This is a genomic window from Bosea sp. NBC_00550 (assembly GCF_026020075.1).
GTDB lineage: Bacteria > Pseudomonadota > Alphaproteobacteria > Rhizobiales > Beijerinckiaceae > Allobosea.
On the sequence record NZ_CP102772.1, the window covers coordinates 955,359 to 1,068,925 of the forward strand.

Genomic DNA, 113,567 nt, shown 5'->3' on the forward strand with positions numbered 1-113,567 from the left:
GCGCACGAAGTTTCTCGGGCTCTTCCAGAAGGGCTATATCGATGGCTCAAAGGTCTTCAACATCAACCGGGAATGGGCGCGGCTGCTCGGTGAGCGCGGGGAGATCGAGGCGACGCTCGCGCGTGCCAAGCTTCGCATCAGCGAAACCCGGCTGCAGATCATCTCCATCAACGACACCGCGCGGACGGAGGCGCAGCGCGAACTGCGTCTGGTCGAAGCCAAGCTGTCGGAGCTGCAGGACCGCCGCGTCGCCGGTGAAGACCGGCTGTCACGCACCGAGATCCGCTCCCCAATCGCCGGGACGATCAACGAGATGACGATCTTCACCATCGGCGGCGTCATCACGCCGGCTGCGCGGCTCGCCACCATCGTTCCCATCGGGGCAAAACTGACGATCGAGGTGCGTATCGCACCGGCTGATATCGACCAGGTCAAACCCGGTCAGGCCGCGCGTCTGCGCTTCTCAGCCTTTAATCGCAACATGACGCCCGAAATTCCCGGCAGGGTCAGCCATGTCTCGCCGGCCACGACGAAAGATCCCGCGACCGGCCAAAACTACTATACATGCGAGGTCCAGATCGAAGGGGATATCGCGGTGCTCGGCGACCGCAAGCTCCTCCCGGGAATGCCGGTCGAGGTGATGATCACCACCGAAGAGCGCAAGGCGCTCTCGTTCCTGACCAAGCCTTTCACCGACCATGCGAGCCGGATGTTCCTGGAGCGCTGAGTTCTATTCACTTGCGAGTGAACCGAAGCAGCGTAACTGGATCTAACAGCGTGGAAAATTGTCGAGGCGCTGGCGCTGCCCGCGCCAAACTGGGACCATCCGGAAGCAGACATACCGAACGTCCGCAATGGGGGGCGGGCTCAACTGATCGCCGCAACACACTCGGCGAACCTCTCGGCTGGGGTTTGATAGAGCAAGGTCTTTCTGGGCCGTTCGTTGAGCTGACGGGCGATGGCGCTGAGCTGGGCCTGGCTTTGCAGGGACAGGTCGGTTCCGTGGGGAAGATACTGGCGCAGGAGCCGGTTGGTGTTCTCGTTCGAGCCACGTTGCCAGGGTGACCTGGGATCGCAGAAGTAGACCTCGACGTTCGAAGCGAGGGCCAGCCGCTTGTGGTCGGCCAACTCCTTGCCTCGGTCCCAGGTCAGGGACTGATAGAGTTCGCCTTGATCAGGGCGGTGATGACGCTCCCGGTGTCTTTGTTGGCGACCTTGACCAGCATCACGTAGCGCGAATGCCGCTCGACCAGCGTGGCGACGTAGCTGTTCCGGGAGCCGCCGATCAGGTCGCCTTCCCAGTGACCAGGGACCGCACGATCCTCGACGGAGGCCGGCCTTTCGCTGATGGAGACGGCGTCCCTGATCTGGCCCAGGCCGTTCCGCTTCAGGCTGGCGTGCCGGGAGCGGCGGATCGTTCGCCGGGCCCTCAGGTGGTCCAGCAGTTCCTTCTTCAGCACCCCACGGGTCTGGATGAACAGGCTGCGGTAGATCGTCTCGTGCGACACTTGATTGTGTGGCTCCCGGGGGCAGGTGCGCTTGAGCCAGCCGGCGATCTGCTCGGGCGACCAGTTCCGCTGCAGCTTGCCGGATACTGTCCGGGCCAGACCGGGTCGGCAAGCCAGCTTGCACGGCTTGGGACGCAAGGCCCGGTCCCAGGCCGCCTGATCGGAGCGCGCCGCGCGGTAGCGATCCGGCCCGCCGTTGCGCTGAACCTCGCGACTGACCGTGGACGGTGATCGGCCCAATTGCCGAGCGATCACGCGCAGCGACCGGCGGGTGCTGAGCCCTCGGGAGATTTCCTCCCGCTCGCTGAGAGTGAGCGCCCGCGGCGCCCGCCGCCGGTCTGGAGGCCGAATGCCGCCCGTCGGCGAAAGCACCGAGAACACCGAAGAGGACTCCCGATCGAACCGCCGCCCAATCGAACTCATCGACTCGCCGGCCTTCCAGCGATCCCAGATCTCAGCCCGCTGGGCCGCCGAATAGTAGATCCGCCGCCGCTGCATCATCACCCACGCTCCATCTCCAAAGGAAAAGTAGCGTGTTGCGATTACCGATTGAGACCACCGCCAACTCCGGAAGCTCCGCGTTTGGGAATTCGCGCGCCCATCGCCTCGTCCGCCCGCGAAGTCCGATGGACGGCCTGCGGGGAGGGGGGAGCCGCTGTGCTAAGTTAGCCGACCGGCACAGAGCCACTCGTTTTCCGGCAGGTTCTTAGCTGAACTGGCGCGCTTGCACACGTCGAGCTGAATGCTCTGGTCGACAGAACCCTGCTGCGGGAAACTGAGCGACGCCGGCAAAGCCGGCGTCGCATGTCAGATTGCGGAACTCGACCGACAATCGCGGCAACACTATGCCTCTCTCTTCACACCGGGCACCCCGGAATAATCAACTACAGCCTGTCGTGGATCCGCAGGTGTTGCATTTCAGGCAGGTGCCGTTGCGGACCAGGGTGAAGTTGCCGCATTCGCCGCAGCTGTCGCCGACATAGCCCTTCATGATCGCCTCGGCCCGGCGCTCGGACTGCGACGGCTGGGCGGCCGGGGCCGCGAAGCCGAGCTTGGCGATCTCCGCCTCGCCATAGGCTTCCGGTTCTTCCTTCAGCGCGGTGGCGCCGGCGGTGGCGAGCGCCGTCACCGATGAAACCGACCGGGCGACCGCATCGTTGGCCGCGCCGCCGCCCTGGATGGCGAGCAGGTTGATCGGCTTGCCGCGGCGGAACCCGGTGGAGGCCAGCGGGGTCGAGGTGATCGGAGCCGTCGCGTCCGGCGCCTTGTCCTGGCCGACGCCGCCGCCGATCACGTCATGGCCGATCTCGGAGGGATCGACATGGGCGAGGTCGTTGCGGCCGAGATAGGAGATCGCGAGCTCGCGGAAGACGTAGTCGAGGATCGAGGTCGCGTTCTTGATCGACTGGTTGCCGGTGACGAAGCCCGAGGGCTCGAAGCGGGTGAAGGTGAAGGCCTCGACATACTCTTCCAGGGGCACGCCGTATTGCAGGCCGAGCGAGACCGCGATGGCGAAGTTGTTCATCATCGCCCGGAAGGCAGCGCCCTCCTTGTGCATGTCGATGAAGATCTCGCCGAGGCGCCCGTCCGAATATTCGCCGGTATGGACATAGACCTTGTGGCCGCCGACCACCGCCTTCTGGATGTAGCCGGTGCGGCGGTCGGGCAGCTTTTCGCGCTCGCGCTTGCGCTCGATACGCTCGACGATGCGCTCGACGATCTTCTCCGAGATCTGGGTGGCGCGCGCCGCCATCGGCGCTGCGACCAGTGCCTCGATGGCGTCGTCGGCATCCTCGTCCTCATCCGAGATCAGCGCCGAGTTCAGCGGCTGCGAGAGCTTGGAACCATCGCGATAGAGGGCGTTGGCCTTCAGCGCCAGCTTCCACGAGAGCATATAGGCGCTCTTGCAGTCCTCGACCGTGGCCTCGTTCGGCATATTGATGGTCTTGGAGATCGCGCCCGAGATGAAGGGCTGCGCCGCCGCCATCATGCGGATATGGCTCTCGACCGAGAGATAGCGCTTGCCGATGCGGCCGCAGGGATTGGCGCAGTCGAAGACGTTGTAATGCTCGGTCTTGAGGTGCGGGGCGCCTTCCAGCGTCATCGCGCCGCAGACATGGACGTTCGCCGCTTCGATCTCGGCCTTGGTGAAGCCGAGGAAGGGCAGGAGCTCGAACGACATGTCGTTGAGCTTCTCGGCCGGGACCTTGAGCGTGCCGGTGAGGAAATCCTCGCCCAGCGTCCACTTGTTGAAGACGAACTTGATGTCGAAGGCGCTCTTCAGCCCCTTCTCGATTGCCTCGATCTTCTCGTCGGTGAAGCCCTTGGAGCGCAGCGTCGAGGGATTGACGCCCGGCGCCTGCTTCATCGAGCCGTGGCCGACGGCATAGGCCTCGATCTCGGCGATATCCGCCTCGCGGTAGCCCAGCGCCCTGAGCGCGTCCGGCACGGCGCGGTTGATGATCTTGAAGTAGCCGCCGCCGGCGAGCTTCTTGAACTTCACCAGGGCGAAGTCGGGCTCGATGCCGGTGGTGTCGCAATCCATGACGAGGCCGATCGTGCCGGTCGGCGCGATCACGGTCGACTGGGCGTTGCGGTAGCCGTAGCGCTTGCCCTGCTCGAGCGCCTGGTCCCAGACGGCGCGCGAGCGCTCCGCCATGGTGACAGCCGAGCCGCCGAGGCGGGCGAGGGTCGCATGGTCGAGCGGAACCGGGGTGACGCTCAGGCCCTCATAGCCATCGGCAAGGCCATGGGCCGCGGTGCGATGGTTGCGGATGACGCGCAGCATGTGGCTGGCGTTCTTCTTGTAACCGGGGAAGGGGCCGAGTTCGCCTGCCATCTCGGCCGAGGTCGCATAGGCGACGCCGGTCATGATCGCGGTGAGGGCGCCGGCGAGCGCACGGCCTTCGTCGGAGTCGTAGCCGAGACCCATGGTCATCAGCAGGCCGCCGATATTGGCGTAGCCGAGGCCGAGCGTGCGGTACTCGTAGGAGAGCTCGGCGATCTCGCGGGACGGGAACTGCGCCATCGTCACCGAGATCTCGAGCACGACCGTCCAGAGCCGGCAGAGATGCTCATAGGCCGCGACGTCGAAGCTCTTGGTCTCGTTGTCGTAGAACTGCAGCAGGTTGGCCGAGGCCAGGTTGCAGGCCGTGTCGTCGAGGAACATGTACTCGGAGCACGGGTTGGACGCCCGGATCCGGCCCGAGGCCGGGCAGGTGTGCCAGTCGTTCATCGTCGAGTTGAAGTGCAGGCCCGGATCGGCCGAGGCCCAGGCGGCGTAGCCGATCTTCTCCCAGAGGTCGCGCGCCTTCAGCGTCTTTCCGACCTTGCCGTCGGTGCGGCGGATCAGGTTCCAATCCGCATCCGTCTCGACGGCACGCAGGAAATCGTCGGTCAGCGAGACCGAGTTGTTCGAGTTCTGGCCGGAGACGGTGAGATAGGCGTCGGAATCCCAGTCGGTGTCGTAGGTATCGAAGGAGATGTCCTTGTAGCCCTGCTTGGCAAACTGGATGACGCGCTTGATGTAGTTGTCCGGTACCAGCGCCTTGCGGGCGAGCTTCACCTCGCGCTTGAGGGCCGGGTTCTTCTCGGGGTCGAAACAGGAATCGCCTTCGCCCTCGCAGTTGATGCAGGCCTTGAGCACGGCCTTCATGTGCTTCTTGACGGTCTTGGAGCCGGTGACGAGGGCGGCGACCTTCTGCTCCTCCTTCACCTTCCAGTCGATATATGCCTCGATGTCCGGGTGGTCGGCGTCGACCACGACCATCTTGGCGGCGCGGCGCGTCGTGCCGCCCGACTTGATGGCGCCGGCCGCGCGATCGCCGATCTTGAGGAAGGACATCAGGCCCGAGGACTTGCCGCCGCCGGCGAGCTTCTCGCCTTCGCCGCGCAGCATCGAGAAGTTGGAGCCGGTGCCGGAGCCGTATTTGAACAGGCGGGCCTCACGAACCCACAGGTCCATGATGCCGCCCTCGTTGACGAGGTCGTCCTGCACGCCCTGGATGAAGCAGGCATGCGGCTGCGGATGCTCGTAGCTCGACTTAGACTTCACCAGTTTCCCGGTCTTGAAATCGACGTAGAAATGGCCCTGGCTGGGGCCGTCGATGCCATAGGCCCAGTGCAGGCCGGTGTTGAACCATTGCGGCGAATTCGGCGCGACGCGCTGGGTGGCGAGCATGAAGCGCAGCTCGTCATGGAAGGCCTGGGCATCCTCTTCGGAAGAGAAATAACCGCCCTTCCAGCCCCAATAGGTCCAGCAACCCGCAAGGCGATCGAAGACCTGCTTCGACGAGATCTCGGAGCCGTAATGCTCGCCCTCCGGCAGCTCGGCGAGAGCGGCCTCGTCGGCGACGGAGCGCCAGAGGAAGGAGGGAACGTCGTTCTCCTCGAACTTCTTCAGGCGGGCGGGGACGCCGGCCTTGCGGAAATATTTCTGCGCGAGCACGTCGCTCGCGACCTGGGACCAGGCCTCGGGAACCTCGATGCCCTCCAGCCGGAAGACGACGGAGCCGTCCGGGTTCTTGATCTCGCTGACGGCCGATCGGAACGGGATCGCGGCGTAGGGCGACTGTCCGGCGGTGGTGTAGCGGCGCTCGATGCGCATGATCTTCGTCCCTTGATCTGCCGCGGGCTTGCCTTGAAGCCTCGCGCGGCCGGTTGATCACCGGCTCCTGATGTCAGCCCAAACTCGGTTCGACGCCCTGTGGGTCCTCGGCGGTGTCGCCCCGCTTGCAGGCCCGGTCACGCCCAAAATGCCCGCGCAATCCCGTTCGCTTCCACGTTAGGCGCGGATGCGGCGGCAGGCCCGGAACACTCTGGAAAACTAGGGTTCCGCAGTCATCCAGAGGGGTTGCCACCGGCTGTCATGCGATGGTCAAAATCTAGCGCCGATCGCTACCGTTCGTCAAGGAATAGTGCTCTGCCATCCCTGTGGACACGACATCTGGTAGGTATGTGTGAGTTATGGGGATAAGTTTCAAGGCGCCGGCTAAGCCTTGGAAATAGCGACGAGAATCGCCGGCCCGCGGCAAGATTGCCACAGAGCCGAGCGAAGCGCAGTCCGTAAAATCCCCACTATTCATGGTTGACGAAGCCTGAATCCTGGCGTGTCGCAAGCGCGCCACATATGGCAGTTTCGGGGAGCGGGCCAAGTGCTTGAAGTCGGTGCGCTTCGGCCCGCGCATCATGGCGGCGGGCAGGCCGAATCACGGCGAAAATCCGGCAAAGCGCTCCTGACAGAATCAGGCATTGGCGCGACGAGATTGGATGGAGATCGCTCTTCCTTATATGGGCCGCCATGATTCAAGTCGCATCGAAGGCGAGTTCGCTTGCCGCCGCGGATACCGTTTTCGAACTCAGGCGCTACCTGCTGAAACGAGGACAGCGTGAGACGCTGATCGCCCTGTTCGATGCGGAATTCGTCGAGACGCAGGAAGATGTCGGCATGAGCGTCGTCGGACAGTTCCGCGATTCCGGCCAGCCCGATCATTTTGTCTGGTTCCGCGGTTTTGCCGATCAGGCGGTGCGCAGTGCTTCGCTGCCGCGATTCTATGGCGGGCCGGTCTGGGCCAAGCATGGCCCTGCCGCCAACAAGACCATGATCGATTCCGACGATGTGCTGATGCTGAAGCCGGCGGGGAGCGAGTCGGCTTTCGCCGGTCTGCCGGAGCGGCCGACCGGCATCTTCCCGGATGCAGGGAGGCTGATCCTCGTTTCGACCCATCACGTCCCCGCGATCTCAGCCGAAGACGAGCTGCGGCAGGAGGCGGCTCGGATCGCGGATACGGCTCTCGCCGCGGGCGCGACCGTTCTGGCAAGCCTGATCAGCGATCACAGCCCGAACGGCTTCCCCCGATTGCCGGTGCGGGCGGAAGCGAATGTCGTGGTGACGGTCGTTCGGCCGCCAGAGGGCGGGAGCCCTGCCGTCGCCGCGGCGCTGGGCACGATTGGCGCTGGAGCGGCCGCGACCTCAGTCGAGGTGGCGGAGCTGATACCGACGGGGCGCTCGCGCCTGCGTTAGCGCGGCGTGACGCTAGGCCGCCTTGCTCCGGGCTGGACAGGGCAGGGCGCTGCCGCCATAAGTCAGGCCGAGACGCGCCCGCATATCTGCGCGGCGCCGCAACTGCACGGACTGACGACGATGAAGGACTGGCTGCTGCAGATCTTCACCTGGTGGAACGGCCAGACCATCGGCACGCGCTTCCACACCTGGCGCTTCGGCGAAAAGGTGGGCGAGGACGAGTTCGGCAATGTCTATTACCGCACCGCAGGCGGGGTGAAGGACAAGGCGCTCGGCTTCCAGCGCCGCTGGGTGATCTACAAGGGCGAGGCCGAGGCTTCCAAGGTCCCGCCCGGCTGGAACGGCTGGCTGCACCACACCGTCGACGTCGCGCCGTCCGAGGAAAGCTATCAGCCGCGCGAATGGCAGGAGCCGCACCAGCAGAACTGGACCGGCACGGCCCTGGCCTATCGCCCGCAGGGTTCGACCCTGGCCGAAGGCGAGCGCCCGGCCGCGACCGGCGACTACCAGGCCTGGACGCCCGGCCGCTGAGGCGAAGGCTCCGAGACACAGGGCCGCTCGATTCGGGGCGGCCTTTTTCATGGTCGGTGGGGCAAGATACCCGGCGGACCGGTTTCTTCAGGCGGGCGGGAAACAGAACCGGCTCGGCTGTTATTCGGCGTGCTCAGCGTTCCATGTCGCCGCATATTCGGCGCACATGCGGTAGACCGCATCGCGATCCGTACAGCCCGCTGGTTTCAAGCGCGTTGGCAGAGCGGTCTGAAACGGCACGTAACCCTGATGGGCAAGCCGCCAGAGGCGACGAAGCTCTTTCAGCGGCTCGGGATGGTCATCGACCCGCAGATCGAAGCTTGGAAACGGAGCCTCGGTCCATATGCGGATGGCGCAGGACTGGCGGCCCCTCTTGTCGCCTCCTGCGCGTTCGCCGGCTTCCATTGCGACGATGAGGCGCTCGTCAAAACTCAAGGCGGAGGCCGAGACATAGGCATTCAGGCTTTCATCGACGACCTGCTGCCCCGTCAGCATATTTCCCGCGACGGAGACTTGTGGGCCTTCGACGCTCCCGCTCCAGCCGATACACGCCGAACCCGTATAGGCGGACACCCCGCCTTCGCGGTCGACCAGATGGATTTGTCGGTGGTCGCGACCTTCGTCCAAGGCTGACAGTGCAGCCACGACGTCACGCGCGGAGCAGCCTTCCTGCAGCAGCCTCACCCCGTCGACGCCGAAAAACGGGTTGGCGAGGGCTTGGGTCGCTATCGCACCGGTGCGGCCGGCTCCATACGGAACCACAGCTCCGACAGCCAGCGCCTTCGATGCGCACAAGATGCCAAACGCGCCGGTTTGCGCATCTCTTGCGACAATCGACCAGGTCATGGAGCGTTCCTCGTCTCGGCAGTGAGGGGCAATAGGCGCCCATTCGACTTTTTGCAAAGCGCGCTCTATCGCGAGACGTGAACCGGTGGTCCTGCCAGACCGCACCGGCCATCGATGTCTGTGCAGCTTAGGTTGCTGGCGGCATTTCAGGCGCGATGCCCTTTTTCCGCTGCGTTTGCCGTGTTACTGCGCCTCGTCGCGGTCCTTCCGCGCTGTCGAAGAGATTCGCGCCAGCATGCCGTCGTTGTTCCGTTTTCCGATCCTGGCAGGCCTCGCCACGAGCGCCGTCGCGATGCTGGCCGCGATGGGGCCGGCACAGGCCGACCGCATCCGCAACCCGACCGCCGTCTTCGCCGGGCTCGACAAGATCACCGGCCGCATCATCTCCTTCGAGGTCGCGGTCGACGAGACCGTGCAGTTCGGCGCCCTCCAGCTGACGCCGCGCGTCTGCTGGACCCGGCCGCCGACCGAGGCACCGCAGACCGACTCCTTCGTCGAGGTCGACGAGGTCACCTTCAAGAACGAATACCGGCGCATCTTCACCGGCTGGATGTACGCGGCGAGCCCCGGCCTGCATGGCGTCGAGCACGCGATCTATGACGTGTGGCTGACCGACTGCAAGGGCGGCACCGAGCTCGTCGTCGATCCGAAGGAAGCCGAGCCTCCACCAGCGCCGGAAGACCCGCGCCGGCCGCGCACACCGCCGCGCGATCCCAACCAGCCGCCATCGCTGCAGCAGCCGGCGCCGCTGCCCGGCGGGCGCATCGATGTCGAACCGCCGCGCGGCGTGCCGGTGCAGCCGCAGCGCCCGAGCCAGCGCTTCTTCCCGACCAACCCCGGGCAGGGTCGCGACCCGACCGGCGGCGGCTGATCCGTGTCGCCCGACGGCGCCGATAAAGGGGCCGGGCGCGAGACGACGCGCATCAGGCGCCTGCGCCGCCGCCTCTCCGAGCTGCGCAAGCGGCTCTCGGCCGGGCAGCGCTTTCGGGACGGGCTCGAACACGCATTGATGTCCAGCGCAGCGGCACTCGCTGCCTATCTCCCGACGCAGGCGCTGGGGCTGCGCGAGGGCTTCTGGGCGGCGATCACGGCCATCGCGGTGGTGCAGACCGAATTCGGGGCGACACGGACGACGGCGCGCGACCAGTTCGTCGGCGCGGCCATCGGCGGCGGGATCGGCGTCGCGGTCGTGCTGGTCACCGGGCAGAACATCCTTAGCTACCTGCTCGCGGCGGCACTTTCGGTGCTGGCCGCCTGGATGCTGAACGTCGCCAGCGCCGCGCGGCTGGCCGGCATCACCGCCACCATCATCCTGCTCGTTCCCCATCCCGGCACGAGCGCCCAGCAGATGATGCTCTCGCGCGTCGTCGAGGTGGGCTGGGGCGTCAGCGTCGCGATCGCCGTGGTCTGGCTGGCCGAGCGCCTCGATCCGCGCCGGCCGGCCTGATAGGGACTGCTCAGAGTTCGGCGAGCGCCTGGCTGCCGCTCAAGATCGCCCGCGCCGGCCAGGCATGCCAGTTGCCCCGGTGGCGCAGCGCATCGTCGAGCCTGGGCCTGTAGGCGTCGCGCGGAATCTCGATCGTGCCGAACTGTGCGAGGTGTCCGGTCTGGAACTGGGTGTCGAGCAGCCGATAGCCGCCGCGCCTGAGCCGCGCGACGAGATGGACGAGTGCGACCTTGGAGGCGTCGGTCTCGCGGTGGAACATGCTCTCGCCGAAGAAGGCGCCGCCGAGCGACAACCCGTAGAGACCGCCGACGAGGCGCCCTTCGCGCCAGCATTCCACCGTATGGACATGGCCGAGCGCGAAAAGCTCGCTGAAGATCGCGCGGATGCGGCCATTGATCCAGGTCTCCGGGCGGTCCGGGCGGGCTTCGCCGCAGGCGGCGATCACCGCGTCGAAATCGCTGTCGATCCTGATGTCGAAACGGTCCGAGCGGACGGTGCGCGCCAGCCGGCTGGACAGATGGAACCCGTCGAGCGGGATGATGCCGCGCAGTTCCGGCTCCACCCAGAACAGGCTCGGATCGTCGGCGCTCTCCGCCATCGGAAAAATGCCGGCGGCATAGGCGCGCAGCATGATCTCCGGCGTGATCGCGGGCGAGCGGACGGGCACGGAACGGGCCTTCATGCGTGGATGGGAGCGCGGCGTGGGCGGGGAGTCAAACAGAAGCTGCGTGCTCGCAAAGGAGCTGATCGTCTCGTCAGGCGGTCGCCGGTCTCCGCATCGGAGTAGCGGAATGGCAAGCGTCATTCTCGGGCGAAGCGAAGCGCAGACCCGAGAATCTCAGGACCAGAGGGAACTGGTTTCCGAGATGCTCGGGGCAAGCCCGAGCATGACGAGGCTGATCATGCATGGCAGCCGCAGGCAAGTTGGGCGGTGGCCTCAGAAACGACCTGAAAACACCGCCGCAACACGCTGAAAGATCAGCTTTCCGCAGCTTCCTCGCCGGGTGCGCTGTCCTCGACTTCGGCATCGCCCTCGCCATCGTCGTTGATGCACTCCACCGAGACGACCTTCTCGTCCTTGGCGGTGTTGAACACCGTCACGCCCTGTGTCGAGCGGCCCGCGATGCGGATACGGTTGTCCGGACCGGCATCGACCGGCACGCGGATGACCTGGCCGCCATCGGTGACGAGCATCAGCTGGTCGCTGTCCACCGCCGGGAAGGAGGCGACGAGCTTGCCGTTGCGCTCGTTGACGACCATGGCGACGATGCCCTTGCCGCCGCGTCCGGTCACCCGGTACTCGAAGGACGAGGTGCGCTTGCCGTAGCCCCGCTCCGAGATGGTCAGGATGAACTGCTCGGCAGCCCCCATCGCCGTGTACTTCTCGAGCCCGAGCTCGATATCCCCGGCGCTCTCCTCGGCATCGGCCTCGACGGCGGGTGCTGCGTCCGCTCCCTCGTCGGCCTCGCCATTGAGGGCGCGGCGGTTCGCGGCGGCGCGCTTGAGATAGGCGGCGCGCTCGTCCGGCGTGGCATCGAGATGGCGCAGGATCGCGAGCGAGATCACCTCGTCGCCCTTGGCTAGGTTGATGCCGCGCACGCCGGTCGAATCGCGACCCTTGAAGACGCGCACCTCCGGCACCGCGAAGCGGATGCACTGGCCGTCCGCCGTGGTCAGCAGCACGTCGTCGTTCTCGGTGCAGATCTGCACGTCGACGATGTGGTCGCCCTCGTCGAGCTTCATCGCGATCTTGCCGGCGCGATTGACGTTGACGAAGTCGGAGAGCTTGTTGCGGCGCACCCCGCCCGAGGCGGTGGCGAACATCACGTCGAGCGTTTCCCAGCTCGCCTCGTCCTCGGGCAGCGGCATGATCGTGGTGATGCGCTCGCCGGTTTCGAGCGGCAGCATGTTGACCAGCGCCTTGCCGCGCGCGTTCGGCGCCGCCAGCGGCAGCCGCCAGACCTTCTCCTTGTAGACCTGGCCTTCCGAGGAGAAGAACAGCACGGGCGTGTGCGTGTTGGCCACGAACAGCCGCGCGACGAAATCCTCGTCCTTGGTCGCCATGCCGGAGCGGCCTTTGCCGCCGCGCCGCTGCGCCCGATAGGTCGAGAGCGGCACGCGCTTGATGTAGCCGCCATGGCTGACGGTGACGACCATGTCCTCGCGGGCGATCAGGTCCTCGTCGTCGAGATCGGAGCCCCAGTCCTGGATGACCGTGCGGCGCGGCGTCGCGAAGGCGTTCTTGACCTCGGCGAGCTCGCTCTTGACGATCTCCTGGATGCGGGCACGCGAGCGCAGGATGTCGAGATAATCCGCGATCTCCTTGGCGAGCTTCTCCAGCTCGTCGCCGATCTCGTCGCGGCCCAGAGCCGTGAGGCGGGCGAGGCGCAGCTCGAGGATCGCCTTGGCCTGCGCGTCCGACAGGCGATAGGTGCCGTCGGGATTGATCGGGTGGCGCGGATCGTCGACCAGCGCGATCAGCGGCGCGATGTCTTCGGCCGGCCAGTCGCGCGCCATCAGCGATTCATGCGCCGCCGCCGGGGTTGGCGCGGTGCGGATCAGGCGGATGACCTCGTCGATATTGGCGACTGCTGTAGCGAGACCGCAGAGCACATGGGCGCGCTCGCGGGCCTTGTTGAGCAGGTAGCGCGTGCGACGCGAGACCACTTCCTCGCGGAACTCGACGAAGGCCGAGATGAAGTCCTTGAGGTTCAGCACCTCCGGCCGCCCGCCGGTCAACGCGACCATGTTGGCGCCGAAGGAGGTCTGCAGCTGGGTGAAGCGGTAGAGCTGGTTCAGCACGACATCGGCCAGCGCGTCGCGCTTGATCTCGATGACGACGCGGACGCCCTCGCGGCTGGATTCGTCGCGCAGGTCGGAGATGCCCTCGATACGCTTCTCGCGTACCATCTCGGCGATCTTCTCGACCATCGACGCCTTGTTCACCTGGTAGGGAACCTCGGTGACGATGATCGCCTCGCGCTCCTTACGCAGTTCCTCGATATGCGTCTTCGAGCGCATCACGATCGAGCCGCGGCCGGTGTGATAGGCCGAATGGATGCCGCTGCGGCCCATGATCGAGGCGCCGGTCGGGAAATCCGGGCCGGGCACGATCTCGATCAGCTCGTCGATCGAGATCTCGGGGTTGTCGATGAAGGCGACGCAGGCATCGATGACCTCGCCTAGATTATGCGGCGGGATGTTGGTCGCCATGCCCACGGCGATGCCGCCGGCGCCGTTGACCAGCAGATTCGGATAGCGCGCCGGCAGGACGGTCGGCTCGTGCTCCTTGCCGTCGTAGTTCGGCTGGAAATCGACCGTATCGAGATCGAGGTCTTCCAGCAGCGGCATCGCCGCCTTGTCGAGGCGCGCTTCGGTGTAACGGTCGGCGGCGGGGCTGTCGCCGTCCATCGAGCCGAAATTGCCCTGGCCGTCGATCAGCGGCAGGCGCAGCGAGAAGTCCTGCGCCATGCGCACCAAGGCGTCGTAGACCGCGAGATTGCCGTGCGGATGGTACTTACCCATCGTGTCGCCGACGATGCGGGCGCATTTGGTGTAGGGCCGCTCGGGCAGGTTCTTGTTCTCGTGCATGGAGAACAGGATGCGGCGGTGGACCGGCTTCAGGCCGTCGCGGACATCGGGCAGAGCGCGGCTCACGATCACGCTCATGGCGTAATCGAGATAGCTCTTCTTCATCTCGTCGGTGATCGCGATCGGCTTGATGTCGCCGCCGAATTCCGGGGCGCCGTCGCGCTTGTCGTCGGTGTCGTCGCTCAAAGGGAAATGTCCCGATTCCTGCTAGTTTTTCAGGCTTCTGGCTACCCGATTCCGGCCTTTGGCGCCAGCAAAAGCGGGCTCTGTCCCGGCAAAAATAAAGCCTGCGATATCAATCGCTTGCAGGGGGTTTTCTGAGCCGTCCACAAGCGCTGCCACAATCCCGCCTTTCTTGACGGGTGACGACGGGCAAAAGCCGTGGTCAAGTCGGCGCCGCATGTTCATCGAATTCGCCACTTCCGCGCTCGTCACCATGCTGGTGACGCTCGATCCGCCCGGCCTTGCGCCGATCTTCCTGTCGCTGACCCGTGGCATGTCGTCGGGCGAACGTCGGCAGGTCGCCGTGCGCGCCTGCATCATCGCCTTCGGCATCATGGCCTTCTTCGGCGTGGCGGGAGACGTCGTGCTGAAGGCGCTCGGCGTCTCGCTTCCGGCCTTCCGCATCGCCGGCGGGCTGCTGCTGTTCTGGATCGCCTTCGAGATGGTGTTCGAGCGCCGCAACGAGCGCAAGCAGCAGACGGCCGAGACGGCGATCACGCAGGACCATATCCGCAACGTCGCGGCCTTCCCGCTGGCGATCCCGCTGATGGCCGGGCCTGGCGCGCTGACGGCGATGATCCTGCTCGCCGGCCGCGCCGGCGGCGACCCGCTCCTGCTGGTGACGCTGGCGCTGATCTGCGGGCTGGTGATCCTGTCCTGCCTCGCCGTGTTCCTGACCGCGACGCCGATCGCGAAGCTGCTCGGCGTCACCGGCAATGTCGTGTTGACGCGCCTGCTCGGCGTGATCCTGGCGGCGCTCGCCGTTCAGTTCGTCATCGACGGGATAAGAGCGGCGATGCTGGCGGGATAGAGGCGAGGCGGAGCGTTCCGCTTCCGACCCTTTCCGGACTCACGCGCCTAAACTGCGAGGGCAGGGATTTGCTCCGGCTTGCAAGCGGCTCTAACACTTGCGGCCCTAACACTCGGGCGCAGTCGACAATGCAGCTGCGCGACGAGCACAGGAGCAGGATTTGACGGGAGTCGCGAGGGCCGTACAGGTGTCGATCGTCTGCACCGTCCTGCTGTCTGGCACGCCCGTGGCCGCTCGGAGCCTTCTGGGTTGCTTCGCTCGGACTTATGATGCCGCCCATCTTCACCTGCATCTTGACCAGCAGGTTCAGCGCCTCTGGCTTCGCGTCGAAAAGTCCCGCTACGATTCGGGCAAGATCGATTTCGGCATGAATCTCTGGATCAGAGGACGGCAACAGATCTGGCGCGCAGGCGGCCGCTGCGAACAGAGCGCCGAAGGATTGAGCTGCCAGCCCGACACGGACGGCGCCTCCGGACTTCTACTATCGCTGGAGGGTCGCAACCTCAGACTCACGAACCTCGGCAAGCTGAAGATCTTCGACGATGAGACCGGGCCCGATTTGAACGAAAAGCTCATCGACGGTCCCGGCGATGCGACTTTCTTGCTCAGGCCGGCGAGGGGCGCTGTCTGCAACACCTCCCGCTGACGAGCGCTCCGTTGCAGGTCGCCTGACCTCGACGGCGCGATGCCGGGACGCAGGCTTTGCATCCCGGTATCGCGACGGCGTTCATGCTTTACGGCACGGCAGTGCTCAGAACTCCGACCAGCCGCTCTCGTTGACCGCGCGGCCGCGCGCCGGGGCGGACGGTGCCATGGCACGGCCGATCTTGCGCAGGTCGCGGGCCTGTTGCGCCGCGGCGTCGTGCACGATCACGGGCTTGGCCGCAAAGCCAGAGTCGCCTCCGCCGGTGCGGAAGGTCGAGACCAGCCCGTTGAGCTGGGCGATCTTGTCGGAGAGCGAGGCGGCGGAGGCCGCGCTCTCTTCCGCAAGGGCTGCGTTCTGCTGGGTCATCTCATCGAGATGCGCCACTGCCTGACTCATCTCGTCGATGCCGTTGGCCTGCTCGCTGGCGGCTGACGAGATGTCCGAGATCGTCGAGGACACCCGCTGCGACGCCTCCAGGATACGCTGCAGGGCGTCGCCGGCCTGGCGCACCAGCTTGACGCCTTCGCCGACCTCGATGTTCGAGGACGAGATCAGCCCGGAGATGTCTTTGGCCGCCTCGCCGGAGCGTTGTGCCAAAGTGCGCACCTCGGAAGCGACGACCGCAAAGCCCTTGCCGGCATCGCCGGCGCGGGCCGCCTCGACCGCCGCGTTCAGCGCCAGCAGATTGGTCTGGAAGGCGATATCGTCGATCACGCGGATGATGTCGGAGATCTTCTGCGAGGCGGTCTCGATGCGAGCCATGGCATCGACCGCCTGGCCAGCGATTGTGCCGCCGCTTTGCGCCGCCGACATCGCCTCCTCGGCGATCTGGGTCGCCTGGCGCGACGCCTGGGCCGACGCCTTGACCGAGGCCGCGAGCTGCTCGGTGGTGGCGGCAGTCTCCTCGAGCGAGGAGGCCTGCTCCTCCGTGCGCTTCGAGAGGTCGTTGGCGCCCATGTTGATCTCGCGGGCGGCCAGGCCGACATCCGACGAGGTCACCTGGATCGTGCGCACCGTCGCCGAGAGGCGCTCGACAGTGTCGTTGATCGCGCCCTTCAGGTCGGCGAAGCGGCCGCGATAGGCCGTCGCGATCGTCTGGGTCAGGTCGCCGGCCGCGACGGCCGACAGCGTGCCGGCGAATTCGGTCGTCGCCGAATCGACCACGGCATTGATCTCGTTGATGCCGGCGACGAGCTGCTGCATCTGCTCGTCGGCCTGCTCGATCTCGAGCCTGGCCGAGAAGTCACCGGCGGCGGCGGAGGCGACGACCTCGCCGATGTCGCTGACGATGCGGGCCATCGAGTCGGCGCGTTCGAGCCTGGCCTTGGCCTCGGTGCGCTCCTGCTCCTCGAGAGCGCGGATCTTCTGCAGGTTGCCCTGGAAGATCTGCAGCGCCGCCGCCATCGCGCCGACCTCGTCCTTGCGGTCGGCATGCGGCACGGCGGGCTGAAGATCGCCCTCGGCGAAGCGCGTCATGATGCCGGTCAGTTCGCGCAGCGGGCTGATCGCCTTGAGCGACCACCAGGCGATCGTACCGCCGACCAGCAGGCCGACACCGCACAGGATCATCGTGAGCAGCGTGAAGCTCTGTGCCACGCCGCGCACGTCGTGTCCGAGCGCCTGATTCTTCGCCTCTTCCAGGTCGATGAACTGGTTGATCCGGCCGAGCCATTCGGTGAAGAGCGGCTTCGCCTGCGTCATCAGCACGGACTTGGCCTGCTCGCCATCGCCGGCGCGCTGCAGATCGATCACCTTGGCGATCAGCGGCATCGTCTTGGCCTCGGTCTCCTTGATGCTGGCCAGGATGCGCTGCTCGTCGGCATTGCCCGCCGCGCTGCCGGCATAGAGCGCATCGAGCGCAACTGCCGACTTGCGATAGTTCTCGGCCAGCCTGGCGATGTCGTCGACATTAGCCTGAAGATCGCGCGCACCGCCGAGGCTGACGTCGCGCAGGCTGATCGCACGGTCGTGCACGCTGCCGCGGAAGTTGATCGCGAAGCGCTGCTTCACGGAATTGACGTCGTTGATGGTCGTCAGGCCGTCATTGATGACACCGACACGGTCGACGCTGACGACCGCGAGCGCGATCAGCATGACGAGAATGATGCCGAAGCCGACGACGAGGCGTTGGCCGATCTTGAGCTTCTTGATCATATCCGTCTTGCTCTTCTGCGTGGGGCTTAGGCCGGGGAGGGCTTGGCAGGGATAGTCGGCTCGACATCGCGGGGAGCGACGCCGACCACGCCGGGTTCGGGGGAGAACGAACGACCCTGGGCCGCCGCCAGCTGCGCACGCGGGTAACCCCTGCCTGCAACCGGGCCCATATCATTCCCCCTCCGCTCGGATCGCGATACGGCGCCTGCCGACCTCCGATCCGCTTCTTGCGCGGTCGGGTTCACGATGGTCATTTGTGGTAAATATTCGGTGAAACGCTGGGGCATGCGGCCGATGATGGCGCGTTGCCAAAGAAGCATCCGGCAGCTTCTGTTACGTTTTACAATTAATCTAAGACAACGACTCGGTCGAAATTAAGTATTATCGAAGATATAACTCTGGGGCACCACGATCTGCCCAGATCAAGCAGCGGTTGCCGCGGCGCAGGGTGCCGGCGCGTTCACATGGTCACGCGCGGCGGGCGGCTCTCGGCCCGCCGGGGAATCAGGCTGGCCTGTGAGGCGAATGCCGCGAATCGATGCGGCGTTCGCCTCGTCGCGCCAGCGTCCGCGGGTCACTTCGCCAGAAACGCCCGGATCGCGCCTTCGGCCTGCTTCATCGACATCACGCCGTCGAGATGGCCACGCGAGCCGTCGATGGTGACATGGGTGATGTCGCGGCCGGCATCCTTGGCCGCCTTCACCGTGCGCTCGACCGCGTCCGGCGTGAAGACGAGGTCCTTCGGCTGGGTGATGTAGAGCATCGGCGCCCTGATCTTCGCCATGCCATCCGCGAGCGAGGTGCCGCCGGCAGTGAAGAGCTGGTTCGCCTTGATCAGGTAGAGGAAGTGATTGGCGTCCGAGACCTTGGCGCGAGCGGCGCCGGCATTGTCGAGCACGCTCTGGAACTGGAACCTGTTGAGCAGCGCCTTGGCCGGATCGTCGCCCTCCTTGGCCGGCCTGCGGCCGAAGGTGGCGTTGGCCCAGTCCTGATGGTTGGCCTGTAGCGTCACGGCCGCCAGCGCCTTGGCGAGCCCGGCGAGCGGCGGCGCCTTGCCGTAGTAGTTCCCGCCGTTCCAGTTGGAATCGACCAGGACCGGGGCGGCCCAGACATCGAGCCAGCCGATCAGCATGGCGTCGGCCTCGGCCGCGCCGATCACCGGCATCGCCTTGGCGACCATCTCGGGATGGCTCGCTGCCCATTCGAAGGTCTGGAGCGAGCCCATCGAGGGGCCGGCGACCAGAGCAAGCTTCTTGATTCCGAGGCTTTCGACCAGAGCCTTCTGAACCTCGACGAAGTCACGGATGCCGACGATCGGGAAATCCAGCGCATAGGGCTTGCCGGTATCGGGATCGATCGAGGCCGGGCCGGTGGTCGTCGTCTTCGGGTCGCCGGTGTTGAGGTTCACCAGCGTGTCGGAGGCGATGACGAAATATTTGTCGGTGTCGATCGCCTTGCCGGGGCCGATGATGGCATCCCAGTATCCAGGCGCAGCGTCCGAGGCCGCGTATTTGCCGGCAGCATGCGAATTGCCCGAGAAGAAATGGCAGATCAGCACGGCATTGGATTTGTCGGCGTTGAGGGTGCCGTAGCTCTCCCAGCCGACGCGGACCTGCTTCAGCGTGCGGCCCGACTGGGTCGTGAAGCTCGGCAGCTCGAAGACCTTCTTCTCGACCATCAGATCCTGTGCGCCGGCCATTCCCGCTGCAACCCATCCCGCAAGGGCGAGAACGCCCGTGATCCAAATCCGCATCGCCGCTTCCTCCCTCGGCCGTCATGCGGCCGTTGCCGCATCAGAGCGGATTTCCGCGCCCTGTGGAAGCGGCTTCGCTCAGCGGGTGAGGAGGGCCGGAAAGGCCGTGCCGCTGGCAGGGCTTACGAAGGCCTCGGTCTCCAGCTCGAAGAGCGGGGAAGCCACCGGCCCCTTGAGACTGAAGGGCAGCTTCAGCGCGCTGCTGGTCGAGGCGAGCGAAGCGACCATGTCGAGAGTGCGGCTGCGCAGCGAGGCATTGCCGCTCAGGTTGAAGCGATAGGTTTGGCCGTTCATCTGGGCTTCGGTCAGAACCAGCAGCCCGCCGGCGATGCCTGCATTGGCGGTCAGGCTCTCAAAGGGCGTCTTGCCCTGGCGCCAGTCGCGCAGGGCCTGTGCGGGGTTGCGCTCGGCGCGGCGCAGCAGATCGGAGAAAGCGGCTCCGGCGAGCTCGCCCTGCTTCACGGAGAGGTTGGCACGCCCGGTCAGCGACCCCAGCATCTCGTCGAAGGTGCGGCCGGCACCGTCGAGCGCCAGCTGGAACGTGCCGTTGCCGCTCAGGCGCCCAAGCTGCGGAATATCGCTGCTGGCCTGCCCGATATTCACCTTCTCGAGCCCGGCCTGGAGCTTGATGTCGACGCCGGCAGGGGCGCTGACCGCCAGCAACCGCGTCTTGACGCTGCCGCCATAGGCGCCGGCGCGCAGCAGGCCGGTTTCGAAACGCCCCTTCTTGATCAGGAGGTAGGTCGCGACGTCGTTGAGGCGGGCGCCATTCAGCCTGGCGGCATCGACGGAGATCCTGAGATCGATCTCGCGCGCCGTCCAGGCGTCGAGATCGAGCGGGCCGGTGTCGGCGGCATCGATGGCCGGGATCGGCAGGCGGTTGACGAGACGGCCGATGTCGAGGGTCGCGCCTGCGAGAGTTCCGGAGAGCGCGGCGCGCCCGCCCGCGCCCTCAGACAGCTTGATGACGCCGTCGAGGCGTTCGCCGTCGAGGCTGGCGATGGCGTTGTTGAACGAGGCTTCGTGCGGCTTGAGCTGCAGATCGGCCGAAAGCGTGAGCGCGCCGAGGGCCGAGGCCAGTCGCGAATCCTCGCCGAACCAGCGCAGCAGCTCGGGAACCGACGGCGAGGAGAGGGCGAGAAGACCGTTGACGACAGGCTCCTCCGGCCCCGAGCGCGTGCCGTCGAACCGCAGCTTCAGCAGCGGCGAGGTGACCGAAAGCGCCGCCTTGGCGCTCCCGCCGACCATCGGCCAGCGCAGGTTCACTTCGGTCGGGACGCCGCGCCAGGTGAGGGAGCCGGCCAGGTCGAGCGGCTCGTTCAGGCTGCGCTCGTCGATGACGAGGCTGAGATCGCGCACCACGCTCTGGATGACGCCATTGGCACGCAGGAAGATCGAGCCACCCTGGACGACGATCTTGCTCTGGCTGCGCAGCCTTTCGAGCTCGGCCAGCGGCGCCGCGAGCCATTCGGTCACACCGTCGCTGCCGGGTGCGACCGAGACGTCGATCTGCGGCGCGACGAGGTCGATCCTGTCGAAGCTCAATCGGCCGGTCAGCAGGGGCAGGAGACGCAGATGGGCGCGCACACGGACAGCCTCGCCCGAGAGCGCGCTATCCCGCTGGCTGAAGCCGACGCGGGACAGGCTGATGCGCGGGAACGGCAGGAGCGCGATCTCGGCGCGCTCGATACCTTTGACGACGAAGCCCGTCTTCTCCTCGACCGCGGCGATGGCGCTACGCTCCACCCGGCCGAGCGCGAGATCCCAGGACTGCAATCCGAGCAGCAGGCCGATGACGACGGCAAGGCTGAAGGCGAGGATCGCTGTGCGTCTGGTCATGGACTTCCGAATCGGACGGGCCGAAAGTCAGCCAGCCCCCTGGCGGCGCTTGGTTTAGGCCGATGCGGGCGGGTTGTCGAGGCCGGGAAACCAGCTATCCCAAACGATTTGCACCGGTTTTGGCCAGAACGATGGCCGGATAGAGGCCAGCGAGGATGATCAGCAGGGCAGCGAGCGCGCCATCCTCGAAGACCCCGCGCGAGGCGTGGCCGTAGACCACCGTCGCCAGCGTATCGAGGTTGAGGGGGCGCAGCAGCAGCGTCGCCGGCAATTCCTTCAGGCAATCGACGAAGACGAGCAGCGCCGCGCCGGCGATGGCCGGGCGCATCAATGGCCAATGGATGCGGCGCAGAATCTCGGGCTGGCCGGCGCCGAGCGCACGGGCTGCGTCGTCGATCCGCGGCGAGACGCGGCTGAGGCCGCTCTCCACGCCGGAAACGCCGATGGCGAGGAAGCGCACGACATAGGCGATCACCAGCGCCGCGCCGGAGCCGATCAGCAGCAGGCCCGCCTTGATGCCGAACAGGGCCGTGACGGCATTCGCCAGCACATTGTCGAAGGCGGCGATCGGGATCAGGAGGCCGAGCGCGAGCACGGTGCCCGGCACGGCATAGCCGAGCGAGGCAAGGCGGGCGAGGGGCCTCAGCCAGGATTCGCGGCCGGCGCGGCTGGCGGTGGCGATACCGAGCCCGAGCAGCAGCACGATGGCGGATGCAATGCCCGCGAGCAGCACGGCATTGCCGAGGAGCCGCAGCAGCGCGATGTCGAATTGCGCGAGCAATCCGCGCTGCAGGATCTCGCTGGCGAGGTAGCCGATCGGCAGGATGGCGCCGAACAGGACGGGCAGGGCACAGGCGCCGGTCGCAATGACGGCGGCGCGGCCGCGCAGCGGCTTGCGGCCGGCGGGGCGCGGCTGGCGCACCGGCAGAGCGAAGCGGCGCTGGCCGCGCAGGCGGGCCTCCGTCAGGATCAGCAGGAAGACGACGAGCAGCATCACGCAGGCGATCTGGGCCGCGCCCGGCAGCGAGCCGCGATTGACCCAGGTGGTGTAGATCGAGAGCGTTAGCGAGCGGACGCCGAGATATTCGGTCGCGCCGATATCGTTGAGCGTCTCGAGCAGGACGAGCGTCAGCCCGGCGGCGAGCGCCGGCCGCGCGAGCGGCAGCCCGATGCGCCAGAACAGCCGGCTCGGCGTCGCGCCGAGGCTGCGCGCCGCCTCGACGATCGTCGCACCCTGAATGCTGAAGAGCGCGCGGGTGGTGAGATAGACATAGGGGTAGAGGACGATCGCCATGATCGCGATGGCGCCGGGCAGGTTGCGCGGATCGGGGAACCAGTAGTCGCGCAGCGTGCGCCAGCCGGTGACGGCTCTCAGCCCGCTCTGCAGCGGCCCCTGAAAGCCGAGGAACTCCACATAGATGTAGGCCGTCAGATAGGTCGGCAGGGCCAGCGGCAGCACGAGCAGCCATTCGAAATGGCGCCGGCCGGCGAACTCATACTGTGTCACCAGCCAGGCGGTCCCGATGCCCAGAACGGCGCTGACGACGCCGACGCCGCCGAGCAGCAGCGCGGTCTGGACAAGCGCCGTCGGCAGCACGTTGGCCGCGAGGTGCGGCCAGATTTCCACCGCCTGCGACGATGACAGGGCCGTCGCGACGAGGGCCAGCAGGGGCGTCAGGACAAGGGCGGCGCCCAGCAGCGAGGCCAGGGCAAAACGCGTCGACGGCCGCCACGCGAATGGCGACCGTCCGGAGATTGCGAGCGACGTGCTCGGGCTCAACTGTCGAAGCCGACCTTGTCGACGAGATTGGCGGCGGGCTTGCGCTGCTTGGCGACCTCGGAGAGCGGCAGCTTGTCGGGCGTGATCGTGCCGAGCAGCTTCACCGCGTCGGATTCGGTGACGGCGGGGTTGACCGGAAACTCGAAGTTGCCGTTGGCATAGAGGGCCTGCGCCTTCTCGCCGAGCATATACTCGACCAGCTTGACGGCGTTGTCCTTGTTCGGAGCGTTCTTGGCCAGCGCCGCGGCCGAGACGTTCACATGGGTGCCGCCATTGGCGAAGGTCGTCTTGAGCGGCTTGATCGCGTCGAACCAGCCCTTCTGCTCGTTCTTCGCCTGGCTCATCAGCCCGATATAGTAGGTGTTGATCACGGCGACGTCGCAGAGGCCGGACTGGATGTCGCGGGCCACGTCGCGGTCGCCGCCGCCGGGCTTGCGGGCGGCGTTGGCGCGCAGAGCCTTGAGATAGGTTTCCGCCTTCTCCGGGCCGTTATGCGCGATGAAGGCCGCGAAGAACGCATTGTTGTAGGGGTGCTGGCCGGCGCGGATGCAGAACTTGCCCTTCCACTTGGGATCGGCGAGCTCCTCATAGGTGATGGCATCCTGGGCGACGCGGTCCTTCGAGGCGACGACGATGCGGGCGCGCTTGGTCAGCGTGACCCAGTTGTTGTCCGGGCGAAGCTGCGCCGGGACGATCTTGTCGACCGTCGCCGATTGGATCGGCTGGGTGATGCCGGCCTCGACCGCGGCGTTGATCTCGCCGACATCGACCACCAGCATGACATCGGCGGGGCTGTTGGCGCCCTCGGCGCGGATGCGCTCCTGCAGGCCGTCCTTCAGGAAGACGGCATTGACCTTGATCCCGGTATCCTTGGTGAAGGCTTCGAGCGCGGGGTTGAGCAGGGCCGGCTCGCGGGTGGTGTAGAGATTGACCTCCTGGGCGAGGGCCGGCGCGGCCAGCAGGCAGGACGACAGCGCCAGGGCGTGGAGATGGGCTTTTCTGATCATTTTTACGCTCCGTCGGTGAAGGCGCCAAACGCGCGACGACCGAGCGTTAATGCGCCCCCGGCGAGGCTGTCAACGAAATCGTCCTTTTAAATCAGCGTGTTATACGAATGTGAGCATAGTCTTTATTTGGACTAATTATAATAACACGGCCATGACCTTGGAAAGGCGAGAAGATTTCTCGATGAACCAGGTCGTACGCCTTTAGTCCAAGTCTTCTCTCAGCGTCAGCGTGACGCAGTCGTGATGGGGATCAGGCGCACCGACCCATGCGAAGTCGGATCGAGAGACCCACGCAGCACGGCATCGCTGACAACGTCGTCATCCTGGAGCCTGGCCTCGCGAACCCGCATCTGCCGACGAAGGCTGCTGGCATCGGCCTCCATGCGCGAAATGCCGACCCGTTCGTCGATCTGCTGGCGCTGGCCCTTGGTCAGCTCGGAGGCCGTGCGGAAGTCGCGGAAGTCGCGCCGGCTATAGGGCCAGCTCGATCCGCCTGCGAAGGTCGACACCTTGCCGTCGAGGACGACGCTGTCGCCCGGGCGCAAGGTGATGTCCCGCAGCAGCGAGATGCGGCGCTCCCCGGCCTGCACGATGGCGGGGCGGCAGGCGCGATCGGCCGCCTTCTCATGGCTGTAGGCCATGGGCAGCGCCGCATAGCGCTGCCCATCCGCGGCGACCGCATTGTCGATGCTGGTCGAGCCGGCGGCGGCCCGAAACACCTTGACCGGAATGCCGGGGTTCATCGCCTTGCACAGGGCGTCGTGGGCGCCGATGTCGCTCGCCGAACGCAGAAGGCCGAGCGGGGCATGGAAGCCGTCGCAGAGCCGCACGCAGAAGGTCTGCGCATTGTTGGTGGAAACCAGGGCGGCCCCGGCATCGGCGGGCTTGTGCTGCCGGTTCGCGACTTTCTTCGGAGCCTGCCGGAACGGGTTGATTCCGATCGGCGGGTGAGCGATGCGTCCGTTCGGCTGCATCTGCAGCAGGGGCAGGCGCCAGCCATTGCCGGCGGGGGCATAGGCAGTCGGGCGGACCGATGCGTAGGAAGCGCTCTGCGCCGGGGCGCGTGCCGCCTTGCGCGCGGCTTCTTCCAGAAAGAAGGAGCGGATGCCGGCGTCGTCGTCGGCCTGGACCAGCGAGGCCGTCAACACCATGCCGCCGGAGCCGATCGCGATGCCGAGCACGGTTGCGGCGGCCCAGCGGCCGGCTCGCGACCGAGCGGACCTTGTCTTCTTGGCCGAGCCAACGGGAACGGCCTCGCCGTCACGGGGCAATGCCCGCACGGGGACCTCACGGACTCGCAACATCGCGTCACTCCAACCTACGCTTGTTCCACCGTCCGCCGCCTTTTGGGTGTAGTTTACTTTTCGTTAAGCTTCAACGCTTCCGCCCCGCCGGCGGGGGGAAACCCGCAGGATGCTTAACGCCGGGCAGAGGGCTGCTGGTGGTCGCGCTGGCGATCAGAGTATGGCGAGCAGGACGCCGATCCACATCCCGAACAGGGCGATGACGCCGACGCCGTAGATCGCTCCGCGCAGCGGAAGCTTGTTGGGGCCGAGATGGATGAGCGTGTGGACGACGCGGGTCGCGACGAAGAGCCAGGCCAGCGCGGCCATGACATAGCTCGTCGCATTGACCTCCATCGCCAGCATGATCAGCGCGAAGAAGACGATGGGCGTCTCGAACTGGTTCGAGAAATTCGCGGAGGCGAGCCGGGCGGGGACGGGATAGCGCTCGGTCGAAACGTCGACGTCACCCGGGCGCACCGCGCCCGAGGTGAAGGCGTCCTTCCGGCGCATGGCGAGAATGAGGCCGACCACGAAGATCCAGAGGATCATGGCCAGCGCCGGATAGACCAGCTTCAGTGTCATGTGTCGTGCTCCGCCCCGGCCGTCCGGCCCGCTTGTCGGGGCCAGACTGCACAAAGGCGCGAAAGGCTCAAGACCGGGTCGGGTAGTTCGGGCTCTCGCGCACGATCGTCACGTCATGGACATGGCTCTCGCGCAGGCCGGCGCTGGTGATGCGGATGAAACGGGCCTTGTTGCGATAGTCCTCCAGGGTGCCGCCGCCGACATAGCCCATGGCGGCGCGCAGGCCGCCGGCGAGCTGGTGCAGCACGCTGGAGACGGGCCCCTTATAGGCGACCTGGCCCTCGATACCCTCCGGCACGAGCTTCAGCGCGTCCTTGATGTCCTGCTGGAAGTAGCGATCGGCCGAGCCGCGCGCCATCGCGCCGACCGAGCCCATGCCGCGATAGGCCTTGTAGGAGCGGCCCTGGTACAGGAAGGTTTCGCCCGGGGTCTCGTCCGTGCCCGCCAGCAGCGAGCCGACCATGGCGCAGGAGGCGCCCGCGGCGAGCGCCTTGGCGAGGTCGCCCGAATACTTGATGCCGCCATCGGCGATGACCGGGACGCCCGCCTTGCTGGCGGCCGAGGCGGCATCCATGATCGCTGTCAGCTGCGGCACGCCGACGCCCGCGACGATGCGGGTAGTGCAGATCGAACCCGGGCCGATGCCGACCTTGACCGCATCCGCGCCGGCATCGATCAGGGCCTGTGCCCCGCCGGCGGTGGCGACGTTGCCTGCGATGACCTGCACCGAATTCGAGAGCTTCTTCACCCGGCTGACCGCGTCGAGAACCTTCGACGAATGGCCATGCGCAGTGTCGACGACGATGAGATCGACGCCGGCATCGATCAGCATCTCCGAGCGCTCGAAGCCGAGGTCGCCGGTCGTGGTCGCGGCGGCGACGAGAAGGCGCCCCTGCGAGTCCTTGGCCGCGTTCGGATGGGCGACCTGCTTCTCCATGTCCTTGACGGTGATCAGGCCGATGCAGCGATAGTGATCGTCGACGACGAGCAGCTTCTCGATGCGGAACTGGTGGAGCAGGCGGCGGGCCTCTTCGGGATTCACGCCCTCGCGCACCGTGATCAGCCGCTCCTTGGTCATCAGCTCGGAGACGGGCTGGGCCGGGTTGGCGGCGAAGCGCACATCGCGGTTGGTGACGATGCCGACGAGCTTGCCCTTATGGCCCTGCGGGCCGCGCTCCACCACCGGAATGCCGGAGATGCCGTTGTTCTTCATCAGCGCCAGCGCGTCGGCCAGCGTCTCGTCCGGGTGGATGGTGATCGGGTTGGCGATCATGCCCGACTCGAACTTCTTGACGAGGCGCACCTGCGCCGCCTGCTGATCGGCTTCGAGATTGCGATGGATCACGCCGAGGCCGCCGGCCTGCGCCATGGCGATCGCCATGCGGGCTTCCGTCACCGTATCCATCGCCGAGGCGATGATCGGCAGGTTGAGCGAGATCGACTTGGTGAGCTTGGTGCGGATGTCGACATCGGCCGGCATGACCTCGGACGGGCCGGGCTCAAGCAGCACGTCGTCGAAGGTGAAACCGTCGCGAATCAGACCGTCGAGGGAAAGCGTCATCGTCAACTCCGACGCCGGGCGAAACCGGCTTTTCAAAGGGGCAGGGCGAAAGGCCCAATGCCGAGTTGACGAGGCCCGTTAGCATGCGCGCGTTGCCTCGGCTAGTGCGCGGGGCGGGATTCTTTTGCAGTGCAGAAACGACGCCGGCTCATGGCGGCGCCGTTTCGGTGCTGTTACCCCGGCTCAGCGGGAAGGGCGCTGCGTGATCGGTGCAGCCGGCGCGTCCGGGGCAACGCCGAAGCAACCCGCCGAGTACATCGTGGTGCCCGCGGCATTCGCCATGCGCTGGCAGTCGGACTGATGCATGCAGTTGTTGTAGCGGATGCTGTCGCCATAGCCCTGGGGGGCCGCCTTGTAGTCGCAGCCGGCGCGCCAGTCGTTCGAGGCTGCGGCTGCCGGACCCGTCATGGCTGCGCCGTAGGCAAGGCCGGCGAGCAGGGCGAGAGCTGCCATCCGGACGCTCACGGGCACCCGGCGCGAAAGGGTGGAAACACTTGAAACAGGGGTCATGTCAGCTTCTCCGGAAAGTTACGCCGCGCGCCCCTCGCGACGATCCGGACCAAGCCGGATGTCCGGAAAATGGGGCTTCCCGAGCGCATCTAGGAGTGAGGCAAACGCATGGCAGATTTGTGCCATCCGACGGGGCATAAGCTCAGCGCATGACGGAAGCGCGTGACGAGCCGGCGAAACCGCCGGAAAATGCGACTCCGCCTCTCGTCAGACCGTAACCATCGCATTAATAGCCGAGCTTATGATTTCCACGCGCGCTCGCTTCACTGCGAGGGCGAAAGGTCACAGCCTTGCAACGCGCCAAACTGCTCCCTCTTATCGTCGCCTGCGCGCTGTTCATGGAGAACACGGACTCCACCGTGATCGCGACCTCGCTGCCGGTGATCGCGAAGTCGCTGGGCGAAGACCCGATCGCGCTCAAGCTCGCGCTGACCTCCTATCTCGTCAGCCTCGCCGTCTTCATCCCGATCTCCGGCTGGATGGCCGACCGTTTCGGCGCGCGCACGATCTTCCGCTCGGCGCTCTGCGTCTTCATGTTCGGCTCGATCCTCTGCGCGATGTCGAATTCGCTCGGCGCCTTCGTCGGCGCGCGCTTCGTCCAGGGCATGGGCGGCGCGATGATGGTCCCGGTCGGGCGCCTTGTGATCCTGCGCAGCGTCAGCAAATCCGAGATCGTCGGCGCGCTCGCCTATCTGACGGTTCCCGCGCTCGTCGGCCCGGTGGTCGGGCCGCCGCTCGGCGGCTTCATCACCACCTATTTCGACTGGCGCTGGATCTTCTTCATCAACATCCCGATCGGCCTTATCGGCATCGTGCTGTCTACCCTGTTCTTCGAGGATATCCGCGAGGAGGATGTCGCGCCGCTCGACGTCAAGGGCTTCATCCTGTCCTCCTTCGGCTTCGCCAGCCTGATGCTCGGCCTCGCCACGGGCGGGCGGCATCTGGTGCCGCAATTCGTGTCCTATGGCTGCGCATTGGCCGGGGCGGCGGCGCTGCTGGCCTACTGGTTCCATGCCCGGCGCGTGCCTTACCCGGTGCTCAACCTGTCTCTGTTCCGGATTCCCACCTTCCGCATCGGCGTGATCGGCGGCTCGATCTTCCGCACCGGCATCGGCGCGATTCCCTTCCTGCTGCCGCTGATGCTGCAGCTCGGATTCGGGCTCGATGCGCTGCAATCGGGCCTGATCACCTTCGTCTCGGCGGCCGGCGCGCTGATCATGAAGACGTTGGCGAAGACGATCCTGGCGCGCTACGGCTTCCGCCGCGTGCTGACGTTCAATGCGGTGATCGGCGCGGCCTTCCTCGCGGCATCCGGCCTGTTCACGCCGACGACGCCGCACGCGATCATGCTGTCCGTGCTGCTGATCGGCGGCTGCTTCCGCTCGCTGCAGTTCACCGGCATCAACGCGCTGAGCTATGCCGACGTCTCCAACCGGGACATGTCGAGCGCGACCAGCCTGTCGAGCGTGGCCCAGCAGCTCTCGCTCAGCATGGGTGTGACGATCGGCGCCTTCGCGCTGGAGAGCGTCAACGCCTTCCACGGCGGCCAGGCCCTGGGTGCCGGGGATTTCTGGCCGGCCTTTGCGCTGGTGGGGCTCGTCTCGGCCTCTTCGGTGCTGTGGATGGTGCAACTCGCGCCAGATGCCGGCGCCGAGGTCTCGGGCCATGTCCCGGTCAGCGCCCGCAAGGTCACCGCCGAGGCGATCGCCGATCAGAAGCCGCTCGAATAGCACTTGGATCAAGTCCGTTGCTGGCTTCGATTGTCGGCAAGCCTTTGATCATGAACTTTCTAACGACGCGCGGCAGTCAGGTGTGTTCCACGGGCGCCTTGCTTTGGCGGCCGAATACAATCAGCCAGAACACAGCGCCGCCTAGCGCGCCTGCCGAAAATTTTTCCACGTAGGATCTGATTTTGTAGATTCGGCCGGCGGCAGTCAGAACCCCGTCTTTCACCAGCCAGACATTGTCGAACTTGGCACTGAAGCCGTCTGACGATGACAAAAGCTCTAGGAGCAGCCAAGGTAAGATTGCGACGAGGCCAGCCGTCGTGCAGACGAAAGCAAGGCTGAGACGCCCGCAATCTCTTACGACCAAGTAGATAGGCAGCGCCAAGAACAGCGTCGCCGGGTAGGCGCCCACCGTCAACACAACCATAAATCTTCGGAAAAAACGGTCGTCGAGGCCGAACGCGTAAACGGCATACAGCGCACTTGCCGCAAGTGTCCCAGCGCCATCGCGAACAAAACGCGCTTTAGTGAGGGCAAGTCCACCCCTTTCAAGCCCCGGTCTCAGCGCCAAGACCGGGCTCATCCGCCTTGCGCCTATACCCCGTGGCCAACACGTAGAGCTCCGACGAGTCGGAGCGGCTCGCGGCCGGCTTGACGTTGCGCACCGTGGTGAAGTCGCGCTTGAGCTGGGCCAGCAGCTCGGCGCTCTCGCCACCCTGGAAGAGCTTGGCGAGGAAGAAGCCGCCGGGCGCCAGCACGCTGTGCGCGAATTCGACTGCCGCCTCGGCCAGCGCAATGATCTTGAGATGGTCGGTCTTCTTGTGGCCGGTGGTGTTGGCGGCCATGTCGGACATCACGCCATCGGCCGGTCCGCCGAGGCGCTCGGTCAGCAGGGCCAGGGCCTCCTCGGCCATGAAGTCCATCTCGATCAGGTCGACGCCGGGGATCGGGTCGACCGGCAGCAGGTCGATGCCGACGATGCGCCCCTTGCCGTTCTCCAGCCCAATGCGCTTGGCCGCGATCTGGCACCAGCCGCCCGGCGCGCAGCCGAGATCGAGCAGGCGCTGCCCGGGCTTCAGGAACTTGTAGCGGTCGTCCATCTCCTCGAGCTTGAACGCGGCGCGGGAGCGATAGCCCATTTCCCTGGCGCGCTTCACATAGGGGTCGTTGAGCTGGCGCTCGAGCCAGAGCTGCGAGGAATGCTTGAGCTTGCCGGCCTTCTTCACCTTGACGCGCATGTCGCGCGCGCCGGCGGATTTTCCGCCGCCGGTCTTGCCGCCCGATTTTCCGGTACTCATGGTCTCAACCTATTTCCGCCGCCACCAGGCGCGGTCCTCGTGCATCATGCGCAGCAGCATGCCTTCGCGCAGCCCGCGATCGGCGATGCGCACGCGCTCGCTCGGAAAGGCACGGCGGATCGCCTCGAAGATCGCGCAGCCGGCCAGCACCAGATCCGCGCGCTCGCGGCCGATGCAGGCATTGGCCGCCCGGGCGGCATAGTCCATCTCGATCAACCGGTCGATGACGGCGAGGATGTCGCGCTGCTGCATCCACAGCCCGTCCACCTCGCGGCGGTCGTAGCGCGGCAGGTCGAGATGGATGCCGGCGACGGTCGTCACGGTCCCTGAGGTGCCGAGCAGATGGAAGCCCTTGGCGCTGCGCGCCGCTGCGGCCTTTTTCGCAAAGGGCTCAAGCGCCTGCGCGCTATCCTGCACCATTCGCTCGAAGAGTTCGCGGCTCACCTGGATGCCGCCATAGCGTTCCGCGACGGTGACCACGCCGATCGGCAGCGAGGCCCATTCGCGGATGCGAGCGGCCGGGTCGCGCGCCTCGCTGCGCCCGCCGAGCCAGACGATCTCGGTCGAGCCGCCGCCGATGTCGAAGACGATGACGCTTTCCGCCGCAGGGTCCGTCAATGCCGCGCAGCCGGAGACGGCGAGAGAGGCCTCGGTCCGCTGGTCGATGATCTCGAGCGAGAGCTCGGCCTCCGCCGCGACGCGGCGGATGAAGTCGAGCCCGTTTGTCGCGGCGCGGCACGCTTCGGTGGTGACGAGCCGGGCGCGGGTGACCCCGCGATTCGCCATCTTGCCGCGGCAGATCTTCAGCGCCTCGACCGCGCGGTCCATGGCGGCATCCGCCAGCTTGCTGCTGGCGGCCAGGCCTTCGCCGAGGCGAACGATGCGGGAGAAGGCATCGACGACGCGGAAGCCGTGCTGCGCCGGGCGCGCGATCAGAAGCCGGCAGTTGTTCGTGCCGAGATCGAGCGCCGCATAGGTCGCGATGGTCCGCGGATCGATCGAAGCCGGATCATAGGTCTTGAAGGCCGCGCTAACCGAAGCGGCGCCGGCCCGTTGCGGATCGGCGTTAGGTCTACGCGGCGGCGTCACATGCGTGACGTCCCGTTGCTGCCGGTCCTCGACCGCCACCTTTTCAATCCCTTGACCTGCCGGGCGCATCGGTCCGGCAGGGGCCGCGACGCAGCGCAGCCCGTTGCTTCGATGTTGAGCTAACTACAGCCCAAGCCCCATGCCAAGCGGAACCTTGCCGCGGCGCCCCGCCGGCCTTGCGCGAGCGGGGGCTGATCGGCAGTGTCCGCTGGCTGGCATGCCGGCAAATGCAGATGAGGGCAGGGAATCGCCATGGCCGCCAGACACATCCTCGCCATCGATCAGGGCACGACTTCGTCGCGCGCGATCCTGTTCAACGCGTCCCTTTCGGTCGGCGCCACCGCCCAGCAGGAGTTTCCGCAACATTTCCCCGCTTCGGGCTGGGTCGAGCACGAGCCGGAGGATATCTGGGACAGCGTGCTGGCGACGGCCCGCGAAGCGATGTCCAAAGGCGGGTTGGGCGCGAGCGACGTCGCCGCCATCGGAATCACCAACCAGCGCGAGACGACGCTGATCTGGGACCGCAGGACGGGCCGGGCGATCCACCGCGCCATCGTCTGGCAGGACCGGCGCACGGCGCAGACCTGCGCGAATCTCGTCGCCGCCGGCCATGAGGAGTTGGTAGCTGCGCGCACCGGCTTGCGCATCGACCCCTATTTCTCCGCCACCAAGATCGCCTGGCTGCTCGACAATGTTCCCGGAGCCAGACGCCGTGCGGAGGCCGGCGAGCTCGCTTTCGGCACGGTCGACGCCTTCCTGCTCTGGCGTTTGACCGGCGGTGCCGTCCACGCCACGGACGCGACCAACGCCGCGCGCACCATGCTGTTCGACATCGGCCGCGGCGTCTGGGATGCCGAACTCCTCGCTCTCTTCGGAATCCCCGCCGCTATCCTGCCGGAGGTGCGCGATTGCGCCGCCCATTTCGGCGACACGGTGCCGGAGCTCTTCGGTTCGCCGATCCCGGTGCGCGGCATTGCGGGGGACCAGCAGGCGGCGACGATCGGGCAGGCCTGCTTCACGCCGGGAATGGTGAAATCGACCTACGGCACCGGCTGCTTCGCGCTGCTCAACACCGGCGACAAGCCGGTTCGCTCGAAACACCGCCTGCTCAGCACCGTGGCCTATCAGCTCGGCGGCAAGCGCACCTATGCGCTCGAAGGCTCGATCTTCATCGCCGGCGCGGCCGTGCAGTGGCTGCGCGACGGGCTCGGCATCATCGAGAAGGCGAGCGAGACCGGCCCGCTCGCCGAGGCGGCCGATCCCGAGCAGGACGTCTATCTCGTGCCGGCCTTCGTCGGCTTGGGCGCACCGCATTGGGATGCGCATGCCCGCGGCGCGATGTTCGGCCTGACCCGCAATTCCGGGCCGCGCGAGTTCGCCCGCGCGACGCTGGAAAGCGTCTGCTACCAGACGCTCGACCTGATCGAGGCGATGCACGCCGATTGGCCGGAGGCCGGGCAGGGCGGGCGCTCGGTGCTCAGGGTCGATGGCGGCATGGTCGCCTCCGACTGGACGATGCAGCGCCTCGCCGACATCCTCGACCTGCCGGTCGACCGGCCGACGGTGCTCGAGACGACGGCGCTCGGCGCGGCCTATCTCGCCGGTCTCGATGCGGGGTTGCTGCCGGAGCCGGAGCGCTTCGCCGATCAGTGGCGGCTGGAACGGCGCTTCTCGCCGGCCATGGCTGCGAGCCAGCGCGAGCACAAGGTCCGCGGCTGGCACGACAGCGTAAGGCGGACGCTGAGCGCAAGGTGACCGAAACGCCAGCGCAGATCATCAAGGCTCGGGAGACCATCGCCGACACTGTGGGCCGGGGCGAACTGCTCCAGCACGGAACCACGCCGTCATCCCGGGCCTGACCCGGGATCCATGCCGGAGCGTTTACGAGGGATGGTCCGGCAGCCATATCCGTCGTCTTCTCGCCGGCGTTTGCCTCTCCGAAACGACTATCGGCGCATGTTCCGGAAGACTGTCGGCGAGGTGCGATGTGGAAACGTCTCTTTATGGACCCGTCAAGCGCTTCCTCGAAGGCTTGGGTTATACCGTCAAGGGAGAAATAGGGCCCTGCGATCTCGTCGGGCTTCGGGACGATGACCCCTCCGTGGTGGTGATCGGCGAGCTGAAGCTGACGTTCAATCTCGAACTCGTTCTGCAGGGCGTCGACCGACTGAGTCTCGGCGACGAGATCTGGCTGGCCGCCGAACTGTCCGCCAAGGGCAGGGGCCGCGAAAGCGATCCGCGATATCGCAATCTCTGCCGGCGGCTCGGCTTTGGAATGCTGGGCGTTTCCAAATCCGGCCGCGTCGACATCCTCGTGTCTCCGACCGCGCCGATACCGCGAAAGGATTCCCGCCGGCGTTCGAGATTGGTGGATGAGCACAAGCGGCGTCAGGGCGACCCCGTCGCTGGCGGAGGCACGCGCAAGCCGATCATGACGGCCTATCGCCAGCAGGCGCTCGCATGCGCAGCGGCGATGTCATCGGGGCCGCAGCGGCCGCGCGACCTCAAGCCATCCTTTCCCGATGCCCAGAAAATCCTGCGCCGCAATGTCTATGGCTGGTTCGAACGCTCTGGGCGCGGCGTCTACGCGTTGACCGAGACGGGCCGCAGCGCATTGGCAACGTGGCTGCCCCAGCCTTCGCTGAGGCAGGAGGAAAGCGTGGTATCCGCTTAGGTACTGACCATCGGCGCGCGAAAGGCGTCGGCGGGCACAATTGTCAGTGTCAGAGATCTCTTGTGCGATCGGTCAGCGAGTCGATCGCCTCGTCCGCACCCTGATCCGTTTTCAGCACGCCCTCGCGAAGCACCTTCGTCGCCGCGTCGGCCTTCTTCGCCGGGTCGTCCGGTAGCGGCTTCGTTTCCGCGGTTGCTTCCAGCCCGATATCCTCGGGCTTCTTGCCGTCCTTGCGCGCCGCTGCCGCGAAGGTTGCGAGAGCTTCCGGTTGCTTGGCCATATCAGCCTCCTGACTGCATTGGGAGCAACTCAGGCGCCGGATACGAAGTTCCGGAAACATTTAGGCTTCGTGCAGGAACGGATCGGCAAATGAGGGGTTGGGCTTCCACGAACCCCTCATTCCGGAGATGCGCCATGGCTATGACACCGAAGCCGCTGGACGAGATGTTTCTCGACATGCTCAAGGACGTCTACTACGCCGAAAAACAGATCCTGAAGGCGCTGCCCAAGATGGCCAAGGCCGCGACGGCACCCGAACTGAAGAAGGCCTTCGAGACCCACCGCGAGGAAACGGAAGGGCAGGTCGAGCGGCTCGGCCAGGTCTTCGAGATCATTGGCAAGGCGCCCCGTGCCAAGACCTGCGACGCCATTCTCGGGATTCTCGAGGAAGGCAAGGCGGTCATGGAGGATTACGCCGACAGCCCGGCTCTCGACGCCGGCCTAGTCGCCTCCGCCCAGGCGGTGGAGCATTACGAGATGGCGCGATACGGCACATTGAAAGCCTGGGCCAAGCAGCTCGGCCACAACGACGCCGTCACGCTCCTCGACGCCACGCTTTCCGAGGAAACCAAGACCGACAAGGCCCTGACGCAACTCGGCATGCCTGCAAATACCGCCGCCGTCGCCAAGGCCGCCTGAGGAATCGATCGCTCCGGCAACGGAGCCGGGGCGATCGCCATCTCCGCGATCCCAGGACCCTGCGCCGTGTTGGCGCTTATCTCATAGCGGGCATCTAGCGGGCATCCGGATCAGATAGCGCGGCACGCGGCGCTCGCCACTCCGCCTCGAAGCAAGCCGTAGGCTCCCTTCCGAAATTTACAGAGTGGTGGCCGCAAGCCGGCCTTAACGCGGCGCGTGCGAATTTGCCCGCACAATCGCGGCCCGCGTCGCCACAGCAGAAGCTCACAGTGTAAGTATCAAGATTTATCGGGCTGTGCGTCGCCACTGGATGAGTGGCTGGGGGACTAGGATTCGAACCTAGACAACCAGAGTCAGAGTCTGGGGTCCTACCGTTAGACGATCCCCCAACGACGAGGGCGCTGCAGTGGTGCGCCGCGTTGGTGAGCCGGGGTCTAATCAATGCGATCCGGCTTGGCAAGAGGCGAATTCACGACAAGTGTGAAACACGTCGCGGCATGATGACGATCACTTCGCGCGTCGGGACTGAGCAGGGCTCGGCAGGAGTGACGCCGCGCTGTTCTCGACCACTACGGCAACGGAAGTGGCTCCGCAGGCCCCGTGTCGGGCCAGGCACCCGGCCGCACGCTCTGCCGGCCTGTGCCCAGCGCATGGAAACCGCCTTGCGCGGCGAGGGCCTCTTCGGAGAACATCGCGCCCATGAATCAGAACGATGCCGCCGCCGCGCTCTCCGTCTGGGTTGCGCTTGAAAGCCCCACCAGCCATGCCGCCGGGCTGAACGGCATGATGGACCTCGTGCAGAAGGAGGTCGACGGGCTTCCGATATCGGTCGAGCGCATTCCGGGACGTGACGGCCTCGGCGACATGGTCGTGCTGCGCGCCGGGCTCGACAACGGCCAGCCGACCGTCGCGCTGATGTCGCATCTCGATACGGTCCATCCGGTCGGCACCAGCGCCAAGGACCTGCCGGTGCGGATCGAGGGCGACAGGCTCTATGGCCCTGGCGTCTACGACATGAAGGGCGGCGCCTGGCTGGCGCTGCAGGCCTTCAAGCAGGTCGCCGTTGCCGGCAGCGCCAGGCGGCCGATGGTCTTCCTGTTCACGCCGGACGAGGAGATCGGCTCGCCGACCAGCCGCGGCCTGATCGAGGAGCTCGGCCGCGGATCGGCGGCGGTCCTCGTCACCGAGCCGGCGCGGCAGGGCGGCAGGATCGTCACCGCCCGCAAGGGCGTCGGCCGCTTCGATGTCAGGCTCGAAGGGCGCCCCGCCCATGCCGGCTCGCGCCATGCCGACGGCCGCAGCGCGATCCGCGAGGCAGCGCACCAGATCCTCGCGGTCGAGGCCATGACCGACTATGGCCGCGGCATCACCACCAGCGTCGCGCTCGTCGGCGGCGGGACGGCGGCGAACGTAATCCCGCAGCACGCTTGGTTCAGCGTCGATTGCCGCGTCACCACGCTGGCCGATGGCGTGACGATGGAGAACCGCATCCTCAGCCTGAAGCCGCATGATCCCGACGTTCAGCTCAAGATCACCGGCGGCATGAATCGCCCGCCCTATGAGAAGTCGGCGCCGGTGGCGGAGCTGTTCGAGACGGCGCGCCAGGTCGCGGCCAGGGTCGGATTCGATTTGCAGGACTGCCCGATGACGGGCGGCGGCTCGGACGGCAACTTCACGGCCGCGCTCGGCGTGCCGACCCTCGATGGGCTCGGCATCGACGGCGACGGCGCGCATACGCTGCAGGAATACGCGCTGATCTCCTCGATCGCGCCGCGTCAAGCGCTGATCAAAGGTTTGCTGGAGACGGTCTGAGACGCCGGGAATTGCAAGTACGGGTCATCCCGGGCGACCGCAGCGAGACCCGGGATCCATGCCCGAACCTCGATCGGAAGCGCTCTGGTGTGGATCCCGGGTTTGCGCTTCGCCTCGCCCGGGACGACCGGCGCATTTCATTTCGAAGGTGCAGAACAAAAAAGCCCCTCGCGATGCGGGGGGCTTTGTCGTTTCCGACCTGGACCGACGCTCAGGCTTCCGGTTCAGCCATGCCGCCGGCTGCGAGGAATTTCTCGAGCCAGTGGATGTTGTAGTCGCCGTTCAGGATGTCCGGGTTGCGGACGAGCGTGCGGAACAGCGGCAGCGTCGTGTCGACGCCGTCGACGACGAACTCGTCGAGCGAACGGCGCAGGCGCATCAGGCATTCGTCGCGGTTGCGGCCATGGACGATCAGCTTGCCGACGAGCGAATCGTAATGCGGCGGGATCGTGTAGCCCTGATAGGCCGCGGAATCGACGCGCACGCCGAGGCCGCCCGGCGTATGGAACGAGGCGATCTTGCCGGGCGAGGGGCGGAAGGTCGCGGGGTGCTCGGCATTGACCCGGCACTCGATGGCATGGCCCTCGATGACGATGTCGGACTGCTTCAGCGAGAGCGGCGCGCCGGCCGCGATCCGGATCTGCTCGTTGACGAGGTCGATCCCGGTGATCATCTCGGTGACCGGATGCTCGACCTGGATGCGGGTGTTCATCTCGATGAAGTAGAACTCGCCGTCCTCGTAGAGGAACTCGATCGTGCCGGCGCCGAGATAGCCGAGCTTGGCCATCGCCTGGGCGCAGACCTCGCCGATCCGGTCGCGCTCGCCGGCGTTGAGGGCGGGTGAGGGGCCTTCTTCCCAGACCTTCTGGTGGCGGCGCTGCAGAGAGCAGTCGCGCTCGCCGAGGTGGATGGCATGGCCGCGGCCATCGCCGAGAACCTGGATCTCGATATGGCGGGGCTTCTCGAGATATTTCTCGATATAGACGGCGTCGTCGCCGAAATTGGCCGTGGCCTCGGTGCGCGCCGTCGAGAGCGCGACCGACATCTCCTCGACGCTGCGCACGACCTTCATGCCCTTGCCGCCGCCGCCCGATGCCGCCTTGATGATCACGGGGAAGCCGATCTCGGCGGCGATGCGCAGCGCTTCGTCGTCGTCGCTGACGCCGCCCTCGGAACCGGGCACGCAGGGGATGCCGAGGCGCTTGGCGGTGCGTTTGGCCTCGATCTTGTCGCCCATGCTGCGGATATGCTCGGCCTTGGGGCCGATGAAGGTGATGTTATGCCGCTCCAGGATCTCGGCGAAGCGAGCGTTCTCGGAGAGGAAGCCGTAGCCGGGATGGACCGCATCGGCGCCGGTGATCTCGCAGGCGGCGATCAGGGCGGGGATGTTGAGATAGCTCTCGCGGGCCGGCGGCGGGCCGATGCAGACGCTCTCGTCGGCGAGGCGCACATGCATGGCGTTGGCGTCGGCCGTGGAATGGACCGCAACGGTGGCGATGCCGAGCTCCTTGGCGGCGCGCAGCACGCGCAGCGCGATCTCTCCACGGTTGGCGATCAGGATCTTGTCGAACATCTTGAAACCCAGCCCGGCCCCAGCAGCGCCTTGCGCCCCGCTCACTCGATCACCAGCAGCGGCTCGCCGTATTCGACGGGCTGGCCGTCTTCGACGAAGATCGCGGTCACCTTGCCGGCGCGCGGGGCGACGATGTCGTTGAAGGTCTTCATCGCCTCGACCAGCAGGATGCGCTCGCCCTGCTTCACGACGCTGCCGATCTCGACGAAGGGCTTGGCCTCGGGCGAGGGGCGGCGATAGGCGGTGCCGACCATCGGCGAGGTGACGGCGCCGGGATGGGCGGCGGCCGGCGTCGGAGCTGCCGCTGCGATGGCCGGGGCGATGGCGGCCACCGGCAGCGGCGCTGCGGTCGGGACCTGCATGGTCGCGGTGATGCTGCGGGCGACGCGTACGCGCAGATCGCCCTTCTCGACCTCGATCTCGGTGAGATCGGTCTGGTTCAGGAGCTCGGCCAGCTCGCGGACAAGTTCGGGATCGATCGGGCTCTTGGTCGCCATGGCGGATATCACCGTCTTCTTCGGATTCTCGGATGGGCCGGCCGCAGCGCCGCCGCCCCGTTCATTCGGTCTCAGGCGGCCTTCGCCGCCCGCTTTTCCAGCAGCGGCACGATGGCGTCGAAGGCCAGTTCGTAGCTCGCGACGCCAAAGCCGCAGATCACGCCGACGCAGACCGGCGCCATGTAGGAATGGTGCCGGAATTCCTCGCGCGCATGCACATTCGAGATATGGACCTCGATCGTCAGCGCATCGACGCCCTTGATCGCATCGCGCAGCGCCACGGACGTATGGGTATACGCCCCGGCATTGATGACGACGCCGGCGCCGGCCTGCCCGGCCTCCTGGATGAAGGTGACGAGCTCGCCCTCGAAATTGGTCTGGCGGAAGGTGAGGTCGACGCCCGCGGCCTCGGCGCGGCGCCGCAGCCTTTCCTCGACGCCGGCCAGCGTGACCGCGCCATAGGTTCCCGGTTCGCGGGTTCCGAGAAGGTTGAGGTTGGGTCCGTTCAGGACGTGGACGGCGACCATGGAAGGCGTTGATTCCGGCGCCGCGCGCGGGCGGCAGGTGCCGCCCTCATAAACGTTGCGGGGCGGCAGGGGAAGCCTGAACGGCGCCTGCCGGCCCGGCGTGTCTCGTCTCGCGGCAGCCTGGGGCGATCAGCCGGCGCAGTCGGTCTTGCCGCAGCGGCGCACGGAGTCGATCTTCTGCTTCAGAGCGGCCTGGCCGACGGCGCCGAACACGATCTCCTCGCCGACGATGAAGGCGGGCGTGCCCGTCAGGCCGAGACGGTCGCCGAGCGCGACGGTGTCCTCGATCGCGGCCTTGGTCGCAGGCGCTTCCATGTCCTTCTTCAGCAAGGCGACATCGGCACCGGCTTCCTTGGCGATCTCGAGCGCCTTGGCCGCGTTGACCTTGCCCTTCACGGCCATCAGCTTGTTGTGGAAATCGAAGTACTTCTGGCCCTGGAGCTGGTTCTTCGCGGCGACGGCGACGCGGCTGGCCTCGACCGAATCGGGTCCGAGGATCGGGAAGTCCTTCAGGACGACGCGCAGCTTCGGATCGGCCTTGGTGAGCGCGGTCACGTCCTCCATCGCCCTTTTGCAGAAGCCGCAATTGTAATCCATGAACTCCACGAGGGTGATGTCGCCCTCGGGGTTGCCGATGATCACGGAGGTCGCCGGATCGGTGATCCGGGCCTTCTCGGCGGCGACGGCCCCGCGCTGCGCCTCGGCCTGGGCCACCGTGTTGCGGCGCTCCAGCTCGACCAGCGCGTCCTGGATGATCTCGGGATTCTTCAGGATCGTCTCGCGGATCAGATCGGTGACCGCCTTGCGCTGCTCGGGCGAGAGAGGCTGGCCCTGCGCCATGGCCGGCGCGGCGGAGGCCGCGAGCCACAGGCCGAGCACGAGGCCGGCTGGCCGCAGGCAGGCACGCGCCAGGCTGGTGAGGGTGCGGAAAGCCATCTCATCTTCCTTTCAAGGCCGCCGGGTCGGGAGACCGGCGGCGGAACAAAGCATTTCTGAGCGCGAGCTTGTGTGCCTTCGCCCCTTCAAGGTCAAATCACAGCTCTGACAGCAGCTTGCGGCAGCCATGTGGCTTTTGGACGCGCTGGTCGCGTTCTTGCTGCGGTCTAACGGGCCGGTGTGGCACTCCGTGATGCGATCGGGCTTGAAAGCCGCGCGTTTCGCGGCCAAACACGCCGCCGACCCCGCCGCTCTTCAGCGAAAGCCTGCCATGATCGACCTCAAGACTCCGATCATTCCCGCGCTGGCGGCGCGGGCCGAACGTGTCGCGCCCTTCATCGTCATGGATGTGATGAACCAGGCGGCCGCGATCGAGCGGCGCGGCGGCTCGGTGGTGCATATGGAAGTGGGCCAGCCCTCGGCGCCGACGCCGGCCTCCATCCGTGCCGCGACGGCCCGCGCCCTGGAGCATGGCCGCATCGGCTATACGCAGGCGCTCGGGACGGATTCGCTGCGGGCCCGGATCGCACGTCATTATCGCGAGGCTTATGGCGTCGAAGTACCGGCCGAGCGCGTCGTGGTCACGACCGGCTCGTCGGGCGGCTTCATCCTGGCCTTCCTCGCCTGCTTCCAGCCCGGCGCGCGGGTCGCGATCACGGCGCCGGGCTATCCGGCCTATCGCAACATCCTGATCGCGCTCGGCCTCGAGCCGGTCGCGATCGAAGTCGGCCCGGAGACGCGCTTCGCTTTGACGCCGGAGCTGATCGAGCGCGCTCATCGCGAGAAGCCGCTCGCCGGCGTGCTGACGATGAGCCCGGCCAACCCGACCGGGGTCGTGATGGCGCCCGAGGCGATCGCCGACGTCGCCGCCTGCTGCCGCAAGCTCGGGCTCTGGTACATCTCCGACGAGATCTACCACGGCCTGACCTATGAGACGCCCGCGACGACCGCGCTCGCGGCCGATCCCGATGCGATCATCGTCAACTCCTTCTCCAAATACTACTGCATGACCGGCTGGCGCGTTGGTTGGCTGGTGGTGCCGGAGCGGCTGGTGCGCACCATCGAGCGCCTTCAGCAGAATTTCTCGATCTCGGTGCCCTATCTCAGCCAGGTGGCGGGCGAGGCGGCCTTCGACGCGACGCAGGAATGCGAGGCGATCAAGGCCGGCTACGCCGAGAATCGCGCCTTCCTGCTGAAGGCCTTGCCGGAGATCGGGCTGGGGGACTTCCTGCCGGTCGACGGTGCCTTCTATATCTATCTCGACATCGGGCGATATTCGAACGATTCCATGAGCTTCTGCCGAAGCGTTCTGGAGGAGGCCGGGGTCGCGATCACGCCGGGGCTCGACTTCGACGAGGCGCGGGGTGCGCGCACGGTGCGTCTCTCCTTCGCGGGGTCGCTCGCCGAATGCGAGGATGCCGTCTCCCGCATCGGCGGCTGGCTCAAGAAGCGCTGAGGCTACAGCCCGGCACGCCACTTGCCAGAATCCGCGGAAGCTCCGCATTCTGCATCGTCGAGGACGAGCCGGAGGTAGGCCATGGACGTCGCAGCAGCTGGAGGGGCTTCTCCGAAGCGGGCTTCAGCCCGTCTCATCGGCGCTGTCGTCTTCGCCACGACCCTTCTGGCCAGTGCTTTTCTCGGCATCTCCAGCACGGCGCGGGCCGAGACGCAGGCGCCCGTCGTGCTCAACCTGCGCGGCGACGAGACTCCCGAGACGATCCGCAAGATGGTCGATGCGCTGTCGGCTCCGGGCCGGCAGGTCGAAATCCGAGTTGGCGGGGTAGCCTCCACGGTCGAGCCCGCTGCCGCTCCGCAGGAGCCCGCCGCAAAGGCGAAGGCAAAGCCAAAGGCCGCCGCGCCCGCGCCCTCGATGGCGGACGAAGAGGAGAGCTTCCAGGCCGAGGTCAACGTGCTGGTCGACCGTTTCGTCGACGGCGTCGAATACAGCGCGACCTCGATCCCGACCGTCACCCAGCTGCCGGGGGATTGGGGCCAGGCCTGGCAACGCAACCTGAACGGCCGCAGTGGCCCGACGCCCGGATGGCGGGTTTTCGGGATCATCTGTCTTGCGCTCGCCATCGCCCTCGCGTTCAGGATGGCGACCGCCGGATGGTTCGCCCGCAAGCTGCGGCCGGCGGGGCCGGAGTTTACGCCGCGCCTGATCGCCTCGGCCTGGGGGTTGCTCCAGGATGTCGCGACGATCCTGCTGGCGCTGGCCGTGGCGCGGATCGCCCGCAATGCCTGGCTGCCGGAAAGCGATCTTGCGAATATCGCCCTCTCGACCGGCGCCAACGGCGCGGCGATCGGCGCGCTCTATATCGCCGTCGGTCGGTTCCTGGGTTCGCCGGGCGTGCCGGAGCGGCGCATCATGCCGTTGCCGCGTGCCGAGCGGCATTTCCGGCGGCTGGTCGTCTACGCGACCCTGACGCCGATGATCGTGACTGGAATCCTGCTTGCACACCATGTCAGCTCTGGTCCCCGGCCGGTGACGGGGCTGATCGCGCTGACCGGGCTTGCCATCACGCTGTTCAAGATCTGGTGGTTCTACGACGGGCGGCACGATCTCGCGGTGCTGGTCCTGTCCGGATCGTCCGAACCCGGCCCGATCCGGCGCTTCATCGCGGCCGGAACGGCCTGGTTCTATATCGCCACGACGGCTGTGCTGTGGATGGTCAGCAGTGCCGCCGCGATGATGTCGAATGGCGGGCGCTGGGCCGAGGCTTCGGCCCTGACGCAGGTGGCCATTGTCATCATTCCGATCCTCGCCGTGGGAATTGCCAGCCTGCTTCGCTGCCATGCGATGCGGCAGGAGGCGGAACATGGCGCCAGCCCGATGAGGCGCGCCGGCGGCGCGGCGCTGCGGGCCGCAGCGGTCGGATTGTTGTGGGCCGTCGGTTTCTTCATTCTGGCGCGGCTCTGGGCCGGGCTCCTCCTCGGCGTGAGCTCGGGACAGTTCGCCGCCGTTATGCGGCAGATCGCCGGTGTCGCCGTGTTCGCCTTCGTCGGCTGGGTCGCTCTGGTTTTCCTGCATGCCTTCTTCGACGCCTACAAGCCGCAGCACCGGGTGGTCGGCCCTGGCGACGAGGATGTGGCGCATGAGGAGGGCGTGCCGAGCCGGCTGGCGACGGTGCTGCCGGTGCTGCGCGGCGTCGTGCTCGGCGCCGTGCTGGGCCTGACGATTCTCGTGGTGCTGTCGCGGCTCGGCGTCGATATCGGCCCGCTGCTCGCCGGTTTCGGCATTCTCGGCCTCGCGATCTCGTTCGGTTCGCAAGCCCTGGTGCGCGACATCGTTTCGGGCGTGTTCTTCATGCTCGAGGACGCTTTCCGCGTCGGCGAATATGTCGATACCGGCCGGCTCAAGGGCACGGTCGAGAAAATCTCGCTGCGCTCCATGCAGCTGCGTCACCAGAGCGGCCAGATCCACACCGTGCCCTTCGGCCAGGTCCAGTCGCTGACCAACGCCAGCCGCGACTGGGCGACGGTGAAGTTCAATGTCCGCCTCGACCATTCGGCCGATATCGAGCAGGCGCGCAAGGCCATCAAGAAGGTCGGGCTCGCCTTGCTGGAGGATGCGGAGTACGGGCCGCATTTCATCGCCCCCCTCAAGATGCAGGGCGTCGCGGATATCACCGACCAGGCGATCGTGATCCGGCTCAAGTTCACCGGAAAGCCCAACCAGGCCTCGATGCTGCAGCGCGAGGCGCTGAAACGCGTCTATCGCGCGCTGAACGAGGCCCACATCCCCTTCGCGTCCAACGCCGTCACGGTGCGCGGCGGCGAGGGCGGGTCGCAGAGCGGCGCGGCAGCAGCGATCGCGGCGGTGCCGCCACCGACCCCTCTCGCGCCGGCCGCGAGCTGAGCGACTACAGCAGGAAGAACAGGCCGAAACCGGCGACCGCCAGCCCGCCGCCGAACAGGCTGGCAAGGCGGGCGGCGCTGGCGATGCCGCCGCGCTCGGCCGTGCGGCCCGCACGTTCGGCATGGCCATGGGCCGCCTCGCTGCGGTACTGGCTCGCATGGAGATCGGCCGTCATCGGCGGGCCGATCGGCCGATTGCCTTCGAGATCGATCCGGACCGCGATGAACAGGACCAGCAATCCGAGAAGCCCGACGCCGAACCAGCCGACAGCGCGCCAGGCGAGATAGGCCGAAACGAGCAGCGCAACGGCGCACACGGCAATCAGAACGTCGCGCTCCCTGTTGCGAGGCGGCGGCATGGCTTCCTTTCCCGAGAGGCGACGAAGGCGGAGGTCATCATGGCCCGCCTTCCAAAAACTGCCAATGGGGCCGCCAGCCGATAGCGCGAATGAAAAAGCCCGCTGCGGATCGCAGCGGGCTTCGTTTCTATGGGCCTGGCGCCTGGCGCTCAGGAGCGGCCGGCAAGCTTGTTCCACCAGCCGCCGCGCTTGGGCCGGCTCGGATCGGCCGGGGTCAGCACGACCGCGACGGGCTCCTCGACCGGCGCCGGGGCAGGTGCGGGTTCCGGCGCAGCGGCAGGCTCGGCCGGTGCCGCCGGTTCCTCGGCAGGCTGAGCCGCCGCAGCGGGCTTTGCCTCGGCGGGAGCGGCCTCGGCAGCAGCTTCCCCGCCTTCGGTGATCGGCACCACCTTCTTGCGCGAACGGCTGCGCTTGGGCTTCTCGCCCTCCGCCGGGGCGGCTTCGGCGACGACCGCCTCGGCCTTCACCTCGGCTTCCTTGGCCTCGGTTTCCTTGGCGGCTTCCGCCTTCGGCTTGCGGGCGCGGCTGCGCTTCGGCTTGGCGGTCTCGACGGGGGCGGCCTCTTCCGCGGCCGGCTCCGTCGCGTCGATGGCAACGGCCTCGATCACGGTCTCGGCGACCACCTGATTGTCGTTGGACTCGGCAGCGTCCTCGCCGTCCTCGCCCTCGTCACCTTCGGCATCGTCGTCCGACTGGCTTCCGTCGAGCTGCTGGCCCTGGCCGTCACGCTCGCCGCCGCGCCGCCGACGACGCCGGCGCCGGCGCCGCCGGTTGCCGTCACGATCGCTTTCGCCGCGCTCGCCTTCACTGCGCTCGCCTTCGCCGCGTTCTTCCTGGGCTTCGGCGGCCGTCGTCTCGTTGCCGCCGGTCTCGGCGTCGAGCGCGGCTGCCTCGGCCGCCGCATCGAGCGCCTCGTCATCGACGTCGGAGGCGATTGCCTCGGCCTTGAAGCTCGTCGGAACGACGCGGGCTTCATTGCCGACGAACTCGCCGCGCTCGACCTCGAAGTAGCGCGTGCCGATCAGGTTGCCGTCGGTCGCGATCGTGATCGCGATGGCGAAGCGTGCCTCGAGATCGGCGAGATGGGCGCGCTTCTGGTTGAGGACATAGAGCGCGACTTCCGGCCGGGTGCGGACGGTCAGGTTGTGCGAGGCGCTCTTGATCAGCGTCTCCTCCAGCGCGCGCAGGATCTGCAGCGCGACGGACGGCGTCGAGCGGATCATGCCGGCGCCGGCGCAGTGCGGGCAGGGGACCGAGGAGCTCTCCAGCACGCCGGTGCGGATGCGCTGGCGCGACATCTCGAGCAGGCCGAAGGCGGAGATGCGGCCGACCTGGATGCGGGCGCGATCGTCCTTGAGGCACTCCTTCAGCTTCTTCTCGACCGCGCGGTTGTTCCGGTTCTCCTCCATGTCGATGAAATCGATCACGATCAGGCCGGCAAGGTCGCGCAGGCGGAGCTGACGGGAGATTTCCTCGGCAGCTTCGAGATTGGTCTTGAGGGCGGTGTCCTCGATATTGTGCTCGCGGGTCGAGCGCCCGGAGTTGATGTCGATCGCGACCAGGGCTTCCGTCTGATTGATGACGATGTAGCCGCCGGACTTCAGCGTCACCGTGTTGGAGAACATCGCGTCGAGCTGGCTCTCGACGCCGAAGGCGGCGAAGAGCGGGGTCTGGTCGCGATAGGGCTTCACGCTCTTGGCATGGCTCGGCATGAGCATGCGCATGAAGTCCTTGGCCTCGCGATAGGCCTCGTCGCCGGCGACGTGAACCTCGTCGATGTCCTTGTTGTAGAGATCGCGGATCGAGCGCTTGACGAGGTTGCCCTCCTCATAGACCAGCGCCGGAGCGACGGAGGCCAGCGTCAACTCGCGCACGCTCTCCCACATCCGCATCAGGTATTCGTAATCGCGCCGGATTTCGACCTTGGTACGCGAGGCACCGGCCGTGCGCAGGATCAGGCCCATCCCATCCGGAACCTCGAGCTCCTGGGCGATCTCCTTGAGGCGCTTGCGGTCCTCGGCATTGGTGATCTTGCGCGAGATGCCGCCGCCCTTGCCGGTGTTCGGCATCAGCACCGAATAGCGGCCGGCGAGCGAGAGATAGGTGGTCAGCGCCGCGCCCTTGTTGCCGCGCTCTTCCTTGACGACCTGGACCAGGATGATCTGGCGGCGCTTGATCACCTCCTGGATCTTGTACTGGCGGCGCGACTGGCGGTGCGGACGCTCCGGCATGTCGTCGAGGGCGTCGCCGCCGCCGAGCTGCTCGGGCTGCTCCTCGGCATCCTCGCCATGATCTTCGTCGTCGCCATCCTCGGATGGCTTGCGGGCCTGTGTCTCGGTCTGCTCCTCGGAGACGGCCTCCGTCGACGACTCGTCCGGCGTGCCGGCTTCCGTGGTCTCAAAGGTCAGCGGGGCCGCGTTCTCGGCGACGTCCTCGCTCGTCGATTCGGCGACATCCGGAGCGAAGAACTCACCGAAGGCGGGCGCGCCCTCGTTGACCATGGCGGCTTCCTTGCCGTCGGTCTCGACGCGCTCCCCGGCATCCTCGCCATTGGTCTCGACCTCGGCCGAGACGGTCTCGTCGGCCACGGCCTTCTTGGCGCGGTTGTCGCGGTCGCCACGGCGGCCGCGGTCGCGGCGGCCGCGCTTCTCGCGGCGCTCCTCGTCGCGTTCCTCGTCACGCTCGGCGCGCGCCTCGTCGTCGATGAGCGCCTGCCGGTCGGCGACCGGAATCTGGTAATAGTCGGGATGGATCTCGGAGAAGGCGAGGAACCCGTGGCGGTTGCCGCCATACTCGACGAAGGCCGCCTGGAGCGAGGGCTCCACGCGCGTCACCTTGGCGAGATAGATATTGCCCCGGAGTGGCTTTCGGCTGGCGGATTCGAAATCAAATTCCTCGACGCGCGATCCGCGGACCACCACGACCCGGGTCTCTTCCGGGTGGGTGGCATCGATAAGCATCTTGTTGGCCATATGAAACTTCCATTGGCGCGGCTGCCGGAAGCCTCGCGGCTACGGATGGGAGTCCGCTGCCGCGGGCAGGGGCGCCGCGTTGAGGCCGGCACGTGCCGGCATGTTGCAGGAGGAGGAAAGCGGTCTGGACAGAAATGCGGCTCGGGACGGCCACTCGGGCTGAAAGCCCGGCGCGGTCCCGCAGGTTCGGACGGTTCACCGTTGGTGCTAGCGGCGTCGTAAGCCCCGTCATCTGTCCTGACCTGCAATGCACCCGCCTCACGGCCGGGCCCATCGCGTTTGCACGCTCGCGAGACAGGGCGGGGCGCAGAAAACTCGCAATCCCCATACCAACCGTCTGCGGACGATCCGTTGCGGCCGTCCCGCCGCTGCCGCTCCCGGAGGAGAAGGCAGCACGACCTGCTCCGGACGCCGACGGATATCTCGATCCGGGTGTGTCCCATGGGCAGGCTGACAGGCAGCCAATTCCATTACAGACAGGTGATGGTGATTTGCAAGTCACATGACGGCTGCATTTCGCCGACCACCGCTCCGAGGCGGTTCACGCCCTGTGGAGGAGATGGTAACCGCCTCTTAAGATTTCACCCCCGTTATGGTTAAGCCTTGGTGACGACAGACGGGATTTTACAGCTGTTTTCGCGCATCAGCCACGCCGCTCGGGGTCGCCGCGATAGCTTGCCGCGCGGTTTCGCATGGCGGGCCGCCATCGTTGCGGCCGCCTGCGGTCTCGCGATCGTCACATCGCGTGCATGGGCCGAGGGCAAGCCGCAGAGCGAATATCCGGTCGCAACCGACGCCCGCATCGAGCAGAGCGGCGAGAGCGTGCGCTTGACCATGACGCTCTCGTCCATCGTGGAGGTCGATGCCTGGGTGCAGGCCTCTCCCGATCGCGTCATCGTCGAGATGCCCTCGACCAATTTCCAGATTCAGCCCAGTGCCAGGAAGGCGGCCGGTTTCGTCAGCGGCTATCGCTACGGCTTGTTCACGGCCGACAAGGCGCGAATCATCATCGACCTGGCCCAGCCCGCGACGATCGCCAGGACAGAGATGAAGACCGTGCGTGGCGGCTTTGGCGAGCTGACGATCGAGCTCAGGAAAGCGGCGCGGGCCGAATTCCTGGCCGAAGCGGGCAAGGCGAAGAAGCCCCAGGAAGCCGCGGCACTCCCCGTCATGCCGGCCGTGCCTTCCAAGCCTGCCGGCGAGTCGCGCCGCACCATCGTCATCGATCCCGGCCATGGCGGCATCGATCCGGGTACGCTGGTCGCCTCCATCGCCGAGAAATCGGTCGTGCTCGCCTTCGGCAAGGCGCTCAAGGAACAGCTCGAGGCCAGCGGTCGCTACCGCATCGTGATGACGCGCGACGACGACCGGTTCGTAGCGCTGTCCGAGCGGGTGCAGGTCGGGCGTGCCGAGCAGGCGGACCTCTTCATCTCGATCCATGCCGATTCGCTGGTGCAGGCGCAGGATGTGCGCGGCGCCACGGTCTATACGCGCTCCGAACGGGCGACCGACGCCGACGCGGCCAGGCTCGCCGCAAAGGAAAATGAGGCCGACTCTGCCGCCGGCCTGGAAACGAGCGAGGAGGTCCAGGACGTCGCCGGCATCCTGATGGACCTCGCCCGCAGGGAGACGCGGACCTTCTCCGGCGTCTTCGCCCGCAATCTCGTCGACAAGCTCGGCGGCTCGATCAAGATGCACAAGATCCCGCTGCGCTCCGCGCGATTCTGGGTTCTGAGCGCGCCGGATGTGCCGTCGGTGCTGATCGAGCTCGGCTATATGTCGAGCCCGAAGGACGCCGAACTGCTGAACTCGCCGGAATGGCGGGGCAAGGCCGTGACGGCGGTTTCCGGTGCGATCGACAATTATTTCGCACGCGAACGCGCCTCTGTCGGGCGGGCGGCGGAGAACCGGAACTAGCGCAGGCCGAGCGGGCGCTTCCGTTACTGTGTCGGATCCTGCGAAATGTGGTCTCAAGGCCACGGTTCCGCCATCTACGTCATGTTATAGCTGTGATTTGCGAAGCGCCCCGATTTGGCGCCGTCGGTTGGCAGATATGGGGTCCAGGGCCTGAGATGCGGTTCATTCTGCGAATCTTCGGATGGTTTTTCGCCGCCGGTGCGATCGCCTTCGTGATCGGTGCTGCCGTGGCCGGCGGCCTGATCTGGCATTACTCTCAGGATCTGCCGGACTACGCCCAGCTCCGGAACTACGAGCCGCCGGTGATGACCCGCGTCCATGCGGGCGACGGCAGCCTGATCGCGGAATACGCCCGCGAACGCCGGCTTTATTTGCCGATCCAGGCCGTGCCGAAGCTCGTCGTCGACGCCTATATCTCGGCCGAGGACAAGAATTTCTACAAGCATATGGGCGTCGACCCCGAAGGCCTGGTCCGCGCCGCGATCTCCAATTACCGCAACCGCAGCGCCAATCGCCGGCCCCAGGGCGCCTCGACCATCACCCAGCAGGTGGCGAAGAACTTCTTCCTGAGCCCCGAGCAGTCGATCGAACGTAAGATCCGCGAGGCGCTCGTCGCGCTGAAGCTCGAAGCGACCTACTCCAAGGACAAGATCCTCGAGCTCTACGTGAACGAGATCTATCTCGGTGCGCCGGCGCCGGGGCAGGGCAGTTACGGCATCGCCGCGGCCGCGCTGAACTATTTCGGCAAGTCGGTGCATGAGCTCAACCTGCAGGAGGCGGCCTATCTCGCCGCGCTCCCGAAGGCGCCGTCCGACCTGCACCCCTTCCGCAACCGCGACCGCGCGATCGAGCGCCGCAACTACGTCATCGATCGCATGGTCGAGAACGGCTACGTCAAGCGCGAGGTCGCCGAGGACGCGAAGAAGCAGCCGCTCGGCGTCAATCCGCGCACCGTTTCGCCGAACCAGATCGCCGCCGGCTATTTCGCCGAGGAAATTCGCCGCGAGCTGCAGGACCGCTACGGCGAGAAGAAGCTGCTCGAGGGCGGCCTCTCCGTGCGCGCCACCGTCGATCCCAAGACCCAGCTGATGGCGCGCAAGGCGCTCGTCGACGGTCTCGTGCGCTTCGACGAGGCGCGTGGCTGGCGCGGCGCGATCCAGAAGCTCGATGTCGGCCGCGACTGGGGCGCCGCGATCGGCGAACTGCCGGTGCTCGGCGACGTCTCGCCCTGGCGGCTCGCCGTCGTGCTCGATGTGAACGGCGACAGCGCCAAGCTCGGGCTGCATCCGCTGCGCGACAATGCGGGCCACCTCAACAAGGAACGCCAGACCGTCACGCTGGCTGCCGAAGGTATCAAATGGACCCGCCGGGCGCGGGTGTCCCAGGCGGTTTCGGTCGGCGATGTCGTCTATATCGAGCCGATGGACACGCGGCCGGGCTTCGCGCGCCTGCGCCAGCTGCCCGAGGTCAACGGCGCAATCGTGGTCATGGATCCGTTCTCGGGCCGCGTGCTCGCCATGGTCGGCGGCTTCTCGCATGACCAGTCGGAGTTCAACCGCGCGACGCAGGCGCTGCGCCAGCCCGGCTCCTCCTTCAAGCCCTTCGTCTACGCCACGGCGCTCGACAACGGCTACACGCCGTCGAGCATCATCCTCGACGCGCCGATCGAGATCGATCAGGGGCCGGGGCTGGGGATGTGGCGGCCGGAGAACTACGACGGCAAGTCGACCGGTCCGCGCACGCTGCGCTACGGCATCCAGTTCTCTAAGAACCTGATGACCGTGCGGCTCGCCAAGGATGTCGGCATGCCGCTGATCGCGGAATATGCCCGCCGCTTCGGCGTCTATGACGATCTCCAGCCGGTGCTGTCGATGTCGCTCGGCGCCGGCGAGACGACGGTCATGCGCATGACCGCGGCCTATTCGATGCTGGTCAATGGCGGCAAGCGCATCCGCCCGACCCTGATCGACCGCATCCAGGACCGTTCGGGCTCGACCATCTTCCGTCACGACCAGCGCGTCTGCGAAGGCTGCAACGCCGATAAATGGGCGAACCAGTCCGAGCCGCGCCTGATCGACAACCGCGAGCAGGTTCTCGATCCGCTGACTGCCTACCAGATGGTCTCGATCCTCGAAGGCGTGGTCAATGCCGGCACGGCGACGGTCGTCAAGTCGGTCGGCAAGCCGCTCGCCGGCAAGACCGGCACGACCAACGACGCCAAGGACGTCTGGTTCGTCGGCTTCTCGCCGGACCTCGCGGTCGGCGTCTATATGGGCTTCGACAAGCCCAAGTCCCTCGGCACCTCCGCCACGGCCGGCCAGTATGCCGCGCCGATTTTCCGGGATTTCATGACGGTCGCGCTGAAGGAAAAGCCGGCGACGCCGTTCCGCGTGCCGGCCGGCATCAAGCTGATCCGCGTCGATCCTCGCAGCGGCATGCGCGCCGGCGGTGAGGGCGGCATCCTCGAGGCTTTCAAGCCGGGCACGGCGCCGCCGGACAGCTATTCGGTGATCGGCGCCGCGGGCGACGGCAGCGCGCCGCTGTCCGTCGGCCCCAGCGGCGGCCGCGCCGTCGGCTCGGGAACCGGCGGCCTCTACTGAGCCAGCCCAGCGTCTTCTCGATGCCCGGAGCACTGCTCCGGGCATTTCGCTTTTTCGAGCCAAGCTTCGCTGCAATGGCGGGCTCAGGTCGAGGGGGCGTTTACAGCCGCGGCTTTCACCCCTATCTCAACGCTCGCACAGAGCTCACAAGGACGTTTCGACGGAATCATGCGCCCCGAAATCCAGACGCAACTCGATAACGCCAAGCAGTCGATCGGACTGCTGAGGAGGCATCTTTGACTGGGATCAAGCCCAGCGCCGCCTAGCGGAACTCAACGCCCTCTCGGAGGGGCCCGATTTCTGGAACGATGCCGAAGCTGCGCAGAAGCTGATGCGCGAGCGGACCGGGCTGGAAACCCAGATCGAGGGCATCACCAAGCTTGAACGCGAACTCGATGACGCGTTGACGCTGATCGAGCTCGGCGAGATGGAAGATGACGCGGCGACCGTCACCGAGGGCGAGCAGGCGATCAAGGCCGTGCAGGACGAGGCCGCGCGCCTCCAGGTCGAGACGCTGCTCTCCGGCGAAGCCGACATGCTCGACACCTATATCGAGATCCATCCCGGCGCCGGCGGCACCGAGAGCCAGGATTGGGCCGAGATGCTGCTGCGCATGTATCGGCGCTGGGGCGAGCGGCGGAAGTTCAAGGTCGAGACGCTCGAATATCAGGACGGCGACACGGCCGGCATCAAGTCGGCGACGCTCCAGTTCAAGGGCCACAATGCCTATGGCTGGCTGAAGACCGAATCCGGCGTGCACCGTCTCGTCCGAATCTCGCCCTTCGATTCGAACGCGCGGCGTCAGACCTCCTTCGCGTCGGTCTGGGTCTATCCCGTCGTCGACGACCGCATCATCATCGATGTGAAGGAGTCGGACTGCCGGATCGACACCTACCGCGCCCAGGGCGCCGGCGGGCAGCACATCAACACCACCGATTCGGCGGTGCGCATCACTCACCTGCCGACGGGGATCGCGGTCTCCTGCCAGCAGGAGCGTTCGCAGCACAAGAACCGGGCCAAGGCCTGGGACATGCTGCGCGCCCGGCTCTACGAGGTCGAGCTGAAGAAGCGCGAAGAGAAGGCCAATGCCGAGCAGGCGTCGAAGACCGATATCGGCTGGGGGCACCAGATCCGCTCCTATGTGCTGCAGCCCTATCAACTCGTGAAGGACCTGCGCACCGGAGTGGCCTCGACGGACCCTTCCGAGGTGCTTGACGGTGCTCTCGACCCGTTCATGGAGGCGTCGCTGGCCCAGCGCGTCTACGGGACCGAGGTCGAAGTCGAGGATATCGACTAGAAGGCTGCCCGCTTCCTAGCCGGGCCCGCGCCGTCATCCCGGGCTTGACCCGGGATCCATGCCGGAGCGGTGCCCGTCAAGGTTCAGGCGGGGATACCGGCTCTCCGCTTCGCTCCGGCCGGGATGACGGCGTTCCCCTGAAACAGAAAAAGCCGCGCGGGTTGCGCGGCTTTTTTGTTGCGGCCTGAACTCAGAGAGCGTTCGCGAAAAGCTTGCTGCCGGCACGCAGGAAGCGCGTCGGATCCACCGGCTCGTCGTTGATGCGGGTCTCGTAGTGCAGGTGCGGACCGGTGGAACGGCCGGTCGAGCCGACCCGGCCGACCACTGAGCCGGCCTTGACCATCTGGCCGACCGAAACCGAGATCGCCGACATATGGGCGTAGCGCGTGCTCAGGCCGTTGGCGTGCTCGACCTCGACCATGTTGCCGTAGCCGCCATTGTACTCCGCCGCGACGACTTTGCCCGGCGCCGTGGCGACGATCGAGGAACCGGTTTCGGCCCGGAAGTCGACACCGGTATGCATGGCGAGCCCGCGGGTGAAGGGGTCGGTCCGGTAGCCGAAATTGGAGGTGAAGTCGTGGTCGCCGGCCATCGGCCGGCCGAGGGGCAATTGCTCGATCGCGCCGCGCAGGCGCATGACCGAGGCCATGCGCGGCTGGAGCGCGGTCAGCGTCGCCTCGAACGGACCGGCCGAGGCGTCGAGCTTGACCGGGACGAAGGGGCCGCCCATGCCGCCGGCCGCATTGCCGGGCGCCGCCAGTCGTTCGACATCGAGCCCGGTCTCGGCAAGGCTGCTGCGCAGCCGCTTCTGGGTTGCCGCCAGCGTCTCGTCCATCTCCTTCAGCGCCGATATCTGGGCGTCGGAGGTGCTGGCGATAGCCTGGTCGAGTTTGGTCAGGGTCGCTTCGACGCGCTTGGCGGGCGGCTCGGCCGGAGCCTCGCCCGACTGCCAGCCGCCCGACGGATTGGTTTCGGCGCCGCGCAGCGGCGGCGTATCCGGGGCCGGCATCGGCTTGCCCGGCATGATCGGCGCGAAGCTGGTGACGCCAGAGGCACGGATCGGCTCGTCGGGCTTGATGACCCGCGAGCGCAGCGGCAGCTTCGCAGCCGGCAGCAGCCCGCTCGACTGCAGCGTGTCGGTGAGCGCGGTGACGAGCGACTGGCGCGATTCCAGTTCGGCCTGGCGGATCGCGAGTTCATCGACGCGGGATTCCACGCCGTCCTGATCGAGCAGGGCGCGGCTGGCATAGCGATCGATATCGGCGCGCAGGCCGGCGATCCGATCTTCGTAAGCGTATTGGCGTGTCGTCTCGCGGGCGATCAGCCGCGCGGCGAGATCGTCGCGGCTCAGGATGTACCACCCCGCGGCGCCCGTGCAGGCTGTCGTCAGGGTCAGCCATGCCAGCCCGGCGAGCATCGTCGAGCGGCGGATCGTGTAAGTCTTGTGGGTGACCAGGCCGACGGTCGAGAGGACAGGGCCCGTTTGTGGCTGATTATGCATACGCGGAACCGGAAAGAACGCTGCCGATACCGTCATTAGAGATTGTTAGGGTTAATCTTTCGCAAATCCGGCCGGTGCCGGCTCACAATTCCTGAGCGGCAGCCAGCACCTCGTCGGCATGGCCGGCGACCTTGACCTTGCGCCAGATGCGGGCGAGGCGGCCCTCGGCGTCGATCAGGAAGGTCGAACGTTCGATGCCCATATATGTACGGCCATACATGCTCTTCTCGACCCAGATGCCGTAGGCGGAAGCGAGCTTCTGCTCCTCATCCGCCAGCAGCGCGAAGTCCAGCTCATATTTGCGCTTGAAATTGCCGTGACGTTGCACGGAATCCGGCGAGACGCCGATGATCTCGGTGCCGCATGCGGCGAAGGCCTGGCGCAGGCGGTTGAAGGCGATCGCCTCCTCGGTGCAACCCGGTGTGTTGTCCTTTGGATAGGCATAGAGCACGATTTTCCGGCCGCGCAGGGCGGAAAGGCTGACTTCTCCGCCGCCGTCGCGGGGCAATGTGAAATCCGGCGCGGGATCACCTTCCTGCAATGCCATCGCTTCTGCCTTCCTTTCGTCGCCTTCTCGCTGCATGGACCGCGGCACTGTAAGCAGGCCAGCGACGTCATCGGTCAGCGAAGGATGCGGCAATCCCTTCCGGATTGCCGAATCGCTTCATCTGCCCGCATCGACATGGATGACGTCTCCCGGGATTGCGGCAAGGGGCGAACGGACGCACCCTGTGCAGACCGATACCGGCGCCGAGAAGGACCACGCGGATTTTGTCGGACCAGGACGTTCAGGCCGCGGCTTCGGGGCAGGCAAAGACGCAGCCCGCAGGCGAAGATTGCGACATCGAGATCGTGAAGCGCGGCGCAAAGGCCGGGCTCGCGACGATCTGCGTCGCTGTCACGGTCGCCGTCCTGGTTCTGGCTGCGGCGGGAATCACGCTCCTCGTGACGGGGATCGTTCCGCTGTCGGGCCTCGAGGGCCGGATCTCGTCCGCGATCGAGGAGCGTCTGGGGCCGGGCTGGGAGGTCGAGGCCGCCGCCGCCGAGCTCAGCCGCATCGACGGCCACTCCCAGCTCAGGGTTCGGCAGGTTTCGTTCCGCCATAGCAGCGGCGCCGTCATCCGCGCGCCCGAGGCGGTTCTGGGCTATGAGCCTCTCGCCCTGCTCAAGGGCGATATCCGGCTTGTGTCGGTCGACCTGCGCGGCGTCAATGTCCGCCTCGGGGTGAACAAGGACGGGGCTCTCGTCATCAATGCCGATTCGGCGCCGGTCGAAGCCCCGCCGCAGCCGACCTTGCCCGATGCGGCGCAATGGAACGCCTTCACCGGCATCATGGGCGCGATCTCGACCCTGGCTCGCGGCGACGGGCTGCTCGGTGCGCTCGAAACCGCCGGCATGAACGGCGCGCGCCTGTCGCTGGTCGATCCCGATGGCCGCCAGAAGGCGGGACTCGAGGATGTCGAGATCCGCCTGACCCGCAACGGCGAGCGCGGCACCCGTCTGTGGATGAAGGGGCGCACCGGCCAGCGCTGGAAGGAGCTGGCGGTCGACATGTCGACGGAGGCCGACGGCACCCAGCGCGCCGATATCGACATCCTGCGCTTCGAACCGGCCGAGGCGGTCGCACTCGCCTTCGGCACTGGCGGGCTGATCGTCGAAGGCATGCCCATGCAGGGCAAGGCGACGCTCCGCCAGACGCCGGACGGCCGCAAGTCGATCACCGCCCAGATCGACGTCCACTCGGGCACGCTGAAGTTCCCGGAAAGCCCGATGCCGCCGGTGGTGGTCGATTCGGCACGTTTCGAACTGGCGAGCGGCGCCGACCTGACGCAGCTCGACATCCGCAGCGCGGAACTCAAGGCCGGAGCGACGCAGCTCAAGGCTAAGGGCTCCCTGCGCGAGGACGATGGCGGCTGGCGGCTGGCCCTCGACGCAGGCGGGCAACTCGCCGGGCTCGATGCCGACCCCGCCGTGCAGATCGACAGCCTCAGGGCGGCGTTGAAGATCGATCCCGCCAATGGCGCTCTGACGATCGAGGAGGCCGCGATCCGCGGACCGGCCGCGACCGTCGACATGACAGCCTTCATCCAGAAGGTCGGCGATTCCCCGCTGCAACGCTTCGCGATCAAGGCCGCCAACTCGGATGCGCGCGCGCTCCTGGCGATCTGGCCCGAATTCACCTCGCATGATGTTCATCGGACGTTGCGACGCCAGCTCGCTTCCGGCCGCATGAAGTCGCTCTCCGTCGATCTCGATCTGGCGCCGGAGGATCATGCCCGCCTGATCCGTGGCCACGGCCTGCCCGACGGCGCCCTGTCGGTCGTCATCGATGCCGATCAGGTTCGCTACCTGCCCGATCCGGGCCTGCCGCCGCTGGCCGATGCCACAGTCACCGGCAAGGTGACGGGCCGGACCGTTCAACTCGCTGTCGGCAAGGCGACGGCCGAGCTGGGAAATGGCCGGCAGTTGCAGCTCAGCGAAGGCAGCTTCGCGATGCCCGATTACGCGGTGCGCCGGGCGCCGGCGCGCATCGGCTTCCGCTCGCTGGGCTCGATGGACGGGCTGGCCGCGCTGTTCGCCTTCCCGGCGCTCAAGGATTTCAACCTCGGGCAGATCGATCCGAGCGCCGTCAAGGGAAGCAGCGACATGAAGGTCGTGATCACCTTGCCGCTGGCCGACGATTTGCGGCCGGACGAGGTCGCGGTGACCGGTTCAGGCACACTGTCGAATGTCAGCTCCGATACGCTTCTCGGCACGGAGAAGCTCGAGGGCGGTAACCTGTCCGTCAATGTCGACCGCAATGGCCTTGTCCTGCGCGGCGATGCGCGGATCGGTGGTGACAAGGGAACCATCGAGCTCAGGCAGAACGGCAAGGGGCAGGGCGAGGCCATCCTGCAGCTCAATCTCGATGCAGCCGCCCGGCAGAGGCGCGGATTCGGCACGGATTCGGGCGTCTTGGGCACGCTTCCGGTGAAGGTCGCGAAAACCTTCGGCAAGGGCGGCGACGGGCCGCCGCGCGTCGAGATCGACTTGACCAAGGTGGCGTTGGACGGCGTCATTCCGGGCCTGAACAAGCCGGCCGGGCGCGCCGGAAAGATCAGCTTCCTCTATGTCGCCGATCCGGACGGCCCGGATCTCGATGACTTCACGTTCGATGCCGGATCGGCCCTGATCAAGGGGCGCGTGGAGCTGAACAAGCAGAACGGCCTGGATGTGGCGAGCTTCTCGCAGTTTCGGTTGTCGCCCGGCGATAACCTGAAGCTCGACGCGCGGCGGGACGGCAACGTCACGAAGCTCACGGTGCGCGGCGCCGTCGCGGATCTGCGCCCCTTCATCAAGGATATCCAGGGCGCGGCGCCGTCGGGCAAAGGCGGCGACAAGTCCGGGACAAAGGGTGCGGATTACGATGTCGACCTCGACGTGCCGATCCTGACCGGTTTCAACAACGAGGCCATCACAAACGGTACGCTCAAGCTTGCCAAGCGTGGCGGGGACCTGCGTTCCATCAATTTCCACGGGCGGATCGGCAAGGCCGAGGTGACGGCGAAACAGGGGCGCCAGAACAACCAGCTCGTCGTCCAGTCAGAGAATGGCGGTTCGTTCCTGCGCTTCCTCGATCTCTACAACAAGGCCTATGGCGGCGACCTCATCCTGACCATGGGCGCCGGCGAGAACCAGAGCGGCGACCTGCTGTTCCGGAACTTCATCGTGCGCGACGAGCCGGCCCTGCGCCGCGTGGTCGGCGCCCAATCCGCGAATGCCTTTTCCGGCGATCGCCCCGAAGAGCAGCGCATCGATACCACCGAGGTGGCGTTCACCAAGCTCAAGGCCGAGTTCACGCGCTCGGCCAGCCGCCTCGACGTCTCCGACATGGTGATCTGGGGCCACCAGGTCGGCTTCACCCTGCAGGGGCATGTCGACTACGGCCGCGACCGGGTCGATATCGGCGGCACCTTCGTGCCGGGCTATGCCTTCAACAACGCCTTCGCGCAGGTGCCGGTGGTCGGTGCGCTGCTCGGCGGCGGCAGCCAGTATGGCGGGCTGTTCGCGGTGAATTTCCGCGTCTCCGGCCCGGCGAGCGCGCCCACCATGACAATCAACCCGCTATCGGCGATCGCACCCGGCATCCTGCGCCGCTTCGTCGACCCGCTCGGCGGCGCGCCGGCGCAGCGCCCGGTCCAGCCCGGCCAGGCGCCGCTGCGTTGAGAGGTTCCGCCGCGGCTTATTCCGGCCGCAGCAGGATGTGCTTCTTCTTGCCGAAGGAGAGCTTGATCACGCCGTCGGACGACAGGTCGGCGAGGCCGAGCGCGGCGCGCTCGTCCATCACGACCACGTCGTTGACGCGCAGGCCGCCGGCCTTGACCTGACGGCGGGCCTCGCCGGTCGAGGGCACCAGCCCCGCTTTGACGAAGGCCGTGAGCACGCCGAGGCCCGGTTCGATCTCGCCCCGTGCTATCGTGACACTCGGCAGGTCGACTGCTAGCGCACCCTCCTCGAAGGTCTTGCGCGCGGTCTCGGCGGCGGCTTCCGCGGCCTCGCGGCCGTGGACGATCGCCGTGATCTCGGTGGCGAGGATCTTCTTCGCCTCGTTGAGCTCGGCACCGCCGAGCGCGGCGAGCCGGGCGATCTCGTCCAGCGGCATCCGCGTGAACACCTTGAGGAAACGGCCGACATCGGCGTCCTCGGTGTTGCGGAAATACTGCCAGAAATCATAGGGGCTGAAGACGTCGGCATTGAGCCAGACCGCGCCATTGGCGGTCTTGCCCATCTTGGCGCCCGACGAGGTCGTCAGCAGCGGCGTCGTCACGCAGTAGAGCTGCGGGCCGCCCATCCGGTGCGAGAGATCGACGCCGTTGATGATGTTGCCCCACTGGTCGGAGCCACCCATCTGCAAACGGCAGCCATAGCGGCGGTTGAGCTCGACGAAGTCGTAGCCCTGCATGATCATGTAGTTGAATTCGAGGAAGGACAGCGACTGCTCGCGATCGAGCCGGAGCTTCACCGAATCGAAGGATAGCATGCGGTTGACCGAGAAATGCCGGCCGACATCGCGCAGGAACTCGACATAGTTCAGCTTCAGCAGCCAATCGGCATTGTTGGCCATCATCGCGTCGGTCTGCCCGTCGCCATAGCGCAGGATGCGGCCGAAGACCCGCTTGATGCTCTCGATATTCCTGGCGATCTCCTCGACGGTGAGCAGCTTGCGCTGGTCGTCGCGGAAGGAGGGGTCGCCGACCATCGAGGTGCCGCCGCCCATCAGCGTGATCGGGCGGTGGCCGGTCTCCTGGAACCAGTAGAGCATCGTAAGGGAAATGAGGTTTCCGATATGGATGCTGGTCGCGGTCGCGTCGTAGCCGACATAGGCCGTCTGGGTTCCCTGACGGCACAGAGCATCGAGGCCTGCCGGATCGGAGACCTGATGGATGAGGCCGCGCTCGTCGAGCACGCGCAGGAAATCGGACTTGTAGGTGGTCATGGCGGCTTGCGATCTGATGGGTGTCGTTCCGCCGTCGTCTAGAGCATCGGACCGAAAAGTGGAAACCACTTTTCGGAAAATCCAATGCCGAACAAAGAGCTGGATCGCCGCTTGCGTCCGACAGGACGCCGGGCGACCCGGCATGGTCCAGCCAAAGTGGAAACCGCTTCTGCGGCCGGGGCTGTCCCTGAATACCTTCGGCGCGTTCAGACAGGTGGCGGCAGCTGCTGCCACAGCTCGGCCGCGTCTCGCGGGCCGGGCGGCGCCAGCAAATCGCGCTGGAGCCCGAGATCGCGCAGGGCACGCTCGTCGAGCGAGGCGAGATAGCGCCCCGCCCGCCACGCGCCTCTCCAGCGATCCCATATCGCCAGCCAGGGATGATTGAGGGGCAAACGGCTTGGCGCGCGCAGGAGCGCCGTCTCGGAGAGACATGTCATGATCCGAACCTCGGCATTGCGGGCACAGGCGCCCGCCGGTGTGGGTCGAAACTGAGCGAAATGCCGTGGCACGACAAAGCGGAAGATTGTCACCTGCCATAAGGAGAGCTTATGCTTCGGCATGCCCGCTCACCTTCCGCCGCCGAAGCTGCCGCCGCTTGCCGCCGTCCGTGTCTTCGAGGCTGCGGCGCGCCACCAGAACTTCACCCGCGCCGCCGAGGAACTCGGCATGACGCAGGCCGCAGTGAGCTATCAGGTCCGGCTGCTGGAGGATCGCGTCGGCGCTGCCCTGTTCGTGCGCCGGCCGCGACAGGTGGAACTGACGCCGCTCGGGCAGCGGCTCGCAAAACCGGTCGCGAAGGCGCTTGCCGATATCGGCATGGTGTTCCGGGAAATCTGCGAGGAGAACCAGACGGTCCTGACGATCTCCTCGCTACAGACGATGGCCATCACCTGGCTGTCGCCGCGACTGGCGCAGTTCCAGATGGAGAACCCGCAATTCGCCGTGCGCGTTCGAACCTCGCAGCATCTCGTCAACTTCTCCACCGAGGGCGTCGATCTCGCCGTGCGTTATGGGCCGGGCTCATGGCCGGGCGTCACGGCGGAGAAGCTGTTCGATTGCCACTACGCGCCGCTCTGCGCGCCCGAACTGCGCGAGCGGCTGCAACTGCGCGAGGCGGCCGACCTGTTGCGGGCGCCGCTGCTCAGCGCCGATGAGACGTCCTGGAAGGTTTGGTTCGCCGATCTCGGCCTCGACATGCCACAGCAGGCCGGGCGGACGATGTCGCTGGAGATGCAGGCGATGAATGTCCAGGCCGCGATGCGCGGGCACGGCGTCACGATGGCAGTGCCCGAGCTCTTCGCCTACGACATCGCGGCCGGACGGCTCGTCTATGCGGTCGAGCACGCCGTACGCGACGAATGGGCCTATTGGATCGTCTATCCGCAGGAGCGCCAGCGCGAGCGCAAGATCAGGCTGTTCCGCGACTGGATCCTGGCGGAAGCGCGGGCAGCGGCCATGGCGCTGCCCGTCATGGCATCGAGCCGGGGGCTGACCCGCCCGGCGCCATGAGCCGGCCCGCTCAGGCCTGTTCCTGCTCGCTCTTCAGGATCTCGGGGCCGACCTTGCGGTCGAGATAGACGCCGACCTGCTCCATCAGCACGTCGACCTTGCCGTCGAAGAAATGGTTGGCGCCCTCGACGACCGTGTGCTCGATCTGGATGCCCTTCTGGGTCTTCACCTTCTCGATCACCGCCATCACCTCCTTGACCGGGGCGACGCGATCCTCCGAGCCGTGCACGAACAGGCCGGAGGACGGGCAGGGCGCCAGGAACGAGAAGTCGTAGCGGTTGGCCATCGCCGCGATCGAGAGGAAGCCCTCGATCTCGGGGCGGCGCATCAGAAGCTGCATGCCGATCCAGGCGCCGAAGGAGACGCCGGCGATCCAGCAGCTCTTGGCCTCCGGGTTGAGCGCCTGCATCCAGTCCAGCGCGGCGGCGGCGTCCGAGAGCTCGCCGGCGCCATGATCGAAATGGCCCTGGCTGCGGCCGACACCGCGGAAGTTGAAGCGCAGCGCCGAGAAGCCGCGGTTCACATAGGTGTAGAACAGGTTGTAGACGATCTGGTTGTTCATCGTCCCGCCGAACTGCGGGTGCGGGTGCAGGATGATCGCCAGCGGCGCGCCCCGCTTCTTCGCGGGCTGATAGCGGCCCTCGATCCGGCCTGCCGGCCCGTTGAAAATCACCTCTGGCATCGTCTCACCGCTTCTTGCGGCAGTGCCGGCGCGGGCGGGCAGAAAGCGGGCGCATGCCTGCTCGAAACCCGGCCACCCTTGACGGCGCCACCATGCGCGCCCTAGATGAAGAGCGCTTAGAATAGTTCTAACAGCCGTGAACAAGTCGGGAACAAAACGGTGGATCGCTCATGCGAACCGCGTTTCGACCGTTCCGGCCGGTTGTGATGGGCGGCTATAGCACGGCGCACTGGTGCGATTTCAAGCATTTCGTGTTGGTAGCTGCATGATGATGACGATGGAGCAGGAAGGATCGTGACGGCGGGACGCGCCTATCTCGACCACAACGCCACGACCCCGGCCCGGCCGGAGGTGGTGGAAGCGGTCGCGCATGCGCTGGCACTGCCGGGCAATCCGTCCTCCGTCCATGGCGAGGGTCGGGCCGCGCGCGGCGCGATGGAGCGGGCACGCGAGCAGGTCGCGACGCTCGTTGGCGCCAAGGCGTCGAACGTCGTCTTCACCAGCGGCGGCACCGAAGCGAACGTCACGGTGCTCTCGCCGGGCCTGATGGATTGCGATGGCGGGCGCGACTGCGTGCGCACCCCGGCCTCCCTGCTGCTTCACAGCGCGACCGAGCATGCCTGCGTGCGCGAGGGGCATCGTTTCCCCGCCGGCGCCGTCGAGGCGATCCCGGTCGACGAGAATGGCGTGGTCGATCTGGGCTGGCTCGACGAGCGGCTTGCACGCTTCGTCACGGAAAACCCGGGCGCGCGCGCGCTGGTCTCGATCCATCTGGCCAACAACGAGACCGGCGTGATCCAGCCGGTGGCGGAGGCCGCAGCGATCGCTCATCGCCATGGCGCCCTGCTTCACAGCGATGCCGTGCAGGCTGCCGGCAAGATCGACATCGACATCATGGCTCTCGGCGCCGACGTGCTGACGCTCTCGGCGCACAAGATCGGTGGTCCCAAGGGCATCGGCGCCATCGTCTTCCGCACCGGCGCTCTCGAACTCGCCGACAAACCCATGCGCGGCGGCGGGCAGGAGCGCGGCTGGCGAGCCGGAACCGAAAACCTTGCGGGAATCATCGGCTTCGGTGCCGCGGCTGACATCGCGCGCGAAGCTCTGGCAACGGAGGCCGGCCGGCTGGGCGGATTGCGGGAGCGGCTGGAGGCCGGCCTGCTGGCGCTCTCGCCCGAGACGGCGATCTTCGGCAGCAGCGTTCCGCGCCTGCCCAATACCAGCGCCTTCGCGACGCCGGGCCTCAAGGCCGAGACCCTTCTGATCAGGCTCGATCTCGCCGGTGCCGCACTTTCGTCCGGCTCGGCCTGCTCCTCGGGCAAGGTCAAGCGCTCGCATGTGCTCGATGCGATGAAAATCGACCCCGCCATGAGCGCAGGGGCCTTGCGGGCGTCGCTCGGATGGACCACCTGCGAAGCAGATATCGATCTCTTTCTTGCGGCCTACGGCAAGCTCGTGGCTGCGAGCACCGATCGGGGCACCCGGGCTGCCGCCTGAGCGTTCCGCAAAACGAAGACCAAACCGGCGGGCCTTGAACCCGCGACTGGAGACTGAACATGGCAGCGGTCCAGGAGACCATCGATCAGGTCAAGTCGATCGACGTGACCGAGTACAAATACGGCTTCGTCACCGAGATCGAGGTCGACAAGCCGGCCAAGGGGCTGACTGAAGACACCGTCCGCTACATCTCGGCGCGCAAGAACGAGCCGGAATGGATGCTGGAATGGCGGCTCGACGCCTTCCGCCGCTGGAAGACGATGACCGAGCCGGTCTGGTCGCGCGTGCAGTACCCGCCGATCGACTATCAGGCCCTCTACTACTACGCCGCGCCGAAGAAGGGCGCCTCGCCGAAGTCGCTGGACGAGGTCGATCCGGCGATTCTCGAAACCTACAAGAAGCTCGGCATCCCCTTGCGCGAGCAGGAAATCCTGGCCGGCGTCGCGCCGGAGAACCGCGTCGCCGTCGATGCCGTGTTCGACTCCGTCTCGGTGGTCACCACGTTCAAGAAGGAGCTGGCGCAGGCCGGCGTGATCTTCTGCTCGATCTCGGAAGCGATCCAAGAGCATCCCGAGCTGGTGAAGAAGTATCTAGCCACCGTCGTGCCGGTGACGGACAACTACTTCGCGACGCTCAACAGCGCGGTCTTCACCGACGGCTCCTTCGTCTATGTGCCGAAGGGCGTGCGCTGCCCGATGGAGCTCTCGACCTATTTCCGCATCAACGAGCAGAACACCGGCCAGTTCGAGCGCACGCTGATCATCGCCGACGAGGGCGCCTATGTCAGCTATCTCGAAGGCTGCACGGCGCCCAAGCGCGACGAGAACCAACTCCACGCCGCGGTGGTCGAGCTGATCGCGCTCGACGATGCCGAGATCAAGTACTCGACCGTCCAGAACTGGTATCCGGGCGATTCCGAGGGCAAGGGCGGCATCTACAACTTCGTGACCAAGCGCGGCGACTGCCGCGGCAAGAACTCGAAGATCTCGTGGACGCAGGTCGAGACCGGCTCGGCGATCACCTGGAAGTACCCGTCCTGCATCCTGCGCGGCGACGGCTCGCGCGGCGAGTTCTACTCGATCGCGGTGTCGAACGGTGCGCAGCAGGTCGATAGCGGCACCAAGATGCTGCATCTCGGCAAGAACACCACCTCCAAGATCATCGCCAAGGGCATCGCGGCCGGCAAATCGGACTCGACCTATCGCGGCATCGTCTCGGCGCATCGCAAGGCGACGGGCGCGCGCAACTTCACCAACTGCGACTCGCTGCTGATCGGCGACCAGTGCGGCGCGCACACCATCCCCTATATCGAGGCCAAGACCGCGACCGCGATCTTCGAGCACGAGGCCACCACCTCGAAGATCGGCGAGGACCAGCTCTTCTACTGCCAGCAGCGCGGCCTCTCCGAGGAGGAGGCGGTGGCGCTGATCGTCAACGGCTTCGTCAAGGAGGTGCTGCAGCAGCTCCCGATGGAGTTCGCCGTCGAGGCGCAGAAGCTGATCACCATCTCACTCGAAGGCTCGGTTGGATAAGGGCGGTCATCCCGCACGCGCTGCGGCACGAAGTGCTGCTGCGCAGATGCGGGACCGTCATCAGGACCATCACTGGACAAAACGATCCCGGGTCTGCGGAGCACCGCTTCGCGCTGCACCGCGCACGGGATGACACAGGAACGAAACGATGCTCGAAATTCGCAATCTGGTCGTCAAGATCGCCGACGAGGACAAGCAGATCCTGAACGGCCTGAACCTCACCGTGAACGATGGCGAGGTCGCCGCCATCATGGGGCCGAACGGCTCCGGCAAGTCGACCCTGTCCTACGTCATCGCCGGCAAGGAGGACTATGAGGTCCTCGACGGCGAAATCCTGCTCGACGGCGAGAACGTGCTGGAGATGGAGGCCGACGCCCGCGCCGCCGCCGGCATCTTCCTCGCCTTCCAGTACCCGCTGGAGATTCCCGGCGTCGCCACCATGACCTTCCTGAAGGCGGCGATGAACGCGCAGCGCAAGGCGCGCGGCGAGGCCGAGCTGCTGACGCCGGACTTCATCAAGCTGGTCAACGGGGCCGCCGACAAGCTCGACATCGCCAAGGACATGCTGCGCCGGCCGCTCAATGTCGGCTTCTCCGGCGGTGAGAAGAAGCGCATGGAAATCCTTCAGATGGCTCTGCTTTCGCCGTCCATGTGCATCCTCGACGAGACCGATTCCGGCCTCGACATCGACGCGCTGCGCATCGTCGCCGAGGGCGTCAACGCGCTGCGCGACAAGAGCCGCGGCTTCCTGGTCATCACCCACTATCAGCGCCTGCTCGATCACATCGTGCCGGACACCGTCCACGTCATGTCGAAGGGCCGCATCGTGAAGACCGGCGGCCCGGAGCTGGCGCTGGAGCTCGAGAAGTCGGGCTATGCGGCCTATGCGGAGGCGGCGTGATGGCCATCGTCACCCCGCTGAAGACGGCGGCCGAGCAGCAGCTCGCGCAGCAATACGCCGACAGCAAGGCCGAGCTGCCGGGCGGCCCGGCCGTGCGCAAGCTGCGCGAGGACGCCTTTGCCGGCTTCGAGGCCAAGGGCCTGCCGCATCGCCGGCTCGAATCCTGGCGCTATACCGACCTGCGCAGCATCCTGCGCGAGGCGCGCCCGCTCGCTGACGCCGCCGATGTGACCGCCAGGGTCAAGGCCCGGCTCGGCGAGATCGAGCTCGCGGGTCTGCGGCTGGTGCTGGTCGACGGCGCCTTCGCGCCGGAGCTATCGGCGCTCGATGCGATCCCCGAGGGCGTCTCGGTGCACTCGCTCGCCGACGCGCTGGTGTCGCCGCGCGAGGATCTGACCCGCATCCTGGCCGGCCCCTCGGTCGGCGCCGACGACACCGGGTTGATGCTCAACACGGCGCTGATGCGCGACGGCGTCTTCGTCGAGATCGCCGAGGGTGTGGAGCTCGAGGAGCCCGTCGTGATCGTCTCGCTCGTCTCGGGCGAGGAGGAGCGGGCGGTGTTCCATCGCTCGGTCGTTCTGGCCGGCAAAGGCGCCAAGGGCACGATCGTCGAGGTCAGCGAAGCCGCGGGTTCCGCCGCCCAGCAGATCAACGGCGCCATCGTCTTCGAGACCGGCGACGAGAGCGAGATCCAGCATGTCCGGTTCGTGACCCGCCAGCAGCCCGCGACCGTGCAGGTGCAGAGCCTGCTCGCGACGGTCGGTGCCCACGCGAAGTTCGACTCCTTCGCTCTGGTCTGCAAGGCCGGCACCGTGCGCCAGCAGCATTTCGTCCGCTATGCCGGCGAGCACAGCGAGATCGGCCTGCGCGGCGTCAACCTGCTCCGTGCCTCCGAGCATTCGGACGTTACGCTGATCGTCGACCATGAAGTGCCGCACGGCACCAGCCGCGAGCTGTTCAAGTCGATCATCGGCGGCGAGGGTACTGGTGTGTTCCAGGGCAAGGTCGTCGTGCGTCCCCACGCGCAGAAGACCGATGGCAGCATGAAGAGCAACGCGCTGCTGCTCAACGACGGCGCCTCGATGTACAACAAGCCGGAGCTCGAGATATTCGCCGACGACGTCGTCTGCGGCCATGGCGCGACCGTCGCGCAGATCGATGGCGACCAGCTCTTCTACCTGATGGCGCGCGGCCTGCCGCGTGCCCAGGCCGAAGCTCTGGTGCTGCAGGCCTTCGCCGGCGAGGCGGTCGAGTTCATTGCCGACGAGAACGTGCGCGAGATCGTCATGGGCGAGGTCGTGGCCTGGCTCCAGGCCCGCGAGGCCGCTTCCGAGGTGAGCACCGTCTGATGCCCTACATCAATCTCCAGATCACCAAGGGCGCGACGCGCGAGCAGAAGGCCCAGATCGTCAAGGAATTCACCGAGACGCTGGTGAAGGTGCTCGGCAAGAACCCGCAGAACACCCATATCGTGATCCAGGAGATCGAACGGGAGAATTGGGGGCATGCCGGGGCGCTCGTCGCCGACCGGCAGCCCGGTTCCGGAAAGGCGTGAGCATGAACGCGGTCACCGGCCAGCCCGTGCTGAAGCCCTACGACGTCGAGGCGATCAGGCGGGATTTTCCGATCCTGTCGCGCGAGGTCTACGGCAAGCCGCTTGTCTATCTCGACAACGCCGCCTCGGCCCAGAAGCCGAATGCGGTGATCGACGCGATGACGAAGCTGATGCGCGAGGACTATTCCAACGTCCATCGCGGGCTCCACTATCTCGCGAACGCCTCGACCGAAGCCTATGAGGCTGCACGCGAAAGCGCGTGGCGCTTCCTCAACGCAGCGCATCTGGAGGAGGTCGTCTTCACACGCTCCTCGACGGGCGCGCTCAACACCGTGGCGTCCTCGCTCGGGCGGTATCTGAACCTCGGCGAGGGCGACGAGATCATCGTTTCGATCCTCGAGCACCACTCCAACATCGTGCCCTGGCACTACTGGCGCGAGCGCCACGGCGCCGTGCTGAAATGGGCTCCTATCGACGAGGATGGCAATTTCCTCGTCGAGGAATTCGAGAAGCTGATCTCAGCCCGCACCAAGGTCGTGTCGCTCACGCATATGTCGAACGCCACGGGCACGATCGTGCCGATCGCCGAGGTCGCGAAGATCTGCCGGGCGCATGGCATCCCGCTCGTCGTCGACGGCAGCCAGGGCGCGGTGCACCTGCCGGTCGACGTGCAGGCGCTGGGCTGCGATTTCTACGCCTTCACCGGCCACAAGACCTATGGGCCGACCGGCTCCGGCATTCTGTGGGGCCGCAAGGAATGGCTGGACAAGCTGCCGCCCTACGAAGGTGGTGGCGAGATGATCGTCACCGTCACCGAAGACACCGTGACCTATAACGACCCGCCGCACCGCTTCGAGGCCGGCACGCCGGCCATCATCGAGACGGTGGGGCTCGGCGCGGCGCTCGAATACATGATGGCGCTGGGCCGCGAGAACATCGCCGCGCATGAGGCGAAGCTCGGCGCCTATGCGATGGAGCGGCTCGGCGAGATGAACTCGATCCGCATCTTCGGCAAGGCGAAGGAGAAGGGCGCGATCGTCGCCTTCGAGATGAAGGGCGCCCATGCGCACGACGTCGCGACGGTGATCGACCGCGCCGGTGTCGCGGTTCGCGCCGGCACCCATTGCGCAATGCCGCTTTTGGCACGATATGGAGTGACATCGACCTGCCGCGCTTCCTTCGGCCTCTACAACACGCTGGAGGAGGTCGACAGCCTGGTGGAAGCGCTGAGGAAGGCCGAGAACCTGTTCGCATGATTTCTTCGAGGATCCCAGCCTTGGCTACATCCGAACCCATCGAGCTGAAGGAAGACAGCTACAAGCCCAACGAGCCGCAGGTCGGCTCGAGCTCGTCGCTGCCGCCCGAGGAGATCGACCGGCTGACCGACGACATCGTCGCGGCGCTGAAGACGGTCTACGACCCCGAGATTCCGGCCGATATCTACGAGCTCGGCCTGATCTATCGCGTCGACATCGCCGACGACCGGCAGGTCTCGATCGACATGACGCTGACGGCGCCGGGCTGCCCGGTCGCCGGCGAGATGCCGGGCTGGGTCGAGAACGCGGTCAGCACCGTCAACGGGATCGCCGGCGTCACGGTCAACATGACCTTCGATCCGCCCTGGGATCAGTCGCGCATGTCCGACGAGGCTCGCGTCGCCCTCGATATGTGGTGAATGCCGCCGGCCCCATGCCGGCGTGATGAATCGCATTCCATCGCTTCATTGGCGTTCGGTCGGCTTCGCTGGCAGGAAAGGCTGAGCCCGATCCGCCCCGGAGCCTGCGATGCCGCGCTTCCCCTACGAAACCGTCGACGTCTTCACCGACCGCCCGTTCGGCGGCAATCCGCTCGCGGTCTTCACCGACGCGCGCGGGCTCTCCGATGCGCAGATGCAGGCGCTCGCGGCGGAGATGAACTACAGCGAGACGACCTTCGTCCTGCCGGCTGACGACCCGGCCAATGATGCGCGGGTCCGCATCTTCCACCGTACGGCCGAGATGCCCTTCGCCGGCCATCCCAATGTCGGCACCGCCTGCGTGCTCGCGCGCCATGGCCGCGACCGCGATGGCGTGCTGCGTTTCGAGCAGATGGCGGGCCTTGTCGAAATCGCGATCGAGCGTAATGGGGCAGGCGAGGTGACTGGCGCCGTGATTGCCGCTCCGCAGGCGCTCTCGCTTGGCATCGAGCTGCCGGCCGAGGGCATCGCCGCCTGCGCGAGCCTCGCGCCCAGGGATATCGTCACGGCAGCCCACCAGCCGGTCCAGGCCTCGCTCGGGGTCAAGTTCGTGCTGGCGCAGGTCGCGCCCGAGGCCTTGGCCACGGCCACCCCCGATCTCGCAGCCTTCCGGAGCCTCGAAGGTCAGTATGCCGAACTGGCCGGGCGGCTATCGCTGTTTCTCTATGCGCGCGACGGCAACAGCATCCGGGCGCGGATGTTCGCGCCGCTGGCCGGCACCTGGGAAGATCCGGCAACCGGCAGCGCCAGCGCGACGCTCGGCGCGCTCCTGCTCTCGCTCGATGGCGGCGACGAGGCCGCGTATACGATCACCCAGGGCGTCGAGATGGGCCGGCCGAGCTTGCTGAACGTGACATCCCGGCGCGTCGCGGACGGCTTCCGCTCCCGCGTCGGAGGCGGCAGTGTGCCGATGTTCCGCGGCGAGGCGCTGCTCTAGCGGGTGTTGACACTTGGCCGCGCCGGCTTCGAGCCCCGCCGCCGTCATTCCGGGGCGCCGCGAAGCGGCGAGCCTGGAACCCATGAACACGACGCATGAGAGAGGGCTGAGCCGGTCTGCAGCGCAACTTGTCCGGCCCGGTGTTTATGGGTCCCGGGCTCTTCGCGAAGGCGAAGCCCCGGAATGACGGCGTGGTTCCGTCAGAACCCAGCAGGCTCTAGGCGAGCCCCAATTCGGCCCGCACGCGCTTCGTCATTCCCGCGGCGGCCAGGCGGTGGCTCTCGCGCAGATAATCCTGCAGGGCATCGTCCGGCATGCTTTCGCCGGACTGCCACTGGATCCATTTCATGCCGCGCGAGGCGAGATAGGGCGCGGGTCTCAGGCCCGGCTGCTCGCTGAGGATATCGAAAGCCATCGGCGAGCATTTGAAGCTGATGGCCATCTCGCCGTCATCCTGCTGGCGGCCGATGGCGAAGACCTTCTCTCCGACCTTCCAGACATCGGCACCGCCCCATTGCACGACATGGCGCGTGGCGGGCAGGGTGGCGCAGAAGGCGTTGTAGGCCTCGGGCGACATGGCCGCCTCAATAGCTCTCGGCGTCGATGCCATGGCGCGCGGCCGCGGCCTTGATCTGCGACCAGGTCTCGTCGTCCAGCGGAATACCGGCCGCGCCACGCTCGGCCCGGACCGTCCGCTCCTTGTCGCCCGGCGCCAGCACCGGATTGGCCGGGTCCTGCGGCTTCGCCGCCCGCACGAAGGCCAGATAGCTCTCGATGCGGCTGCGGCGCAGCTCGGCATCAGGCTCCAGCCGGGCGGGGTCGATGATGACGCCGAAGAGCGAGTTGATGATCCAGGTCTTTCGCGGCTTTTCGTCGATGCGGGCAGCACCCATCAGCCCAGCGGATAGCAGCTCGGCGATCAGCGAGAGCCCGGCGCCCTTGTGGTCGCCGAAGGGCAGGAGGGCTCCGAGCGGATGATCCGGGCTGGCGAACACATGCGCCGGGTCCGTCGTCGGCCTGCCTTCGCCGTCGATGATGTAACCGGGCGGCACCTGCTCGCCCTTGTTCAGGGCCACGCGGGCCTTGCCATGCGCCATGCGGCTCGTCGCGAAGTCGAGGATGAGCGGCTCGCCGCCGGGGACAGGGATGCCGATCGCATGCGGATTGGTGCCGAAGCGCGCCTCCTTGGCCGCATAGGGCGCGACGATCGGCGGGCGGCCGGCGACATTCACCCAGAAGAACGAGATCAGCCCGGCTTCCGCGGCGACCTCGGCATAGTGGCCGATGCGGCCGATATGATGCGAATCGAGCAGGTTGACGATGGCGACGCCGCCGGTCCTGGCCATTTCGACCGCGTGGTCGACGGCATTGCGCGCATTCGGCTGGCCCAGAGCGACCGCGCCGTCGATGATCAGGAAGGGCGCAGCATCGACCCGCGTCTGCGGTTGCGATTGCGGGCTGAGATTGCCGTCGGCCAGCGACTGGAAATAGAGCGGGATCATTCCGACGCCGTGGCTGTCATGCCCGCTCAGATTGGCGAGCACGAGATGGTCGGCGGTCTCCTGCGCCTCCGCGTCCGTCCAGCCGGCTTTCGCGACCATGTCCCTGACGAGAGCGCGCAGCGATTCGGGGCGGTGGAGGCGATGAGGCATGGGCTTTCCGGCGCTTGAGCTGGTCTCGAGGGCGATCGCGCCAGAGTGCATGCCTCGGCCCGATCCGCAATGCGTCTGGAGGGCGGGCGACGGAGCCGCGATGCATGGCCACGCCATCGGCATCTCGACGTAGGGCACCGCAATCCCTATGTTAGGCAGACAATCTTGCTTCACCGGGCCTTGACCCCGGTCGAGGAGGGACAACGATGTTTTCGATACCGGGCCTCAAGGTCATCTCGCTGACCGACGCCGCGGCCACCCGCATTCGTGAGATCATGGCTCAGTCGGCCGGCGGAGACATGCCGGCGCTCGGCCTGCGCGTGGGCGTCAAGAAGGGCGGCTGCGCCGGGATGGAGTATACCTTCGAGATCGCCCGCACGGTCGACAAGGGTGACGAGGTCGTGAGCGAAAAGGATGCGACGGTGATCGTCGACGCCAAGGCCGTGCTGTTCCTGCTCGGCACCGAGCTCGACTTCAAGACCGACCGCTTCTCCTCGACCTTCGTGTTCAACAATCCCAATCAGGTTTCGGCCTGCGGCTGCGGCGAGTCGGTCGAGATCAAGCCGCGCAGCGAAAGCGCACTCGCAGCATCCTGAGCGGCCAAGCGGCCGCGTCCGGAAAAGCTCAGGCGACGCGGCTCGTAGTCTCCAGCGCATCCTCGGTGACGGTGCGGTTCCGCCCGTCGCGCTTGGCCTGCATCATCGCCTGATCCGCGCGGTCCACCAGCGAGCCGGCGGTGTCGCCGCGCCGATAGCTCGATACGCCGAGCGAGATGGTGATGCGGCCGAGGTTCTCGTTCGTCGAGCGCTTGATCAGCTCGCGGGTCAGCAGGGCCTGGCGCACGGTTTCCGCGCCGAACTTGCCGGCGATGAGATCGGCCTCCGGCAGGATGATCGCGAATTCCTCGCCGCCGAAGCGGGTAATGACCGCCTTGTCCTTGAACTTGTCCCTCATGGTGCGGGCGACGAGGCGCAGCACCTGGTCGCCGGTCGGATGGCCGTGGGCGTCGTTGAAGCGCTTGAAGAAGTCGATATCGGCCATCACCAGCGCGAAGGGCTCGCGCCGGAGCGTCGCCTGATCGATCGACTTCTGCAGCATCTCCTCGAAATGGCGGCGGTTGGCGAGGCCGGTCAGCGGATCTGTCAGCGCCTCGGCGCGGGTCGATTCCAGCGCCTCGCGCAGGTTGCGGATTTCGTTGGCGCTGTTGCGCAGCTCGGCCTCGAGTTGGGCCTTGCGGACGACTTCCTCGCGGGTCGACATCACCAGCGCCTCGACCCATTCGCGCAGCTGGTGTCGGTCGGTCGGCGGCGGAACCTCCTCCGACATCGCGGTGAGGCGGCCATGATAGAGCTCGCTGGAGCCGAGCGCCCTGTCGACCAGCGACATCATCGCATCGATCTCGCCGAGGACCTGCATGCTGGTGCGCTCGGCCTGGCGGGAGAAGCGCTCCGAACTGATGAAGCGCTCGTAGAGGCTGTCGATGTCGGCGGCGTTCACCTGCCCGTCGCTGCCGGCGATGATCGCGTTCATCGCCATGCTGACGGCCGGCATCTCGCCGCTCAGATGGGCGTACCAGACCTCGAAGGCGCGGGGATAGCTCGGCGAGCCGTGCTGTCGCATGGCGGCGACGACGCGCTCGGCGAGATCGTTGGTGCGGGCGGAAACCGAAGCTTCGTCGTCCATGCCTTCGCCATTCCGGTATGAAGCCGGATCGTGGCCTTCGGCCACGTCAGCTTCGATTGATCCAATCGAAGCGGGACATCCTGTCCGTCTATACGGCGGCATGCGCCCGTCCGCTGCTGCGATGATCTCGCTGCAGCGAAGGCCAATCTAGGAAGCTGGCGTTAAAATCAGGTTGATGTCGTAAGGTCAGCCGACACGGACCGGACGCAGCAGGAAGGCCGGCACGTGATCGCCGAGCCCCTTCACCTGCGGGCCGTCATCGTCGTCACGCGTGCGGGGCGCGCGGGAGCGCCGGGGCTCTTCCTGACTCCGCGCGACGGGCGGTGGCGGCGTCGTCTCGGAATCGGGCCGGATCGGGACACGGCGTGGTTTGCGCTGCGTATCCGCCGCGTTCTCGTCGCTGCCCGCCCGCGAGGCCCCTGTCTCGGAGCGCGAGCTGCGCTCCGGCCGCCCGCGACCGCCCCGCGAAGAGCTGCGCTTCTCGTCCCGACGGCCGCCACGACGCTCGTCCCGCGGCTCGCCCGGCGGCAGGGCGTCGAGACCGCCGCCCTCATAGGCGATGGCCTGGCCGGTCAGCTTCTCGATCGCGCTGACGAGCTTTTCGTCATGGCGCGTGACTATGGTGAAGGAAGCGCCTTCGCGCCCGGCGCGGCCGGTGCGGCCGATGCGGTGGACATAATCCTCGGCATGGGTCGGCACGTCGAAGTTGAAGACATGGCTGACGGCCGGGATGTCGAGGCCGCGAGCCGCCACGTCGGACGCGACGAGGATCGGGTTCTCGCCCGTACGGAACGATTCCAGCGCCGCCATGCGGGCGTACTGGTCCATGTCGCCATGCAGGGCGACGGCCGGGAAGCCGTGGCGCAGCAGCGATTTATGCAGCGTCGCGACATCGCGCTTGCGGTTGCAGAAGACGATCGCGTTCTGCAGATCGGTCGCGCCCTTGATGAGCTTGCGCAGCGTCTCGCGCTTTTCGAAGTCCTGGCCGTTGGAGGCGATCAGCCGCTGGGTGATCGTCGTCGCGGCCGTCGCGGGGCGGGAGACTTCCACGCGCACCGGATTGTGCAGGAACTGCTCGGAGATGCGGGTGATCTCCGGCGGCATGGTCGCCGTGAAGAACAGCGTCTGCCGGGTGAAGGGGACGAGCTTGCAGACGCGCTCGATGTCCGGGATGAAGCCCATGTCGAGCATGCGGTCGGCCTCGTCGATGACGAGCAGCTCGACGCCGGTCAGCAGCAGCTTGCCGCGCTCGACATGGTCGAGCAGGCGGCCGGGCGTCGCGATCAGCACGTCGACGCCGCGCGTGATCTTCGCGTCCTGATCGCCGAAGGAGACGCCGCCGATCAGCAGCGCCACCGAGAGCTTCTGGTTGACGCCGTAGCGCGTGAAGTTCTCCTCGACCTGCGCGGCAAGCTCGCGCGTCGGCTCGAGAATCAGCGTACGGGGCATCCGGGCGCGGGCGCGCCCGGTTTCCAGGATGGTGAGCATCGGCAGCGTGAAGGCTGCGGTCTTGCCCGTGCCGGTCTGGGCGATGCCCAGGACGTCCTTGCGTGCAAGGACATGCGGAATGGCCTGGGCCTGGATGGGTGTCGGCGTGCTATAGCCTGCGGTCGTGACGGCCGTCAGAACCTTTTCGCTCAAGCCGAGTTCGGCAAATGACATCGCGTATGGCGCTTCTTCAGGGTCGGTGAAACGCGGCGGGATGACCTGCTCGACCACCGCGTTGGCGCGACAACACTTCCTGCGCGCCTTCGGACTCGTGTGGAATGCAAAGAAAACGCGGCAAAGTCAATCATCTAGCCTTGAAAGGACGTTTTTCACCTCATGAAGGAGCCGCTCATTCTCGTTCCGGGGCTCAGTTGCAACGCTGCGCTCTATGCCGGGCAGTGGCCCGCGCTAGCCGATGGACGCCCCATTCTGGTCGCCGAACACAGTCTCGACGACAATTTGGCCGCCATTGCACGCCGTCTGCTCGATAGCGCTCCGGAACGCTTCGCGCTCTGCGGCCTGTCGATGGGCGGTTATGTCACGTTCGAGATCCTGCGGCAGGCGCCGGAGCGTGTCACGCGTCTCGCCCTGCTCGACACCAGCGCCAAGCCGGCGACGCCGGAGACGAATGTGCCGCGCGAGCAGATGATCACGCTGGCGGAGAAGGGCGCCTTCGACAATGTCACCACGCTGCTCTGGCAGAAGCTCGTCGCCCCCGCACGGTTGACCGACGAGCCGTTGCGGCTCCTGGTGCGGCAGATGGCGGATGATGTCGGGGCGGAGGGCTTCATCCGGCAGCAGCAGGCGATCATGCGGCGCCCGGATTCGCGGCCCACGCTCGCCAGTTTGACCTGCCCGGCGCTGGTTCTCGTCGGCGAGGAGGATGAGATCACGCCTGTCGCCGAAGCGCGGGAAATGGCGGGGATCGTCGGCGAACGCGGGCGGCTTTCGATCGTTCCGCAGTGCGGCCATCTCTCGACGCTGGAAGCGCCCGATGCCGTGACCCGCGAACTACTGCGCTGGCTCGGCTGAGATCAGCGCGGCAGGACGCAGGGGTCGAGGCGCGTCTCGTTCGCGGCCTTGGTGATCGAACCCGTGGTCAGCGGATCGACCGGCTGCCGCTTGGAAGCCGCGAGGCTGACGGCCGCCATCCGGTCCTTGTCCAACGGCGGCGTGCGGCTCGACATGAAGTTGGCGGCGATCACCGAAAGGAAGGCGATGGCCGCGCCGGCCTTGGCGACATCGGCGGCCATGGTGCCGCGGTCGTTCTTCCAGAACAGTTCGATCAGGCGCATGGCGCACTCTCCGCGTCTCGTGACGTCACGAGCACTGCATGCGACGTTACGCGAGAGCCGTAAAAGCTTGGTTAGCCGGTTCTTGCCGGGATACGCGCAATTCTACCGACCGGGCTTCGCTTCGACAGCGTCTCCCGCAAGACGGGATCGCTGCTCGCGGAAGAGCCTGCGCAGCGCGGTCAGCACGGCGATCACGCTCGGCCGCCCGCGCGAGACATCGTGCGAAATCAGATAGATGTCGTCGCCGGTCTGCTCCGGCGGCGGCTCGAGTCGGACCAGACCCGGATCGGCGTCGCCCATGAAGCACGGCGCCATCGAGAGGGCGCCGGCCGAGCGGATGCTTTCGTAACGCGCGGAGGAATCGCCGACGCGCGCCGCGATGGGGCGGCCGGCCGCATAGGCCATGATGTAGTCGTCGATTCGCGAGGAGGTTTCGCGGTTGACCGAGATGACGGGCGCGCTCGCAGGATCGATGTCGCGCCGCACATAGAGCGCCTGCATCAGCCGGCCGACCTTCTGTGCGTAGTACCCGGGCTCCGTCGGCACCTTGCTCATGCGGAGCGCGATGTCGGCCTCGCCGCGCGAAAGATCGAGGCGGCTGCGCGTGCTGAGGATGACGATCTCCACACCGCCGGCCGCGGCCGAGATGGCGGTCGCATGCATCGTCAGCAGCAGGCTGATCGAGGTCGTCGCGGTAATGCGGACCGGCGCGTTGGCGAGCGGCCGTGCGACATCGGCCCGGATGGTGAAGCGATGAGCAGCGGCCTCGATCTCGCGGGCCTCGGCGGCGAGTTCCAGCCCGATTGCCGTCGGTGCCAGCCGGTTGGCCTCGCGCGTGAAGAGCTGCAGCCCGAGATCGCGTTCGAGCGCCTTCAGCCGGCGCGCGACGGTCGCTTCGCTCAATCCGAGCTGCGCCGCCGCCACGGCCATCGACCCGCCGACGGCGATCGCGTTGAAGACGCGGATGTCGTCCCAGGAGACGTCCCAGCCGGGCGATGCCAGATCGCCGTCGCGTCGAGATGGAGGTGGAGCAGGCTCGGCCATGTGGTCAGCGGCCAGTCGCGATGTGCGGCGTGGTGCTTGCGGTCATGGCGGTCCGTTGGGAGGGGCAGGTTCGGCATGCGCGAACCCTGCCCGTAACCGCATCTCCCGGCAGCCCGGCGGGCATGAGGTCCAGCCCCTCAGGATTGCGGGGCTCGACCCTCACAGATCGATCAGTTCGCCGGCGAAGGCGGCGCGCTCCTGGATGAAGGTGAAACGCGCCTCCGGCTTGTTGCCCATCAGTCGTTCCACGGTATCGGAGGTCTCCTCCTTCGCCTCATGGTCCACCATGACCTTGAGCAGGATCCGCTTGCTCGGGTCCATGGTGGTTTCCTTGAGCTGGGCCGGCATCATTTCGCCGAGGCCCTTGAAGCGCGAGATCTCCGGCTTTTTGCCCTTGAAGACGGTCTCGATCAGCTCGTCCTTATGGGCGTCGTTGCGGGCATAGACGCTCTTGCCGCCGTGCTGCAGCCGGTAGAGCGGCGGCACGGCGAGGTAGAGATGGCCCTTCTCGATCAGCCGCGGCATCTGGCGCCAGAAGAAGGTGACGAGCAGCGAGGCGATATGCGCGCCGTCGACATCGGCGTCGGTCATCACGATGACCTTCTCGTAGCGGAGATCGTCCTCGCGAAACTGCGTGCCGATGCCGCAGCCCAGCGCCAGGATCAGGTCGGCGAGCTGCTGGTTGGCGTTGAGCTTTTCGCGCGTCGCATTGGCGACGTTCAGGATCTTGCCGCGTAAGGGCAGGATCGCCTGGTTGGCGCGGTTGCGCGCCTGCTTGGCCGAGCCGCCGGCCGAATCGCCCTCGACGATGAAGAGTTCGGAGCCGGCCGCGCCCGCATTGGAGCAGTCCGCGAGCTTGCCGGGCAGGCGCAGCTTGCGCGTCGCGGTCTTGCGCGACACCTCCTTCTCGAGGCGCCGGCGCTGGCGCTCCTCGGCACGATCGACCGACCAGTCGAGCAGGCGCAGCGCCTGCTGCGGGGCCGCGGCGAGCCAGTGGTCGAAGGCGTCGCGGATCGCATTCTCGACGATGCGATGCGCTTCCTGCGTCGCGAGCTTGTCCTTGGTCTGGCCCTGGAATTCCGGCTCGCGGATGAAGACTGAGAGCATGGCGGCGCAGGTCGCCATCACGTCGTCGGATGTGACCTGCGCCATGCGCTTCGACTGGCCGATGCGCTCGGCATGGTCGCGAAGGCCGCGCAGCAGGGCGATGCGCAGGCCCTGCTCATGCGTGCCGCCTTCGGGCGTCGGGATGGTGTTGCAGTAGGAGGAGGAGAAGCCGTCCTCGCCGGTCGCGAGCCAGGCGACAGCCCATTCGAGCGAGCCGTGGCTGCCTTCCTTGGTGATCTTGCCCGAGAAGATCGGCTCCGCGACCAGGTCCTTGCCCTCGATCTCGCGGCCGAGATAATCGCGCAGGCCGCCGGGGAAGCGGAACACGGCCTCCGCCGCGACGTCGCCTTCCGACTTCAGCAGCGACGGCGCGCAGGTCCAGCGGATCTCGACGCCGCCGAAGAGATAGGCTTTCGAGCGCGCCATGCGGAACAGGCGGGCAGGGGAGAAATGCGCACCCTCGCCGAAGATCTGCGCATCGGGATGGAAGCGCACTTTGGTGCCGCGCCGGTTGGCGACGGGGCCGACCGTCTGCAGCGGCCCCTGCGGCAGGCCGCGCGAGAAGATCTGGCGATAGAGCGTCTTGCCGCGCGCGACCTCGACTTCCAGCCGGTCCGACAGCGCATTGACGACGGAGACGCCGACGCCATGCAGGCCGCCCGAGGTCTCATAAGCCTTGGAGTCGAACTTTCCGCCGGCATGCAGCGTCGTCATGATGACTTCGAGCGCCGACTTGCCGGGGAATTTCGGATGAGGATCCACCGGGATGCCACGGCCGTTGTCGTTCACGGCGAGCGAGCCGTCCTCGAACAGTTCGACCTCGATGAAGCTGGCATGGCCCGCGACGGCCTCGTCCATCGCGTTGTCGATCACCTCGGCGAAGAGATGATGCAGGGCGCGCTCGTCGGTGCCGCCGATATACATGCCGGGCCGGCGCCGCACCGGCTCCAGCCCTTCGAGCACCTCGATCGCGGACGCGTCGTAGCCGGCCTCGGACAGCGTGCCGTTGCGCGGCGCAGCGCCGGAATTAGCGGGAGCGCGAGGCACAGGAGCCGGCGAACGCGCTTCCGGCGCGGGGTCGGCCGCGCGGGGCCGCTCCGGTTCCGAGCCGAAAAGATCGCCGTTATCCGCCATCACTGCCAAACGCTTCCTGATTCGCGACTTTAAATTGTAGCGCATCGCCGCGCGGAAAGCCCGGCCAAGCTGCTTATAGACAGCTCCCCATCACATCGAAACTCTCTCGCCGGCGGCTATGCACCGGCCGTCATGCCGCTGTGACGATCGGGGCTTAAGACAATGCGGAACCGGGCGCGTTCAGCCTGCGTTAACCACGGCCGCAGAGGATGCAAGCTGCGGTCAGGGCTTATGCGGATAGTCGCATTGCGCTATGATCGGCCTAAGGGGGATGAGACCGTGGCTTCGCGTCAATCAGTGCCGGTTACGGGTATCGCGGGTCTGCAGCGCGCGGCGCGCCTTGCGGGCGAATCCTTCGGTCATGAGGATGTCGTCAGCGCCTCGCTGAGCGCCGAGAATGCCTCGTCGCGCTGGCTGTGGTGGCTCGCGGCGATCGCCGCCTCGGCCGGGCTGGCGGCCCTGCATTTCTACTGAGCCGATCGCTCCGACAACACGGAAATATCAACCTTTCTGCCCTAGGCCTGTGGCCGGAGGGCAATCGGATGTGCTGCGCCATCGCTGGAGATTTCAAGCCGGCCGATAGCGGCGCGCGCCTGCGTGCTGCGCCTGGCATGGCCTGAGCGGAGCATCGCGCCGGTGGGCCAGATCGCTGCTCTCGGAGCCTATGTCTATCAGGCCGTGCTGGCGCTCGGGCTGCTGCTCCTTGTCTCGCGCATCCTGGCGCCGCAGCAGTTCACCCATTATTCGCTCTTCATCACGATCAGCCAGTTCGCCAGCATCACCGTCTTCGAATGGATTCGGTTCTCCTGCAGCCGGTTCTATCCCGGCGCAGACGAGACGGCCCAGCGCTCGGTCATCCTGTACGCTTTCGCCGTCTGTGCCGCGCTGTGCCTGCTGGTGGGAGGAGGGGTTCTCGCCTCGGGCGCGGCGTCGACAGGCATCGCCATCGGCGGAGTCTTCTTTGCGGTGTTCCAGGGCGGCACGGAGCTGCATCTGACGATGCTGCGCTTTCGGCAGAATTTTCGGCTGTTCTCGATCCTGCAGGCTGCTCGGGCGTCGCTCGTGGCGATCGGGACACTCGGCGGCGCCATGCTTGCCCCGACGCTTTCAGGCGCGGTAGCAGGCATGCTGGCTGGAAGCCTCGTCTATATCGTGCTGGCGCGGCTTGCCGGTGGCCCGCTGGCGCACGGGCTCCACCGCCCGCAGCGCCATCTGTTGAAGAAGTACCTGGCCTATGGCGGCGTTTCGGCCGGAGCATCCGTGGCCAGCCTTCTGGCGCCACTCGGGCTCAAGGCGCTGCTGACGGCCGTGATCGGCAGCCAGGGGGCGGCCGGCGCGCTGCTGGCGCTCGACCTCCTGCAGCGACCCTTCATCCTGGTCGTCTCGGCGCTACATGCGATCCGCTATCCCGAACTGGTCGCTAGCTATGACCGCGAGCCGGATTCGCCGGCGTTCCGGGAGCGCCTCGGCCGCTACTACGGGCAACTGGCGAACAGCTCGCTCGTGACGGCGGCCTTGATTTTGTGCCTGTTGGCGCCGGCCGCGGCCTGGCTGGTCAAGGCCGAGCTGCGCGAATCCTTCCTGCTCGCCGCCCCGGCCGTGACGATTCTCGCGCTGTTGCGCGCCTGGGTCCAGAACCTGCTGCCGACGCCTGCCCATCTGACGCAGCGGCTGAAGCCGATCATAGGACTTGCCGTCATCGACGCCATCCTTCTCAACCTGAGCTCGCTCGCCGGCTGGAGCCTGTCCGGCGGCTCGCTGAGCGGGTTGCTTTACAGCGGTGCCGCTGGGGCGGCCGTGGCGGTCATCCTGGGGACGCCGCTGTTCCTGTCGATGCCGTTCCGCTGGCCCAGACTGACACTGGCCAGCGCGCTCGCTGCACTCGCCATCGCCGGGCTCGCCAATGCCGGCACGCCGCAGACCTCGTTGCCGGTGTCGCTGGCTGTCTTCCTGCTGTGCATCCCGCCGGCGACCGCAACCGTCGCGTCGCTGCTCCGCCGCCAGGATGCGTCATCCGAGATTTCGTGAAGAGCGCGGTCAGCGCCGTGGCGCAGCCATGTCCGACAGCGTCGACAGGAGGGTCTCGGCACTCTTGTTCCAGGAAAATCGCGCGAGATTGGCACGGCCTTTCTCGACCAGCCCGGCCGCATCGTCATCGGCACCCATGATCCGGCGCATCGCGCTTTCCAGGTCGGCACGATCGCGGGGATCGAAATAGAGCGCCGCGTCTCCGCAGGCTTCGCGAACCGCAGGAATATCCGCAGCCAATACCGGGCAGCCCTGCGTCATCGCTTCGAGCGGCGGAATGCCGAAGCCTTCATAGAGGCTCGGAAAGACGAAGGCGCGGGCGCGGCGTTCGAGCGCGACGATCTCCGGATCGGTCAGGCGCCCGGTGAAGATGAGATTGTCGGCGATCGCCGGGGTATCGGCCTTGAAAACCCCGCTTCGGTCGAGCGCGCCTGCGATGACGAGTTTCCAGCCGGTGTCGCCGAGCGCGTCGAAGGCGCGGATGGCGAAATCGACATTCTTGTTGGGCTTCAAGGTGCCCAGCATGAAGAAGAATTTCGCGCCTTCCAGGCCCAGGCGTTGCAGCACGGTTTCGTCCGGGACGATCCCGGAGAAATGATCGGTGGCGTTGTAGAGGACCGGGATCGTCTCAGGCGCGACGCCGAAGACCGCGCCGAGCTCGCCACGGGAGAAGCGGGAGACGGTCGCGACGCGCGCCGTGCGCGTCAGCCCGAAGCCGAGGAGCTTGTGCGTGGCGCGATAGGAGGTGCTGAATGCCTCCGCGTGGCGGAAGATGGTGACGTCGTGGATCACGACGATCTGCCTGCGATGCAGCAGCGGCCCGCTGCCGCCGAAGCCGACGAGGATGTCTCCCGCAGCCCGGCGTGCGAGCGCGGTTTGCTCCCAGAGATGGCCGGAGAACGGGCCGAAGCGTTCCAGGGCGATATGCCGGAATTCATGGGTCTTGGGGGCATCCCGCGGAGCGAGGAGGCGCCAGCGCGCAGCCTTCAGCGATTCCGGAACCGTGCCTGCGCCGATCCGCCGGTCAAGCGCCCTGGTCAATTCCAGCGCAAAGCGCTGCACGCCGGTCAGCGGCTGGCCGAGAAAACGCCCATTGATCGAGATGGTCTGCAAGTCTTGCGCGCCGCCGTCCGGAAACTGTCTCCTGAACCTGCCGGATCACGCGTGAAGGTGACGTTACCCCGGCCTGGGAATGACAGCGGTCAAGCAAAAAGGCCGGGGGTTGCGTCATAGGAATATATATCCATTATGTTCTTTGTTCGTTCTTGTCTTCTCTTGCTAGCGATGAGGCGAGCAAATCCTCGGCGGTCCGCGTCAATGGGGGCTCGCGGGTTCTCATTCAGGGCAACTCCTGCTGGAACATCCGCGAGGCCTGCCTCTACTACGAAGCCCCGGGCGCGGGACGGAACGGAACGGGCGCGACCATCGTGAACAACCGGGTCGACACGGCCGGCGACGGCATCAACATCGCCAATTCCGGCTATTTCAACGATGGCGTCGCCCGCGCTCGATCGTGGCCGGCAACCAGATCAGCAACCTGACCGTCGCCGCGATTCCGGGTTCAGGTGGGGTTGGAAACTACAACACCACCGCCATCGGCATCACCGTGGAGCAGGATTCCGCGGTGAACGGGAACATCATCGAAGGCGCGGCCGGCGGCATCAAGCTGGGCGTGGCGCAGGGCGCGCGCGATCTCGCCTGCGACGGAAACCTGGTCCGCGATTGCGGCGTCGGCATCGCGTTCTCGTCGAGTGCCCAAGCCGGAAAGATCGTCGTGAGAAACAACATCATTTCGGGGGCGGGCGCCAATGCGATAGTCTCGGCGTCGACGGTCGGGCTCGTCCCGCCGCTGACGAGCTACAATGCCAATCTCGCTTCCCAGACGGCGGGGAGCTCCGGGCAAATCCTCATCGTCGACAACCGCGCATCCTGACGAGGCAGGTGGGGTCGGACAAAAAAGCCGGGGCGCATAAGCGCCCCGGCATCCTGGGCCGGTGCGGCTGAGCCGCATCCAGCGAGGTTTGCCCGGTGGGCGCCAGGAGGCGCCCACCGAGATCCCTCAGTAGGAGTAGTACATCGCGAACTCGACCGGGTGCGGCGTCATCTCGAAACGCGCCACATCCTGCATCTTGAGCTCGATATAGCTCTCGATGAAGTCGTCATTGAAGACGCCGCCGGCCTTGAGGTAGGCGTTGTCCTTCTTGAGCGACTCCAGCGCCTCGCGCAGCGAACCGCAGACGGTCGGGATCTTCTTCAGCTCGCGCGGCGGCAGGTCGTAGAGATCCTTGTCCATCGCCGGGCCCGGATCGATCTTGTTCACGATGCCGTCGAGGCCGGCCATCAGCATGGCGGCGAAGGCGAGATAGGGGTTCGCCATCGGATCGGGGAAGCGAACCTCGACGCGCTTGGCCTTCGGCGAGGTCGTCCACGGAATACGGCAGGAGGCCGAGCGGTTGCGCGCCGAATAGGCGAGCAGCACCGGAGCCTCATAGCCCGGGACGAGGCGCTTGTAGGAGTTGGTCGAGGGGTTCGTGAAGGCGTTCAGCGACTTGGCGTGCTTGATGATGCCGCCGATGTACCAGAGGCACTCCTGCGACAGGTCGGCGTACTTGTTGCCGGCGAAGACCGGCTTGCCGTTCTTCCAGATCGACTGATGGACATGCATGCCCGAGCCGTTGTCGCCATAGATCGGCTTCGGCATGAAGGTCGCGGTCTTGCCGTAGCTCTGGGCCACGTTGTGGATCGCGTACTTGTAGATCTGCATCAGGTCGGCGGTGTGCGTCAGCGTGTCGAACTTCATGCCGAGCTCGTGCTGGGCAGAAGCGACCTCGTGGTGGTGCTTCTCGACGACCACGCCCATGGACTGCATCGCAGCCAGCATCTCGCCGCGCATGTCCTGCGCCGAATCCTGCGGCGGGACGGGGAAGTAGCCGCCCTTGGTGGCGACGCGGTGGCCGAGATTGCCGCCCTCGTAATCGGCATAGCCGTTGATCGGCAGCTCGACGTTATCCAGCTTGAAGCCGGTGTGGTACGGGTCGGCAGCGATCTTGACGTCGTCGAAGACGAAGAACTCGGCCTCGGGACCGACATAGACCGTGTCGCCGATGCCGGTCGACTTCAGATAGGCCTCGGCCTTCTTGGCGATGCCGCGGGGATCGCGGCCATAGGGCTCGCCGGTGGCCGGCTCGAGCACGTCGCAGTTGATGACCATGGTGGCGGCCGAGAAGAACGGGTCCATCGTCGCGGTCGTCGGATCCGGCATCAGCAGCATGTCGGACTCGTTGATGGCCTTCCAGCCGGCGATCGATGAGCCGTCGAACATCGTGCCCTCGGCGAAGATGTCCTCGTCGATCATGCCGACATCGAAGGTCACATGCTGCCACTTGCCGCGCGGGTCGGTGAAGCGGAAGTCGACATATTTGACGTCGTTGTCCTTGATCGCCTTGAGGACATCCTTGGCGCTCTTCATTTCAGCATTCCTCTTGCCAATAGTTTCTCAAACTCGTGGGCCGTCGCCGGCTCCAATCCAGCCGCGGCCTTTGATTCCGAATGATGGGGAGAGAGTCCTCAGATCGCGTCTGCGCCGGTCTCGCCGGTGCGGATGCGGATCGCCCCCTCGATGGTCGATACAAAAATCTTGCCATCGCCGATCCGGCCCGTCTGGGCGGCCTTGACGATCGCTTCGATGGCGCGGTCCACCATGTCGTCAGCCAGTACGATCTCGATCTTCACCTTCGGCAGGAAATCGACCACGTACTCGGCCCCGCGATAGAGCTCGGTATGCCCCTTCTGGCGGCCGAAGCCCTTGGCTTCGAGGACCGTGATACCCTGAAGCCCCACCTCCTGAAGCGCCTCCTTCACCTCGTCCAGCTTGAAGGGCTTGATGATCGCTTCGATCTTCTTCATGCGCCGATCGACCTCCACTGCGCTTCGAGGATCCGGCTCGCGCCGGAATGGAACCACAACGATCCGCCGTCTCGGGCAGATGGGCCCTCGGCTTCGGACGGTTGCGACCGTTCTTCTGCTCATAGCATCGGCGCGAACGCCCCGCCATGCGGCAGGGGCGGTCGGACAGCCTGCCTGGGAGGCAAAAAACAGCACAAAAAATGATCACATGCTTATTTCTAGATCAATCAGCCAGGCGAGCCTTCTCTTGAAGTGCTTGGTGACGCAATCCAATGTTGGCATATGACCACCGCCGAAACCGACGCGATGAAGCCATCGGAACTCGTCCTGCTTTCCACGGAGCAGATGCGCCGGGCCGACAGCATTGCGATCGCCGCTGGAACGGCGGGAATCGTCCTGATGGAACGGGCCGGACGTGCTGTCGCCGAGGCGGTGCTGCGCCGCGTCGGGGAGGGCGCGTCCATCGCGGTCGCCTGCGGGCCCGGCAACAATGGCGGCGACGGGTTTGTCGCAGCGCGCCTGCTGCAGGAACAGGGGCTGAAGGTCCATGTGGCGCTGCTCGGCGCGTCAGAGGCTCTCCGAAGCGATGCTGCGATCGCCTTCTCCCGTTGGAACGGGCCGGTTCTGCCGCTGGCTTCGCTTGGAGATGCGAAACCCGATCTCTTCGTCGATGCGCTGTTCGGCGCCGGGCTGGGCCGCCCGCTTTCGGGCGAGGCTGCGGGGGCCGTGGCCATCATGAACGCTTCCGGCCGGCCGGTGATCGCGGTGGACGTTCCCAGCGGTTTGTCAGGCGATACCGGGCAAGCCGAAGGCCCCGCCGTACAGGCGACGGAGACCGTCACCTTCTTCCGGTTGAAGCCAGGTCATCTGCTGCTGCCGGGCCGCTCGCTTTGCGGCGAAACCATCGTCGCCGATATCGGAATTCCAGCCCAAGACGCGCTGCGGGACATCGCACCGACCGCCTTTCGCAACGAACCTGCGCTTTGGCTGGGAGCTTGGCCGCATCACGGCCTCGATACGCACAAATTCCGCCGCGGCGCCGTCGCGGTTGCCGCGGGCGGCATCGCCAGTGTCGGTGCGCCGCGGTTGAGCGCGCGGGCCGCCCTGCGCATCGGCGCCGGGCTCGCGACTATCCTCTGTGCACCCGAAGCGCTGGCCGCGCATGCGTCGCGCGGCCCCGATGCACTGATGCAGCGGCCGATTGCGGATGGTGAGGGCTTTTCCGAGTTCCTTCGCGATCGGCGGGTTTCGGCCGTGTTGGCCGGCCCGGCGCTGGGATTGGACGAGCGGGCTTCCGGGCTCGTCCGTGCCGCCCTCGCCAGCGACAAGCCGATTGTGCTCGACGCCGATGCGTTGACCTTGCTCGCTACATCTCTGCGAGGAGAAGCGCTCACTCGACAACGCGACGCCTGTCGCGTCCTCACCCCGCACGAAGGCGAATTCCAGCGCCTGTTCGGCAGGGAGCCTACGATTGCGGCGGAGGGCTCGAAGTTGGAGCGCGCCCGAAAGGCGGCAGCCCTGTGCGGAGCCATCGTCGTCTACAAGGGGGCGGATACGGTCATCGCCGCGCCGGACGGCCGGGCCGCGATCAATGCCACCGGCTCTGCGGCGCTGGCGACGGCGGGCTCCGGCGATGTCCTGGCCGGGCTGATCGCCGGCCTGCTGGCGCAGGGGATGAGCGCGTTCGAGGCGTCCTGCGCGGCCGTCTGGCTGCACGGCCGAGCCGGGGAGGCGCTCGGGTTCGGACTGATCGCGGACGATCTGCCGGAGGCGATTCCGCCGCTGATGCGCGGCCTGCCTTTCGGTTAAACTTTCTAGACGGCAGGAAGCCCGCCCTCGCGGGCGGGCTTCGTTGTGTCCTAAGAACGGCTAGGGCTTAGCTGCCCGAATACGTCACGGCGGGCGCCGAATGGAGCTGGTCCTTGGTCAGCGTGATCTTGCCGTGATCCGGATACATCGCCGGTGCCCTGGGCGCCGCAGCGACAGGAGGCGTGGCGGGCATCGTCGCGCTGCCGCCGGCGGTGCCGCCGCTACCCGAAGCAGCCGGAGCCGGAGCAGGCGCAGGCGGCGTGATCGGCTGGTCGCTCCAGCTCACCTGCTCGAACGGGATCGCGACATCCTTCGCGCCGATGCCGAGGAAGCCGCCGACGCCGACGGTCACCATCTCGACCTTGCCCATCTTGTCGACGATCACCTCGGTGACGTCGCCGACCTTCTTGTCGTCGGGGCCGTAGATATCGACGCCGATCAGCTTGCTCGTGCGCCACTTGCCCTGGCCGGCGAGATTGGTCGGCGCCGGCGTGGCCTTCTCGGCGGAGGTAGAGGCGCTCGGAGCCGAGGAGGGAGGCGTCGGCGAAGTCGTTTGGGCGATGGCTGTAGCCGAGAGCAGGCCCGCGGCGACGGAAGCTAACACAATACGTTTGATCATTTGCTGTCCTCCTGAATGTTTCCGCAGCGATGCGGGTTGTCATAACAACAAACGAGAGGCAAATTTGTTCAGACCGTAATGTATCGTAGCTGAGAGGATGCACTAAGACAAGGATAACCTGCCCGAAGACATCAGTTTCGCTTCGGTTCTGAAAGAATTTGCTCGCGGAACGAGGTCGTGCTCGTATGCCGCACTGGGAAAACGCCGCAGGCGCGGCGCTGTTCCCTGGAAATGACGATGGAGGCTTCGATGTCGCTGGCTACAGTTGCGGTTGCGCTCGGCGACGAGACGCTGGCGGCGCTCGATCGCTATATCGAGAAGCAGGCTCCCGGCCGCTCGAGGGCCGATCTCGTCGCGGAGATCGTGACGAAATGGGCGGCGCGGCAGGCCGGGCCGCCGGATGAGGGGATGCGCCCCGAGGAGCTCAACGCCAGCAACGATTCATAAGGCGCGGCCCGGCTGAAACGGCCCGCGCGCCTCAGTCCTCGGCGTCGTCGCGGCGCAGCTCGAAGGCGAGCATGGCTTCGGCCAGCGCATGCAGCTCCTTCTCCTTGTCGGAACTCTCCGGCAACCTGTTCAGCTCGGCCACGCGCTGCTGCGCGCGGTCGTAATCCTCGTCGGTATGGATGGCGATGGGCAGCTTCACGTCGGGTCTCCTGTGCTCGGCCGGGTCGCCATGCCGTCGCGCCGATCGGCGCGCGCCGATTCGGACGCCCCCTTAAGCGTTCGGCAAGGGCCTGCCGGCCATCATAGGGCTCCAACCCCGAACGGGAAGAGGCGATGAACAGGATGTTCCTCCTGGCGCTGCTGGCCGGCGCCGCCGCGTCGCAGCCGGCCGCAGCCTTCTGGCAGCGCTCGCAGGTCTCCCGCTGCAACGACGCCACCACCGAGTCCGAGCGCCAGAAACTGCGCTGCTGGGAGCTCAACGCCTATGCCGATCCCGGCTGGCCGGCGCTTGGCGTCGGCGTGGGCGCAGGCGGCGGCGCCTATTATCTCGGCCCGCCGGCCCCTCATGGCGGGCGCGTCATCAAGGGCGGCGTGACGCGCCGCCTCGGCTGAGCGCAAGGCGCGCCATCACAGCAAGCACGCGTCCGCACGCGGCGAAGGCTGGCTTCGCCGCGTCGATACGGGGCTGGCGGAGCGCCGCGAGGCGCGTTGGTCGAGTGATCCGCGTCCACTGCCAGGATGCGGCGCGGATGGATTGAGCCACCATCCGCACGCCCCGTGGCGCTCCGCCTTCGGCGATTTCAGTCTCCGGGCCGCGCTTCTACGGTCTCCGGTTCCGGCTCCACGCGCCTCGACGCCAGTTCGGCACGGACCGCGAGGCGGCCCGTTTTGTCTCGTGCATCGGATGGTTCCGAAACGGGGAGCCCCCGGTTTCGGCCCGATGCCGGCCTTGTCGCGTCTCCGCTTGCGGAGCCTTCCCCTTCGATCCTCCCAGCGAGCTCCTCGCGCAGGGATCGTAATGTCCCCAGAGCGGTGCCCCGAAGCCTCCCGGGAGCGGGGCGTGACCCCCGCCCGCAGGCGCCGACCCTCACCCAACCTCCAGCACACCTCCGGACGGCCGCCCCGCTTGGGTGATGGGCGAGGGCAGGTTAGGGCGGGCGATGAGGGGCGGGGATAAGGGCGGCGCGCTATCCCCGCGCTACGCGGTCATGGTTGAGCTTGCGCCCTCTGTCATTCCGGGGCTCGCGAAGCGAGAATCCGGAACCCCCGACCAGACGCCAACCCGAGCCACGTTTCCGGGCGTTCCTCTCGCCGGAGCGGCGGGGAGCGCTCACCCGGTCGTGGGTTCCGGGTTCGGCCCTTGGCGGCCCCGGAATGACGGGAAGGCGAGGGAGCCGCGACGCCTCTTTCCTTCGTCCACCCATTTCGGGCCTGCCCAAGATGCTCAGCCTGGGGTGTCGAAGTCGGCAACAGCCGACTTCCAGGGGGAGAAGGCGGCGCGGAGCGCCGGTTGAGGGCCTGCCGCTGCAATCGAGGGCAAGGCGGCCCGTAGCACTCAGGCGATCAGCGGCCGCCCCTCACCCTGCCGGCGCCCTGCATGGGGAACCTGAGCGCCGAAAGCCCGTAGTTCCCGACGGAGATGAGATGGAGAGGATGATGAAGCTGCGCAAACTTGCGATCACTGACGCGACGCTGGAACGCTCGCCCGGGCAGGACGGCGAGATCTATGTCGGCAACCTCGTCGACGAGCGGCATGGCGGGCCGGTCACCATCGGCTATGGGCGCTGGGCCGCCGGATCGAGCCTGACCGAGACGATGGCGGTCGACGACATCATGATCGTGCTGAAAGGCCGGCTCTCCGTCACGACGGAGGACGGAACGGTGACCGCCGGCCCCGGCGAGATCGTCTACATGCCCAAGGGCGAGACGGTGACGATCCGCGCCGATGAAGAGGACGTCGTGACCGCCTATGTCACCTATCCGCATTGGCGCGAGGCGCAGGGCTAGGCGAGGGAACAGCGACGCTCTTTCCTTCTCCCGGAGGGGAGAAGGTGGCCCGGAGGGCCGGATGAGGGTGTGCTGCTGTAGCGGGAGTGACCCCCGCCCGCAGGCGCCGACGCTCATCTAGCCTCCAGCATACCTCCGGACGGCCGCCCCGTTTGGGTGATGGGTGAGGGCAGGTTACGGCGGGTGAGGAGGGGTGAGGATAAGTTTGCTGGCTACATCCGCGCCATCATGACCGCCCACTACCGTCATGGTCGCCCTTGTGGCGACCATGACGGTAGAGCCCTTGCTGCCTCGTCCGCGCAATCGCATCCTGCTCGCATGAAGCAGAAGGGCGGCTGGGTCTACATCATGACGAACCGGCCCAACGGCACGCTTTATATGGGCGTGACGAGCGATCTCGGCCGGCGCGTTCACGAACATCGCGAGGGCCTGATCGCCGGCTTCACTAAGGCATATGGGTTGAAATGCCTCGTCTGGTACGAATGGCACGACGAGATCGAGGCCGCGATCCAGCGCGAAAGCTCGATGAAGCGCTGGTACCGCGCCTACAAGACCCGCACGATCATGGCGCGCAATCCCGACTGGAACGACCTTTGCGACGAACTGGCCTGATCGGCTGAGGTTCTAGCCGTTATGCCCGGCTGCCGCCGTCATGGTCGCCCTTGTGGCGACCATCCACGCCTTTGCGCGGGATCGACGAGGCGAGCGCTTCGCCACTCGCCGCCCCCGCCACCAGCGCCGCAAGACGTGGATGCTCGGGACAAGCCCGAGCATGACGGCGAGGCGAGGGAGCCATGTCACTCCCTGAAAGTAGTCATCCCGGTCGGAGCCGTCGAAACGGCCGCTCGGCATGCAGCACTTCTTGAAATCTGCGCCCGGAGCCGCAGACGCAGAGATCGTTGCGGCCGAGCTTTTCATGCAGCTCAACATCGCCATGGACGATGCGGACGCCGCGCTTCACGCGGGTTTCGGACGGGTAGGACTTCCGACGCTTGCTCGCGACCTCAAAAGGACGGCTGGCCGGTGAAGTCGTGCTTGGTCTTGGTCATGACACCCTCCATCGCGTTTTGTGGGGCGCTCTCCTAACCCACAGAGGGCACTTCCGCCGCTCGTCGATTGCGCTGCGCGCGCCTGACCAGCGAGGCCTAGTCAAACGACCCCGCACCTGTTCTATTTCTTGCGTTGATTCAGGGGGCAACCGTGCATTTGCTTAATTGCCATATCAGACGGTTCCGGCGATTCTCAGATTTGACAATCAGCGGCATCCCGGTGAGCGCCAGATTGGTCGTTCTCGCTGGACCTAATGGCTCGGGTAAGTCGTCATTATTTGACGCTCTACTGCTTAGATACGGTGTTGATGCATTTAGCTCTTGGAGCAGAGATAATAAATATTACAATCGACCTCTCGAAACTGAGAATGACATTAATCAAAGAATATCTATTGTAACTGATTTCGGAAATAGGTTTTTCAAGGGCAATGTCTACGTTCGAACCGCATATCGGAACGATCCGGAGTTCGCCATCAACTCGCTCTCGCGACAAGGGCCAATAATTGATGACAGGCGCTTAAATCGGTTGATCGAGTCCGATGCTACAGTCAGCGCAAATTATCAGCGCCTCGCCTCACAAGCTATGGAGGACGTCTTTGTCAACGAGAAGGAGGCGACTACTCTGGGTGCCTACCGTGAGAAGATAATCGGAGATATCCAAACACCGCTGAACCGGCTATTTCCAGACCTGAACTTTGTAGGGATTGGCAATCCCCTCGATCAGGGCACTTTTCAGTTCGACAAGGGCACGTCAAAAGGCTTCGACTACAAGAATCTGTCAGGGGGGGAGAAGGCAGCTTTCGACCTGATCCTGGATTTTGTCGTGAAGCGGCGAAGCTATGCGGATGCTATATACTGCATTGACGAACCCGAAACGCATATGAACACCCGCCTGCAGGGCGCGTTGCTCCAGGAGCTCGTCGAACTGCTCCCGGGCAATTCACAACTCTGGATCGCGTCCCACTCGATCGGAATGATGCGGAAGGCACGCGAAATGTACGATGCCGACCCGGCATCGGTGGCTTTCATCGATTTTAGCGGTCACGATTTCGATCAGGTAGTTTCGCTCTCGCCAAGCAAGCCTACCCGTTCCTTTTGGGAGGGCGTGATGCACGTAGCTCTCGACGACCTCGCCGCACTGGTGGCGCCCAAGCAGGTGGTCATCTGCGAAGGCAATCCGGTGGGCGCGGTCCTCGGGAAAAACACCGAGCACGACGCCCGGATTTATGAAACTATCTTTGGCGACGAGATGCCAGACACAACCTTCATCTCTGCTGGCAACTCGAAGGAAGTGCAGAACGACTTTATTGGACTGGCGACTGTGCTACCGAAACTAGCCTCAGGCATAAAGATCATTCGCTTGATCGACTTGGACGACCATACCGCGCCCGATGTGGCGGACTTCGAGAAGAAGGGCATACACGTTCTCAGCCGCCGGCATCTCGAGGCTTATCTGTACGACGACGAGGTGCTGAACGCTCTGTGTGCTTCGGTTGGAAAGCCCGAGAAGGCGGTGGATCTGATCGCCGCTAAGTCAGCTGCGGTCCAGGATGTGTTGAATGCAGGGCATCCCGCGGACGACCTCAAAAAGGCGGCGGGTGCCATCTATAACGCGGCCAAGCGGATGCTTTCGTTGACGCAGGCGGGCAACGATGCCCCCGCGTTCGCCCGGAACACGCTGTCGAAGCTCATCAAGCCTAGCACGGCAGTCTACTCCAAGCTGCATAAGGACGTTTTTGGGTCGTAACCGGACCCGCGCCTTATTTTACACTGTGGAATCACCATTAGTGTCTTCAATATGCGATAAGCGCCAATATTGAAGGTCGGCTTATGGCTACTCCGCCGCCTGCCGCTGCACCTTCGGCTTCTTGATCGGCCGGCGCTCCAGCACCTCCTTGAGGAACCGCGCGGTGTGGCCCTTGCCGATCCGGACGATGTCCTCCGGCGTGCCTTCGGCCACCACCTTGCCGCCGCCGTCGCCGCCTTCGGGCCCCATGTCGATCACCCAGTCGGCGGTCTTCACCACCTCGAGGTTGTGCTCGATCACCACCACCGAATTGCCCTGGTCGACCAGCTCGTGCAGCACCTCCATGAGCTTGGCGACGTCGTGGAAATGCAGGCCGGTCGTCGGCTCGTCGAGGATGTAGAGCGTGCGGCCGGTGGCGCGCTTCGACAGTTCCTTGGAGAGCTTGACGCGCTGCGCCTCGCCGCCCGAGAGCGTCGTCGCCTGCTGGCCGACCTTGACATAGTCCAGCCCGACGCGCGCCAGCGTCTCCATCTTGTCGCGGATCGAGGGCACCGCCTTGAACAGGCCCTTGGCTTCCTCGACCGACATGTCGAGCACGTCGGCGATCGACTTGTCGCGGTATTTCACCTCTAGGGTTTCGCGGTCGTAGCGCTTGCCCTTGCAGACGTCGCAGGTGACGTAGACATCCGGCAGGAAGTGCATCTCGATCTTGATGACGCCGTCGCCCTGGCAGGCCTCGCAGCGGCCGCCCTTGACGTTGAAGGAGAAGCGCCCGGCCTGGTAGCCGCGCGCCTTCGCCTCCGGCAGGCCGGCGAACCATTCGCGGATCGGCGTGAAGGCGCCGGTATAGGTCGCCGGGTTCGAGCGCGGCGTGCGGCCGATCGGCGACTGGTCGATGTCGATGACCTTGTCGAGATGCTCCATGCCCTCGATGCGGTCATGCGGGGCAGGGTGCTCGATCGAGCCGTTCAGCTTGCGCGCCACCGCCTTGTAGAGCGTGTCGATGACCAGCGTCGACTTGCCGCCGCCGGAGACACCGGTGATGCAGGTGAACATCCCCAGGGGGATCTCGACATCGACATTCTTGAGGTTGTTGCCGCGCGCGCCGACGATCTTGAGGCTGCGGCCCTTCTGCGCCTTGCGGCGCGCCTTCGGCACCGCGACCGACATCTCGCCGGTGAGGTATTTGCCGGTGAGAGAGTTGGGATCGTCGAGGATGTCCTGCGGCGTGCCCTTGGCGACGATCTCGCCGCCATGGATGCCGGCGCCGGGGCCGACATCGACGACATAATCCGCCGTCAGGATCGCGTCCTCGTCATGCTCGACCACGATCACCGTGTTGCCGAGGTCCCTTAGCCGGCGCAGCGTGCCGAGCAGGCGCTCATTGTCGCGCTGGTGCAGGCCGATCGAGGGCTCGTCCAGCACATAGAGCACGCCAGTGAGGCCCGAGCCGATCTGGCTGGCGAGGCGGATGCGCTGGCTCTCACCGCCGGACAGCGTGCCGGAGGCGCGGGCGAGCGTCAGATATTCCAGGCCGACATCGAGCAGGAAGGTCAGCCGGTCGCGGATTTCCTTGAGGATGCGCGGGGCGATCTCGTTCTGCTTCCTGGAGAGGCGCGCGGGCAGGGCGGTGACCCAGTCCAGCGCGTCCTTGACCGAGAGCTTCGAGACCTCGCCGATATGGCGCATGTCGATCTTCACCGCCAGCGCCTCGGGCTTGAGGCGATAGCCGTCGCAGGCGGCGCAGGGCGTCTCGGACATGAAGCGGCCGATCTCCTCGCGCGCCCAGTCCGATTCCGTCTCCTTCCAGCGCCGCTCCATATTGGTGATGACGCCCTCGAAGGGCTTCTTCACCTCATAGGAGCGCAGGCCGTCGTTATAGGCCATGCGCACGGGCTCGGTGCCAGTGCCGAACAGGATCGCCTTCTGCGCGCTCTCCGGCAGCTCGGACCAGGGCTTGGTCATCGAGAAGCCGAAATGCCGGGCGAGCGCCTCAAGCGTCTGGCCGTAATAGGGCGAGGTCGACTTGGCCCAGGGTGCGATCGCGCCCTTCTTCAGCGTCAGCGAATGATCGGGGACGATCATGTCCGGGTCGATCCGCATCTCGTGGCCGAGGCCGTCGCAGACCGGGCAGGCGCCAAACGGGTTGTTGAAGGAAAAGAGTCTGGGCTCGATCTCGGGAATGGTGAAGCCGGAAACCGGGCAGGCGAACTTGGACGAGAAGGTGACGCGGCGGGCTTCGCCGTTCTCCTGCTTCTCGTCGGCATATTCGAAGACGGCGATGCCGTCGGTGAGCTCCAGCGCCTGCTCCAGCGAATCCGCCAGCCGCGCGCCGAGATCGGGGCGGATCACGATGCGGTCCACGACCACGTCGATGTCGTGCTTGAACTTCTTGTCCAGCGTCGGGGCGTCCGGGATCTCGTAGAACTCGCCATTGACCTTGACGCGCTGGAAGCCGCGCTTCAGCCAATCCGCCATCTCCTTGCGGAACTCGCCCTTGCGGCCGCGCACTACGGGCGCCAGCAGGTAGCCGCGCGTCTTCTCCGGCAGCTCTACGAGGCGATCGACCATCTGCTGCACGGTCTGGCTCTCGATCGGCAGGCCGGTCGCGGGCGAATAGGGAACGCCGGTGCGCGCCCAGAGCAGGCGCATGTAGTCGTGGATCTCGGTGACGGTGCCGACGGTCGAGCGCGGGTTCTTCGAGGTCGTCTTCTGCTCGATCGAGATCGCCGGCGAGAGCCCGTCGATCTGGTCGACATCGGGCTTCTGCATCATCTCGAGGAACTGGCGGGCATAGGCCGAGAGGCTCTCGACATAGCGGCGCTGGCCCTCGGCATAGATCGTATCGAAGGCGAGCGAGGACTTGCCCGAGCCCGAAAGCCCCGTGAACACCACGAGCTTGTCGCGCGGAATCGCGAGGTCGACGTTCTTGAGATTGTGCTCGCGCGCGCCGCGCACGCTGATGGCGCGGCTGTTCGGATCGGCCGCGCGGTTGCGGTCGAACATGTCCTCAAGCGCGGCAGCTTGCTGGGCAGCCGTTTGGGCGGCGGCGATATCGGTCTTGCGGGCCATCGGGGCGTCCGTATCGGAGAAGGCCTAGAGATAGGGCATATGCCGGGCCATACCAGCCTCGCGACAGTCTGCCCCGCATGAATAGCATGCAGCCGCGCCGGCTGCTGCCGTCGTCCTGACAGAAAACGTCAGCAGCGACGAATTGTTCGGGAGCGATTGTCGCGACGACGCGTGCTCGGCCTGTCGACTCCGGGCGCCGGCCAAATTATCTATAAATCATGACGAAGCCTGCCGAAGACACCATCGCCGTCCGCATCGCCCGAACCCTTGCCGAGCGGATCATCGCCGGAGAGATCGAGCCGGGCGCCCGCCTGCGCCAGGATCATGTAGCCGAGGAGTTCGAGACCAGCCATGTGCCGGTGCGCGAAGCCTTTCGCCGCCTGGAGGCGCAGGGCCTCGCCATCAGCGAACCGCGTCGCGGCGTCCGCGTCGCCTCCTTCGATCTGTCGGAGGTGAGGGAGGTGGCCGAGATGCGCGCCGCGCTCGAGGTACTCGCGCTGCGCCATGCCGCGCCGCATCTCACGGCCGCTATCCTCGACAAGGCCGAGCAGGCCCGACGCGATTGCGATGCCGCGACCGATGTCCGCGCCTGGGAGGAGGCGAATCGCCGCTTCCACCGCACCATCGTCGCGCCCTGTGGCATGAAGCGGCTGCTCGCGACGATCGACGACCTTCATGCCGCCAGCGCCCGTTTCCTGTTCTCGGCCTGGCGTTCCGAATGGGAAACGCCAACCGATCACGACCATCGCGCCATCCTGACGGCGCTGCGCAATGGCGACATCGAAACCGCGCTCGTGACGCTCGCCCGGCATGCCCAATGGATCGGCGAGCGACGGGTCCGGACGGCGTCGGGCGCGACGCGCGGCGCCTTCGCCATCGTCGGGTGATGGCTTGGCACGGCTGGTCCACGCGGGCGAGGAGGAGGGTGGCTTGCCTTTTGAGCGGAGATATGGACTCCATCATAGATCAAAGATCAAAATTATAGATAATTTGACCCCGCCGAAGGAGTGACCATGACCGATATTGCCCTCAGCCGTCCCTTCAGCCCGCTGCGGCTGGAAAGCCGTTCGCTTGCCTGGCAGGCCGGTGCCGTGATCATCGGCAGCCTGCTGCTGGCGCTGTCCTCGCAGATCAAGGTGCCGATGTACCCGGTGCCGATGACCATGCAGACCTTCGCGGTGACGCTGATCGGCGCGCTCTATGGCTGGCGCCTCGGCGCGGTCACGGTGATCGCCTGGCTGGCGCAGGGCGCCATGGGCTTGCCCGTCTTCGCCGGCGCCGTCGGCGGCGCAGCCTACTTCGCGGGCCCGACCGGCGGCTATCTGCTGGCCTTCCCCTTCGCCGCAGCCTTGACCGGCTGGCTGGCGCAGCGGGGCTGGAACGGCAGCCGCGTCGGCTTCGCCTTCGCGTCGATGCTGGCCGGCAATGCGCTCTGCCTGGTGATCGGCGTAGCCTGGCTCAGCCTGCTGATCGGCGTGTCCAAGGCGATCGCCGTCGGCGCGCTGCCGTTCGTACTCGGAGCGATCCTGAAGTCGGCGCTGGCGGCGGCGACGCTCAAGGCCTTCGCTCGCCGCGGCTGACGCTGCGAACAATCCTCGGATTGCGACCCGGCGGGCCTCTGTTTGATCCCAGGTTTTGATGGTGCGATCTTTTCCATCGGATGGAAGGAGGCACTATGGGCCAGGTTCTGCACGGGAGCGCCACAACGACGGAGGCGATCCGTCGAGCGATACAGCATAGTCAAGCGAGCCTGAGGGCTCTGGCAAAGCGCTACGGCCTCAACCAGAAGACCGTCGCGAAGTGGAAGAAGCGGGCCTCGGTGGCTGATCTGCCGACGGGCCCGCAGCAGCCGGCTTCGACGGTTCTGTCAGCCGAGGAAGAGGCGATCATCGTCGCCTTTCGACGACATACCCTGCTGCCTTTGGATGACTGCCTCTACGCGCTTCAGGCCACGATCCCGCATCTGACCCGTTCGTCGTTGCATCGCTGCCTGCAACGGCACGGCATCAGCCGGCTACCGGAGATCGAGGGCGACAAGGAGCCGAAGAAGCGGTTCAAGTCCTATCCGATCGGCTTCTTCCACATCGACATCGCCGAGGTCCAGACCGCCGAAGGAAAGCTCTATCTGTTTGTCGCGATCGATCGGACGAGCAAATTCGCCTTCGTGCAACTGGTGGAGAGCGCCAACCGGGTGACGGCCTCAGCTTTCCTCGTCGCCCTGATCGCAGCCGTTCCCTACAGGGTCCATACGATCCTGACCGACAACGGCATCCAATTCCGCTTCCCGCCGCGCTACGCCAACGGTCCCACGGCCCGTTACATCACCCACATGTTCGCGATGCGCTGCCGCGAGAATGGCATCGAGCACCGCTTCACCAAGATCAACCATCCCTGGACCAATGGGCAGGTCGAGCGAATGAACCGGACGATCAAAGACGCGACCGTCAAACGCTATCACTACGACAGCCACGACCAGCTCGATCGTCACCTCCAGGACTTCGTCTCAGCTTACAATTTCGGCCGGCGCCTGAAGACCCTCAAAGGCCTCACGCCCTACGAGTTCATCTGCAAGCGCTGGACTTCAGAGCCGGAACGATTCACCCTCGATCCAATCCACCAAATGCCGGGACTAAACACCTAGCAACCTAGGCTCAACCGGTTCTGTTCGAGTTGGTTCAAGTGGGAGAAAGCGATGGGCTTGGTCCGAGTTTTGATTGCGGCTACAGCAATCGCCATTCTCCCAAGTTTGGGCGCTGCGCAAACAGGCCCCCCGCAGGTTCACCGTCTGAAACCGGAGTACGCCGCCTACTTTGAGACGAGTTTTGAAGGCTCGATCACCTGCCACATTCCACAGCACTACGCTTTCCGAAAATTCTACGACCTCAATCTCCGGCTAAAGGACAACGGGGCAGAGCCTTTTCCGAAGGAATTTGTCGATCATCTCAACTCGGATGACATCTATTCGGTCTTTGCCATTCACGAAGGGGGGGGCGTCTATTTTCGGTATTTCGGATATCGCTTCATAAGCAATGATGTCGCCTGCTTCTAAGTCGCAGCCCCAATAGGACGATATGTCCGGGTTGGGTCGGGAGCGGACCGCACCGAGAGGCACCTCAGGAAGGCGCACATGGAAGACAAGCTGGCCTACTCGTTCTTTACCGCCGTCCTTGCATCGCCGCTTCTCATCGCTGCTTTCAGCGCGAACTTGTTAGTACGAGGCGTTGGCATTCTGGGGACCGCCGCCGTTACGCTTTGGATCGCGGCAATCCTCTTCTTATAGCAGCGCGCCCGTCCGGCGAAGAATATGCAGGCGGCCTTGGCGATAATGGCCCGCAACGGGTGGAAGCAGGCGCCTGACCCGCATCCATCTCAAGGCAATGGGTTTCACCGCAGCATTACGCCCGCCGCCGCGAAACCACGACGCGGCAGATCAAATGCCAAGTAGCGGCGCGGTCGCCGCTTTAGCAGTGCCCCCCATCATCAGGAGATCGGCTGTCCGAGCAGATAGAGATACGGCGCAAACAGCACTTTGAGATAAGGGATGTTGCGGCCGCCCATTGTGCTCGCGACATCGCCCCAGCGCGCAAGGCCGAAGGCGCAGCCGATCCAAATGATCGCTGAGAACTGCCAGAGCTCGAGCATGCGCCCGGTGCCCAGCGAGAGACCTAGCCGATTGAAGCAGGCGGCTAACAGGAGCAGAGGCGGCGCGAAATTCGCGACGATACCGATGGCCCCGAAGACGAGTATAGGGAAGACCACCATCGACGACACAAACGTCACGAACGGAATTGCAAGAATGACCGAAAACACGGTCGCTCCGATCAACTGGCGGTGCGTCAGGACCATATCGGCTCCAGGGGGCATCAACCCAATTTGCAGCGATACGCTAACCAGAAGCGGTTCATAACTGATGAAAAGGGAGCGTCGGCGCCGATCGGCCCACTGCTACCAATGAGGCTTCATCACCGAGTCCGCAGCCGCGATGCCGAAACGCCCGGAGCCTAAACGTGACCCTAAGGATTGTTTTAGGCCGTGAACCCACAACCCGGCGACGTCGGGTTGGGTCAAGTCCGGTCCTGGCGGGGTCTCAAGCGGACGTCCGCTTCCGGGCGATAGCCCAATGTCTGGAAGTGGCGCATTTCGCCCTAGAGCGGGGAGGGCGGTTGTGCCCCACTGCTTACGCTCAGTAGGTCCGGTTTCAGGCGGTTCAGGATAACGACTTGCTTCGCAAATATCGGACAAGCGTCGATGCTCTGCCGATGCGTTCGATCATATTGAGCGGTTCTACAGCGCTGTTCGCAGGCATTTGACCATCGGCCACATCAGCCCGCTCAATTCGCAGAGAAGGTGGAACCTAAACGCCTCTCCACGAAACTGGCAGCAGGCCACACTGCCTGCGTTTTCTCTCGTGAGTGAGAGATGGGGCAAGCTTTCGACGACCGCCGAAAGCTCCGCTTCACATTTTTTTTTGGGGGGGTAATCGACGCGTCGCGTGCCAAGCGAGCCCAAGCCTAACGACGATGCCTAGCCCTCTCGGCTTCTCGATCCGGGGTTCAAAGGGCTTCGCAAATGATGATGAGCTTGTGTGTCTGCGTGTCCGTCGCCGGCTACGTCACGGGTGATTACCTCTGCGAGCGCCGATGGAAGCGGGCAGCTTTCGAGGGATTGGGAATCGTTGCCGAGGCAAGAGAAGTTAAGGAGCGCGCGGCGAACATAGCGGCGCGCTCGCCTACCGACGAACTATCTTTGCGGAAGATCGCCTCCGCGAGAGGTTGCTCGCCTTCTCCAAACACGCCGGTCAATCATGACCTTTATGGCCGCCGCGAGAGCGAGTACGCACAGGGTCGCCTTCGACATCGTCTCCATCGTCCCCTCGATCAGGAGGCTATGGACGACGACGCCTACGACAATGATGACTGCGAGGACCATATGAGCGAGGCGCCACGTTCGCGGCGACAGTCCCACTTTCTGGCGGAGCGCGGCCAGAATCGTAACAGCGAAGATCGCCCACATGGCGATCACCCCCCAAGGGGAGAAGGGGGTTGGCGATGAGAACAGAAGGGCGTCGATCATGTCGGGCGGACTGCTGATCCACAGCCCACAGACATGGATTGCAACCGCTAGGGCAAGCACTCCTCCGATCCAGTGATGGGCGCGCCGTCCCCGATAACCCGAGAGTCCGGGGAGGTAGCCGCCGATCAGCAGAGGTTGAAGGAGAACCAGAGCTAGTGCGAGGATCCCTGCAAATCCGGCAATTATGTAGACCGAACCGCGCCATGCATGCAGAGGACTCGCCGCCGCGAAGGCGATTGGCGCGCAGATGGCCGCCATAAGGGCTGCCCAGATCAAGGTCGCCCGGGCAGCTCTCATCCTTTTTCCGAGTCCGATCAGACCGGCTGAAGGATGAAGTGCGCCTCGAGGCTCTTATCCTTTGCGCTTCGCATCACCGGGCGCAGGAACACAGTCTGAAACTCGCCGCTGTCATAGGCGAGGTGGCCATGCGGTTGGCCAAAAACGGGAACAATCTGAGGCATATCGAGACGGAACGCGCCGTTCTTATCGGTGAGAGTGGCGCCATGACTTTGTAGTTCGTGCTCCTGGCCTTCGGTCGTGTGCGCCCAGATCTGGATGCGCTGCCCGGCAAGCGGAGCCCCGTCGCCTGCGCGGCGAACGGTACCGCTCATCCAGAAGCCGCCCTTGCCGATCCGATCCACGATCGGCGCCCCTTTGCGATAGTTGTTAGCCCCTCCCGACATCGATTGCGTAGGTGCGAGGCCATCAGCGCGGGCGGGCGACAGGAGCCCGGAAAGGCCGGTCGCCAGGATGGATCCGCCGGCCGCGATGAGGGTGCGACGGCATACCAGGATAGTGGTCATGCGAACCTCTCCTCGCGGACCGCGGTTGATCCGCCGACGGTGGTGACAAGACCGACTAAGGATAGCGCATTTGCGACTGGTTTGCGAACAACTCTGGGCGATCAACTAAACGCGTTGCAACACTGGGGGAGTGCAGCGTCAGGCCAGCTCTTGCGAACCACCTGGGAGCGGACCGTCGACGAGTCGGCTTTGGGCCACCCTCGGCTCCCCGATTGCTAGCCTCGGCAGCTGCCCCGAAGCAGACGTTCCATACGTCGGCTAGGGGCCAATTTCGATCGCCGCCCCAACGGGGGGCGAATGACCGCTTTGGGTGGTGGTCTCAATCGGTAATCGCAACACGCTACTTTTCCTTTGGAGATGGAGCGTGGGTGATGATGCAGCGGCGGCGGATCTACTATTCGGCGGCCCAGCGGGCTGAGATCTGGGATCGCTGGAAGGCCGGCGAGTCGATGAGTTCGATTGGGCGGCGGTTCGATCGGGAGTCCTCTTCGGTGTTCTCGGTGCTTTCGCCGACGGGCGGCATTCGGCCTCCAGACCGGCGGCGGGCGCCGCGGGCGCTCACTCTCAGCGAGCGGGAGGAAATCTCCCGAGGGCTCAGCACCCGCCGGTCGCTGCGCGTGATCGCTCGGCAATTGGGCCGATCACCGTCCACGGTCAGTCGCGAGGTTCAGCGCAACGGCGGGCCGGATCGCTACCGCGCGGCGCGCTCCGATCAGGCGGCCTGGGACCGGGCCTTGCGTCCCAAGCCGTGCAAGCTGGCTTGCCGACCCGGTCTGGCCCGGACAGTATCCGGCAAGCTGCAGCGGAACTGGTCGCCCGAGCAGATCGCCGGCTGGCTCAAGCGCACCTGCCCCCGGGAGCCACACAATCAAGTGTCGCACGAGACGATCTACCGCAGCCTGTTCATCCAGACCCGTGGGGTGCTGAAGAAGGAACTGCTGGACCACCTGAGGGCCCGGCGAACGATCCGCCGCTCCCGGCACGCCAGCCTGAAGCGGAACGGCCTGGGCCAGATCAGGGACGCCGTCTCCATCAGCGAAAGGCCGGCCTCCGTCGAGGATCGTGCGGTCCCTGGTCACTGGGAAGGCGACCTGATCGGCGGCTCCCGGAACAGCTACGTCGCCACGCTGGTCGAGCGGCATTCGCGCTACGTGATGCTGGTCAAGGTCGCCAACAAAGACACCGGGAGCGTCATCACCGCCCTGATCAAACAGTCGAAGAAACTGCCCGGCGAACTCTATCAGTCCCTGACCTGGGACCGAGGCAAGGAGTTGGCCGACCACAAGCGGCTGGCCCTCGCTTCGAACGTCGAGGTCTACTTCTGCGATCCCAGGTCACCCTGGCAACGTGGCTCGAACGAGAACACCAACCGGCTCCTGCGCCAGTATCTTCCCCACGGAACCGACCTGTCCCTGCAAAGCCAGGCCCAGCTCAGCGCCATCGCCCGTCAGCTCAACGAACGGCCCAGAAAGACCTTGCTCTATCAAACCCCAGCCGAGAGGTTCGCCGAGTGTGTTGCGGCGATCAGTTGAGCCCGCCGTCGATACCGTTGAAAAAGTCGGCCCTGAGATCGGCGCTGGCGGGGAGCGGATTTAGCAGAGTAGGGCTTCGCTTGGTCAGGCAGGCCTGACCTGCGGCCCGTTTGGCTTGAGTTTGGCGAGCTTCCTGAGGTTCTGGGCTGCTGCGGCGAGGTGGAACTCGTCTCTGGCGCCATTCGGTCCGCGCAGTCGCAACCGGTCGAGCCGCAAGATGCGCTTGAGGTGAGCAAACAGCATCTCGACCTTTTTCCGTTCGCGCCGCGAGGTGACATAGGCGTCGGTCTCGGCGATGTCCCTGGCCATGTCGCGGGCGCCCTCATGGATCGAGCGCAGGATCTTGCGAGCGGGCATGTTGGGTGAGCACTGCGGCTTCAGCGAGCAGGCGTCGCAGTCGAACTTGCTGGCGCGGTAACGCATCATGCCCTCGTCATCGACGAGCGGCCGCTCGGTTCGATAGGCCTTCTGGCGCGGCCTCAACTCCTTCCCGCCCGGGCAGGTGTAGCGATCGCGCGCGTGGTCATAGGCGAAGTCGGAGCGGCTGAAGGTGCCGTCGCTGCGCTGGGATTTGTCGAAGACCGGGATATGCGGCTCGATCCCGCGCTTATGCACCAGCCAGGCGAGGTTCTCGGCCGAGCCATAGGCGCTGTCGGCGGCTAGCCTGGCCGGCCAGAGGCCAAAACGCTCCTGCGTTCGGTCGAGCATGGTCCGGGCCGAGCCGACTTCGGCCTGCCGGATGGCGCGGCTGGCCTCGACATCGACGATGACGGCGTGGTCGAGGTCGATCAGGTAGTTGGTGGCGTAGGCGAAGAAGGCATGCCCCTTCAAAGCGCCGGTCCATTGCGCGGCCGGATCGGCGCGCGACACGAACTTCGGCTTCGCCTCGCTCGCCGCGCCCCAGGCGGCCTCATCGAGCGTATCGAGATATTCGCGCACCGAGCGACGCGTCCGGGCGAGATCGTGCCAGTCGACCAGCTCTGAGGCGTCCGCGGAACGTTGCTTGTTCGCATCGGCCTTGATCAGGCTGGCATCGACCGCGAAGCCTTCTCCGCCCACGAGCCCTTCTTCGATGCAACGCCGGACGGTCGTCTCGAACAGCTCACGCAGAAGATCGCTCTCGCGGAAGCGGCCATGCCGGTTCTTCGAGAAGGTCGAGTGATCGGGAACGTCGCCCTCAAGCCCGAGCCGGCAGAACCAGCGATAGGCGAGGTTCAGGTGCACCTCCTCGCACAGGCGCCGCTCGGAACGGATGCCGAAGCAATAGCCGATGAGCAGCATCCGGATCATCAGCTCCGGATCGATCGAGGGCCGACCCATCTCGCTGTAGAACGGCCGCAGATGTGCGCGGATCTCGGAAAGATCGACGAACCGGTCTATCGACCGCACCCAATGATCGTCCGGCACGTGACGCTCAAGACTGAACTCGTAGAACAGCGCCTCCTGCGCCACCCGCCGTTCACCCATCATCGCGCCGCCCTCCGCCCAAGACGACTGAATCAGGACTTCACACCCGCAGCAACGACGACTTTTTCAACGACATCGGTCGGAAGCCGACCTAGTCTTCCCGCTTCCTTCTGCGGCCGATCGGATCGAAGTCACGAAATTACCCGCCTCCGAACGGCTCGCTCGATTCCCACTGGTATTGCCGCGATCACGGCGACCGGCAGGACAATGAGATAGAGCAAACCCGGCAGTTTCGACCAGCCGTCTGCGCTATGCATGCTCATAAGGAACGCAAGCAGAATGCCAGCGGAAACTAAGAGCGCGATGAAGTGAAATTTGTTTGGCAGCGAGGCGATCACGAAGCCGACGACGAGAGCGGGAATCCCCCAAAGTGCCAAACCAATCATCCAAGCGGCAATCACGATAATTCCCCTGCGATCCTCGCCAAAGCGAAAATGCAGTTTGAGCAATGCTGCTTAAAGGTCCGATAAGACGGATCGATGCCGAGCGTGACACAACGTCCGCAACGGGGTCGGGAGCGGTCATCCGCGGCGCGGCTACTTGTCAGGAACGCCAGCGTCATCGCAGCGTGTATCAACAACCGACGCCTGATTGGTAAGCCGAATTATTTTGTTTCGACAGGCGCCTCTAGTCAGCTCGGGGAGATAAAATGCCGGCCGCCGCTGGAGATCATCGAGCGCGGGAACATCGCCTTCAATAACAATCAATCGCGACGACGCCCTTAGGAAGCCGCTATTCAATAGATAATTGCCTCGCAGCGCGCCACCACCGACCATTTTGGCTTCTTCCAAGGGCAAAACTCGCGACGCTGCCAGATCGATATAATACGGCAAGGGTGACCAGTATCCGATCAAAGCGAGCAAAAATATAAGACCGGCCGCCCAGGCTGATGCCCGGCCGATCATGAAGGCTGTCAACGCGGCGGCTAGGCCAAGGGGGAGAGCGATCCAATTCAATCTGGAAACGAAATAGAGCGATAGCGCGGCCATAATCGAGCAGAGCAATATAGCGATTGCACGATACGTCGAGCGCTTCATCACCAGCTTTCCACCCCCGGAACGTCCTTTGCGCATGCAATTACACGATCATGGCGGGATGACCGAAAAGTCCGCAACCGGTCGACATGCGAGATACGGCAGTACCGCCCGGTCAACTGCGGAGGCTGCGGTTCCTCATCCTGTCATGGAGCGCCGGGAACGCTCTTCGTCGCCAGAACGAACGCGGTCAGTTCGCTCAGAAGCACTGCACGCCTTTGCCCTTCATCTTGCACGAGGTCGTCAGTCGCTCTTCTGCAGGCGGCGGCTCGTAGCTCCCTGCCGATCCCTGCGCATAGCTCTGTCCATCGCTTTGCATCGGATCAATGCGCGTGGGCTCGGACAAGCTGCCGACGGCAGCGCATCCCGTTAGCAGAAGACCGCACGCGGCCACGAAAAGCATCTTCATCCGGAGGCCCTCTTTCGAGAGCCGATCCTGCCGCGAAGCTGGGGCGAAGTCACGGCTTCTTGCGATGATCCTGTCCCTGGTCGCGACAACGACGCCCAGACGGTCGCTACGCCGATCGAGACAGGGAAGGCACGAGGGGCTGAATGCCTGTCGACCCATCCCACGGCTCCCGCGCTTGTTCTCGGCAGATGCATCCCGCGTTTCGGTCCTGACGGACGCTGGCAGGACTGGATGTGGCCACGCCGCGCTGATTGAGCGATGCTTCCCGAACGAGAGGCCGCTGCATGGATCAATCGGCCCGGTCCGGCGTTACAGAGCGAGCCTTGCCAACGATCCTGCTCATGGCCTTTGTCGCAATCTTGATCGGGGAGCGATCACGATGAAATCCCTTCTTGGAGTCGCCTCCCTTGCCCTCGGTCTGGCGCTCAGCGCCCCGGCCACGGCTTGCGAGCTCGACAGGCCGTTGAAGATGGCGGGGCTCGACTATGATTCCGCTGCCTTCCACACCGCCGTCGCAAGCGCGATCGCCGAGCGCGGCTTCGGCTGCAAGGTCGAGCGCATTCCCGGGGCCATCGCTCCGCTGGTCAACGGCGTCGCGCGCGGCGATGTCGACATCGTCATGGAAATCTGGATGGCGAACCCGGTCGAGGCCTGGGTGAAGGCTGCCGAGGCCGGCAAGGTCGAGCCGCTCGGCACGGCGTTCCCGGACGCAAGCGAAGGTTGGTTCGTGCCGCGCTATCTGGTGTCCGGGCCCGATGCCAAGGCTCCCGATCTCAAAACGGTCGAAGACCTCAAGCGCTACAAGGCGCTGTTCGCCGATCCGGAGGAGCCGGGGAAGGGCCGTTTCTACAACTGCGTCGCCGGCTGGGTCTGCGAGGGCATCAACACCAAGAAGCTCGCGGTCTACGGGCTGGCAGAGGATTTCAGCAATACGCGCGGCGGTTCGAGTGAGGCGCTGGTCGCCGCCATCGAGGCCTCGCTGAAGCGCAAGCGGCCGGTCCTGTTCTATTATTGGGGGCCGAGCTGGCTGCTGGGCGCCTATGATCTCGTCAAGCTCGAGGAGGCGCCCTTCGATCCGGCCGTCTGGGCCGAGCTCAAGGCGAGCGACAACCCCAAGCGCGCCACGGCATATCCGACCAGCAAGGTCGTCATCGGCGCGAATATCGACCTCGCCAAGAAGGCGCCGCAGCTCGCCACTTTCTTCAAGAGCTACGGCACGACCAGCGACATGACCTCGAAGATGCTGGCCGAAGCCCGCGAGAAGGGCGTCACTCCCGAGCAGCAGGCGCTCGTCTTCCTGAAGACGCAGCCGGACATCTGGCGCAAATGGCTGCCGGGCGACATCGCCACGAAGGTCACTTCCAGCCTGTGACGGCCGGTTTCGTCCCGGAATTCGGCAAGGCGCTGCAGAGCTTCGTCAATCGCGCCGTGGATGCCGTCGTCACCGGCTATGGCGACAGGCTCGACGGCCTCGGCGCCTGGCTGACCGCGCCTGTTCGATGGGTCGAGACGGGCCTTTTGCTCGTCCCGGTGCCGGCTTTCATCCTCGTCGTCGCGGCGGGCGCCTGGCTGGCCAGCAGGCGCATCGGCTTCGTGCTGGCGATGGCCGCGCTGCCTGCGGCGCTGTCCGGGCTGGGCGTCTGGAACGAGGCGATGCAGTCGCTCGCTTTGGTCGTCGTCGCCGTGCTGTTCGTGGTGCTGCTCGGATTGCCGCTCGGCGTGGCGGCGGCGCGGCTGCCGCGCCTCGGCCGCGCGCTCACGCCGCTCTACGACCTGATGCAGACGATCCCGAGCTTCGTCTATCTGATCCCGGTGGCGATGGTGCTCGGGCTCGGCCGGGCGCCGGCTCTCGTGGCGACGCTGATCTATGCGCTGCCGCCATTCGCAAGGCTGACGGAACTCGGCCTGCGCGGTGTCGATGCCGGGGTCGTCGAGGCTTCGCGCGCGCTGGGTTTGCGGCCACGGCAGGAGTTCTGGCTGGTCGAGCTTCCGCTCGCCCGGCCCACCATCCTGCAGGGACTGAACCAGGCGATCATGATGGCGTTGGCGATGGTCGTCGTCGCCTCGATGATCGGCGCCAAGGGGCTCGGCGAGATCGTCCTGCTCGGGCTGCAGCGGGCCGATCCCGGCCTCGGCTTCGTCGGCGGGCTCGCCATCGTGCTGCTTGCGGTGCTGCTGGACAGGATGGCGCAGGCCGTCCTCGGTGCGCCGCCCCCATCGGAGGCAGAGCGGCCGTGATCGCAATCCGTCCGCTTTTCGATCAGCAGGGCGTCACCCGAATCAGCGGGGGAAAACCTCGCCTTGGGCCCTTGAACAAAACAGGAACATCGTTGATAATGGATTTGTGGGTCGATAGGGTTCGGCTCCCGGTCATTCGGCCGGTCGTGTGTTTAGTGCGCAGGAAATGGAGCCTCTCATGGCTGGCAGCGTCAACAAGGTCATCATCGTCGGCAATTTGGGGCGGGACCCTGAAGTGCGCCGCCTCGGCAGCGGCGAACCCGTCGTCAATCTGCGCATCGCCACCTCCGAGACCTGGCGCGACAAGCAGAGCGGCGAGCGCAAGGAGCGCACCGAGTGGCACTCGGTCGTGATCTTCAACGAGAATTTGGCGAAGGTGGCCGAGCAGTACCTGAAGAAGGGCTCCAAGGTTTACATCGAGGGCCAGCTTCAGACCCGGAAATGGCAGGACCAGTCCGGCGTCGAGAAATACACCACCGAGATCGTGCTGCAGCGCTTCCGCGGCGAGCTCACCATCCTCGACAGCCGCCAGGGCGGCTCCGAGGAGTACAGTGAGGGCGCCGGCGCGAGCGGCTACGGGGAAGAGCGTTCGGGCGGCAGCTCCTTCGGCCGCTCCAGCGCGATGGGCGGCGGTAGCAGTGGCGGCGGCGCGCGTCAGCCGGCCATGTCGGGCGGCGGCGGTGGCGGGCGCTCCTCGTCGAGCCATCTCGACGACGACATCCCGTTCTAGCGAACGCCTGCCGTAATTTGTAAAGCATTGGCAATAAGGCGCTGTTTTTGCAGCGCCTTATTCGTTGACAAGTGGACTGCCGCCAGCAGCTTCGGGTTTCGTTAGTGCGGAGCTTTGGATTCCGTCAGAATCTCGGCAAATCCGTTCGCTGGTCGAAATTCTCTGGCGGCGGTATCGTTTCATTTTGCCCCGCCGTTTAGGAATTATGCATAGGCGAAGCGACGCGCCCTGAACCGCGTCGCTCCTGGATGGGCCGCATAATAGCGTACAGACACAGCCTTATCCTCAGTCGAATTCCGGTTGAGCTCGGTCGGTCTGGTCAATCATGGCGCGCCTCCATCAACCGGGACACGACCCCGGCCGATTTCGAGCTTAGCCCTGGCGCCTGATGAAGCCGGTGATCGAGACGCGATCCCAGATGCCTGCGCTATGAAACGGATCTGCTGCATTGAAGCGTTCCACCGCTTCGCGATCCGCGGCTTCCACCACAAAGAGACTGCCGATCATGGTCGAACCGTCGTCGGCGACCAGTGGTCCGGACATCACGATTTTCACGTTCAGTGCGGCGGTATCGGAGAGAAACGCCTTGTGCGCATCGTAGTTGGCGAGACGGGCGTCGAGCGCGCCGGGTTTGTCGAGGGCGTGGATCACGAACAGCATGCGGCGAGGCTCCTATCGGCGGCCGGATGACGTGCCGGCCGCCGCGGTGAGTGAGGTTCCGATCTATTTGCTGGCCATGGCGGCGGCATCGCTCCAGCTCGGGCAGGCTCGCGATTCCAGCGGTGAGTCATAGGGCTGGTAGTTCGAGGCGTTCACCACGGTCGGCTTCAGCACCACTTCCGTCACGGTGGCTTCCTTCCGCAAGGCCCGGATCGCGACCATGGTCCCGATGCAGCCCTGCAGGAAGCCGTTATAGTCGCCCGATGCCAGCAGCTTGCCGGATTTGATCGCGTCGACTGCCTCCTGCGTGCCGTTGATGCCGACGATCTTGGCCTTGCGGTTGGCTCCGTCGAGAGCCTCGATCGCGCCGATCGCCATCGCATCGTTGGCGGCGAGCACCCCGTCGATCTGCGGATGGGACTGCATCAGGTTCTCCATCACCTGCAGGCCCTGCAGGCGCTGGTAGTTGGCCGGCTGGCTGGCGAGCAGCTTGACGTCCTTCGTCTCCTTGATCGCGTCGTTGAAGCCGCGCACCCGGTCGATATTGGTCAGCGAGCCCTTGACGCCTTCGAGGATGACGACATTGCCCTTTCCGCCCATCGCCTTCAGCAGGTAACGCCCGGTTTCGAGGCCGAGGCTGTAGTCGTCAGCACCGACGAAGGCGAGGAACTTGCCGCCGGCGCTGCGGTCGGTGACGTTGACGATCGGGATCTTGGCATCGTTGATCTGCTCGACGCCGGGCACCATCGCCTTGTAGTCGACCGGCACGAAGACGATGGCGCTCGGCTTCTTGACGATCACGTCCTCGACCTGGCTGAGTTGCTCGGGGATCGAGTCCGGCTTGGTCGGGATGTAGTGCACCACCTTGGCGCCGAGCGATTTCGCCGCGGCCTCGGCGCCCACCCGCACAGTCTGGAAATAGGGGTTGGTCTGGTTCTTGGTGAAGACCGCGATGGTTTCGCCGGCGGCGAGCGCCGCGGTCGACATCAGGATGGCGGGCAGTGCTGCAACGAGAAGTTTCGACTTGGACATGGGTTCCCTCCCTTGGGTTTCTCTTGGTTGGTTTTTTACGCGCGGCGGCGGCCTTGCATGTCGAGCCAGACGGCAAGGATGACGATCAGCCCGGTAACCAGGGGCTGCCAGTTGGCGTTGACGGCGAGCAGGTTCATGCCGTTCAGCACCAGCGTCAGGATGAGCGCGCCGATGAAGGTGCCGAACACGCTGCCGACGCCGCCGAACAGCGAAGCGCCGCCGATCAGCGCGGCGGCGATCGCCGGCAGAGTCATGGCCTCGCCGATGTCGCCCTCGGCCGAGTTCAGCCGGGCGAGGAAGACGATCGAGGCCACGCCGGCCATGGCGCCGGAAAAGGCGTAGACCAGGATCAGGCGGCGATCGACCGGGATTCCGGTGAGGCGCGCGGCGACCGGGTTGGCGCCGATCGCGTAGATCTGCTGCCCCCAGATCGTGCGCTGGGCGAAGATCGTGCCCGCCAGCAGGAAGACCACCATGAGATAGACCGGGATCGGCACGCCGAGGAAATAGCCGGAGCCGATCTGGCGGAAGCCGGGTGGGAAGCCGTGAATGGTCTCGCCGGCCATGTAGTAATAGGTGATGCCGTGCAACACCCAGAGCATGCCGTAGGTGGCGATGAAGGACGGGATGCGCAGCTTCGCCACCATCAGCCCGTTGCAGATGCCGATGGCGAGTCCGGTGGCGAGCCCCGCCAACGTCCCGAGCGCGGGCGAGCCGGTCGCCTTGATCACGGTCGCGGCAAAGCAGGCGGAGAGGCCGATATTGGCGCCGACCGAGAGATCGAGGCCGCCCGTCAGGATCACCAGCGTCAGCCCGGAGGCCAGGAAGAACAACAGGCTCGCCTGCCTGAGCACGTTGAGGATGTTGTTGGCGGTGAGGAAGGCCTCCGTCGCGAAGCTCAATGCAGCGCACAACAGCGCAACCGCCAGCAGCCGGTAGACAAGCTGTTGCACCTCACGAGAGACATGGAAGCCGGACGGACGGGCGGAGGCGTCGCTGGCGATGCTCATGACCGGGGGCTCCGCAG

102 protein-coding genes, 1 tRNA gene and 1 pseudogene (2 of these 104 cut by a window edge) are annotated in these 113,567 nt (G+C 65.9%); 48 read left to right on the plus strand and 56 right to left on the minus strand.

Annotated features, from left to right (window positions below; all coding sequences use genetic code 11):
* Positions 1-727: the 3' portion of an HlyD family type I secretion periplasmic adaptor subunit gene (locus NWE53_RS04535; RefSeq protein ID WP_265053184.1), read on the plus strand. It extends 623 nt beyond the left edge of the window; 727 of the gene's 1,350 nt are visible here — the last part of the coding sequence; its start codon lies off the left edge, out of view; the stop codon is at positions 725-727.
* 140 nt (positions 728-867) lie between these two features.
* Here NWE53_RS04535 and NWE53_RS04540 read toward each other — a convergent pair.
* Together NWE53_RS04540 and NWE53_RS04545 are read right to left on the minus strand one after the other, a co-directional pair.
* Positions 868-2,009, minus strand: a pseudogene (locus NWE53_RS04540) (IS30 family transposase).
* Positions 2,010-2,388: 379 nt separating this feature from the next.
* On the minus strand, positions 2,389-6,114 hold the full coding sequence (locus NWE53_RS04545; protein ID WP_265053185.1) for a vitamin B12-dependent ribonucleotide reductase: 3,726 nt from the start codon (positions 6,112-6,114) through the stop codon (positions 2,389-2,391).
* Between the two features lie 693 nt (positions 6,115-6,807).
* Between NWE53_RS04545 and NWE53_RS04550 the strand changes: the two genes are divergently transcribed.
* On the plus strand, positions 6,808-7,530 hold the full coding sequence (locus NWE53_RS04550) for an NIPSNAP family protein (protein WP_265053186.1): 723 nt from the start codon (positions 6,808-6,810) through the stop codon (positions 7,528-7,530).
* Between the two features lie 120 nt (positions 7,531-7,650).
* Positions 7,651-8,061: an NADH:ubiquinone oxidoreductase subunit NDUFA12 gene (locus NWE53_RS04555; protein ID WP_265054815.1), complete on the plus strand. Its 411-nt coding sequence runs from the start codon at positions 7,651-7,653 to the stop codon at positions 8,059-8,061.
* Positions 8,062-8,181: 120 nt separating this feature from the next.
* On the opposite strand, the gene NWE53_RS04560 is transcribed toward NWE53_RS04555, so the two are convergent.
* Positions 8,182-8,907 carry a DUF1028 domain-containing protein gene (locus NWE53_RS04560; RefSeq protein ID WP_265053187.1) on the minus strand — a complete coding sequence of 242 codons (726 nt, stop codon included), beginning with the start codon at positions 8,905-8,907 and terminating at the stop codon, positions 8,182-8,184.
* Positions 8,908-9,151: 244 nt separating this feature from the next.
* On the opposite strand from NWE53_RS04560, the gene NWE53_RS04565 reads away from it, so the two are divergent.
* Together NWE53_RS04565 and NWE53_RS04570 are read left to right on the plus strand one after the other, a co-directional pair.
* Positions 9,152-9,778, plus strand: a complete 627-nt coding sequence (locus NWE53_RS04565; protein ID WP_442865016.1) for a DUF2155 domain-containing protein — start codon at positions 9,152-9,154, stop codon at positions 9,776-9,778.
* A gap of 3 nt (positions 9,779-9,781) precedes the next feature.
* Positions 9,782-10,354, plus strand: coding sequence for an FUSC family protein (locus NWE53_RS04570; RefSeq protein WP_265053188.1), 573 nt, complete (start codon positions 9,782-9,784; stop codon positions 10,352-10,354).
* Positions 10,355-10,364: 10 nt separating this feature from the next.
* On the opposite strand, the gene aat is transcribed toward NWE53_RS04570, so the two are convergent.
* The 3 genes from aat to NWE53_RS04585 all read right to left on the minus strand — a co-directional run bounded on the left by aat (position 10,365) and on the right by NWE53_RS04585 (position 14,353).
* On the minus strand, positions 10,365-11,036 hold the full coding sequence (gene aat / locus NWE53_RS04575) for a leucyl/phenylalanyl-tRNA--protein transferase (RefSeq protein ID WP_265053189.1): 672 nt from the start codon (positions 11,034-11,036) through the stop codon (positions 10,365-10,367).
* A gap of 296 nt (positions 11,037-11,332) precedes the next feature.
* The gene (gene gyrA, locus NWE53_RS04580; RefSeq protein ID WP_265053190.1) at positions 11,333-14,131 is read right to left on the minus strand and encodes a DNA gyrase subunit A; all 2,799 of its coding nucleotides are present in this window, start codon (positions 14,129-14,131) and stop codon (positions 11,333-11,335) included.
* Between the two features lie 21 nt (positions 14,132-14,152).
* Positions 14,153-14,353, minus strand: coding sequence for a hypothetical protein (locus NWE53_RS04585; protein WP_265053191.1), 201 nt, complete (start codon positions 14,351-14,353; stop codon positions 14,153-14,155).
* Between NWE53_RS04585 and NWE53_RS04590 the strand changes: the two genes are divergently transcribed.
* A complete protein-coding gene (locus tag NWE53_RS04590) occupies positions 14,346-14,978 on the plus strand; it encodes a MarC family protein (protein WP_265053192.1) in 633 nt (210 codons plus the stop codon). The genes NWE53_RS04585 and NWE53_RS04590 overlap by 8 nt on opposite strands.
* Before the next feature lie 187 nt (positions 14,979-15,165).
* Positions 15,166-15,624 carry a hypothetical protein gene (locus NWE53_RS04595; RefSeq protein ID WP_265053193.1) on the plus strand — a complete coding sequence of 153 codons (459 nt, stop codon included), beginning with the start codon at positions 15,166-15,168 and terminating at the stop codon, positions 15,622-15,624.
* 105 nt (positions 15,625-15,729) lie between these two features.
* Here the strand turns inward: NWE53_RS04595 and NWE53_RS04600 are convergent, their stop codons facing one another.
* The 9 genes from NWE53_RS04600 to NWE53_RS04640 all read right to left on the minus strand — a co-directional run bounded on the left by NWE53_RS04600 (position 15,730) and on the right by NWE53_RS04640 (position 28,096).
* Positions 15,730-17,778: a methyl-accepting chemotaxis protein gene (locus NWE53_RS04600; RefSeq protein WP_265053194.1), complete on the minus strand. Its 2,049-nt coding sequence runs from the start codon at positions 17,776-17,778 to the stop codon at positions 15,730-15,732.
* Between the two features lie 574 nt (positions 17,779-18,352).
* Complete coding sequence (locus NWE53_RS04605) at positions 18,353-19,531, minus strand: E22 family MetX-like putative esterase (protein WP_265053195.1); 1,179 nt, start codon at positions 19,529-19,531, stop codon at positions 18,353-18,355.
* A 78-nt stretch (positions 19,532-19,609) separates the two neighbouring features.
* Complete coding sequence (locus NWE53_RS04610; RefSeq protein ID WP_265053196.1) at positions 19,610-21,370, minus strand: AsmA family protein; 1,761 nt, start codon at positions 21,368-21,370, stop codon at positions 19,610-19,612.
* 94 nt (positions 21,371-21,464) lie between these two features.
* The gene (locus NWE53_RS04615) at positions 21,465-23,150 is read right to left on the minus strand and encodes an ABC transporter permease (RefSeq protein ID WP_265053197.1); all 1,686 of its coding nucleotides are present in this window, start codon (positions 23,148-23,150) and stop codon (positions 21,465-21,467) included.
* Entirely contained in the window at positions 23,147-24,157 is a 1,011-nt protein-coding gene (locus NWE53_RS04620; protein ID WP_265053198.1) for an extracellular solute-binding protein, read from the minus strand. The genes NWE53_RS04615 and NWE53_RS04620 overlap by 4 nt, the downstream gene beginning before the upstream one ends.
* Positions 24,158-24,381: 224 nt before the next feature.
* Complete coding sequence (locus NWE53_RS04625) at positions 24,382-25,461, minus strand: DUF2865 domain-containing protein (RefSeq protein WP_265053199.1); 1,080 nt, start codon at positions 25,459-25,461, stop codon at positions 24,382-24,384.
* A 153-nt stretch (positions 25,462-25,614) separates the two neighbouring features.
* Positions 25,615-26,025 (minus strand): MAPEG family protein, encoded by a 411-nt coding sequence (locus NWE53_RS04630; protein WP_265053200.1) that lies wholly within the window; start codon positions 26,023-26,025, stop codon positions 25,615-25,617.
* Positions 26,026-26,092: 67 nt separating this feature from the next.
* Positions 26,093-27,586 carry an IMP dehydrogenase gene (gene guaB / locus NWE53_RS04635; protein ID WP_265053201.1) on the minus strand — a complete coding sequence of 498 codons (1,494 nt, stop codon included), beginning with the start codon at positions 27,584-27,586 and terminating at the stop codon, positions 26,093-26,095.
* 183 nt (positions 27,587-27,769) lie between these two features.
* Complete coding sequence (locus tag NWE53_RS04640) at positions 27,770-28,096, minus strand: hypothetical protein (protein ID WP_265053202.1); 327 nt, start codon at positions 28,094-28,096, stop codon at positions 27,770-27,772.
* A gap of 290 nt (positions 28,097-28,386) precedes the next feature.
* On the opposite strand from NWE53_RS04640, the gene NWE53_RS04645 reads away from it, so the two are divergent.
* Positions 28,387-29,826 (plus strand): MFS transporter, encoded by a 1,440-nt coding sequence (locus NWE53_RS04645; protein WP_265053203.1) that lies wholly within the window; start codon positions 28,387-28,389, stop codon positions 29,824-29,826.
* 76 nt (positions 29,827-29,902) lie between these two features.
* Here NWE53_RS04645 and NWE53_RS04650 read toward each other — a convergent pair whose 3' ends face one another.
* Genes NWE53_RS04650 through NWE53_RS04660 form a run of 3 tightly spaced genes read right to left on the minus strand, consistent with a single transcriptional unit; the run spans position 29,903 to position 32,279 of the window.
* The gene (locus NWE53_RS04650) at positions 29,903-30,394 is read right to left on the minus strand and encodes a hypothetical protein (protein WP_265053204.1); all 492 of its coding nucleotides are present in this window, start codon (positions 30,392-30,394) and stop codon (positions 29,903-29,905) included.
* Positions 30,372-31,121 carry an RlmE family RNA methyltransferase gene (locus NWE53_RS04655; protein WP_265053205.1) on the minus strand — a complete coding sequence of 250 codons (750 nt, stop codon included), beginning with the start codon at positions 31,119-31,121 and terminating at the stop codon, positions 30,372-30,374. Before NWE53_RS04655 ends, NWE53_RS04650 begins: the two co-directional genes overlap by 23 nt.
* Positions 31,122-31,130: 9 nt before the next feature.
* Positions 31,131-32,279: a Ppx/GppA phosphatase family protein gene (locus tag NWE53_RS04660; RefSeq protein ID WP_442864956.1), complete on the minus strand. Its 1,149-nt coding sequence runs from the start codon at positions 32,277-32,279 to the stop codon at positions 31,131-31,133.
* Positions 32,280-32,462: 183 nt separating this feature from the next.
* Here NWE53_RS04660 and glpK point away from each other — a divergent pair, with 183 nt between their 5' ends.
* Both glpK and NWE53_RS04670 read left to right on the plus strand, forming a co-directional pair.
* Positions 32,463-33,965 carry a glycerol kinase GlpK gene (glpK, locus tag NWE53_RS04665; RefSeq protein WP_265053207.1) on the plus strand — a complete coding sequence of 501 codons (1,503 nt, stop codon included), beginning with the start codon at positions 32,463-32,465 and terminating at the stop codon, positions 33,963-33,965.
* Positions 33,966-34,197: 232 nt separating this feature from the next.
* A complete protein-coding gene (locus NWE53_RS04670; protein WP_265053208.1) occupies positions 34,198-34,884 on the plus strand; it encodes a DUF2161 domain-containing phosphodiesterase in 687 nt (228 codons plus the stop codon).
* Between the two features lie 49 nt (positions 34,885-34,933).
* On the opposite strand, the gene NWE53_RS04675 is transcribed toward NWE53_RS04670, so the two are convergent.
* The gene (locus NWE53_RS04675) at positions 34,934-35,164 is read right to left on the minus strand and encodes a hypothetical protein (RefSeq protein WP_265053209.1); all 231 of its coding nucleotides are present in this window, start codon (positions 35,162-35,164) and stop codon (positions 34,934-34,936) included.
* A gap of 140 nt (positions 35,165-35,304) precedes the next feature.
* Between NWE53_RS04675 and NWE53_RS04680 the strand changes: the two genes are divergently transcribed.
* Entirely contained in the window at positions 35,305-35,802 is a 498-nt protein-coding gene (locus NWE53_RS04680; protein WP_265054817.1) for a YciE/YciF ferroxidase family protein, read from the plus strand.
* Positions 35,803-36,117: 315 nt separating this feature from the next.
* Here the strand turns inward: NWE53_RS04680 and NWE53_RS04685 are convergent.
* Positions 36,118-36,191, minus strand: a tRNA-Gln gene (locus tag NWE53_RS04685).
* Positions 36,192-36,501: 310 nt separating this feature from the next.
* On the opposite strand from NWE53_RS04685, the gene NWE53_RS04690 reads away from it, so the two are divergent.
* Positions 36,502-37,614: a M20 family metallopeptidase gene (locus tag NWE53_RS04690; RefSeq protein WP_265053210.1), complete on the plus strand. Its 1,113-nt coding sequence runs from the start codon at positions 36,502-36,504 to the stop codon at positions 37,612-37,614.
* 211 nt (positions 37,615-37,825) lie between these two features.
* On the opposite strand, the gene accC is transcribed toward NWE53_RS04690, so the two are convergent.
* The 4 genes from accC to NWE53_RS04710 form a co-directional block, all read right to left on the minus strand.
* Positions 37,826-39,187: an acetyl-CoA carboxylase biotin carboxylase subunit gene (gene accC / locus NWE53_RS04695; protein ID WP_265053211.1), complete on the minus strand. Its 1,362-nt coding sequence runs from the start codon at positions 39,185-39,187 to the stop codon at positions 37,826-37,828.
* Positions 39,188-39,228: 41 nt separating this feature from the next.
* Positions 39,229-39,684 (minus strand): acetyl-CoA carboxylase biotin carboxyl carrier protein, encoded by a 456-nt coding sequence (gene accB / locus NWE53_RS04700; RefSeq protein ID WP_265053212.1) that lies wholly within the window; start codon positions 39,682-39,684, stop codon positions 39,229-39,231.
* Between the two features lie 71 nt (positions 39,685-39,755).
* On the minus strand, positions 39,756-40,211 hold the full coding sequence (gene aroQ / locus NWE53_RS04705; protein ID WP_265053213.1) for a type II 3-dehydroquinate dehydratase: 456 nt from the start codon (positions 40,209-40,211) through the stop codon (positions 39,756-39,758).
* A gap of 129 nt (positions 40,212-40,340) precedes the next feature.
* A complete protein-coding gene (locus NWE53_RS04710; protein WP_265053214.1) occupies positions 40,341-41,147 on the minus strand; it encodes a DsbA family protein in 807 nt (268 codons plus the stop codon).
* A 271-nt stretch (positions 41,148-41,418) separates the two neighbouring features.
* Here NWE53_RS04710 and NWE53_RS04715 point away from each other — a divergent pair, with 271 nt between their 5' ends.
* The gene (locus tag NWE53_RS04715; RefSeq protein WP_265053215.1) at positions 41,419-42,603 is read left to right on the plus strand and encodes a pyridoxal phosphate-dependent aminotransferase; all 1,185 of its coding nucleotides are present in this window, start codon (positions 41,419-41,421) and stop codon (positions 42,601-42,603) included.
* 81 nt (positions 42,604-42,684) lie between these two features.
* Complete coding sequence (locus NWE53_RS04720; RefSeq protein ID WP_265053216.1) at positions 42,685-45,006, plus strand: mechanosensitive ion channel family protein; 2,322 nt, start codon at positions 42,685-42,687, stop codon at positions 45,004-45,006.
* 4 nt (positions 45,007-45,010) lie between these two features.
* Here the strand turns inward: NWE53_RS04720 and NWE53_RS04725 are convergent, their stop codons facing one another.
* Entirely contained in the window at positions 45,011-45,364 is a 354-nt protein-coding gene (locus NWE53_RS04725) for a hypothetical protein (RefSeq protein WP_265053217.1), read from the minus strand.
* A 149-nt stretch (positions 45,365-45,513) separates the two neighbouring features.
* The gene (locus tag NWE53_RS04730; protein WP_265053218.1) at positions 45,514-48,336 is read right to left on the minus strand and encodes a ribonuclease E/G; all 2,823 of its coding nucleotides are present in this window, start codon (positions 48,334-48,336) and stop codon (positions 45,514-45,516) included.
* Between the two features lie 675 nt (positions 48,337-49,011).
* On the opposite strand from NWE53_RS04730, the gene NWE53_RS04735 reads away from it, so the two are divergent.
* The 3 genes from NWE53_RS04735 (at position 49,012) to prfB (ending at position 54,150) form a co-directional block, all read left to right on the plus strand.
* Entirely contained in the window at positions 49,012-50,253 is a 1,242-nt protein-coding gene (locus NWE53_RS04735) for an N-acetylmuramoyl-L-alanine amidase (RefSeq protein WP_265053219.1), read from the plus strand.
* Between the two features lie 155 nt (positions 50,254-50,408).
* Positions 50,409-52,853: a penicillin-binding protein 1A gene (locus NWE53_RS04740; protein ID WP_265053220.1), complete on the plus strand. Its 2,445-nt coding sequence runs from the start codon at positions 50,409-50,411 to the stop codon at positions 52,851-52,853.
* A 168-nt stretch (positions 52,854-53,021) separates the two neighbouring features.
* Positions 53,022-54,150, plus strand: a protein-coding gene (prfB, locus tag NWE53_RS04745) for a peptide chain release factor 2 (protein WP_265053221.1) whose coding sequence is annotated in 2 segments (ribosomal slippage) — positions 53,022-53,090 and positions 53,092-54,150 — 1,128 coding nt in all. Because the reading frame shifts where the segments join, the coding sequence is not laid out codon by codon here.
* Positions 54,151-54,340: 190 nt separating this feature from the next.
* Here prfB and NWE53_RS04750 read toward each other — a convergent pair.
* Positions 54,341-55,651, minus strand: coding sequence for a M23 family metallopeptidase (locus NWE53_RS04750; protein WP_265053222.1), 1,311 nt, complete (start codon positions 55,649-55,651; stop codon positions 54,341-54,343).
* Between the two features lie 82 nt (positions 55,652-55,733).
* Positions 55,734-56,198 carry a peroxiredoxin gene (locus NWE53_RS04755; protein WP_265053223.1) on the minus strand — a complete coding sequence of 155 codons (465 nt, stop codon included), beginning with the start codon at positions 56,196-56,198 and terminating at the stop codon, positions 55,734-55,736.
* Between the two features lie 224 nt (positions 56,199-56,422).
* Between NWE53_RS04755 and NWE53_RS04760 the strand changes: the two genes are divergently transcribed.
* Complete coding sequence (locus NWE53_RS04760; protein WP_265053224.1) at positions 56,423-59,857, plus strand: hypothetical protein; 3,435 nt, start codon at positions 56,423-56,425, stop codon at positions 59,855-59,857.
* 16 nt (positions 59,858-59,873) lie between these two features.
* Here NWE53_RS04760 and tyrS read toward each other — a convergent pair whose 3' ends face one another.
* Together tyrS and NWE53_RS04770 are read right to left on the minus strand one after the other, a co-directional pair.
* Complete coding sequence (tyrS, locus tag NWE53_RS04765) at positions 59,874-61,127, minus strand: tyrosine--tRNA ligase (protein WP_265053225.1); 1,254 nt, start codon at positions 61,125-61,127, stop codon at positions 59,874-59,876.
* Positions 61,128-61,333: 206 nt separating this feature from the next.
* The gene (locus NWE53_RS04770; protein ID WP_265053226.1) at positions 61,334-61,687 is read right to left on the minus strand and encodes a DUF1127 domain-containing protein; all 354 of its coding nucleotides are present in this window, start codon (positions 61,685-61,687) and stop codon (positions 61,334-61,336) included.
* Here NWE53_RS04770 and gcvA point away from each other — a divergent pair.
* The gene (gcvA, locus tag NWE53_RS04775; RefSeq protein WP_265053227.1) at positions 61,686-62,636 is read left to right on the plus strand and encodes a transcriptional regulator GcvA; all 951 of its coding nucleotides are present in this window, start codon (positions 61,686-61,688) and stop codon (positions 62,634-62,636) included. The genes NWE53_RS04770 and gcvA overlap by 2 nt on opposite strands.
* A gap of 10 nt (positions 62,637-62,646) precedes the next feature.
* Here gcvA and NWE53_RS04780 read toward each other — a convergent pair whose 3' ends face one another.
* A complete protein-coding gene (locus tag NWE53_RS04780; protein ID WP_265053228.1) occupies positions 62,647-63,318 on the minus strand; it encodes an alpha/beta hydrolase in 672 nt (223 codons plus the stop codon).
* A gap of 291 nt (positions 63,319-63,609) precedes the next feature.
* Between NWE53_RS04780 and NWE53_RS04785 the strand changes: the two genes are divergently transcribed.
* The 8 genes from NWE53_RS04785 (at position 63,610) to NWE53_RS04820 (ending at position 71,475) form a co-directional block, all read left to right on the plus strand.
* Entirely contained in the window at positions 63,610-64,815 is a 1,206-nt protein-coding gene (locus tag NWE53_RS04785; protein WP_265054818.1) for a cysteine desulfurase family protein, read from the plus strand.
* Positions 64,816-64,874: 59 nt separating this feature from the next.
* Positions 64,875-66,347, plus strand: coding sequence for a Fe-S cluster assembly protein SufB (sufB, locus tag NWE53_RS04790; protein ID WP_265053229.1), 1,473 nt, complete (start codon positions 64,875-64,877; stop codon positions 66,345-66,347).
* A gap of 148 nt (positions 66,348-66,495) precedes the next feature.
* Positions 66,496-67,248: a Fe-S cluster assembly ATPase SufC gene (sufC, locus tag NWE53_RS04795; RefSeq protein WP_265053230.1), complete on the plus strand. Its 753-nt coding sequence runs from the start codon at positions 66,496-66,498 to the stop codon at positions 67,246-67,248.
* On the plus strand, positions 67,248-68,597 hold the full coding sequence (gene sufD / locus NWE53_RS04800) for a Fe-S cluster assembly protein SufD (protein WP_265053231.1): 1,350 nt from the start codon (positions 67,248-67,250) through the stop codon (positions 68,595-68,597). The genes sufC and sufD overlap by 1 nt, the downstream gene beginning before the upstream one ends.
* A complete protein-coding gene (locus NWE53_RS04805; RefSeq protein WP_265053232.1) occupies positions 68,597-68,803 on the plus strand; it encodes a tautomerase family protein in 207 nt (68 codons plus the stop codon). The genes sufD and NWE53_RS04805 overlap by 1 nt, the downstream gene beginning before the upstream one ends.
* Before the next feature lie 2 nt (positions 68,804-68,805).
* A complete protein-coding gene (locus tag NWE53_RS04810) occupies positions 68,806-70,059 on the plus strand; it encodes a cysteine desulfurase (RefSeq protein ID WP_265053233.1) in 1,254 nt (417 codons plus the stop codon).
* 11 nt (positions 70,060-70,070) lie between these two features.
* On the plus strand, positions 70,071-70,478 hold the full coding sequence (locus NWE53_RS04815) for an SUF system Fe-S cluster assembly protein (protein ID WP_265054819.1): 408 nt from the start codon (positions 70,071-70,073) through the stop codon (positions 70,476-70,478).
* Between the two features lie 109 nt (positions 70,479-70,587).
* Entirely contained in the window at positions 70,588-71,475 is an 888-nt protein-coding gene (locus NWE53_RS04820; protein WP_265053234.1) for a PhzF family phenazine biosynthesis protein, read from the plus strand.
* Positions 71,476-71,692: 217 nt separating this feature from the next.
* Here NWE53_RS04820 and NWE53_RS04825 read toward each other — a convergent pair whose 3' ends face one another.
* Entirely contained in the window at positions 71,693-72,052 is a 360-nt protein-coding gene (locus tag NWE53_RS04825) for an MmcQ/YjbR family DNA-binding protein (RefSeq protein WP_265053235.1), read from the minus strand.
* Between the two features lie 7 nt (positions 72,053-72,059).
* Positions 72,060-73,127 carry a malate/lactate/ureidoglycolate dehydrogenase gene (locus tag NWE53_RS04830; RefSeq protein ID WP_265053236.1) on the minus strand — a complete coding sequence of 356 codons (1,068 nt, stop codon included), beginning with the start codon at positions 73,125-73,127 and terminating at the stop codon, positions 72,060-72,062.
* Between the two features lie 206 nt (positions 73,128-73,333).
* Here NWE53_RS04830 and NWE53_RS04835 point away from each other — a divergent pair, with 206 nt between their 5' ends.
* Positions 73,334-73,723: a HesB/IscA family protein gene (locus NWE53_RS04835; RefSeq protein WP_265053237.1), complete on the plus strand. Its 390-nt coding sequence runs from the start codon at positions 73,334-73,336 to the stop codon at positions 73,721-73,723.
* A 28-nt stretch (positions 73,724-73,751) separates the two neighbouring features.
* Here the strand turns inward: NWE53_RS04835 and NWE53_RS04840 are convergent, their stop codons facing one another.
* Complete coding sequence (locus NWE53_RS04840; RefSeq protein ID WP_265053238.1) at positions 73,752-74,810, minus strand: GGDEF domain-containing protein; 1,059 nt, start codon at positions 74,808-74,810, stop codon at positions 73,752-73,754.
* Between the two features lie 186 nt (positions 74,811-74,996).
* Entirely contained in the window at positions 74,997-76,472 is a 1,476-nt protein-coding gene (locus NWE53_RS04845; RefSeq protein ID WP_265053239.1) for a DEAD/DEAH box helicase, read from the minus strand.
* 162 nt (positions 76,473-76,634) lie between these two features.
* Here NWE53_RS04845 and NWE53_RS04850 point away from each other — a divergent pair, with 162 nt between their 5' ends.
* On the plus strand, positions 76,635-77,330 hold the full coding sequence (locus NWE53_RS04850; RefSeq protein ID WP_265053240.1) for an alpha/beta fold hydrolase: 696 nt from the start codon (positions 76,635-76,637) through the stop codon (positions 77,328-77,330).
* 2 nt (positions 77,331-77,332) lie between these two features.
* Here NWE53_RS04850 and NWE53_RS04855 read toward each other — a convergent pair whose 3' ends face one another.
* From NWE53_RS04855 to parE, 3 genes are all read right to left on the minus strand, one after another.
* Positions 77,333-77,593, minus strand: coding sequence for a hypothetical protein (locus NWE53_RS04855; protein ID WP_265053241.1), 261 nt, complete (start codon positions 77,591-77,593; stop codon positions 77,333-77,335).
* A gap of 102 nt (positions 77,594-77,695) precedes the next feature.
* The gene (locus tag NWE53_RS04860) at positions 77,696-78,637 is read right to left on the minus strand and encodes a LysR family transcriptional regulator (RefSeq protein ID WP_265053242.1); all 942 of its coding nucleotides are present in this window, start codon (positions 78,635-78,637) and stop codon (positions 77,696-77,698) included.
* A gap of 159 nt (positions 78,638-78,796) precedes the next feature.
* On the minus strand, positions 78,797-80,878 hold the full coding sequence (gene parE, locus NWE53_RS04865; protein ID WP_265053243.1) for a DNA topoisomerase IV subunit B: 2,082 nt from the start codon (positions 80,876-80,878) through the stop codon (positions 78,797-78,799).
* 279 nt (positions 80,879-81,157) lie between these two features.
* On the opposite strand from parE, the gene NWE53_RS04870 reads away from it, so the two are divergent.
* Both NWE53_RS04870 and NWE53_RS04875 read left to right on the plus strand, forming a co-directional pair.
* Complete coding sequence (locus NWE53_RS04870; protein WP_265053244.1) at positions 81,158-81,352, plus strand: hypothetical protein; 195 nt, start codon at positions 81,158-81,160, stop codon at positions 81,350-81,352.
* A 162-nt stretch (positions 81,353-81,514) separates the two neighbouring features.
* Positions 81,515-82,906: a hypothetical protein gene (locus NWE53_RS04875; RefSeq protein WP_265053245.1), complete on the plus strand. Its 1,392-nt coding sequence runs from the start codon at positions 81,515-81,517 to the stop codon at positions 82,904-82,906.
* A gap of 9 nt (positions 82,907-82,915) precedes the next feature.
* Here NWE53_RS04875 and NWE53_RS04880 read toward each other — a convergent pair whose 3' ends face one another.
* A complete protein-coding gene (locus tag NWE53_RS04880) occupies positions 82,916-84,019 on the minus strand; it encodes a glycosyltransferase family 4 protein (RefSeq protein WP_265053246.1) in 1,104 nt (367 codons plus the stop codon).
* A gap of 152 nt (positions 84,020-84,171) precedes the next feature.
* Here NWE53_RS04880 and NWE53_RS04885 point away from each other — a divergent pair, with 152 nt between their 5' ends.
* On the plus strand, positions 84,172-84,447 hold the full coding sequence (locus NWE53_RS04885) for a hypothetical protein (RefSeq protein ID WP_265053247.1): 276 nt from the start codon (positions 84,172-84,174) through the stop codon (positions 84,445-84,447).
* A complete protein-coding gene (locus NWE53_RS04890) occupies positions 84,420-84,839 on the plus strand; it encodes a hypothetical protein (RefSeq protein ID WP_265053248.1) in 420 nt (139 codons plus the stop codon). Before NWE53_RS04885 ends, NWE53_RS04890 begins: the two co-directional genes overlap by 28 nt.
* Positions 84,840-84,965: 126 nt before the next feature.
* On the opposite strand, the gene glnA is transcribed toward NWE53_RS04890, so the two are convergent.
* A complete protein-coding gene (gene glnA / locus NWE53_RS04895; RefSeq protein WP_265053249.1) occupies positions 84,966-86,375 on the minus strand; it encodes a type I glutamate--ammonia ligase in 1,410 nt (469 codons plus the stop codon).
* 98 nt (positions 86,376-86,473) lie between these two features.
* Complete coding sequence (locus NWE53_RS04900) at positions 86,474-86,812, minus strand: P-II family nitrogen regulator (RefSeq protein ID WP_265053250.1); 339 nt, start codon at positions 86,810-86,812, stop codon at positions 86,474-86,476.
* 252 nt (positions 86,813-87,064) lie between these two features.
* Here NWE53_RS04900 and NWE53_RS04905 point away from each other — a divergent pair, with 252 nt between their 5' ends.
* The gene (locus tag NWE53_RS04905; protein ID WP_320109551.1) at positions 87,065-88,621 is read left to right on the plus strand and encodes an NAD(P)H-hydrate dehydratase; all 1,557 of its coding nucleotides are present in this window, start codon (positions 87,065-87,067) and stop codon (positions 88,619-88,621) included.
* 67 nt (positions 88,622-88,688) lie between these two features.
* On the opposite strand, the gene NWE53_RS04910 is transcribed toward NWE53_RS04905, so the two are convergent.
* Complete coding sequence (locus NWE53_RS04910; protein WP_265053251.1) at positions 88,689-89,240, minus strand: PRC-barrel domain-containing protein; 552 nt, start codon at positions 89,238-89,240, stop codon at positions 88,689-88,691.
* 249 nt (positions 89,241-89,489) lie between these two features.
* Between NWE53_RS04910 and NWE53_RS04915 the strand changes: the two genes are divergently transcribed.
* Positions 89,490-89,687 carry a hypothetical protein gene (locus NWE53_RS04915; RefSeq protein ID WP_265053252.1) on the plus strand — a complete coding sequence of 66 codons (198 nt, stop codon included), beginning with the start codon at positions 89,490-89,492 and terminating at the stop codon, positions 89,685-89,687.
* A 31-nt stretch (positions 89,688-89,718) separates the two neighbouring features.
* On the opposite strand, the gene NWE53_RS04920 is transcribed toward NWE53_RS04915, so the two are convergent.
* Complete coding sequence (locus NWE53_RS04920; protein WP_265053253.1) at positions 89,719-89,886, minus strand: hypothetical protein; 168 nt, start codon at positions 89,884-89,886, stop codon at positions 89,719-89,721.
* 134 nt (positions 89,887-90,020) lie between these two features.
* Here NWE53_RS04920 and NWE53_RS04925 point away from each other — a divergent pair, with 134 nt between their 5' ends.
* The 3 genes from NWE53_RS04925 to NWE53_RS04935 all read left to right on the plus strand — a co-directional run bounded on the left by NWE53_RS04925 (position 90,021) and on the right by NWE53_RS04935 (position 92,306).
* On the plus strand, positions 90,021-90,299 hold the full coding sequence (locus NWE53_RS04925) for a hypothetical protein (RefSeq protein WP_265053254.1): 279 nt from the start codon (positions 90,021-90,023) through the stop codon (positions 90,297-90,299).
* Positions 90,300-91,343: 1,044 nt separating this feature from the next.
* A complete protein-coding gene (locus tag NWE53_RS04930) occupies positions 91,344-91,694 on the plus strand; it encodes an AraC family ligand binding domain-containing protein (protein ID WP_265053255.1) in 351 nt (116 codons plus the stop codon).
* Between the two features lie 318 nt (positions 91,695-92,012).
* Entirely contained in the window at positions 92,013-92,306 is a 294-nt protein-coding gene (locus NWE53_RS04935) for a GIY-YIG nuclease family protein (RefSeq protein ID WP_265053256.1), read from the plus strand.
* Between the two features lie 202 nt (positions 92,307-92,508).
* Here the strand turns inward: NWE53_RS04935 and NWE53_RS04940 are convergent, their stop codons facing one another.
* A complete protein-coding gene (locus NWE53_RS04940; protein WP_265053257.1) occupies positions 92,509-92,655 on the minus strand; it encodes an SEC-C metal-binding domain-containing protein in 147 nt (48 codons plus the stop codon).
* 239 nt (positions 92,656-92,894) lie between these two features.
* On the opposite strand from NWE53_RS04940, the gene NWE53_RS04945 reads away from it, so the two are divergent.
* Positions 92,895-94,490 carry an AAA family ATPase gene (locus tag NWE53_RS04945; RefSeq protein ID WP_265053258.1) on the plus strand — a complete coding sequence of 532 codons (1,596 nt, stop codon included), beginning with the start codon at positions 92,895-92,897 and terminating at the stop codon, positions 94,488-94,490.
* 87 nt (positions 94,491-94,577) lie between these two features.
* Here NWE53_RS04945 and uvrA read toward each other — a convergent pair whose 3' ends face one another.
* Positions 94,578-97,562, minus strand: coding sequence for an excinuclease ABC subunit UvrA (uvrA, locus tag NWE53_RS04950; protein ID WP_442864960.1), 2,985 nt, complete (start codon positions 97,560-97,562; stop codon positions 94,578-94,580).
* A gap of 218 nt (positions 97,563-97,780) precedes the next feature.
* On the opposite strand from uvrA, the gene NWE53_RS04955 reads away from it, so the two are divergent.
* The 5 genes from NWE53_RS04955 (at position 97,781) to NWE53_RS04975 (ending at position 100,842) form a co-directional block, all read left to right on the plus strand.
* Positions 97,781-98,449 carry a GntR family transcriptional regulator gene (locus tag NWE53_RS04955; RefSeq protein ID WP_265053259.1) on the plus strand — a complete coding sequence of 223 codons (669 nt, stop codon included), beginning with the start codon at positions 97,781-97,783 and terminating at the stop codon, positions 98,447-98,449.
* 126 nt (positions 98,450-98,575) lie between these two features.
* Positions 98,576-99,142: a biotin transporter BioY gene (locus tag NWE53_RS04960; RefSeq protein WP_265053260.1), complete on the plus strand. Its 567-nt coding sequence runs from the start codon at positions 98,576-98,578 to the stop codon at positions 99,140-99,142.
* Between the two features lie 95 nt (positions 99,143-99,237).
* Entirely contained in the window at positions 99,238-100,203 is a 966-nt protein-coding gene (locus tag NWE53_RS04965; RefSeq protein ID WP_265053261.1) for an IS481 family transposase, read from the plus strand.
* A gap of 51 nt (positions 100,204-100,254) precedes the next feature.
* The gene (locus NWE53_RS04970) at positions 100,255-100,611 is read left to right on the plus strand and encodes a hypothetical protein (protein ID WP_265053262.1); all 357 of its coding nucleotides are present in this window, start codon (positions 100,255-100,257) and stop codon (positions 100,609-100,611) included.
* A gap of 78 nt (positions 100,612-100,689) precedes the next feature.
* Positions 100,690-100,842 (plus strand): hypothetical protein, encoded by a 153-nt coding sequence (locus NWE53_RS04975; protein ID WP_265053263.1) that lies wholly within the window; start codon positions 100,690-100,692, stop codon positions 100,840-100,842.
* Positions 100,843-101,042: 200 nt separating this feature from the next.
* Here NWE53_RS04975 and NWE53_RS04980 read toward each other — a convergent pair whose 3' ends face one another.
* From NWE53_RS04980 to NWE53_RS04990, 3 genes are all read right to left on the minus strand, one after another.
* Positions 101,043-101,408 (minus strand): hypothetical protein, encoded by a 366-nt coding sequence (locus NWE53_RS04980; protein ID WP_265053264.1) that lies wholly within the window; start codon positions 101,406-101,408, stop codon positions 101,043-101,045.
* Positions 101,409-102,302: 894 nt separating this feature from the next.
* Positions 102,303-102,932 (minus strand): ferric reductase-like transmembrane domain-containing protein, encoded by a 630-nt coding sequence (locus NWE53_RS04985; RefSeq protein ID WP_265053265.1) that lies wholly within the window; start codon positions 102,930-102,932, stop codon positions 102,303-102,305.
* Positions 102,933-102,949: 17 nt separating this feature from the next.
* Positions 102,950-103,438, minus strand: a complete 489-nt coding sequence (locus NWE53_RS04990) for a peptidase associated/transthyretin-like domain-containing protein (protein ID WP_265053266.1) — start codon at positions 103,436-103,438, stop codon at positions 102,950-102,952.
* Between the two features lie 371 nt (positions 103,439-103,809).
* Between NWE53_RS04990 and NWE53_RS04995 the strand changes: the two genes are divergently transcribed.
* Positions 103,810-104,970 (plus strand): IS30 family transposase, encoded by a 1,161-nt coding sequence (locus tag NWE53_RS04995; protein WP_265053267.1) that lies wholly within the window; start codon positions 103,810-103,812, stop codon positions 104,968-104,970.
* 84 nt (positions 104,971-105,054) lie between these two features.
* On the opposite strand, the gene NWE53_RS05000 is transcribed toward NWE53_RS04995, so the two are convergent.
* The 4 genes from NWE53_RS05000 to NWE53_RS05015 all read right to left on the minus strand — a co-directional run bounded on the left by NWE53_RS05000 (position 105,055) and on the right by NWE53_RS05015 (position 107,880).
* Complete coding sequence (locus NWE53_RS05000; protein ID WP_265051783.1) at positions 105,055-106,440, minus strand: IS1182 family transposase; 1,386 nt, start codon at positions 106,438-106,440, stop codon at positions 105,055-105,057.
* 128 nt (positions 106,441-106,568) lie between these two features.
* Complete coding sequence (locus NWE53_RS05005; RefSeq protein WP_265053268.1) at positions 106,569-106,886, minus strand: hypothetical protein; 318 nt, start codon at positions 106,884-106,886, stop codon at positions 106,569-106,571.
* A gap of 87 nt (positions 106,887-106,973) precedes the next feature.
* Entirely contained in the window at positions 106,974-107,474 is a 501-nt protein-coding gene (locus NWE53_RS05010) for a hypothetical protein (protein ID WP_265053269.1), read from the minus strand.
* A 196-nt stretch (positions 107,475-107,670) separates the two neighbouring features.
* Positions 107,671-107,880: a hypothetical protein gene (locus tag NWE53_RS05015; protein WP_265053270.1), complete on the minus strand. Its 210-nt coding sequence runs from the start codon at positions 107,878-107,880 to the stop codon at positions 107,671-107,673.
* A gap of 379 nt (positions 107,881-108,259) precedes the next feature.
* Between NWE53_RS05015 and NWE53_RS05020 the strand changes: the two genes are divergently transcribed.
* The 3 genes from NWE53_RS05020 to ssb all read left to right on the plus strand — a co-directional run bounded on the left by NWE53_RS05020 (position 108,260) and on the right by ssb (position 110,848).
* Positions 108,260-109,252, plus strand: coding sequence for an ABC transporter substrate-binding protein (locus tag NWE53_RS05020; protein WP_265053271.1), 993 nt, complete (start codon positions 108,260-108,262; stop codon positions 109,250-109,252).
* The gene (locus tag NWE53_RS05025; protein WP_265053272.1) at positions 109,249-110,118 is read left to right on the plus strand and encodes an ABC transporter permease; all 870 of its coding nucleotides are present in this window, start codon (positions 109,249-109,251) and stop codon (positions 110,116-110,118) included. The genes NWE53_RS05020 and NWE53_RS05025 overlap by 4 nt, the downstream gene beginning before the upstream one ends.
* Before the next feature lie 178 nt (positions 110,119-110,296).
* Complete coding sequence (gene ssb, locus NWE53_RS05030) at positions 110,297-110,848, plus strand: single-stranded DNA-binding protein (RefSeq protein WP_265053273.1); 552 nt, start codon at positions 110,297-110,299, stop codon at positions 110,846-110,848.
* A gap of 372 nt (positions 110,849-111,220) precedes the next feature.
* Here ssb and NWE53_RS05035 read toward each other — a convergent pair whose 3' ends face one another.
* From NWE53_RS05035 to NWE53_RS05050, 4 genes are all read right to left on the minus strand, one after another.
* The gene (locus NWE53_RS05035) at positions 111,221-111,508 is read right to left on the minus strand and encodes a YciI family protein (protein ID WP_265053274.1); all 288 of its coding nucleotides are present in this window, start codon (positions 111,506-111,508) and stop codon (positions 111,221-111,223) included.
* Between the two features lie 63 nt (positions 111,509-111,571).
* Positions 111,572-112,540: a sugar ABC transporter substrate-binding protein gene (locus NWE53_RS05040; protein ID WP_265053275.1), complete on the minus strand. Its 969-nt coding sequence runs from the start codon at positions 112,538-112,540 to the stop codon at positions 111,572-111,574.
* A gap of 35 nt (positions 112,541-112,575) precedes the next feature.
* Entirely contained in the window at positions 112,576-113,550 is a 975-nt protein-coding gene (locus tag NWE53_RS05045) for an ABC transporter permease (protein WP_265053276.1), read from the minus strand.
* A protein-coding gene (locus NWE53_RS05050; protein ID WP_265053277.1) for an ABC transporter permease crosses the window boundary here: on the minus strand, positions 113,547-113,567 show its 3' portion. 933 nt of this gene lie beyond the right edge of the window; 21 of the gene's 954 nt are visible here — the last part of the coding sequence; the start codon falls outside the window, past its right edge; it ends in the stop codon at positions 113,547-113,549. The genes NWE53_RS05045 and NWE53_RS05050 overlap by 4 nt, the downstream gene beginning before the upstream one ends.

Coding starts and splice junctions, on each gene's coding strand:
- NWE53_RS04545 (WP_265053185.1), bottom strand. CDS start 6,114: ATGCGCATCGAGCGCCGCTACACCACCGCCGGACAGTCGCCCTACGCC.
- NWE53_RS04550 (WP_265053186.1), top strand. CDS start 6,808: ATGATTCAAGTCGCATCGAAGGCGAGTTCGCTTGCCGCCGCGGATACC.
- NWE53_RS04555 (WP_265054815.1), top strand. CDS start 7,651: ATGAAGGACTGGCTGCTGCAGATCTTCACCTGGTGGAACGGCCAGACC.
- NWE53_RS04560 (WP_265053187.1), bottom strand. CDS start 8,907: ATGACCTGGTCGATTGTCGCAAGAGATGCGCAAACCGGCGCGTTTGGC.
- aat (WP_265053189.1), bottom strand. CDS start 11,036: ATGAAGGCCCGTTCCGTGCCCGTCCGCTCGCCCGCGATCACGCCGGAG.
- NWE53_RS04590 (WP_265053192.1), top strand. CDS start 14,346: ATGTTCATCGAATTCGCCACTTCCGCGCTCGTCACCATGCTGGTGACG.
- NWE53_RS04585 (WP_265053191.1), bottom strand. CDS start 14,353: ATGAACATGCGGCGCCGACTTGACCACGGCTTTTGCCCGTCGTCACCC.
- NWE53_RS04600 (WP_265053194.1), bottom strand. CDS start 17,778: ATGATCAAGAAGCTCAAGATCGGCCAACGCCTCGTCGTCGGCTTCGGC.
- NWE53_RS04605 (WP_265053195.1), bottom strand. CDS start 19,531: ATGCGGATTTGGATCACGGGCGTTCTCGCCCTTGCGGGATGGGTTGCA.
- NWE53_RS04610 (WP_265053196.1), bottom strand. CDS start 21,370: ATGACCAGACGCACAGCGATCCTCGCCTTCAGCCTTGCCGTCGTCATC.
- NWE53_RS04620 (WP_265053198.1), bottom strand. CDS start 24,157: ATGATCAGAAAAGCCCATCTCCACGCCCTGGCGCTGTCGTCCTGCCTG.
- NWE53_RS04625 (WP_265053199.1), bottom strand. CDS start 25,461: ATGTTGCGAGTCCGTGAGGTCCCCGTGCGGGCATTGCCCCGTGACGGC.
- NWE53_RS04630 (WP_265053200.1), bottom strand. CDS start 26,025: ATGACACTGAAGCTGGTCTATCCGGCGCTGGCCATGATCCTCTGGATC.
- guaB (WP_265053201.1), bottom strand. CDS start 27,586: ATGACGCTTTCCCTCGACGGTCTGATTCGCGACGGTTTCACCTTCGAC.
- NWE53_RS04640 (WP_265053202.1), bottom strand. CDS start 28,096: ATGACCCCTGTTTCAAGTGTTTCCACCCTTTCGCGCCGGGTGCCCGTG.
- NWE53_RS04655 (WP_265053205.1), bottom strand. CDS start 31,121: ATGAGTACCGGAAAATCGGGCGGCAAGACCGGCGGCGGAAAATCCGCC.
- NWE53_RS04660 (WP_442864956.1), bottom strand. CDS start 32,279: ATGCGCCCGGCAGGTCAAGGGATTGAAAAGGTGGCGGTCGAGGACCGG.
- glpK (WP_265053207.1), top strand. CDS start 32,463: ATGGCCGCCAGACACATCCTCGCCATCGATCAGGGCACGACTTCGTCG.
- NWE53_RS04675 (WP_265053209.1), bottom strand. CDS start 35,164: ATGGCCAAGCAACCGGAAGCTCTCGCAACCTTCGCGGCAGCGGCGCGC.
- NWE53_RS04680 (WP_265054817.1), top strand. CDS start 35,305: ATGACACCGAAGCCGCTGGACGAGATGTTTCTCGACATGCTCAAGGAC.
- NWE53_RS04690 (WP_265053210.1), top strand. CDS start 36,502: ATGAATCAGAACGATGCCGCCGCCGCGCTCTCCGTCTGGGTTGCGCTT.
- accC (WP_265053211.1), bottom strand. CDS start 39,187: ATGTTCGACAAGATCCTGATCGCCAACCGTGGAGAGATCGCGCTGCGC.
- accB (WP_265053212.1), bottom strand. CDS start 39,684: ATGGCGACCAAGAGCCCGATCGATCCCGAACTTGTCCGCGAGCTGGCC.
- aroQ (WP_265053213.1), bottom strand. CDS start 40,211: ATGGTCGCCGTCCACGTCCTGAACGGACCCAACCTCAACCTTCTCGGA.
- NWE53_RS04710 (WP_265053214.1), bottom strand. CDS start 41,147: ATGGCTTTCCGCACCCTCACCAGCCTGGCGCGTGCCTGCCTGCGGCCA.
- NWE53_RS04715 (WP_265053215.1), top strand. CDS start 41,419: ATGATCGACCTCAAGACTCCGATCATTCCCGCGCTGGCGGCGCGGGCC.
- NWE53_RS04720 (WP_265053216.1), top strand. CDS start 42,685: ATGGACGTCGCAGCAGCTGGAGGGGCTTCTCCGAAGCGGGCTTCAGCC.
- NWE53_RS04725 (WP_265053217.1), bottom strand. CDS start 45,364: ATGCCGCCGCCTCGCAACAGGGAGCGCGACGTTCTGATTGCCGTGTGC.
- NWE53_RS04730 (WP_265053218.1), bottom strand. CDS start 48,336: ATGGCCAACAAGATGCTTATCGATGCCACCCACCCGGAAGAGACCCGG.
- NWE53_RS04740 (WP_265053220.1), top strand. CDS start 50,409: ATGCGGTTCATTCTGCGAATCTTCGGATGGTTTTTCGCCGCCGGTGCG.
- NWE53_RS04750 (WP_265053222.1), bottom strand. CDS start 55,651: ATGCATAATCAGCCACAAACGGGCCCTGTCCTCTCGACCGTCGGCCTG.
- NWE53_RS04755 (WP_265053223.1), bottom strand. CDS start 56,198: ATGGCATTGCAGGAAGGTGATCCCGCGCCGGATTTCACATTGCCCCGC.
- tyrS (WP_265053225.1), bottom strand. CDS start 61,127: ATGACCACCTACAAGTCCGATTTCCTGCGCGTGCTCGACGAGCGCGGC.
- gcvA (WP_265053227.1), top strand. CDS start 61,686: ATGCCCGCTCACCTTCCGCCGCCGAAGCTGCCGCCGCTTGCCGCCGTC.
- NWE53_RS04770 (WP_265053226.1), bottom strand. CDS start 61,687: ATGCCGAAGCATAAGCTCTCCTTATGGCAGGTGACAATCTTCCGCTTT.
- NWE53_RS04780 (WP_265053228.1), bottom strand. CDS start 63,318: ATGCCAGAGGTGATTTTCAACGGGCCGGCAGGCCGGATCGAGGGCCGC.
- sufB (WP_265053229.1), top strand. CDS start 64,875: ATGGCAGCGGTCCAGGAGACCATCGATCAGGTCAAGTCGATCGACGTG.
- sufC (WP_265053230.1), top strand. CDS start 66,496: ATGCTCGAAATTCGCAATCTGGTCGTCAAGATCGCCGACGAGGACAAG.
- sufD (WP_265053231.1), top strand. CDS start 67,248: ATGGCCATCGTCACCCCGCTGAAGACGGCGGCCGAGCAGCAGCTCGCG.
- NWE53_RS04805 (WP_265053232.1), top strand. CDS start 68,597: ATGCCCTACATCAATCTCCAGATCACCAAGGGCGCGACGCGCGAGCAG.
- NWE53_RS04810 (WP_265053233.1), top strand. CDS start 68,806: ATGAACGCGGTCACCGGCCAGCCCGTGCTGAAGCCCTACGACGTCGAG.
- NWE53_RS04820 (WP_265053234.1), top strand. CDS start 70,588: ATGCCGCGCTTCCCCTACGAAACCGTCGACGTCTTCACCGACCGCCCG.
- NWE53_RS04825 (WP_265053235.1), bottom strand. CDS start 72,052: ATGTCGCCCGAGGCCTACAACGCCTTCTGCGCCACCCTGCCCGCCACG.
- NWE53_RS04830 (WP_265053236.1), bottom strand. CDS start 73,127: ATGCCTCATCGCCTCCACCGCCCCGAATCGCTGCGCGCTCTCGTCAGG.
- NWE53_RS04835 (WP_265053237.1), top strand. CDS start 73,334: ATGTTTTCGATACCGGGCCTCAAGGTCATCTCGCTGACCGACGCCGCG.
- NWE53_RS04840 (WP_265053238.1), bottom strand. CDS start 74,810: ATGGACGACGAAGCTTCGGTTTCCGCCCGCACCAACGATCTCGCCGAG.
- NWE53_RS04845 (WP_265053239.1), bottom strand. CDS start 76,472: ATGTCATTTGCCGAACTCGGCTTGAGCGAAAAGGTTCTGACGGCCGTC.
- NWE53_RS04850 (WP_265053240.1), top strand. CDS start 76,635: ATGAAGGAGCCGCTCATTCTCGTTCCGGGGCTCAGTTGCAACGCTGCG.
- NWE53_RS04855 (WP_265053241.1), bottom strand. CDS start 77,593: ATGCGCCTGATCGAACTGTTCTGGAAGAACGACCGCGGCACCATGGCC.
- NWE53_RS04860 (WP_265053242.1), bottom strand. CDS start 78,637: ATGGCCGAGCCTGCTCCACCTCCATCTCGACGCGACGGCGATCTGGCA.
- parE (WP_265053243.1), bottom strand. CDS start 80,878: ATGGCGGATAACGGCGATCTTTTCGGCTCGGAACCGGAGCGGCCCCGC.
- glnA (WP_265053249.1), bottom strand. CDS start 86,375: ATGAAGAGCGCCAAGGATGTCCTCAAGGCGATCAAGGACAACGACGTC.
- NWE53_RS04900 (WP_265053250.1), bottom strand. CDS start 86,812: ATGAAGAAGATCGAAGCGATCATCAAGCCCTTCAAGCTGGACGAGGTG.
- NWE53_RS04910 (WP_265053251.1), bottom strand. CDS start 89,240: ATGATCAAACGTATTGTGTTAGCTTCCGTCGCCGCGGGCCTGCTCTCG.
- NWE53_RS04915 (WP_265053252.1), top strand. CDS start 89,490: ATGTCGCTGGCTACAGTTGCGGTTGCGCTCGGCGACGAGACGCTGGCG.
- NWE53_RS04925 (WP_265053254.1), top strand. CDS start 90,021: ATGAACAGGATGTTCCTCCTGGCGCTGCTGGCCGGCGCCGCCGCGTCG.
- NWE53_RS04930 (WP_265053255.1), top strand. CDS start 91,344: ATGAAGCTGCGCAAACTTGCGATCACTGACGCGACGCTGGAACGCTCG.
- NWE53_RS04935 (WP_265053256.1), top strand. CDS start 92,013: ATGAAGCAGAAGGGCGGCTGGGTCTACATCATGACGAACCGGCCCAAC.
- uvrA (WP_442864960.1), bottom strand. CDS start 97,562: ATGGCCCGCAAGACCGATATCGCCGCCGCCCAAACGGCTGCCCAGCAA.
- NWE53_RS04955 (WP_265053259.1), top strand. CDS start 97,781: ATGACGAAGCCTGCCGAAGACACCATCGCCGTCCGCATCGCCCGAACC.
- NWE53_RS04960 (WP_265053260.1), top strand. CDS start 98,576: ATGACCGATATTGCCCTCAGCCGTCCCTTCAGCCCGCTGCGGCTGGAA.
- NWE53_RS04965 (WP_265053261.1), top strand. CDS start 99,238: ATGGGCCAGGTTCTGCACGGGAGCGCCACAACGACGGAGGCGATCCGT.
- NWE53_RS04970 (WP_265053262.1), top strand. CDS start 100,255: ATGGGCTTGGTCCGAGTTTTGATTGCGGCTACAGCAATCGCCATTCTC.
- NWE53_RS04975 (WP_265053263.1), top strand. CDS start 100,690: ATGGAAGACAAGCTGGCCTACTCGTTCTTTACCGCCGTCCTTGCATCG.
- NWE53_RS04980 (WP_265053264.1), bottom strand. CDS start 101,408: ATGGTCCTGACGCACCGCCAGTTGATCGGAGCGACCGTGTTTTCGGTC.
- NWE53_RS04985 (WP_265053265.1), bottom strand. CDS start 102,932: ATGAGAGCTGCCCGGGCGACCTTGATCTGGGCAGCCCTTATGGCGGCC.
- NWE53_RS04990 (WP_265053266.1), bottom strand. CDS start 103,438: ATGACCACTATCCTGGTATGCCGTCGCACCCTCATCGCGGCCGGCGGA.
- NWE53_RS04995 (WP_265053267.1), top strand. CDS start 103,810: ATGATGCAGCGGCGGCGGATCTACTATTCGGCGGCCCAGCGGGCTGAG.
- NWE53_RS05000 (WP_265051783.1), bottom strand. CDS start 106,440: ATGATGGGTGAACGGCGGGTGGCGCAGGAGGCGCTGTTCTACGAGTTC.
- NWE53_RS05010 (WP_265053269.1), bottom strand. CDS start 107,474: ATGAAGCGCTCGACGTATCGTGCAATCGCTATATTGCTCTGCTCGATT.
- NWE53_RS05015 (WP_265053270.1), bottom strand. CDS start 107,880: ATGAAGATGCTTTTCGTGGCCGCGTGCGGTCTTCTGCTAACGGGATGC.
- NWE53_RS05020 (WP_265053271.1), top strand. CDS start 108,260: ATGAAATCCCTTCTTGGAGTCGCCTCCCTTGCCCTCGGTCTGGCGCTC.
- ssb (WP_265053273.1), top strand. CDS start 110,297: ATGGCTGGCAGCGTCAACAAGGTCATCATCGTCGGCAATTTGGGGCGG.
- NWE53_RS05035 (WP_265053274.1), bottom strand. CDS start 111,508: ATGCTGTTCGTGATCCACGCCCTCGACAAACCCGGCGCGCTCGACGCC.
- NWE53_RS05040 (WP_265053275.1), bottom strand. CDS start 112,540: ATGTCCAAGTCGAAACTTCTCGTTGCAGCACTGCCCGCCATCCTGATG.
- NWE53_RS05045 (WP_265053276.1), bottom strand. CDS start 113,550: ATGAGCATCGCCAGCGACGCCTCCGCCCGTCCGTCCGGCTTCCATGTC.